Source organism: Pseudomonas sp. Z4-7 (assembly GCF_051131965.1).
Lineage (GTDB): Bacteria > Pseudomonadota > Gammaproteobacteria > Pseudomonadales > Pseudomonadaceae > Aquipseudomonas.
Map to the genome: position 1 here is coordinate 2,370,416 of NZ_CP071642.1, position 111,672 is coordinate 2,482,087.

Annotated in this window: 112 protein-coding genes, 1 tRNA gene and 2 pseudogenes (2 of these 115 only partly in view); 38 read left to right on the plus strand and 77 right to left on the minus strand. The window is 57.7% G+C overall.

The window, feature by feature from the left end; translation table 11 throughout:
* The 4 genes from J3P91_RS10815 to J3P91_RS10830 all read right to left on the minus strand — a co-directional run.
* A protein-coding gene (locus J3P91_RS10815; protein WP_434603979.1) for an acetoacetate--CoA ligase crosses the window boundary here: on the minus strand, positions 1–517 show its start. 1,439 nt of this gene lie to the left of the window's left edge; 517 of the gene's 1,956 nt are visible here — the first part of the coding sequence; it begins with the start codon at positions 515–517; its stop codon lies off the left edge, out of view.
* Between the two features lie 178 nt (positions 518–695).
* Positions 696–1,472, minus strand: a complete 777-nt coding sequence (locus J3P91_RS10820) for a 3-hydroxybutyrate dehydrogenase (RefSeq protein WP_434603981.1) — start codon at positions 1,470–1,472, stop codon at positions 696–698.
* Positions 1,473–1,479: 7 nt separating this feature from the next.
* Positions 1,480–2,871 carry a GntP family permease gene (locus tag J3P91_RS10825; protein ID WP_305495295.1) on the minus strand — a complete coding sequence of 464 codons (1,392 nt, stop codon included), beginning with the start codon at positions 2,869–2,871 and terminating at the stop codon, positions 1,480–1,482.
* A 304-nt stretch (positions 2,872–3,175) separates the two neighbouring features.
* Positions 3,176–4,594, minus strand: coding sequence for a sigma-54 interaction domain-containing protein (locus tag J3P91_RS10830; RefSeq protein WP_434603983.1), 1,419 nt, complete (start codon positions 4,592–4,594; stop codon positions 3,176–3,178).
* 201 nt (positions 4,595–4,795) lie between these two features.
* Between J3P91_RS10830 and J3P91_RS10835 the strand changes: the two genes are divergently transcribed.
* The 3 genes and pseudogenes from J3P91_RS10835 to J3P91_RS10845 all read left to right on the plus strand — a co-directional run.
* Complete coding sequence (locus tag J3P91_RS10835; protein WP_434568876.1) at positions 4,796–5,011, plus strand: TIGR02450 family Trp-rich protein; 216 nt, start codon at positions 4,796–4,798, stop codon at positions 5,009–5,011.
* 255 nt (positions 5,012–5,266) lie between these two features.
* Positions 5,267–5,902: pseudogene (locus J3P91_RS10840) on the plus strand (PAS domain-containing protein); the annotation flags it as partial.
* A gap of 156 nt (positions 5,903–6,058) precedes the next feature.
* Positions 6,059–6,505: pseudogene (locus J3P91_RS10845) on the plus strand (methyl-accepting chemotaxis protein); the annotation flags it as partial.
* Positions 6,506–6,516: 11 nt separating this feature from the next.
* On the opposite strand, the gene J3P91_RS10850 reads toward J3P91_RS10845, so the two are convergent.
* From J3P91_RS10850 to J3P91_RS10875, 6 genes are all read right to left on the minus strand, one after another.
* Complete coding sequence (locus J3P91_RS10850; RefSeq protein ID WP_434603985.1) at positions 6,517–8,091, minus strand: ABC transporter ATP-binding protein; 1,575 nt, start codon at positions 8,089–8,091, stop codon at positions 6,517–6,519.
* Positions 8,092–8,105: 14 nt separating this feature from the next.
* Positions 8,106–9,128 carry an ABC transporter permease gene (locus J3P91_RS10855; RefSeq protein WP_434603987.1) on the minus strand — a complete coding sequence of 341 codons (1,023 nt, stop codon included), beginning with the start codon at positions 9,126–9,128 and terminating at the stop codon, positions 8,106–8,108.
* Positions 9,128–10,186, minus strand: a complete 1,059-nt coding sequence (locus tag J3P91_RS10860) for a microcin C ABC transporter permease YejB (protein WP_434603989.1) — start codon at positions 10,184–10,186, stop codon at positions 9,128–9,130. Before J3P91_RS10860 ends, J3P91_RS10855 begins: the two co-directional genes overlap by 1 nt.
* Positions 10,186–12,054, minus strand: coding sequence for an extracellular solute-binding protein (locus J3P91_RS10865; RefSeq protein WP_434603992.1), 1,869 nt, complete (start codon positions 12,052–12,054; stop codon positions 10,186–10,188). Before J3P91_RS10865 ends, J3P91_RS10860 begins: the two co-directional genes overlap by 1 nt.
* 129 nt (positions 12,055–12,183) lie before the next feature.
* Positions 12,184–12,465: a peptidylprolyl isomerase gene (locus tag J3P91_RS10870; protein ID WP_434568872.1), complete on the minus strand. Its 282-nt coding sequence runs from the start codon at positions 12,463–12,465 to the stop codon at positions 12,184–12,186.
* A gap of 80 nt (positions 12,466–12,545) precedes the next feature.
* Positions 12,546–13,427, minus strand: coding sequence for an esterase/lipase family protein (locus tag J3P91_RS10875; protein ID WP_434603995.1), 882 nt, complete (start codon positions 13,425–13,427; stop codon positions 12,546–12,548).
* A 414-nt stretch (positions 13,428–13,841) separates the two neighbouring features.
* Between J3P91_RS10875 and J3P91_RS10880 the strand changes: the two genes are divergently transcribed.
* The gene (locus J3P91_RS10880; RefSeq protein ID WP_434603997.1) at positions 13,842–14,813 is read left to right on the plus strand and encodes a hypothetical protein; all 972 of its coding nucleotides are present in this window, start codon (positions 13,842–13,844) and stop codon (positions 14,811–14,813) included.
* 38 nt (positions 14,814–14,851) lie between these two features.
* Here the strand turns inward: J3P91_RS10880 and J3P91_RS10885 are convergent, their stop codons facing one another.
* The 3 genes from J3P91_RS10885 to J3P91_RS10895 all read right to left on the minus strand — a co-directional run bounded on the left by J3P91_RS10885 (position 14,852) and on the right by J3P91_RS10895 (position 16,381).
* A complete protein-coding gene (locus J3P91_RS10885) occupies positions 14,852–15,922 on the minus strand; it encodes a 3-deoxy-7-phosphoheptulonate synthase (RefSeq protein WP_434604000.1) in 1,071 nt (356 codons plus the stop codon).
* Positions 15,923–15,969: 47 nt separating this feature from the next.
* Entirely contained in the window at positions 15,970–16,122 is a 153-nt protein-coding gene (locus J3P91_RS10890) for a hypothetical protein (RefSeq protein ID WP_434604002.1), read from the minus strand.
* Positions 16,123–16,252: 130 nt separating this feature from the next.
* Positions 16,253–16,381: a hypothetical protein gene (locus tag J3P91_RS10895; RefSeq protein WP_434604005.1), complete on the minus strand. Its 129-nt coding sequence runs from the start codon at positions 16,379–16,381 to the stop codon at positions 16,253–16,255.
* A 154-nt stretch (positions 16,382–16,535) separates the two neighbouring features.
* Here J3P91_RS10895 and J3P91_RS10900 point away from each other — a divergent pair, with 154 nt between their 5' ends.
* From J3P91_RS10900 to J3P91_RS10940, 9 genes are all read left to right on the plus strand, one after another.
* Entirely contained in the window at positions 16,536–17,282 is a 747-nt protein-coding gene (locus tag J3P91_RS10900; protein WP_434604008.1) for a carbon-nitrogen hydrolase family protein, read from the plus strand.
* An 11-nt stretch (positions 17,283–17,293) separates the two neighbouring features.
* The gene (locus tag J3P91_RS10905) at positions 17,294–17,728 is read left to right on the plus strand and encodes a GNAT family N-acetyltransferase (RefSeq protein WP_434604011.1); all 435 of its coding nucleotides are present in this window, start codon (positions 17,294–17,296) and stop codon (positions 17,726–17,728) included.
* Positions 17,729–17,855: 127 nt separating this feature from the next.
* Positions 17,856–18,497, plus strand: coding sequence for a response regulator transcription factor GacA (gene gacA, locus J3P91_RS10910; RefSeq protein ID WP_003200277.1), 642 nt, complete (start codon positions 17,856–17,858; stop codon positions 18,495–18,497).
* A 2-nt stretch (positions 18,498–18,499) separates the two neighbouring features.
* Positions 18,500–20,323 carry an excinuclease ABC subunit UvrC gene (gene uvrC / locus J3P91_RS10915; protein WP_305495279.1) on the plus strand — a complete coding sequence of 608 codons (1,824 nt, stop codon included), beginning with the start codon at positions 18,500–18,502 and terminating at the stop codon, positions 20,321–20,323.
* Positions 20,324–20,355: 32 nt separating this feature from the next.
* Positions 20,356–20,916, plus strand: coding sequence for a CDP-diacylglycerol--glycerol-3-phosphate 3-phosphatidyltransferase (pgsA, locus tag J3P91_RS10920; RefSeq protein ID WP_030141409.1), 561 nt, complete (start codon positions 20,356–20,358; stop codon positions 20,914–20,916).
* Positions 20,917–20,979: 63 nt separating this feature from the next.
* Positions 20,980–21,055 (plus strand) — tRNA-Gly (locus J3P91_RS10925).
* Between the two features lie 222 nt (positions 21,056–21,277).
* On the plus strand, positions 21,278–23,119 hold the full coding sequence (locus J3P91_RS10930) for a tyrosine-type recombinase/integrase (RefSeq protein WP_434604014.1): 1,842 nt from the start codon (positions 21,278–21,280) through the stop codon (positions 23,117–23,119).
* 90 nt (positions 23,120–23,209) lie between these two features.
* Positions 23,210–23,752: a lysis system i-spanin subunit Rz gene (locus tag J3P91_RS10935; protein WP_434604017.1), complete on the plus strand. Its 543-nt coding sequence runs from the start codon at positions 23,210–23,212 to the stop codon at positions 23,750–23,752.
* 148 nt (positions 23,753–23,900) lie between these two features.
* On the plus strand, positions 23,901–24,695 hold the full coding sequence (locus tag J3P91_RS10940; protein ID WP_434604020.1) for a DNA adenine methylase: 795 nt from the start codon (positions 23,901–23,903) through the stop codon (positions 24,693–24,695).
* Between the two features lie 22 nt (positions 24,696–24,717).
* Here the strand turns inward: J3P91_RS10940 and J3P91_RS10945 are convergent, their stop codons facing one another.
* Positions 24,718–24,972, minus strand: coding sequence for a hypothetical protein (locus J3P91_RS10945; protein ID WP_434604022.1), 255 nt, complete (start codon positions 24,970–24,972; stop codon positions 24,718–24,720).
* A 224-nt stretch (positions 24,973–25,196) separates the two neighbouring features.
* Here J3P91_RS10945 and J3P91_RS10950 point away from each other — a divergent pair, with 224 nt between their 5' ends.
* The 3 genes from J3P91_RS10950 to J3P91_RS10960 all read left to right on the plus strand — a co-directional run bounded on the left by J3P91_RS10950 (position 25,197) and on the right by J3P91_RS10960 (position 27,496).
* A complete protein-coding gene (locus J3P91_RS10950) occupies positions 25,197–25,622 on the plus strand; it encodes a LexA family protein (protein ID WP_434604025.1) in 426 nt (141 codons plus the stop codon).
* The gene (gene umuC, locus J3P91_RS10955) at positions 25,615–26,892 is read left to right on the plus strand and encodes a translesion error-prone DNA polymerase V subunit UmuC (RefSeq protein WP_434604028.1); all 1,278 of its coding nucleotides are present in this window, start codon (positions 25,615–25,617) and stop codon (positions 26,890–26,892) included. The genes J3P91_RS10950 and umuC overlap by 8 nt, the downstream gene beginning before the upstream one ends.
* A gap of 202 nt (positions 26,893–27,094) precedes the next feature.
* A complete protein-coding gene (locus J3P91_RS10960) occupies positions 27,095–27,496 on the plus strand; it encodes a response regulator (RefSeq protein ID WP_434604031.1) in 402 nt (133 codons plus the stop codon).
* 187 nt (positions 27,497–27,683) lie between these two features.
* Here J3P91_RS10960 and J3P91_RS10965 read toward each other — a convergent pair whose 3' ends face one another.
* Positions 27,684–27,998: a hypothetical protein gene (locus J3P91_RS10965; protein WP_434604034.1), complete on the minus strand. Its 315-nt coding sequence runs from the start codon at positions 27,996–27,998 to the stop codon at positions 27,684–27,686.
* 548 nt (positions 27,999–28,546) lie between these two features.
* On the opposite strand from J3P91_RS10965, the gene J3P91_RS10970 reads away from it, so the two are divergent.
* The gene (locus J3P91_RS10970; protein ID WP_434604037.1) at positions 28,547–28,768 is read left to right on the plus strand and encodes a hypothetical protein; all 222 of its coding nucleotides are present in this window, start codon (positions 28,547–28,549) and stop codon (positions 28,766–28,768) included.
* 88 nt (positions 28,769–28,856) lie between these two features.
* Here the strand turns inward: J3P91_RS10970 and J3P91_RS10975 are convergent, their stop codons facing one another.
* Positions 28,857–29,072: a hypothetical protein gene (locus tag J3P91_RS10975; RefSeq protein ID WP_434573133.1), complete on the minus strand. Its 216-nt coding sequence runs from the start codon at positions 29,070–29,072 to the stop codon at positions 28,857–28,859.
* Between the two features lie 378 nt (positions 29,073–29,450).
* Here J3P91_RS10975 and J3P91_RS10980 point away from each other — a divergent pair, with 378 nt between their 5' ends.
* Entirely contained in the window at positions 29,451–30,467 is a 1,017-nt protein-coding gene (locus J3P91_RS10980; RefSeq protein ID WP_434604039.1) for a chemotaxis protein CheB, read from the plus strand.
* An 832-nt stretch (positions 30,468–31,299) separates the two neighbouring features.
* On the opposite strand, the gene mobH is transcribed toward J3P91_RS10980, so the two are convergent.
* Complete coding sequence (mobH, locus tag J3P91_RS10985) at positions 31,300–33,024, minus strand: MobH family relaxase (RefSeq protein WP_434605073.1); 1,725 nt, start codon at positions 33,022–33,024, stop codon at positions 31,300–31,302.
* 231 nt (positions 33,025–33,255) lie between these two features.
* Here mobH and J3P91_RS10990 point away from each other — a divergent pair, with 231 nt between their 5' ends.
* Entirely contained in the window at positions 33,256–33,450 is a 195-nt protein-coding gene (locus J3P91_RS10990; protein ID WP_434604042.1) for a DUF7740 domain-containing protein, read from the plus strand.
* A gap of 134 nt (positions 33,451–33,584) precedes the next feature.
* On the opposite strand, the gene J3P91_RS10995 is transcribed toward J3P91_RS10990, so the two are convergent.
* A complete protein-coding gene (locus J3P91_RS10995; RefSeq protein WP_434604045.1) occupies positions 33,585–34,547 on the minus strand; it encodes an ArdC family protein in 963 nt (320 codons plus the stop codon).
* 130 nt (positions 34,548–34,677) lie between these two features.
* The gene (locus tag J3P91_RS11000) at positions 34,678–35,007 is read right to left on the minus strand and encodes a hypothetical protein (protein ID WP_434604048.1); all 330 of its coding nucleotides are present in this window, start codon (positions 35,005–35,007) and stop codon (positions 34,678–34,680) included.
* 510 nt (positions 35,008–35,517) lie between these two features.
* Here J3P91_RS11000 and J3P91_RS11005 point away from each other — a divergent pair.
* Positions 35,518–35,841 carry a DUF3742 family protein gene (locus J3P91_RS11005; RefSeq protein WP_434605075.1) on the plus strand — a complete coding sequence of 108 codons (324 nt, stop codon included), beginning with the start codon at positions 35,518–35,520 and terminating at the stop codon, positions 35,839–35,841.
* A gap of 16 nt (positions 35,842–35,857) precedes the next feature.
* On the opposite strand, the gene J3P91_RS11010 is transcribed toward J3P91_RS11005, so the two are convergent.
* The 5 genes from J3P91_RS11010 to J3P91_RS11030 all read right to left on the minus strand — a co-directional run bounded on the left by J3P91_RS11010 (position 35,858) and on the right by J3P91_RS11030 (position 40,424).
* Positions 35,858–37,396, minus strand: coding sequence for a conjugal transfer protein TraG N-terminal domain-containing protein (locus J3P91_RS11010; RefSeq protein ID WP_434604051.1), 1,539 nt, complete (start codon positions 37,394–37,396; stop codon positions 35,858–35,860).
* A gap of 10 nt (positions 37,397–37,406) precedes the next feature.
* Positions 37,407–37,715 carry a hypothetical protein gene (locus J3P91_RS11015; protein ID WP_434604054.1) on the minus strand — a complete coding sequence of 103 codons (309 nt, stop codon included), beginning with the start codon at positions 37,713–37,715 and terminating at the stop codon, positions 37,407–37,409.
* 3 nt (positions 37,716–37,718) lie between these two features.
* A complete protein-coding gene (locus tag J3P91_RS11020) occupies positions 37,719–39,101 on the minus strand; it encodes an integrating conjugative element protein (protein WP_434604057.1) in 1,383 nt (460 codons plus the stop codon).
* Complete coding sequence (locus tag J3P91_RS11025; protein WP_434604060.1) at positions 39,098–40,054, minus strand: TIGR03756 family integrating conjugative element protein; 957 nt, start codon at positions 40,052–40,054, stop codon at positions 39,098–39,100. The genes J3P91_RS11020 and J3P91_RS11025 overlap by 4 nt, the downstream gene beginning before the upstream one ends.
* Positions 40,055–40,169: 115 nt before the next feature.
* Positions 40,170–40,424: a helix-turn-helix domain-containing protein gene (locus tag J3P91_RS11030; RefSeq protein ID WP_046062023.1), complete on the minus strand. Its 255-nt coding sequence runs from the start codon at positions 40,422–40,424 to the stop codon at positions 40,170–40,172.
* Between the two features lie 238 nt (positions 40,425–40,662).
* Here J3P91_RS11030 and J3P91_RS11035 point away from each other — a divergent pair, with 238 nt between their 5' ends.
* The gene (locus J3P91_RS11035) at positions 40,663–40,839 is read left to right on the plus strand and encodes a LasR-specific antiactivator QslA (RefSeq protein ID WP_249410748.1); all 177 of its coding nucleotides are present in this window, start codon (positions 40,663–40,665) and stop codon (positions 40,837–40,839) included.
* A 41-nt stretch (positions 40,840–40,880) separates the two neighbouring features.
* Here the strand turns inward: J3P91_RS11035 and J3P91_RS11040 are convergent, their stop codons facing one another.
* Genes J3P91_RS11040 through J3P91_RS11080 form a run of 9 tightly spaced genes read right to left on the minus strand, consistent with a single transcriptional unit; the run spans position 40,881 to position 48,348 of the window.
* On the minus strand, positions 40,881–43,634 hold the full coding sequence (locus J3P91_RS11040; RefSeq protein ID WP_126587184.1) for a conjugative transfer ATPase: 2,754 nt from the start codon (positions 43,632–43,634) through the stop codon (positions 40,881–40,883).
* Complete coding sequence (locus J3P91_RS11045) at positions 43,634–44,050, minus strand: TIGR03751 family conjugal transfer lipoprotein (RefSeq protein WP_310360511.1); 417 nt, start codon at positions 44,048–44,050, stop codon at positions 43,634–43,636. Before J3P91_RS11045 ends, J3P91_RS11040 begins: the two co-directional genes overlap by 1 nt.
* The gene (locus J3P91_RS11050; RefSeq protein WP_434604064.1) at positions 44,013–45,530 is read right to left on the minus strand and encodes a TIGR03752 family integrating conjugative element protein; all 1,518 of its coding nucleotides are present in this window, start codon (positions 45,528–45,530) and stop codon (positions 44,013–44,015) included. The genes J3P91_RS11045 and J3P91_RS11050 overlap by 38 nt, the downstream gene beginning before the upstream one ends.
* Positions 45,520–46,332, minus strand: coding sequence for a TIGR03749 family integrating conjugative element protein (locus J3P91_RS11055; RefSeq protein ID WP_434604067.1), 813 nt, complete (start codon positions 46,330–46,332; stop codon positions 45,520–45,522). Before J3P91_RS11055 ends, J3P91_RS11050 begins: the two co-directional genes overlap by 11 nt.
* Positions 46,329–46,970, minus strand: a complete 642-nt coding sequence (locus J3P91_RS11060; protein WP_014338741.1) for a PFL_4703 family integrating conjugative element protein — start codon at positions 46,968–46,970, stop codon at positions 46,329–46,331. The genes J3P91_RS11055 and J3P91_RS11060 overlap by 4 nt, the downstream gene beginning before the upstream one ends.
* Positions 46,967–47,380, minus strand: a complete 414-nt coding sequence (locus J3P91_RS11065; protein ID WP_137204802.1) for a TIGR03750 family conjugal transfer protein — start codon at positions 47,378–47,380, stop codon at positions 46,967–46,969. The genes J3P91_RS11060 and J3P91_RS11065 overlap by 4 nt, the downstream gene beginning before the upstream one ends.
* Before the next feature lie 7 nt (positions 47,381–47,387).
* The gene (locus tag J3P91_RS11070) at positions 47,388–47,759 is read right to left on the minus strand and encodes a TIGR03745 family integrating conjugative element membrane protein (protein ID WP_434604072.1); all 372 of its coding nucleotides are present in this window, start codon (positions 47,757–47,759) and stop codon (positions 47,388–47,390) included.
* A 17-nt stretch (positions 47,760–47,776) separates the two neighbouring features.
* Positions 47,777–48,016, minus strand: coding sequence for a TIGR03758 family integrating conjugative element protein (locus tag J3P91_RS11075; protein WP_434604075.1), 240 nt, complete (start codon positions 48,014–48,016; stop codon positions 47,777–47,779).
* Positions 48,013–48,348: an RAQPRD family integrative conjugative element protein gene (locus J3P91_RS11080; RefSeq protein WP_137204805.1), complete on the minus strand. Its 336-nt coding sequence runs from the start codon at positions 48,346–48,348 to the stop codon at positions 48,013–48,015. Before J3P91_RS11080 ends, J3P91_RS11075 begins: the two co-directional genes overlap by 4 nt.
* Positions 48,349–48,558: 210 nt before the next feature.
* Here J3P91_RS11080 and J3P91_RS11085 point away from each other — a divergent pair, with 210 nt between their 5' ends.
* Complete coding sequence (locus tag J3P91_RS11085) at positions 48,559–49,725, plus strand: hypothetical protein (RefSeq protein WP_434604079.1); 1,167 nt, start codon at positions 48,559–48,561, stop codon at positions 49,723–49,725.
* Between the two features lie 78 nt (positions 49,726–49,803).
* On the opposite strand, the gene J3P91_RS11090 is transcribed toward J3P91_RS11085, so the two are convergent.
* From J3P91_RS11090 to J3P91_RS11145, 12 genes are all read right to left on the minus strand, one after another.
* Positions 49,804–50,535, minus strand: a complete 732-nt coding sequence (locus J3P91_RS11090; protein WP_434604082.1) for a TIGR03747 family integrating conjugative element membrane protein — start codon at positions 50,533–50,535, stop codon at positions 49,804–49,806.
* 90 nt (positions 50,536–50,625) lie between these two features.
* A complete protein-coding gene (gene traD / locus J3P91_RS11095) occupies positions 50,626–52,731 on the minus strand; it encodes a type IV conjugative transfer system coupling protein TraD (RefSeq protein WP_434604084.1) in 2,106 nt (701 codons plus the stop codon).
* Between the two features lie 9 nt (positions 52,732–52,740).
* Positions 52,741–53,256, minus strand: a complete 516-nt coding sequence (locus J3P91_RS11100; protein WP_434604087.1) for an integrating conjugative element protein — start codon at positions 53,254–53,256, stop codon at positions 52,741–52,743.
* The gene (locus J3P91_RS11105; protein WP_434604090.1) at positions 53,253–53,801 is read right to left on the minus strand and encodes a lytic transglycosylase; all 549 of its coding nucleotides are present in this window, start codon (positions 53,799–53,801) and stop codon (positions 53,253–53,255) included. The genes J3P91_RS11100 and J3P91_RS11105 overlap by 4 nt, the downstream gene beginning before the upstream one ends.
* A complete protein-coding gene (locus tag J3P91_RS11110) occupies positions 53,783–54,502 on the minus strand; it encodes a TIGR03759 family integrating conjugative element protein (RefSeq protein WP_434604093.1) in 720 nt (239 codons plus the stop codon). Before J3P91_RS11110 ends, J3P91_RS11105 begins: the two co-directional genes overlap by 19 nt.
* A gap of 9 nt (positions 54,503–54,511) precedes the next feature.
* Entirely contained in the window at positions 54,512–55,183 is a 672-nt protein-coding gene (locus J3P91_RS11115; protein ID WP_434604096.1) for a chemotaxis protein, read from the minus strand.
* Entirely contained in the window at positions 55,180–55,719 is a 540-nt protein-coding gene (locus J3P91_RS11120) for a PilL N-terminal domain-containing protein (protein WP_154906267.1), read from the minus strand. The genes J3P91_RS11115 and J3P91_RS11120 overlap by 4 nt, the downstream gene beginning before the upstream one ends.
* 106 nt (positions 55,720–55,825) lie before the next feature.
* Positions 55,826–56,572, minus strand: coding sequence for an ABC transporter substrate-binding protein (locus J3P91_RS11125; RefSeq protein WP_434604098.1), 747 nt, complete (start codon positions 56,570–56,572; stop codon positions 55,826–55,828).
* Positions 56,573–56,625: 53 nt separating this feature from the next.
* Complete coding sequence (radC, locus tag J3P91_RS11130; protein ID WP_434604100.1) at positions 56,626–57,120, minus strand: RadC family protein; 495 nt, start codon at positions 57,118–57,120, stop codon at positions 56,626–56,628.
* 100 nt (positions 57,121–57,220) lie between these two features.
* Positions 57,221–57,478: a hypothetical protein gene (locus J3P91_RS11135; protein WP_434604102.1), complete on the minus strand. Its 258-nt coding sequence runs from the start codon at positions 57,476–57,478 to the stop codon at positions 57,221–57,223.
* A 70-nt stretch (positions 57,479–57,548) separates the two neighbouring features.
* Complete coding sequence (locus tag J3P91_RS11140) at positions 57,549–58,130, minus strand: STY4534 family ICE replication protein (protein WP_434604104.1); 582 nt, start codon at positions 58,128–58,130, stop codon at positions 57,549–57,551.
* Positions 58,131–58,995: 865 nt separating this feature from the next.
* On the minus strand, positions 58,996–59,337 hold the full coding sequence (locus J3P91_RS11145) for a helix-turn-helix domain-containing protein (protein ID WP_163854356.1): 342 nt from the start codon (positions 59,335–59,337) through the stop codon (positions 58,996–58,998).
* A 209-nt stretch (positions 59,338–59,546) separates the two neighbouring features.
* Between J3P91_RS11145 and J3P91_RS11150 the strand changes: the two genes are divergently transcribed.
* Positions 59,547–59,804 (plus strand): hypothetical protein, encoded by a 258-nt coding sequence (locus J3P91_RS11150; RefSeq protein WP_434604106.1) that lies wholly within the window; start codon positions 59,547–59,549, stop codon positions 59,802–59,804.
* Positions 59,805–59,841: 37 nt separating this feature from the next.
* On the opposite strand, the gene J3P91_RS11155 is transcribed toward J3P91_RS11150, so the two are convergent.
* The 16 genes from J3P91_RS11155 to J3P91_RS11230 form a co-directional block, all read right to left on the minus strand.
* On the minus strand, positions 59,842–61,809 hold the full coding sequence (locus tag J3P91_RS11155) for a DNA topoisomerase III (RefSeq protein WP_434604108.1): 1,968 nt from the start codon (positions 61,807–61,809) through the stop codon (positions 59,842–59,844).
* Between the two features lie 223 nt (positions 61,810–62,032).
* Positions 62,033–62,503, minus strand: coding sequence for a single-stranded DNA-binding protein (locus J3P91_RS11160; RefSeq protein WP_025214465.1), 471 nt, complete (start codon positions 62,501–62,503; stop codon positions 62,033–62,035).
* Positions 62,500–63,018: a DUF3158 family protein gene (locus J3P91_RS11165; protein WP_434604110.1), complete on the minus strand. Its 519-nt coding sequence runs from the start codon at positions 63,016–63,018 to the stop codon at positions 62,500–62,502. The genes J3P91_RS11160 and J3P91_RS11165 overlap by 4 nt, the downstream gene beginning before the upstream one ends.
* Positions 63,015–63,770, minus strand: coding sequence for a PFL_4669 family integrating conjugative element protein (locus J3P91_RS11170; protein ID WP_434604112.1), 756 nt, complete (start codon positions 63,768–63,770; stop codon positions 63,015–63,017). The genes J3P91_RS11165 and J3P91_RS11170 overlap by 4 nt, the downstream gene beginning before the upstream one ends.
* Positions 63,771–63,914: 144 nt before the next feature.
* Entirely contained in the window at positions 63,915–65,102 is a 1,188-nt protein-coding gene (locus J3P91_RS11175) for an STY4528 family pathogenicity island replication protein (protein ID WP_434604114.1), read from the minus strand.
* On the minus strand, positions 65,099–65,647 hold the full coding sequence (locus tag J3P91_RS11180) for a DUF2857 domain-containing protein (protein ID WP_323153941.1): 549 nt from the start codon (positions 65,645–65,647) through the stop codon (positions 65,099–65,101). The genes J3P91_RS11175 and J3P91_RS11180 overlap by 4 nt, the downstream gene beginning before the upstream one ends.
* Positions 65,644–67,227: a ParB family protein gene (locus J3P91_RS11185; RefSeq protein WP_434604117.1), complete on the minus strand. Its 1,584-nt coding sequence runs from the start codon at positions 67,225–67,227 to the stop codon at positions 65,644–65,646. Before J3P91_RS11185 ends, J3P91_RS11180 begins: the two co-directional genes overlap by 4 nt.
* A gap of 14 nt (positions 67,228–67,241) precedes the next feature.
* A complete protein-coding gene (locus tag J3P91_RS11190) occupies positions 67,242–67,451 on the minus strand; it encodes a hypothetical protein (RefSeq protein ID WP_434604119.1) in 210 nt (69 codons plus the stop codon).
* Positions 67,452–67,539: 88 nt separating this feature from the next.
* Positions 67,540–68,379: a ParA family protein gene (locus tag J3P91_RS11195; RefSeq protein WP_434604121.1), complete on the minus strand. Its 840-nt coding sequence runs from the start codon at positions 68,377–68,379 to the stop codon at positions 67,540–67,542.
* A gap of 4 nt (positions 68,380–68,383) precedes the next feature.
* Positions 68,384–68,614, minus strand: coding sequence for an AlpA family transcriptional regulator (locus J3P91_RS11200; protein ID WP_213569617.1), 231 nt, complete (start codon positions 68,612–68,614; stop codon positions 68,384–68,386).
* A 110-nt stretch (positions 68,615–68,724) separates the two neighbouring features.
* Entirely contained in the window at positions 68,725–69,474 is a 750-nt protein-coding gene (locus J3P91_RS11205; RefSeq protein ID WP_434604124.1) for a hypothetical protein, read from the minus strand.
* A 584-nt stretch (positions 69,475–70,058) separates the two neighbouring features.
* Positions 70,059–70,316 (minus strand): dihydrofolate reductase family protein, encoded by a 258-nt coding sequence (locus J3P91_RS11210; RefSeq protein ID WP_434604126.1) that lies wholly within the window; start codon positions 70,314–70,316, stop codon positions 70,059–70,061.
* A 23-nt stretch (positions 70,317–70,339) separates the two neighbouring features.
* Entirely contained in the window at positions 70,340–70,621 is a 282-nt protein-coding gene (locus tag J3P91_RS11215) for a hypothetical protein (RefSeq protein ID WP_434604128.1), read from the minus strand.
* A 216-nt stretch (positions 70,622–70,837) separates the two neighbouring features.
* Entirely contained in the window at positions 70,838–71,518 is a 681-nt protein-coding gene (locus J3P91_RS11220) for a class I SAM-dependent methyltransferase (RefSeq protein ID WP_095973850.1), read from the minus strand.
* Positions 71,519–72,120: 602 nt separating this feature from the next.
* Positions 72,121–73,029, minus strand: a complete 909-nt coding sequence (locus J3P91_RS11225; RefSeq protein WP_431147499.1) for a carbohydrate kinase family protein — start codon at positions 73,027–73,029, stop codon at positions 72,121–72,123.
* Between the two features lie 61 nt (positions 73,030–73,090).
* The gene (locus J3P91_RS11230) at positions 73,091–74,041 is read right to left on the minus strand and encodes an AraC family transcriptional regulator (RefSeq protein WP_095973927.1); all 951 of its coding nucleotides are present in this window, start codon (positions 74,039–74,041) and stop codon (positions 73,091–73,093) included.
* A gap of 292 nt (positions 74,042–74,333) precedes the next feature.
* Here J3P91_RS11230 and J3P91_RS11235 point away from each other — a divergent pair, with 292 nt between their 5' ends.
* Genes J3P91_RS11235 through J3P91_RS11255 form a run of 5 tightly spaced genes read left to right on the plus strand, consistent with a single transcriptional unit; the run spans position 74,334 to position 79,460 of the window.
* Positions 74,334–75,644: an ABC transporter substrate-binding protein gene (locus tag J3P91_RS11235; protein ID WP_434604131.1), complete on the plus strand. Its 1,311-nt coding sequence runs from the start codon at positions 74,334–74,336 to the stop codon at positions 75,642–75,644.
* 59 nt (positions 75,645–75,703) lie between these two features.
* A complete protein-coding gene (locus J3P91_RS11240; RefSeq protein WP_013692785.1) occupies positions 75,704–76,630 on the plus strand; it encodes a carbohydrate ABC transporter permease in 927 nt (308 codons plus the stop codon).
* A 10-nt stretch (positions 76,631–76,640) separates the two neighbouring features.
* Positions 76,641–77,474, plus strand: a complete 834-nt coding sequence (locus tag J3P91_RS11245) for a carbohydrate ABC transporter permease (RefSeq protein WP_434604134.1) — start codon at positions 76,641–76,643, stop codon at positions 77,472–77,474.
* Between the two features lie 57 nt (positions 77,475–77,531).
* On the plus strand, positions 77,532–78,629 hold the full coding sequence (locus J3P91_RS11250) for an ABC transporter ATP-binding protein (protein WP_434604136.1): 1,098 nt from the start codon (positions 77,532–77,534) through the stop codon (positions 78,627–78,629).
* Between the two features lie 57 nt (positions 78,630–78,686).
* The gene (locus J3P91_RS11255; RefSeq protein ID WP_063321902.1) at positions 78,687–79,460 is read left to right on the plus strand and encodes an L-iditol 2-dehydrogenase; all 774 of its coding nucleotides are present in this window, start codon (positions 78,687–78,689) and stop codon (positions 79,458–79,460) included.
* A 189-nt stretch (positions 79,461–79,649) separates the two neighbouring features.
* Here the strand turns inward: J3P91_RS11255 and J3P91_RS11260 are convergent, their stop codons facing one another.
* The 4 genes from J3P91_RS11260 to J3P91_RS11275 are packed head-to-tail and all read right to left on the minus strand — an operon-like array spanning position 79,650 to position 83,758.
* The gene (locus J3P91_RS11260; RefSeq protein ID WP_434604138.1) at positions 79,650–80,366 is read right to left on the minus strand and encodes an NADPH-dependent F420 reductase; all 717 of its coding nucleotides are present in this window, start codon (positions 80,364–80,366) and stop codon (positions 79,650–79,652) included.
* A complete protein-coding gene (locus J3P91_RS11265; protein WP_434604140.1) occupies positions 80,363–81,679 on the minus strand; it encodes an NTP/NDP exchange transporter in 1,317 nt (438 codons plus the stop codon). The genes J3P91_RS11260 and J3P91_RS11265 overlap by 4 nt, the downstream gene beginning before the upstream one ends.
* Positions 81,680–81,681: 2 nt before the next feature.
* Positions 81,682–82,845, minus strand: a complete 1,164-nt coding sequence (locus J3P91_RS11270) for an MBL fold metallo-hydrolase (RefSeq protein ID WP_434604142.1) — start codon at positions 82,843–82,845, stop codon at positions 81,682–81,684.
* Positions 82,846–82,867: 22 nt separating this feature from the next.
* Complete coding sequence (locus J3P91_RS11275) at positions 82,868–83,758, minus strand: SDR family NAD(P)-dependent oxidoreductase (protein WP_434604144.1); 891 nt, start codon at positions 83,756–83,758, stop codon at positions 82,868–82,870.
* Positions 83,759–83,946: 188 nt separating this feature from the next.
* Between J3P91_RS11275 and J3P91_RS11280 the strand changes: the two genes are divergently transcribed.
* The 7 genes from J3P91_RS11280 to adeC all read left to right on the plus strand — a co-directional run bounded on the left by J3P91_RS11280 (position 83,947) and on the right by adeC (position 93,749).
* Positions 83,947–84,834 carry a LysR family transcriptional regulator gene (locus tag J3P91_RS11280; protein ID WP_048392883.1) on the plus strand — a complete coding sequence of 296 codons (888 nt, stop codon included), beginning with the start codon at positions 83,947–83,949 and terminating at the stop codon, positions 84,832–84,834.
* A gap of 160 nt (positions 84,835–84,994) precedes the next feature.
* A complete protein-coding gene (locus J3P91_RS11285; RefSeq protein ID WP_434604146.1) occupies positions 84,995–85,348 on the plus strand; it encodes a cyclophilin-like fold protein in 354 nt (117 codons plus the stop codon).
* 102 nt (positions 85,349–85,450) lie between these two features.
* Positions 85,451–86,356: a LysR family transcriptional regulator gene (locus J3P91_RS11290; RefSeq protein WP_434604148.1), complete on the plus strand. Its 906-nt coding sequence runs from the start codon at positions 85,451–85,453 to the stop codon at positions 86,354–86,356.
* A 51-nt stretch (positions 86,357–86,407) separates the two neighbouring features.
* A complete protein-coding gene (locus J3P91_RS11295) occupies positions 86,408–87,586 on the plus strand; it encodes an XdhC family protein (RefSeq protein ID WP_434604151.1) in 1,179 nt (392 codons plus the stop codon).
* Positions 87,587–88,020: 434 nt separating this feature from the next.
* A complete protein-coding gene (locus J3P91_RS11300) occupies positions 88,021–89,169 on the plus strand; it encodes an efflux RND transporter periplasmic adaptor subunit (RefSeq protein WP_434605077.1) in 1,149 nt (382 codons plus the stop codon).
* 3 nt (positions 89,170–89,172) lie between these two features.
* Positions 89,173–92,328, plus strand: a complete 3,156-nt coding sequence (locus tag J3P91_RS11305) for an efflux RND transporter permease subunit (protein ID WP_434604153.1) — start codon at positions 89,173–89,175, stop codon at positions 92,326–92,328.
* Entirely contained in the window at positions 92,325–93,749 is a 1,425-nt protein-coding gene (gene adeC / locus J3P91_RS11310; RefSeq protein ID WP_434604155.1) for an AdeC/AdeK/OprM family multidrug efflux complex outer membrane factor, read from the plus strand. Before J3P91_RS11305 ends, adeC begins: the two co-directional genes overlap by 4 nt.
* Before the next feature lie 124 nt (positions 93,750–93,873).
* Here the strand turns inward: adeC and J3P91_RS11315 are convergent, their stop codons facing one another.
* The 12 genes from J3P91_RS11315 to J3P91_RS11370 form a co-directional block, all read right to left on the minus strand.
* The gene (locus J3P91_RS11315; protein ID WP_434604157.1) at positions 93,874–94,269 is read right to left on the minus strand and encodes a hypothetical protein; all 396 of its coding nucleotides are present in this window, start codon (positions 94,267–94,269) and stop codon (positions 93,874–93,876) included.
* Between the two features lie 409 nt (positions 94,270–94,678).
* A complete protein-coding gene (pqqE, locus tag J3P91_RS11320) occupies positions 94,679–95,809 on the minus strand; it encodes a pyrroloquinoline quinone biosynthesis protein PqqE (protein ID WP_434604159.1) in 1,131 nt (376 codons plus the stop codon).
* On the minus strand, positions 95,802–96,077 hold the full coding sequence (gene pqqD, locus J3P91_RS11325; RefSeq protein ID WP_434604161.1) for a pyrroloquinoline quinone biosynthesis peptide chaperone PqqD: 276 nt from the start codon (positions 96,075–96,077) through the stop codon (positions 95,802–95,804). Before pqqD ends, pqqE begins: the two co-directional genes overlap by 8 nt.
* Positions 96,074–96,826 (minus strand): pyrroloquinoline-quinone synthase PqqC, encoded by a 753-nt coding sequence (gene pqqC, locus J3P91_RS11330; protein WP_434604163.1) that lies wholly within the window; start codon positions 96,824–96,826, stop codon positions 96,074–96,076. The genes pqqD and pqqC overlap by 4 nt, the downstream gene beginning before the upstream one ends.
* Positions 96,827–97,038: 212 nt before the next feature.
* The gene (gene pqqB / locus J3P91_RS11335) at positions 97,039–97,950 is read right to left on the minus strand and encodes a pyrroloquinoline quinone biosynthesis protein PqqB (protein ID WP_434604165.1); all 912 of its coding nucleotides are present in this window, start codon (positions 97,948–97,950) and stop codon (positions 97,039–97,041) included.
* A gap of 72 nt (positions 97,951–98,022) precedes the next feature.
* Positions 98,023–98,097, minus strand: coding sequence for a pyrroloquinoline quinone precursor peptide PqqA (gene pqqA, locus J3P91_RS11340; RefSeq protein ID WP_434605079.1), 75 nt, complete (start codon positions 98,095–98,097; stop codon positions 98,023–98,025).
* Between the two features lie 323 nt (positions 98,098–98,420).
* Complete coding sequence (locus J3P91_RS11345; RefSeq protein WP_434604167.1) at positions 98,421–99,749, minus strand: carbohydrate porin; 1,329 nt, start codon at positions 99,747–99,749, stop codon at positions 98,421–98,423.
* A 326-nt stretch (positions 99,750–100,075) separates the two neighbouring features.
* On the minus strand, positions 100,076–101,233 hold the full coding sequence (tcuB, locus tag J3P91_RS11350; protein ID WP_434604169.1) for a tricarballylate utilization 4Fe-4S protein TcuB: 1,158 nt from the start codon (positions 101,231–101,233) through the stop codon (positions 100,076–100,078).
* Positions 101,220–102,674, minus strand: coding sequence for an FAD-dependent tricarballylate dehydrogenase TcuA (gene tcuA, locus J3P91_RS11355; RefSeq protein ID WP_013692806.1), 1,455 nt, complete (start codon positions 102,672–102,674; stop codon positions 101,220–101,222). The genes tcuB and tcuA overlap by 14 nt, the downstream gene beginning before the upstream one ends.
* Before the next feature lie 325 nt (positions 102,675–102,999).
* Positions 103,000–105,435 carry a membrane-bound PQQ-dependent dehydrogenase, glucose/quinate/shikimate family gene (locus J3P91_RS11360; protein WP_434604171.1) on the minus strand — a complete coding sequence of 812 codons (2,436 nt, stop codon included), beginning with the start codon at positions 105,433–105,435 and terminating at the stop codon, positions 103,000–103,002.
* A 58-nt stretch (positions 105,436–105,493) separates the two neighbouring features.
* A complete protein-coding gene (locus tag J3P91_RS11365) occupies positions 105,494–106,738 on the minus strand; it encodes an SMP-30/gluconolactonase/LRE family protein (protein ID WP_434604173.1) in 1,245 nt (414 codons plus the stop codon).
* Positions 106,739–106,882: 144 nt separating this feature from the next.
* Complete coding sequence (locus tag J3P91_RS11370; RefSeq protein WP_095058147.1) at positions 106,883–107,440, minus strand: hypothetical protein; 558 nt, start codon at positions 107,438–107,440, stop codon at positions 106,883–106,885.
* 555 nt (positions 107,441–107,995) lie between these two features.
* On the opposite strand from J3P91_RS11370, the gene J3P91_RS11375 reads away from it, so the two are divergent.
* From J3P91_RS11375 to J3P91_RS11385, 3 genes are all read left to right on the plus strand, one after another.
* Positions 107,996–110,110 (plus strand): acetate--CoA ligase family protein, encoded by a 2,115-nt coding sequence (locus J3P91_RS11375; RefSeq protein ID WP_434604175.1) that lies wholly within the window; start codon positions 107,996–107,998, stop codon positions 110,108–110,110.
* A gap of 68 nt (positions 110,111–110,178) precedes the next feature.
* Positions 110,179–111,219 (plus strand): CDP-6-deoxy-delta-3,4-glucoseen reductase, encoded by a 1,041-nt coding sequence (locus J3P91_RS11380; protein ID WP_434604177.1) that lies wholly within the window; start codon positions 110,179–110,181, stop codon positions 111,217–111,219.
* Positions 111,220–111,269: 50 nt separating this feature from the next.
* Positions 111,270–111,672 carry the 5' portion of an enoyl-CoA hydratase/isomerase family protein gene (locus J3P91_RS11385; protein ID WP_434604179.1) on the plus strand. 335 nt of this gene lie beyond the right edge of the window, so only the first 403 of its 738 coding nucleotides appear in the window; its start codon is at positions 111,270–111,272; its stop codon lies off the right edge, out of view.

The following is a 111,672-nucleotide window of genomic DNA, read 5'->3' on the forward strand; positions in this document are numbered from 1 at the left end:
AATCCGGCGATGAGCACGACCAGATCGCCCCCAGGCTCGTCGTGGCGAGCATGCCCACCAGCGTCTGCCAGGTGTTGGGCATGCAGGCAGCGACCCGGTCGCCCTGGGTCACGCCGGCGGCTTGCAGGCTTTTCTGCAGGCCGGCGACATGGGCGGCGAGTTCGGCCCATGTCAGCGTTTGCTCGGTGCCGTCTTCATCGACGGCAACCACCGCCACGGTGTTATCGCGACGGCGCAGCAGATGTTCGGCGAAACTCAGCGTGGCCCCCGGGAACCAGCGTGCGCTGGGCATATGCGGGCCTTCCACCAGCACTGCGGTGGGGCGCTGGTGAAAACGGATGTCGAAGAAGTCCACGATGGCCTGCCAGAAAGCCTCGCGCTGGTCGATGCTCCAGGGGTGCAGGGCCGGGTAATCGTTCAGCTGCAACGAGTGCCGTTCGTTGACGAACCGGCGCAAGGCGTCCATGCGCGACCGGGCGATGCGTTCGGGGCTGGGTTGCCAGAGGATGTCGGACATGGGGTGCCTCTTGTTTTTCCGGGGCTTGCGGACATTGCAGCACACGGCGTTATTTATGGCGAGAAGCGCTTCTGTGGTGAGGGAGCTTGCTCCCGCTGGACTGCGAAGCAGGCCCCAATAGGCGGCCGCTACGCAGCCGAGCGGGAGCAAGCTCCCTCGCCACGGGGATCGCGGAGGGTTATTGCGCCAACCACCCTCCATCAACATTCCACGCCGCGCCGCGCACCTGGCTGCCGGCTTCGCTGCAGAGGAACAGCACCAGTTCACCCAGCTGCGGCGGGGTGACGAATTCCAGGGACGGTTGCTTCTCGGCCAACAGATCGTGCTGGGCCTGTTGCGGGTCGACGCCGCTGGCGATGCGGTCGTCGATCTGTTTCTGCACCAGTGGCGTCAGCACCCAGCCTGGGCAGATTGCATTGCACGTCACGTTGCTGGTAGCGGTTTCCAGGCCAACCACCTTGGTCAGCCCGATCACCCCGTGCTTCGCGGCGACGTAGGCGGCCTTGCCCACCGAGCCGACCTGGCCATGCACCGAGGCGATATTGACGATCCGTCCCCAGCCCTTGGCGCGCATGCCCGGCAGGCTCAGGCGAGTGGCGTGGAACACCGAAGACAGGTTGATGGCAATGATCGAATCCCAGCGCTCCACCGGGAAGTCCTCGACCGCGGCCACGTGCTGGATCCCGGCGTTGTTCACCAGGATGTCCACGCCGCCGAAATCGCGCTCGGCGTAGGAGAGCATGTCGGCAATCTGTGCCGGGTCGCTGACATCGGCCGGATGATGGCCGACCTTGCCACCGAACTGCTTGACTTCGGTGACCGCCGCCGAGGCATCGCCGAAGCCATTGAGGATCAGGTTGGCGCCGGCCTTGGCCAGGCTCAGGGCGATGCCCAGGCCGATGCCGCTGGTGGAGCCGGTGACCAGGGCAGTCTTGCCCGAAAGAAATGTCGTCATGGAAACCTCACACAATGCCAGTGGCGTAGAACACACCGATCACGAAGAACACCGCGAGGGTCTTGATCAGCGTAATGCAGAAAATGTCTTTGTAGGCTTCACGGTGGGTCAGGCCGGTGACGGCCAGCAAGGTGATCACCGCGCCGTTGTGGGGCAGGGTGTCCATGCCGCCGCTGGCCATGGCGGCCACCCGGTGCAGTACTTCCAGCGGAATGTTGGCGGCGTGGGCGGCACTGATGAAGGTTTCGGACATCGCCGCCAGGGCGATGCTCATGCCCCCCGACGCGGAACCGGTGATGCCGGCCAGCAGCGTTACGGTGACCGCTTCGTTGACCAGCGGATCGGGAATGTTCTTGAGCCAGTCGGCCAGCACCAGAAAGCCCGGCAACGAGGCGATCACCGCACCGAAACCGTATTCCGAAGCGGTGTTCATCGCCGCGAGCAGGGCACCGCCCACCGCGCTCTTGCTACCTTCGGCCAGTTTGCTGCGAATCGCGCGGAAGCCGAACAGCAGCACCATGACAATACCCACCAGCAAGGCGGCCTGTACCGCCCAGATTGCGGTGAGCTTGGCGATGTCGCTGGTCACCGGTGTCGCCATGCCCGGCAGCGCCAGGCTATGCGTCTTGCCGTACCACTGCGGGATCCACTGGGTAAACAGCAGGTTCATGATCCCCACCGCCAGCAGCGGCGAAACGGCGATCCACGGGTTGGGCAGCTTGATGTCCTCAGCGGTTTCCGGCTCGTTGCGCAGTTCGGTGCCATAACCTTCACCGGCGCGTTGGGCCTTGTTGCGCTGGCGCTGCAAAAACAGCATGCCGAAGCAGAAGACGAAGATCGTTCCGATCACGCCCAGCCACGGCGCGGCCCAGGCGGTGGTGTTGAAAAAGGTGCTGGGGATGATGTTCTGGATCTGCGGCGTGCCGGGCAGGGCGTCCATGGTGAACGAGAATGCGCCGAGGGCGATGGTGGCCGGAATTAGCCGCTTGGGGATATTGCTCTGGCGGAACATCTCCGCGGCGAACGGGTACACCGCGAACACCACGACGAACAGCGACACGCCGCCATAGGTCAGCAACGCGCAGACCAGCACGATCACCAGCATGGCCTGGCGTGTGCCCAGCAGGCGAATCGCCGCGGCGACGATGGAGCGGGAGAAACCCGACAACTCGATCAGCTTGCCAAACACCGCGCCAAGCAGGAACACCGGGAAATAGAGTTTGATGAAACCGACCATCTTGTCCATGAACACCCCGGTGAATGCAGGAGCGACGGCGGATGGATCGGTAAGCAGGACCGCGCCGAGGGCGGCGATCGGGGCAAAGAGGATGACGCTGTAGCCACGGTAGGCGGCAACCATCAGCAGCGTGAGGGCTGCCAAGGCAATGATCACACTCATGGTGTGTCTCCTGGGATTGTTATTGTTGTGGGTGATGCTTTGAGGAGGGCTATAGCGATATTTGTGCCAGATGGCTAAGTAGCTGATAGATAAGGATAAATTTTGTTATTGCAGAGCGGGGTAGAAGGATGAGTCTCTATTTTGAGATTTATGTCGGATAGGCTGGCCTCATCGCGAGCAAGCTCGCTCCCACATTTGATCGCGTACTTGAAGGAAAACATGGACTCCTGTGGGAGCGAGCTTGCTCGCGATGAGCGCAAAGCGCTCTGATATTGCTAGTCTAAGAATGGAGAAGAGGGTCTCTTTATTGAGACTCCGCAATCCCCAGCGCCACCATCTTCTTGTACAACGTCGACCTTCCCAGCCCCAACCGCTCGGCCGCCTCGATTACTCTGCCATCGCATTGCGCGAGGGTGGTTTCGATCAAGTGTCGGTCAAATCGAGCCCGGGCCTGGCTGAAGGTTTCCTGCGCCAATAACGGCTCCAGGGTCGGGCCTGTCGTGCGCTCAACCGGGATGAAAGTGCCGATGGCCGCGCGGATGTCAGCTGCGCTGAGCATCAGGTCGTCGCTGAGCAACGCGGCTCGTTCCAGCACGTTGCGCAATTCCCGAATGTTGCCCGGCCAGGCATGCTGGCCCAGCAGATCGAGGGCATCGCGGTGCAGTTCGTGCTGGCTGCGCAACTCTTCGAGGATCGCCTCACTCAGTGCCGGCAGATCATCCAGGCGCTCGCGCAGCGGCGGGACCTGGATCGGCAGCACGTTGAGACGGTAATAGAGGTCGGCGCGGAACTCGCCGCGCTTGATTGCCGCTTCAAGATCGGTGGAGGTCGCGGCAATGATCCGCACATCGCTCTGCAACACCTCGTTGGAGCCGACCGGTTCGTATTCTTTCTCCTGGAGCACCCGCAGCAGTTTGCTTTGCAGCGGTAGCGGCATGTCGCCGATCTCGTCGAGGAACAGCGTGCCGCCTTGGGCGATCTGCAGTTTGCCGGCGCGGCCCTTGCGGTCGGCGCCGGTGAAAGCGCCTGGCGCGGTGCCGAAGAACTCGGCCTCGAGCAGCGATTCGGGGATGGCAGCGCTGTTGATGCTGACAAAGGCCTTGTGCGCCCGCGGTGAAGCACTATGGATCGCTTGGGCCAGCAACTCCTTGCCGGTACCGGTTTCGCCGAGCAGCAGCACCGGTGAATCGGTGCTGGCGCTGCGTCGGGCGCGGCGCTTGACCTCCAGGCCGGCGCTGCTGGTGCCGATGAAGTGGGCAAAGTTGTACTTGGTCTGCCGCGCCCGCAGCAACGAGCGGGTGGAGGCCAGTTCTTCCTGCATGCTCAGATAGCGCTTGAGCATCGGCGACAGGCTGCGCAACTCATCGAACAGGGCAAAACCGATGGCGCCGATCACCGCGCCGGCGTTGTCGTGGATCGGCAGGCGCATCACCACCAGCGGTTCCTTGGGCGTGTCCTGCATGTCCAGCAGGATCGGCCGTCCGGTGCGCACCACCTCACGCAGCAAGCTGCCGGGGATCACGCTTTCGCAGGCGCGGCCGATGGCTTCCTGCGCCGAATTCAGGCCGAAACGACGGGCGTAGCGCTCGTTCATCCAGACGATATTCGCATCGCGATCGACAATGACCGTGCCTTCGCTGGACTGCTCGATGATCTCGAACAGCGAGCGGATCGCCAGCGTGCGTACGCGCTTGTAGTCCTTGAGGCTTTCGGTGGGATTCATCAGGCATTCCAAAAAGAGGTGGGCTTGCCGGCACCCTCGGATGAGTCGCGGCATTATGCCTGATCAAACTCGGCGTTCTGTAGTGGGGCCAAGCCGGTGGAGAGGGCTATTTTTACCGCCAGAATTGCCACAGGAAAAGCTGTACGTATGAAATACTCTGTACATGTTTTTAGGCCCGTTCGCGACTGTACTGGAGGATCCATGAATAAATTCAACCCTCGCAAACTCAAGCTTTCCAAGTGGACCGCCTGCCAGCCCGTCCATCGGGAAAAGCATTTTCTCGTCACCCAATTGCTCTGCGACGAACAGGATTGCCCCGTTCAGGTCGAGTTGCAGGCGGTGTATAGCGGACGGGTTGCCGTGCTGGACTGGCGTGATCTGACCGACAGCGAACGGTGGAAAATCGGTTGGCATTGAGTCTTGGACAGGTGAGCGAATTTTCCTTCAGAAATTGTACATACAAAAAATTATGTACAACTTTTGCGACGATGATGGCTTAATAGTGCCTCTTCAGAAAAGGCATTCCGCCTTTCAGACGGCTACGGCCAAGCACTCATGTCACCGGGAGCGGCACCCATGTTCATTCGCACTCGCAAACATCAGGACGTCTTGCACGAGACCCAGGGCGCACTGGCCTCTCTCGAAGCCGAGCGGGCGGCTTTTCACCAATCGATGGCGATCGTCGAGTTCGCGCCTTCAGGCGAAATACTTGGCGCCAACGCGCTGTTTCTGAACATGACCGGCTACGTGCTGGATGAGATCCTCGGCAAGCATCACCGGATGTTCTGCGCGCCTGAGTACGCCGGCAGCCGCGAATATGCGGTGTTATGGCAGCAACTGGCCCAGGGTGAGGGTAGCGAACAGCAGCACCTTCATCTGGCACGCGATGGCCTGGGGTCGTGGGTGCAGGCCAGCTACATTCCTGTGCGTGATCAGCGCGCCAGGGTCGAACGCATCATCCAGGTCAGCCGCGACATCAACGATCGCGTGCTACGGGCTCAGGCGGAGTCGAGTTTCATGCAGGCGATCGATCGCTCCATGGCGGTGATCGAGTTCGATCTGGGCGGTCATGTCATCAATGCCAACGTCAACTTCCAGAAGGTCATGGGTTATGGCCTGGAGGAGGTTCGCGGCCAGCACCATCGGATTTTCTGCGAACCCGGCGAAGTTCAGGGCGAAGCCTATCGCGATTTCTGGGCTGGACTGAACCGTGGCGAATACAAGAGCGGGCTTTTCCAGCGCGTCGACAGGCACGGCAACACAGTCTGGCTGCAGGCCACCTATAACCCGCTCTATGATGCCCAGGGCCATTTGTACGGGGTGGTCAAGTTTGCCACCGACAGCACGCGTGAAGTCGAGCAACGCCAATCCGAATCAAAGGCGGCGCAGTTGGCCTTCGAGACGTCCCGGCAGACGGATGAGCACACCCAGTTGGGCACCGCCGTCGTGCAGCAGACCGTGACCGTAGTGCAAAGCATCGCCGATGAACTGCAGCAGGTCGCCACCGGGATCAGCGCTCTCAGCGCGCAGTCCGAAGAGATCGGCAACATTGTCGATGCCATTCGGGGAATCGCGGAGCAGACCAACCTGCTTGCGCTCAACGCGGCCATCGAGGCCGCTCGTGCCGGTGAGCAGGGTCGCGGCTTCGCGGTGGTTGCCGATGAAGTGCGCAATCTGGCCCGGCGCACCAGCCAGGCGACCGTTGCCATTACCGAAGTGGTCGGCAAGAACCGCGACCTGGCCAGGCAGGCGGTGGGCAGCATGCAATCGAGTACCGCCAAGGCCGAGCAAGGCGTGAAGCTGGCGAACCAGGCCGGCACCGTCATCCTCGACATCCATCGGGGCGCGAAGCAGGTGGTGGAGGTCATGGGCGAATTCGCCCAGACCCTGGACCAGCGCCGCGAAGCCTGATCGGGTCAGGCTTATCCCGGATGGGCCGCCGCCAGCAGCTCCCGGGTATAAGGGTGTCGGGGCGAGTCGAATACGTCGTGGCTGGCGCCTTGCTCGACGACCTTGCCGTCCTTGATCACGATCATGTCATGGGCCAGGGCTCGCACGACCGCCAGGTCGTGGCTGATGAACAGGTAGGTCAGGCCGTGTTTTTCCTGGAGCTGGCGGAGCAGGGCGACCACTTGTTTCTGCACCGTGCGATCCAGCGCCGAAGTCGGTTCGTCCAGCAGGATCAGCGCGGGCTTGAGCACCAGCGCCCGGGCGATGGCGATGCGCTGGCGCTGGCCGCCGGAAAACTCGTGCGGGTAACGATGCCGGCTCTGCGGGTCGAGGCCAACTTCCTTGAGCGCCTGGATCACCTGGGCTTCGCATTGCTCGGCGCTGGACCTGCTGTGCACCTCCAGACCTTCGCTGATGATCTGCTGCACCGACATTCGCGGGCTGAGGCTGCCAAACGGGTCCTGGAAGACGATCTGCATCTGCTTGCGCCAGGGCCGCAGTTCTTTCTGCGACAGCTGATCAAGGGCTGCGCCGCTAAAATGGATGCTGCCTTCGGATTCGATCAGCCGCAGGATCGCCTGGCCGAGCGTGGACTTGCCGGAACCGGATTCGCCAACAATGCCCAGGGTCTTGCCGCGCTGGATGCTCAGGCTGATGCCATCCACGGCGCGCAGGTATTGCTTGCGCCGCAACAGCCCGCCACCGATGGGGAAGCTGACCCGCAAATCCTCAACCTGCAACACGTCTTCGCGCTCGTCCCGGGGCAGGGCTTCGCCTTCCGGCTCGGCGTGCAGCAGTTCGCAGCTGTAGGGGTGTTGCGGTGCGCTGAACAACGTTTCGCAAGGCGCCTGCTCGACGATTTCTCCCGCCTTCATCACGCACACCCGCTGGGCGATGCTGCGCACCAGGTTGAGGTCATGGCTGATCAGCAGCAGGGACATGCCGAGCCGCTGCTGCAATGACTTGAGCAGCAGGAGAATCTTGCGCTGGACCGTCACGTCCAGGGCGGTGGTCGGCTCGTCGGCAATCAGCAACTCCGGTTCACAGGCCAGGGCCATGGCAATCATGACCCGCTGGCGCTGACCGCCCGATAGTTGGTGGGGATAGGCCTTGAGCCGTTCGGCCGGGTTCTGGATACCCACCAGGTCGAGCAGTTCCAGGATCCGCTGGCGCGCCGCTTTGCCGCCCAGTCCCTTGTGCAGCATCAATGTCTCGCCAATCTGCTTTTCGACGCTGTGCAATGGATTCAGCGACGTCATCGGCTCCTGGAAAATCATTGCGATCCGATTGCCGCGCAACTCGCGCAAGGTCTTGGCCTCGGCGCCCACCAGTTCCTGGTCTCGATAGCGAATGCTGCCGGTGGTGCGTGCGCCGCTGTCAGTCAGCAATTGCAGAATCGAGTGAGCCGTCACCGACTTGCCTGAGCCGGATTCGCCCACCAGGGCCAGGCATTCGCCAGGGCGGATATCCAGGCACAGGTCGCGCACTACCGGCTGGTCGTTGAAGGCCACGTTCAGGTTGCGGATTTCGATCAGGTTGTCGCTCATCTAAAAGTTCCGCTTCAAGACCGGGGATCAAAGGCGTCGCGCAACGCCTCGCCAATGAACACCAGCAGCGACAGAATCAGTGCCAGGGTGAAGAACGCCGTCAATCCCAGCCACGGCGCTTGCAGGTTCTGTTTGCCCTGGGCGATCAACTCACCCAGGGACGCGCTGCCGGCCGGCATGCCGAAGCCGAGAAAGTCCAGGGCCGTCAGGGTGGATATCGCGCCGGTGAGGATGAACGGCAGGTAGCTCAAGGTCGCGTTCATGGCGTTGGGCAGGATGTGTCGCACGATCACCTTGCGGTCGGTGAGGCCCAAGGCCCGTGCCGCTTTCACGTACTCCAGGTTGCGCCCGCGCAAGAACTCGGCGCGCACCACATCCACCAGCGCCAGCCAGGAGAACAGCGCCATGATCCCCAGCAGCCACCAGAAATTCGGTTCCACGAAACCGGACAGGATGATTAGCAGATAGAGCACCGGCAACCCGGACCAGACTTCCAGCAACCGTTGCCCGAGCAGATCCACCCAGCCGCCGTAATAACCCTGCAAGGCGCCGGCGGTAATTCCGATCAGCGCACTGATGGCGGTCAAGGCCAGGGCGAACAGGATCGACACCCGCGCGCCGAAGATCACCCGCGCCAGCACATCACGGGCCTGATCATCGGTGCCCAGCCAGTTGACCGTCGACGGCGGGCTTGGCGCCGGCTGGTTGAGGTCGTAGTTGGGCGTGTCGTCGCTGAAAGGAATGGGCGGGAAGAGCAGCCAGCCGCCATCCTTGTGGATCAGGTCCTGTACATAGTTGCTGCGATAGTCGGCCTGGAACGGCAACTGACCGCCAAATTCCTGCTCGGTGTAGCGCTTGAAAACCGGGAAGTACAGCGAGCCCTGATAGCTCACCACCCATGGCTTGTCGTTGGCGATCAGTTCACCGCCCAGGGTCAGGGCGAACAGGCCGATGAACAGCCACAGAGACCACCAGCCACGACGGTTTTTCTTGAAGCGCTCGAAACGCCGCCGGCCCAAGGGCGAGAACTTGAACATCAGGCGTTCCTCGCGGCGAAGTCGATACGCGGGTCCACCAGCGTGTAGCAGAGGTCACCGATGAGCTTTATCAGCAGGCCGAACAGGGTGAAGATGAACAGCGAGCCGAACACCACCGGATAGTCTCGGGACACGGCGGCTTCATAACTCATGCGCCCCAGGCCATCGAGGGAGAAAATCACCTCGATCAGCAACGAGCCGGCGAAGAACACGCTGATGAATGCCTGGGGAATGCCCGAGACCACCAGCAGCATCGCGTTGCGAAACACGTGGCCGTACAACACGCGCCGTTCGCTCATGCCTTTGGCCCGTGCCGTCACCACGTACTGGCGAGTGATTTCGTTGAGAAACGAATTTTTGGTCAGGATCGTCAGGGTGGCAAAGCCGCCGATGACCAGCGACGTGACGGGCAGCACCAGATGCCAGAAGTAATCGGCGATCTTGCCCAGCGTCGATAGCGATTCGAAGTTGTCCGACACCAGTCCGCGTACCGGGAACCAGTTGAGCGAGGTGCCGCCGGCGAACATGACAATCAGGAACATGGCGAACAGGAACGCCGGCATCGCATAGCCGATGATGATCGCGGTGCTGCTCCACACGTCGAATGCCGAACCGTGGTGCACGGCCTTGCGAATGCCCAGCGGAATCGACACCAGGTAAGTGATCAGCGTCGCCCACAGCCCGAGGGAAATGGTCACCGGCATCTTTTCCAGGATCAGGTCGGTGACCGTGGCGCCGCGGAAAAAGCTCTTGCCGAAATCCAGGCGGGCATAGCTGGTGAGCATCAGCCACAGGCGTTCGTGGGCGGGCTTGTCGAAACCGTACTGTTTCTCGATGTCCTTGATCAGTTGCGGGTCCAGGCCACGGCTGGCGCGCGAGCTGCCGGCCATGGCATTACCCGAGCTGCCGACGGTGGCGCCGCCGATACCTTGCAGGTGGGCGATGGCCTGTTCGACCGGCCCGCCCGGTGCGGCCTGCACGATCACAAAGTTCACCAGCAGAATGATCACCAGCGTCGGGATGATCAGCAGCAGGCGCCGTGCAATATAAGCCCACATCAGTGATGCCCTCCGGGTGCGCTGCGCTTGATGCGTTCGGCGGTCATCTGTTCGTTGGTCAACGGCGTGGTGCTGACTTCCCACCAGCTTTCGATGGCTTCGTCATTGCTGGCCTGGACCTTCGGCATGCCGAAGCGATTCCACCACACGGTCGAGCTGCCGGGTGGGTAATAGTTGGGGATCCAGTAGTAATTCCATTGCAGTACCCGGTCCAGGGCGTGAGCATGGCGGAGCATGTCGCTCTGGGTCGTGGCCTTGACCAGGCCGTCGATGAGGGCATCCACGGCTGGGTTCTGCAGGGCCATGTAGTTGTTTGCGCCCGGATCATTGGCGGCCGCCGAGCCGAAATAATTGTAGAGTTCCATGCCGGGCGAGGTGCTCACGGGGTAACCGGTGATGATCATGTCGTAATCGCGACTCATCAGCCGGTTGACGTACTGGGACGAGTCGATGCGCCGAATGCTCATGTCGATACCGATCTGCGCCAGGGTCCGCTTGTAGGGCAGCAACAGGCGGTCGATACCGTTCTGGGTATTCAGGAACGTGAAGCTCAGGGGCTCGCCTTCGGCATTCACCAACCGGTCGCCGTGAGGCTTCCAGCCGGCCTGTTCGAGCAGCGCCAGGGCTTGCAGCTGTTTGTCACGGATCACGCCGCTGCCGTCGGTTTTCGGCGCCTCGAATACCTGCGTGAACACCTCTTCCGGGATTTTGCCGCGCAACGGTTCGAGGATCGCCAGTTCCGCCGAATCGGGGAGTTGCCGGGCGGCGAGGTCGGTGTTGGAAAAGAAACTCTGCTGACGCACATAGGCGTTGCGCATCATCTGGCGATTGCTCCATTCGAAATCCCAGAGCATGGCCAGCGCCTGGCGTACGCGGCGGTCCTGGAACTGCGGGCGTTGCAGGTTGAACACGAAGCCCTGTGCCGGCTGCGGCGCGTCTGTGGCGAGGTGGGCCTTTTGCAGGCGACCGTCGCGCAGGGCCGGGCTGTCGTAGCCGATGGCAAAACCGGTGGCGGAAAACTCGCGGTTGTAGTCGTAGGCGCCGCCACGCAGGACCTGTCGGGCCACGTCGGTATCGCCGAAATATTCAATGCTGAAATGGTCGAAATTATACAAGCCGCGGCTGACCGGCAGATCCTTGCCCCACCAGTCCGCATTGCGTTCGAAAGTGATGCTGCGACCCGAGTCGACTTTGCTCACCCGGTACGGACCACTGCCCAGTGGGGCTTCGTAGCCGCCGCCATTGGTGAAGTCGCGGGTTTTCCACCAATGCTCGGGAAACACCGGCAGGGTGGCAACATCCAATGGTAGCGTGCGGTTTTCGTTGTTCTTGAAATCAAAACGAACGCTGCGAGGCGATTCCACCACGACGCCTTTGACTGCGGCGAACTGTGTGCGGTAGCGCAGGCTGCCCTGGGTCATCAGCAGCTCGAAGCTGTAGCGCACGTCCTCGGCGGTAATGGGTTTGCCGTCGGCGAAGCGGGCCTTGGGGTTCAGGTAGAAGCGCAGCGACAGGCCATCCTCGGCCCGTTCCATCTTCTCGGCCACCAGGCCGTAGACGGTGTAGGGCTCGTCCAGCGAACGCTGGGCCAGCGGCGAATAGAGCATGCCGTCGACCTGGCTGACACCGATGCCTTTGTCTATATAGGGCAGGATATGGTCGAAATGACCGATCTCGATGGCCGAGCGGCGCATCGTGCCGCCCTTGGGGGCCTGGGGATTGGCGTAGGCAAAGTGGCCGAAGCCTTCGGCGTATCTGGCCGGCTCGCCATAAACAGTCAGGGCATGTTGGGGGGCGGCGCTCACACCTGCGGCGCCTGTCAGCAGGACCACGGCAGTGAGTAGCCAGGAGGGAAACGCCAGTCGCATTGTCAGCCTTAGAGCCGGGTGATCGATGATCATGATTTGTACGCGAGCGGCGCGCTCATCGCCAGCCCCTCGCATCACGCAAACATGACGGCCCACCAAAGGGCGGGCCGTCATGTCGATAAACCGGGATCAGTCCTGGCGGCTGGTGACTTCCAGCAGGTGATAGCCAAACTGGGTCTTGACCGGGCCCTGGACCACATTGATCGGGGCGCTGAACACCACGGTGTCGAACTCCTTGACCATCTGGCCTGGACCGAACGAGCCCAGGTCACCGCCTTGACGGCTGGACGGGCAGCTGGAGTTCGCCTTGGCGATCTCGGCGAAGTCAGCGCCGGCTTCGATCTGGGCCTTGAGTTCGTTGCACTTGTCTTCGCTGGATACCAGGATGTGGCGGGCAGTGGCTTTGGCCATGGGAATCTCCTTCAGTGTTTTCAAAACGTCCAGCCTACCGGAATCAGTAGGGCTTTGTTGTCAAAAATGCGACGTGTCGATCAGAGTCCGACGATTCGCAAACGCTCGGCGTGCCTTATATAGAGCGCTAGCGGGTCCGTTCCCTTGCGGTGCCCATTGGCGTTCGCGTGATTAATGGCGTGCAAGTGGTCCAGTGGGTAATCGGAGCGAATGACCTTGCCCAGGTGGGAACTGAAGCGCCCGACGATGCCATCGTTCTGTCCGGCTTCGGTAATGAAGTATTCGGAAAAGGCCCGGCAGAAATCATGCAGTGGACCTGCTGCACCGCAGGCTTCGCCAGGGGTGTCTTGCAGCGTGCCGCTCCAGGAGTAGTAGCGAACGCCGTTGACCAGCTGCGGCCCGTTGCCGCCCCAGTTTCGGGGCAGGCCCTGGGGGTATCGGTCGTTGAACGCGCCCACGCGTTCAGTCGTCAGTGCCGCCAGCGCCGCGATGGCGTTCTGTGGAAGCCGAGCCTGGCCGCTGAGTGCCGAGATGAAGTCGGCGAAGAGTGTTGCGACCCGGTTCGCTACATGCTCCGGCAATCGCCCGGGGGTAAGGGCCTTGCGCAGGAAGTCGGCCAGTTCCGAGCCCTGGTTGGGGCCGCTGACCGACGTGACCGAGGCGACTCGTTCGGGGGCGGTTGCCCCTGCATAACGTGCCGCCAGCGCACCTTGGCCATGCCCGATCAGGTTGACCCGGGTGGAGCCGGTTCCTTCCAGGACCCGGTCGATCTGCGTCAGCAATTGTTCGCCGCGGGTTTCATTGCAATGGGTAGCCGACAGATACGGGATGAAGACCCGCGCGCCGGCGGTGCGCAAAGCCTGTTTGACGTTCTGAAAGAGCCCGAAGGCGCCGATCCTGTCGAACCCGAACAACCCATGGACCAGCAGGATAGGAAAGTGAGTGTTTGCATTCCGTTGCATGTTCGTACCTTTTTCGAAGAGGTTCACCTGGATTTGCCGCCACCACTCTAATGCAGGCTACAAGCGAGCGGTGTAGGACCAAACCGCGGTAAGCCAGGGAAACTGGAATAGAAAAAGCAGGAAGATTCACCTGAAAGGCGGACGATGCCCAAGGTTCCGGGACACTTCCGATAGTCGTCGCGGCAGGCAGCTACAACACTTGGCGCAGCAGCCCACCGAGCGTGGTCGACTTGTCTGACTGCGCATTTGCGGCGGCCGGGTTCCAATGTCTTCACCGGCGTCATGATGTGAATGGCGCCTTCTCCAAAGGACTGGAATATGAAAATGAAGACTTACCCATCGACGCAGGAGAGCAGCGACCCATGCTGCGCGAGGCTGCCAGCGCCCTCACTGGCGAAGGCCAGGGGAGGCGTAGTGGATCCGGCCTGGAACAAGGCCGTGATCACGATCAAGCCGTATCCGACGATGACGAGTGGTGATGAAGTGCGGCTGCGTTGGCATGGGCTCAATAATGAAGGCGACCCCTACCGGCATGAAACCAGCAGGTTTATTACCGAACGGCAGGTTGGACGGGACGTGGTTTTTGTCGTTCGTGAACCGCATATCGCCGAGCTCGACGGAGGTTCGCTGGAGATCTCCTACCAGGTAGCCGGAAAGTGGGTCCCCGGCGTGCTGGGGTCGCAAGCCCTGCAACTTGAAGTCGGCGACAGGCCCGAGCTGCTGTTGCCGCCGATTGCCGATGATGCGGTGGGTGGCAGCCTCGATCCCGCCCGGGTGCCAGAAGGCGCGCGGGTGACCATTCGGCCTTATTCGAGGATGGCGGTCGGTGATCGGCTGGCCTTGAGTGTCAGCCAGGATTCGAAGACGCTTTGGCATGACGTGCTGCACATAGAGGAGCATGTATTGGGGCGTGAAGTATCATTCTGGATCGATTATTCGCACCTGGCCCCGTATGTCGGCCACCGGTTGAGCCTGGGCTATGTTGTCAGACATGGCCGCTCGGCACGCCAGTCCGAGTCTTTGTCGGTGCATATCGGCCCGTTGGTGCGCCCTGCGCTGAAGGCGCCCCAGGTCGCGGCGCTGAACGAAGGAGGGCTCGATATCGAAACGCTGCAAGGCCCGGTGACGGTGGTCATCGATGGCACCGGACTGGCGGCGGGCGAATGGGTCGGCCTGCAATGCAACGGGACCTATACCCATGTGCAGGAGCGGGAAATCACCGAGGCGATGGTCGGCCAACCGCTGGTCTTCGAGGTGCCGGCTGCGTATTGGCATGAACAGCGAAACAGGTCGGTGCGCCTGTTTTATCAGGTGGAACGACTGGACGATGTCAGCCAGCGGTCTGTCGAGATCATTATCGAGGTGCGTACCCGGACGCCTGGTTGAGCGAGGCCCTCCGCTCACGGAGGGCCTGTCGGGCGGGGTCAGGCCTGCAATCGCAACGAGTGATCGGCCTGGCGCAGCAGTTGCTCGGTGGCCTCCCAGCCAAGGCATCCATCGGTCACCGACACGCCGTAGCGCATCGTCGGCCCCAATGGTTGGCAACCCTCAAACAGATGGCTTTCCAGCATCATGCCAATGAGGGCGCGGTTTCCTTGCAGACGCTGTTCCAATACGTCATTGAACACCTGCGGCTGGCGCAACGGGTCCTTGCCGCTGTTGGCATGGCTGCAATCGACCATGATCCGGGCCGGAATCTTGAGGCGGGTGAGGTCGTCGTGTATCTGCGCCACGCTCTGGCGATCATAGTTCGGCCCGCGATGGCCGCCGCGCAGCACCAGGTGAGTGTCGGGGTTGCCCTGGGTCTGGACGATCGCCGGGTGACCCTGGCTGTCGACGCCGAAATGCCGGTGAGGGTGGGCGGCGGAGCGCATGGCGTCGCAGGCGATGCCGACCCCGCCGTCTGTGCCGTTCTTGAAACCGACCGGCATGCCGAGGCCACTGGCCATTTCCCGGTGAATCTGCGATTCCGTGGTCCGGGCACCGATGGCGACCCAGCTGAGCAGGTCGTCGAAGTAGCCAGCGGCCATGGGCTGCAGCAATTCAGTGGCGATCGGCAGGCCGAGTCGCAGCATCTCACGCATCAGCTCCCGGGACAGGTTCAAGCCGGCAGCCATGTCGTCACTGCCGTCCAGATCGGGGTCGTAGGCCAGGCCTTTCCAACCGATGGTGGTGCGGGGCTTCTCGACATAGGCGCGCATGACCAGCAGCATGCTGTCGCTCACTTCGCGGGCGAGGCGCGCCAGGTTGGCGGCGTATTCAAGCGCAGACTCAGGATCGTGGATCGAGCAGGGGCCAACGACGACCAGCAGGCGGGAGTCCTCGCCGTCGAGGATCGCACGCACCGCTTGGCGATGGGTTTCGACCTGTTGGCTCAGCGCAGTGGCGAGCGGCAATTGCTGTTTGAGCTGCAGAGCGCTTGGCAGACGCAGGGTCAGCGCTTCATTGGCAGGCGTGAGGGTGGACAGTGGCAAAGCAGAAACGGACGAATTCATGATCTGGCTTCCTGGGCGAGCAGCGGGTTCGTTCCCGCGCGCCGGCCCTATTGGGGTGTTCGACAATTGGCCGTGGTGGCCGGCAATGAAGGCATGCCACCGGTAGGTGACCGATCGGAGGCGGCAGGCTGTCCCGAGCGGTGGCTGGTAAATCGCCAGGCGGCAAAACTGTCGTAACGGTAATAAGTGGCGTAGTTCATGGTTCGATCCTCAAGTTGTCTGGTGCTGCAATTGTCTGGGCCTGAAAAACAAAACCCCCGGTCGGGAGGCCGACCGGGGGTTTGGAAAACTCTGGTAGGCGACCCGTTTGAAATGGGCGCCGGTTGGGTATCAGGCGCGCCAGTGGCTAAACCAATACCCAAAATAAAAGCTGACCGGAGTCTGGACACTGCTCACCCGGGCAGCCGCAACCGAGCGCAGGGCGCTGGCGGTGTGAAGCTGTGCAAGGACGTTGAACATGGTCTGTCTCCGATGAATGATCCGCAGCTTACTAGAGCGAGGCGCGCCGGTTCAATAAGAAAATCCTATCGGATTGATGACACCGTCCACGCCGCTTGAGTCCGGCGGGCTTTGTGACAAACTCAGCGCTTTGTCCCTCCGTCAAGGACGCACCATGAGCCGAGCCTTTGCTGCCGCCCAATCGATTTCCATTCCGGGGGACATTGCCGGCAACCTTATCCATCATCAGCGCTTCATGGAGGCCGCCGCCGATCGGAATGTGGGGTTGCTGGTGTTTCCAGAACTGTCGCTCACCGGGTACGAGCGAGGGCTGGCCGCGGAACTGGCTATCTTGCCGGAGGATGTTGTGTTGCAGCCGCTGCGCGACCTGGCGCGGGAGCTCGGCCTGACGGCGGTGGTCGGCATGCCGATTCGCCTCGCGGCCGACGCCCCGGTGCTGATCGGCGCATTGGTGCTCGGTGCGGATGGCTCCCTTGGGGTCTACAGCAAACAGCATCTGCACGCGGGGGAAGAAATCGCTTTCGCGCCCGGTCACGGCGGTTCGATCCTGGCGATGGGCGCGGATCGCGTGGCGTTGGCGGTGTGCGCCGATTTTTCCCAGGCCAGCCATGCGGCGGCAGCCGCGGAGCAGGGCGCTACGCTGTATGCAGCCGGCGTGTTGATAACCGAGGGAGGCTATATAGCGGACACGACGTTGCTGCAAGGTTACGCCCGACAACACGCCATGATGGTCCTGATGGCCAATCACGGTGGCGCTACGGGAGGGTGGGAGTCGGCCGGTCGCAGCGCGATCTGGGCGGACGATGGTTCGCTGATTGCCGCGGCGCCAGGCGTCGGCGAGCTTCTGGTCATGGCTCGTCCCCAGGGCAGCGGCTGGGTAGGGCAGGTGGTGCCGCTTTGACGAGGTCTAAAATGATGTTCGAATGGCGCCCGGCTGAAGTCGCTGATATCGAATTCGCCCGACAACTGACGTGCAGCAATATGCTTCCCTATTATCTGCGTCATGATTTGCTGTGGCAGGACGAAGCGTTTGACCTGGCCTGGGTGATTCGCCAGAACTTGATCATCCATCGGGGTGACCAGGCGCTGGGTTTCGTCAGCCTCAGCCGCGACGCCCGTGCGCTGTATATCCGGGAGTTGCAGATTGACAAGGCGTTTCATGGGCAGGGGGCCGGAACCTGGGCGATCGGACAGGCCTTGGGGATGGTGGCGCTGGAGCGTCGCCCCGCGTTGCGCCTGACCGTGTTCAAGGATAATCCGGCCAGGCAGCTCTACGAACGCATGGGGCTGCGGGTCGTCGGCGAGGATGAATGTTTCCTGAGAATGCAGCGGGACGTTGCCGCTTGAGGCTGCGGATGTCGGATTTCATGAAGATGTGTTGTAACTTTTATCTGCCCCTTTGCGCTAGGTCTGCCGAATGCTTTTTGCTAAGGTGTGAGGCAACCCATACAAGACCAAATCGTGAGGTGTCTGCTTGATTAGGGTGTTAGTGGTCGACGACCATGATCTCGTCCGTACGGGCATTACACGGATGCTGGCTGACATCGATGGCCTGCAAGTGGTTGGCCAGGCCGAGTCCGGGGAAGAATCCCTGATCAAGGCGCGGGAGTTGAAACCCGATGTGGTGTTGATGGACGTCAAGATGCCGGGCATCGGCGGCCTCGAAGCTACGCGTAAACTGCTGCGCAGCCATCCGGACATCAAGGTTGTCGCGGTGACCGTCTGTGAAGAAGACCCGTTTCCGACCCGGCTGCTGCAAGCGGGCGCGGCGGGTTACCTGACCAAGGGCGCTGGCTTGAACGAGATGGTCCAGGCCATCCGCCTGGTGTTTGCCGGCCAGCGCTACATCAGCCCGCAGATCGCCCAGCAACTGGCGATCAAGTCTTTCCAGCCGACCAACGATTCGCCCTTCGATGCGTTGTCCGAGCGGGAAATCCAGATCGCGCTGATGATCGTCGGCTGCCAGAAGGTCCAGATCATCTCCGACAAGCTTTGCCTGTCACCCAAGACCGTCAATACCTACCGTTACCGTATCTTCGAAAAGCTTTCGATCAGCAGTGATGTCGAGTTGACGCTGCTGGCGGTGCGCCACGGCATGGTCGATGCCAGCGCCTGAAAATGACCGAACAGTTTGATCCCAGCGCTTTTCTGTCCACCTGCAGCGGTCGCCCTGGCGTGTACCGCATGTTCGACAGCGACGCGCGCCTGCTTTATGTCGGCAAGGCCAAGAATCTCAAGAAGCGCCTGGCCAGTTATTTCCGCAAGACCGGCCTCGCGCCGAAGACTGCGGCCCTGGTGGGGCGCATCGCGCAGATCGAAACCACCATCACGGCCAACGAAACGGAAGCATTGCTGCTTGAGCAGACGCTGATCAAGGAATGGCGCCCGCCTTATAACATCCTGCTGCGCGACGACAAGTCCTACCCGTACGTGTTCCTGTCGGACGGAGCGTTTCCGCGCCTGAGCATTCATCGCGGGGCCAAGAAGGCCAAGGGGCGGTATTTCGGTCCTTACCCCAGCGCTGGGGCCATTCGTGAAAGCCTGAGCCTGCTGCAGAAAACCTTCTTCGTTCGCCAGTGCGAGGACAGCTACTACAAGAACCGCACCCGGCCGTGCCTGCAATACCAGATCAAGCGCTGCAAGGCCCCGTGCGTCGGGCTTGTCGAGCCCGAGATCTACGCTGAAGACGTACGTCACTCGGTGATGTTCCTGGAGGGGCGCAGCAATGCGCTGACCGACGAGTTGTCAGCAGCGATGGAAGAGGCATCGATCAACCTCGAATTCGAGCGCGCCGCAGAGCTGCGCGACCAGATCGGGCTGCTGCGCCGGGTGCAGGACCAGCAGAGCATGGAAGGCGGCAGCGGTGATGTCGACGTCGTTGCGGCGTTCATCAACCCCGGCGGCGCCTGCGTTCACCTGATCAGCGTGCGCGGCGGCCGCGTTTTGGGCAGCAAGAATTTCTTCCCCCAGGTGGGTATCGAGGAAGACGTGGCCGAAGTCATGGCGGCTTTTCTCGGCCAGTACTACGTCAGTAGCCCCGAGCGCGATTTGCCCAGCGAGTTGATTGTCAACGTGGTGCATGAAGACTTCCCGACCCTGATCGAGGCCATCGACAAGCTCCGCGGTCGTGAACTGACCATCAGCCACCGCGTGCGCGGCACCCGGGCGCGCTGGCAGCAACTGGCGGTGACCAACGCCGAACAGGCGCTAGGCGCGCGCTTGGCGAACCGCCAGCATGTGGCGGCGCGATTCGAAGCCCTTGCCGATGTCCTCAACCTGGATGAGCCACCGCAGCGACTGGAGTGCTACGACATCAGTCACTCCAGCGGCGAGGCGACGGTAGCCTCTTGCGTGGTGTTCGGTCCGGAGGGGCCAATCAAGTCCGATTACCGACGTTACAACATCGAGGGCGTTACGCCGGGCGATGATTATGCGGCGATGCACCAGGCGCTGATGCGGCGCTTCGGCAAGCTGAAGGACGGCGAGGGCAAGTTGCCGGACATCCTGCTGGTGGACGGTGGCAAGGGCCAGTTGTCCATGGCCCGCGACGTGCTCAATGAATTGTCGGTCCCGGATCTGATTCTGCTGGGGGTTGCCAAGGGCGCCACGCGCAAGGCCGGTTTCGAGACCCTTTACCTGAACGACGCGGCCCACGAATTCACCCTGAAGGGAGACTCGCCGGCGCTGCACCTGATCCAGCAGATCCGCGACGAAGCCCACCGTTTCGCGATCACCGGCCACCGCGCCCGGAGAGGCAAGACCCGCCGTACGTCTACGCTGGAAGGCGTGGCGGGGGTTGGACCGACGCGCCGGCGCGACCTGTTGAAACATTTTGGTGGCTTGCAGGAGCTGTCTCGTGCCAGCATCGAAGAGATAGCCAAAGCACCCGGTATCAGTAAAAAGCTCGCAGAGTCGATTTATGCGAACCTGCATAGCGAGTAGAATGCCCGTCAACCTCGTAGCCAGTTGTGCCGATGAATATCCCAAACCTGATTACCGTTCTACGCGTCCTGCTCATCCCGATCTTCATATTGCTGTTCTATTTGCCGTACCACTGGAGCTACGTGGCTTCCGCCTCGGTCTTCGCCTTCGCCGCCGCAACAGACTGGCTCGACGGCTACCTGGCCCGCCGCCTGGAGCAGAGCACGCCGTTCGGCGCGTTCCTCGACCCGGTGGCCGACAAGCTGATGGTCGCGGTGGCGCTGGTGCTGCTGGTGCAGGAACACGGCAACCTCTGGCTGACCTTGCCGGCAGCGGTGATCATCGGACGCGAAATAGTCGTATCGGCCCTCCGCGAATGGATGGCCGAACTGGGCGCCCGTGCCCAGGTTGCGGTATCGAACCTGGGCAAATGGAAAACCGCCGCCCAGATGCTGGCGTTGGTTATCCTGCTGGCGAACCCCTCGGACTTCAGCTTCTGGGTGCTGTTGGGTTACGCATTGCTGCTGGTGTCCGCAGGCCTGACATTGTGGTCGATGGTCCAATACCTGCGCGCCGCCTGGCCGCACCTGCGGACTGACGTTGATCCGAAATAAAACTTTTTTGAATCAAAGGGTTGACGGCGTGTTATGAATCTATAGAATGCGCCACACCAAGACGCGGGAATAGCTCAGTTGGTAGAGCACGACCTTGCCAAGGTCGGGGTCGCGAGTTCGAGTCTCGTTTCCCGCTCCAAATATTGCGCTACAGAGTTCCACTGAATTCTGTAAGTGATTGAAATCAGGGCCTTTAAGCCCTTTTTTCGTTCCAGCGGGAACCACTGAAATCCAGCACTATCCGGTGTGTTTAAGTCCAGGATTAAGTCCAGAATCCTGACGCGCACCGAATCGGTTTGTTGCTGGAGCAGTTTGCGCAGCGAGATGAGCATCTGGCCCTGACTCTGTTCAGGAGCTCGCGATGGCACTCTCAGAAATGACAGTTCGGCACGCCCGAATCACCGGTAATGACTACACCCTCGGCGACAGTGATGGTCTCACACTCAATGTGACGGCCAGGGGCGGAAAAGTCTGGCTCTTCCGCTACTACTGGGCAGGCAAGCAGAAGCGCATGTCCCTCGGTAGTTATCCCCAAATTGGGCTTAAAGAAGCCCGTACCCGTCGTGATGAAGCCCGTACCTTGGTTGCCCAGGGCATCAATCCCTATGAGCATCGCAAACAACAGCGGCTTGCTGTTCGTTTTGCGACAGAGCACACCTTCGAGGCCGTGTTCAATCAGTGGGTAGAGTTCCGCAGGCTGAGCCTGAAGGAAGGGCGTCAAAGCACGCTCTCGCAGATCTTGAGAATCTTCAATAAAGACGTCCTGCCCAGCCTGGGCGGGCGGTCTATCTACAATATCAATCGTCACGATCTGCTGGATTTACTGAGCAGGATCGAACAGCGCAAGGCCTTAACGACCGCCGAAAAATGCCGGACCTGGTTCAACCAGTTGTTCCGCTATGCGTTGGTGAAGATCGAGGGGCTGGAACACAACCCAGCTTCAGACCTCGACGTTGTCGCACTCCCCAAACCGCCTGTTACGCACAACCCATTTCTTCGTATGGACGAGCTTCCGGGATTGATGGCTGCTCTTCGAAATTACGGTGGCGCCAACCAAACTCGGCTTGGCCTTCGGTTGTTGCTGCTGACCGGTGTCCGCACGGGCGAATTGCGGTTGGCGACGCCCGACCAGTTCGATCTGGAGAAGCGTTTGTGGGTCATACCGGCGGAGGTGGTGAAGCAGCTCCAGTTAGCGATGCGAAAGCCGAGTAAGCAGATCCAAAACGTACCGCCCTACATCGTGCCGCTGTCGGTGCAGGCGCTCGAGATCGTGCGTCACTTGCTGGACCAGGTTGTTCCGGCACAGCGCTACTTGTTTGCGCATCGAAGCGACCTGAGCAAGCGTATCAGTGAGAACACGCTGAATGGCGCGTTACGTCGGATGGGGTACGCAGATCAACTCACTGGTCATGGGATGAGGGCGACGATCTCGACGGCGCTGAACGAGATCGGATACCCGAAGGTTTGGGTGGATGCTCAGCTTTCTCATGCTGATCCAGATAAGGTGAGTGCGGCCTACAATCACGCGGAATACGTGGAGCAGCGCCGGACGATGATGCAGGATTGGGCGAACCGCCTGGATCTGTGGGGGCAGGGCCAGCTGAAAGCGGCAAGCTCTCCGCTTACCATCCGTTTGGAAGGGGCCGCTTCGCTGCCATCGCTTGAAAACGCGAGCGCAGATTCCATTCAGTTCAACGGCGCCTTTCCAGCGACAACCGTCTCGGTGCCCAAGGCTTCGGTTAGCAACGAACCAGCTCTTATCGTGTCGCACCAGTCGCCTGTCGTACCCCATTCGGTCCCGACTGAAAAGCCGCATCAATCTCGCGTGTCTGACATCCAGCGCGTACGCGCCGAGATGCTAGCCATTTTTGAAGCTCCGAATAATTTACCGCTGCTTGTCTTCGCCAAATTGGCAGGCAAATCTAGAGATCAGATCAATCGCGATATCAAGGCTCGGCGCCTGCTGTCGCTGAGCCTGGGGAATCGCGGTCAGCGCATTCCCGATTGGCAGCTTGATCCACTGCGGCACAAGTTGGTACTTGCTGCGTTAGCGCGGTTTCCGGATGTCGATGCCTGGAGGCTTTATCGGGCGGTCTGTGAGCCCCACGAGCGACTGAAGGGGCGTTCGCCAATCGATGTGCTCACTCCGGAGAACTTCGACATGACTGCGCGGATCGTTTGCAGCGCCCTGAGCCCAAGCTGAGTTGCTGTCCTAGCGCGGTGACAATGGGTGTCACCGCTTGCTTGAGTACTGCTTGGCAAGGAACTGTAGTCGAGGTCTGCCGGCGGTGCTATGCGTCTCGTCGACCTGATCCCGCTGCAATACCGCGTGCTGGTAGCCGGGCTTCTACTGTGCACTTTGGTGGCCGCTTCGGCGGCCATCGCCTGGACGGTTCAAGGCTGGCGATACGGTCAGCAGCTGGAAAAGCAAGCCCGGCTCTACACCGAAACCCTCAATCAAATCACCCTGGCTTCGACCGCGCTGCAGCGCGCCGAGCAGGACAAGCGCCTGGCCCTGGAACAGCGGCTGGTCGCCAATGACCAAACCCACTATCGAGCCCTAACCGATGCCCAACGTGATCAGGATCGCCTGCGTGATCGCCTCGCTACTGCTGATGTCCGGTTGTCAGTCCTACTCGACACCACCGATACCGCCAACGGCTGTGCCGTGCCAGCCACCACCAGCGCCGGCGGCGTGGTTGATGGAGCCACACGCGCCCGACTTGACCCAGCGCATGCTCAACGAATTATCGGCATCACCGATGCCGGCGACCGGGGGCTGATAGCCCTGGCGGCCTGCCAGGCTTACGCCAAAGAAGTTTCAACAACGAAGTAAAAAGGAGCGACCGGGCCGGATGCGCCAACATCCGACTCGGTCGCCGTCCCTGCAGATGTCCCTGCAAGTCCAGCCAAGGCTCCTGCTCCGTGCACAAAGCGCGGCGAGTCTAGCATCTGTTTATCCATACAGTAAGGTCTTGCTAAAAATGTCTCTACCCATCATTCCTTGGATGGGCGGCAAACGTCGCCTAGCCGACCGTCTTATTCCGCTTTTTCCGCCTCACAAATGCTATGTTGAAGTCTTCGCCGGCGGTGCCGCGCTTTACTTCATGCGTCCCCAGGCCGCTCCGGTTGAAGTCCTGAACGACATCAACGGCGACTTGGTGACGCTCTATCGCGTCGTGCAGAACCACCTAGAAGAATTCGTGCGCCAGTTCAAATGGGCTCTCAGCTCCCGCCAGGTGTTCGAGTGGCAGAAAATGACCCGTCCCGAAACCCTCACCGACATCCAGCGCGCTGCCCGTTTCTTTTACCTGCAGCACCATGCCTTCGCCGGTAAGGTCACCGGGCAGACGTTTGGCACCGCGACCACTGGCCCGGCCATCAACCTGCTGCGGATCGAGGAGAACCTCTCGACCGCATGGCAGCGATTGTCCGGCACCTACGTCGAAAACCTCCCCTGGCTTGATTGTGCTGAGCGCTATGACCGCGCCCATACGTTCCACTACATGGACCCGCCGTACTGGCAGACCACTGGTTATGGCGTGGACTTCCCGTTCGAGAATTACGAGCGGATGGCTGACTTCATGCGCCGCTGCAAAGGCAAGGTCATGGTCAACATCAACGATCACCCGGATATCCGGCGTGTGTTTGAAGGCTTTCACTTCGAAACGTTGGACATACGCTACAGCAACACGAACCAGCGTCAGGGCAAGGCCGAGGTCAGCGGCGAACTCGTGATCATGAACTGGGAATCTGCATCGTTGGGAGGACTTTTTTAATCACCAAGGTGAGTCCACGAAGCTAGTTTTCCCCGTCGACATTCATGATGTCTTTCCCGGTTCTGTATTTTTGGACCTCTCGGACAAGCGCAACTCTCTCAGCAGATAGCTGTGCGTTCGTCTCGATTAGGCCTGTGATATTCCTCTGTGCGTTACGGAGCAGAACGCGCAGGTCGGCCATTTCGCCCTCCAGCATGTTCACATAATGCGCCCGCGTTTCTTCGAGTGTCGGCGAGCCGAGCCAGTGGTCTGTGTCTTCAATTTCGTACTGGTCCATGACCGATACCTTGTACAGCTGTTTGGATATACAGTAATCGAGGCAGTAAGCGCTGGACGATAGCAACCCGACGAAATGCAGATGCGGACCAAGGCAGTGTACGACTACCACCTGTGGAGGCGGTACGACTCATCCGCTTGTCCGAATTCCCCTACAAAGAAATTGACCGCAAAACTTGTACAACGTTAACTGTATATCTGTACAGGTTTCGGAAGTCGTGCGTGATGAGCTTTTCAATTTTAGGTCCTATCGCCGAAGGCGGCTTAAAGCTGCCTCTCTGTTCGTTTCGAGTACCCGCCGGGTTTCCGTCTCCGGCAGCGGACCACATCGAAGCGCACATCTCGTTGGATGAGGTTCTCAACATACGCGCCCCGCATGTCTACCTGGTGTCCATCGCCGGGGAAAGCATGCAAGGGGCTGGGATCTTTGAAGGGGACCTAGCCGTCGTGGACCGTGCGATTGAACCTGCGCATGGCCACATCGTCGTGGCGCTGCTGAACAACGAACCCGTATGCAAACGCCTTTGCATACGTGGGAAGGAGGTGATTCTCCTGTCGGAGAACCCAAAGTACCCACCGAGGTACGTGCTCGAGGGCGACGAGCTGGCCATCTGGGGCGTCATCACCTACAGCGTGCGCAGCCATGTCTAAAGCCCAGCCCGTTTTCGCCCTGATCGACTGCAACAGCTTCTACGCCAGTTGCGAAAGAGTGTTCCGTCCGGACCTGGCCCGCGTGCCCATTGTGGTGCTGAGCAACAACGACGGCTGTGTGATCGCTCGCAGCTACGACGCCAAGCCCTACGTGAAGATGGGCGAGCCGTATTTCCAGATCAAGCACAAGCTGCAGAAACACGGCATTGTCCCGTTCTCGTCGAATTACGCGCTCTATGGGGACATGAGTGAGCGGGTCATGACGCTCATTGAATCGATGGTGCCCGCAGTTGAGGTCTATAGCATCGACGAAGCCTTCGCGGATCTGACCGGCATTGACGGCCGGGATGCCCTTGGCCGGAAGATCCGTAGTCAGGTGCTGCGCTGCACTGGTATTCCCGTCGGGGTAGGGATCGCTCACACCAAGACCCTGGCGAAGCTGGCCAATCACACCGCCAAGCGGCTCCAGGTGCAAACGGGCGGCGTGGTCGATATATGCGACCCGTTCAAGCGCGACTGGGTGCTGCGCAACACCGACGTGTCCGAAGTCTGGGGAGTCGGTCGCAAGATGAAACTTCACCTGGACGCCATGGACATCAAAACCGCGATGGATCTGGCGAAGGCCGACCCTTGGACACTACGTAAGAAATTCAGCGTGGTGATAGAGAAGACGGCCCGCGAACTCGCCGGCACGCCATGCCTGGAGCTAGATGAGCCGGACCCGCCGAAACAGGAGATCTGCTGTAGTCGGATGTTCGGGAAGCGGCTCACGGAGCTGACGCCGATCAAGGAGGCGGTGGCCACCTACATGATGCGAGCCTCGGAAAAACTCAGGACGCAGAAATCGCTGTGCAAGAAGATCCGCGTCAGCATCCGTACCGGTATGTTCAACCCGGAGGAGGCGAAGTACGCCAACGGTGTTCTGATTGACATGCCATACCCCACGGACGATGGGCGGCTGCTGACCAAGGCTGCGGTAGATGCACTTGACCGGGTTTTCCGACCAGGCTTCAAGTACAGCAAGGCCGAGGTGCTGTTGATGAACCTCTGTCAGCGAGGAGAGTACACCGACGACCTGTTTGCCACCTCGCAGCCTGTCGACGCCACGAAGTTGATGGCGGTGTTGGACCAGATCAACGGACGCTGGGGCAGGGGGACGCTGCGTTCAGCCTGCGTGCCTGCAAATCCTGAATGGGCCATGCGCCGGGAGATGATGAGCCAGAGCTACACGACTAAGCTGGATCAGCTGTGGCAGGTGTCCTGTCGATGATTAATAGCCGTACCCACCGCTCTGCTTTCTTCGTTCTGGCTGTACGACCGTCTTTCTGCACGAGAGGCGTAGGAAGCGACGCAGCAAAAGTTGAGTGCGCTACGCTTAGCTAAGCGTTACGTGATCATAGTAGAATCGCGATATAAGGGAATATTCGTTTGTGGTGGCTGCTTCTGAAAGCCGGTTCAGGCAGGGACAGACTATGATCACAAATTGGATAGAGATCGGCTTTGAAGGCGAAGTGTTGATCGTCGAGGATGATGAAACGCTGCGTTTGATCATGGTCGAAATCTTGGAAGACGTCGGAGCAAGAACTGTCGCTTTCGGATCAGCCGATGACGCACTGATTTACCTTCTTCAATCTCAAGTCCAATGTTGCCTTGTGATTGTTGACTACGGTGTTCCTGGGCAAATCAATGGTATGGATTTCATCCGGATGGTAAGGGGGAAATGGCCTGCCATAGGTTCGATACTCACATCGGGGTATTCATTTCTACCGGAAACAGTGCCTCGCCCAACCCGATATTTGCAGAAACCTTGGGCCGTCAGCGATTTGGTAGCTTTGATGTGGGATGTACTTCTGCCCACATCTCTTGCTCGGTAGATACCCATTGTTCATGCAATGAAGTAGCCGCTCCGCAGCTGGATCGCAGGATGTGTTGAAAGTGAGCCGGCCCCATGAGAATCACCCCATTTGCCAGGTCCTGCTGAGGTGTTCAGTAAGCTACCACCGTGCTATGGCTGGCAGTGGTATGGGACTTGGCAACAGGTTGCTCAGGCATGAAGCATGCTCAACGGAAAGCTTCGTTAAGCGTTGGCGCTGCCTTGGTTCGGAAGGACGAAGGCGAGACCATCTGCATTTTTTGAGTCTTTAAGCCTTGGCGAGCCAGTTCAATGTCTTCAAAGATGAATCGAGCCAGTTTTTTTAAGCCGGCATCGCCTCGAAATTGGTGTCTGGTCAGACCCACAACGGCAAAAGATTCTTCGTCGTGACCTTCGACTAAAAGCGAGGCTGTTCCGTTGAAGCCTAAGGTGCATTCGACAGAGCACCCAGGCAGAAGATCCCTCAGTGCTGCCTCGATTTCATGTTTCGACAACCTGTCCATTACAGCACCTCGGAATTATTAGCGCGCTAGCATATTCCAGCGGTGCCTTAAGTAAATACTGGCCTAATGCCTTTGGAAATTTACTCCCCTTTTTGTGAGGCAGATGTTGGAAGCAGACGCTAAGAGCGGTCCGTTAGCGTCGCAAATTAGCGCGTATTCACACTCCGCTGTGAGCAGCCCGAGCCGCAGCATCTCTCGAATTCCGAACAAAACGATTTCCCGCTCTCCTTGCAATTGGTCCGCGTCGAATCGCATGTCGGCGGACATCTGATCCAGTAAGAAACTTATCAGCGAGGCTGTATCTTCGATGTTCATAGCAGAGCTTTGAATGTGATTTTAACTTCGATTTTTCTGCCAAAGCTCAGGTTCGCTGGACCTACCCGAACGGTCATAGGTGTGATCCTCAGACTGGAGAGCTGCGAGAGAGCTGGAGCAAATCGTCCGTCTGGGGCTGGGACCGGTTTATTCAAGGCTCGTATCACGAGCAAATTTGGAACAGACCATCAAGCGTCAAAGTCAACACGTTACGTCACAAGGAGGCTGCAACGATGAGCGAGGACCTGAGGCGACAAGCTTTAGCCGCTTGGCACAAGGCGCTTAAGGAACCTGACATTCGAATGGATGCGGAGGAGCAGTATGAGAAGCTGATTGCCATGGCTGATGATTTCAAGCAGCAGGGGATTATTGGCAAGGACGACTGGAGATGGTTGATGGGGGAGGCGGTCGGCTACTACGCGCACGCTATCGAAAAGATAGAGCCGAGGTCGTGACAGACATCGCCAAGCAGTGACTACGTCGAAGACTAGAGCGACAGGCCTTTCGCCATGGGCTGGTCTTCGGGAGGAGGTGTTAGAAGGATTACTCGATCTCTTGAGCCCTAAGTCGAGCCAAACCTTGTTTGATAAACCCTGCGTTTTCTCCGAGCGTCTCCAGAGCTCCTCTGATATTACTTCCGGTCTCAGCTGCCCCGCTCGTTTCTAGATGAATAGCCAGTTCCATCAGCCCAGCCTCCAGCGCCAGCTGATTGAGGTACATCCTTTCTAGTAAGTTCGAGAGAGAATAGTCGTCAGCCATATGATCGTCTTCCGCCTGAGTCGAGCATATGAGGATAGCTCCCCTCAGATAAAAGAGCTTGGGTTCGTTGCAACCGTCGAAGAGGGACCTTGCACCATTCCGTGCGGCAGTATCACCGGCAGCGTGTTAGCGTACCCCGGAGCCTAGCAGGTAATCCCGCAGTTCGACGTGGACGCGACCGAGTCCGGCATTGAGGAGCCGCACTGGACATTCCAAGGCGGTCAACTCCACCGGCTGCTACCCGACATAGCGGGCCAGTACGGTGACGGTAGCCAGGCCTTCATAAACGTACATAGTTGCCCTTTGAAGATCTATCGTTTTCCACCAGGGCGGGCCGGTCATCTGACGTTTTGCTTTGATAAAGGGAGGTGAGTTCGTATGGAGCTCGATAGTCTGGGTCGGAATATTATTGTTATCGGCGCTTCCGCCGGCGGAGTCGAAGCGTTGAGAAGCCTATTTCGCTCCTTGCCCGCTGACTTGCCAGCGGCGTTTTTGGTCGTGCTACATATTCCACCACACTCGCCGAGTGAGTTAAGCAGGATACTCGCTCGTGAAACCAGAATGGACGTCATTTCGGTCCAAGCCAGTCAATCTCTCAGAACCTCAACCGTATACGTAGCCAGCGCTGATCACCATCTGCTTTTGACGAAGGAAGGTGTTCGTCTTACTCGCGGCCCCAAGGAGTGCAGAGTTCGTCCGGCTATAGATGTGCTTTTTCGCTCAGCGTCGGTGGCTTATGATTCTAGGGTGATCGGCGTGATATTGACCGGCGCTCTGGACGACGGAACTGCTGGCCTTTGGGCAATAAAGGACAGAAACGGTACGGCACTCGTGCAGGACCCTTCTGAAGCTACTTATGATTCCATGCCACGCAGTGCAATAGAACACGTCGAAACAGACTTTATAGGCACGCTCGCTGAGCTGGCGAATCAGATTGCGACGCGAGTTAGATTGCCTATCGAGCAACTGGTTATAAGCCCATTGAACGAGCGCCATCTGATCGAGACGAGCATCAGTGAACACGGTAACGGCCTAGAAGCTGGCGTCATGAATATAGGGAATATCTCAAATTACACATGTCCCGATTGTCACGGAGTTTTGATACAAGTAAAGGAAGGATCGATTGTCAGGTTTCGCTGCCACACGGGCCATGCTTTTTCGATCAAGACGCTAATTGCTGAAGTTAACGCCGCGATTGATACCGGGCTGTGGGACGCGCTTAGGGCGATTGAAGAAAGAATCATGCTGCTTCGTCAAATGGGCGATCTGGCAGAAGCGCAAGGCTCTAAGGAAGATGCGGAGCTTTCCCGATCTCAAGCCAAAGACGCAGAAGAGCGTTTGAAGCCGCTTCGCGAACTTGTACTGGACCCAAATTTTTTCGCACCAGTTGAGTAATGCAATCGATCCCACGCTGCATGGTGGCGATGCGCCCTCACTTGTCACGTTGAAAAAGTGTTTGCTACTACGCTTAGCAACGCGCCACTCGGCAAAAAAAAAGCCGATCGCTCCAACGCTTTATTTAGGTTTAGTATTAAAAAAGGAATTGTTTGGATAGAAGGATGTGTCTTATGGTTGAGTCATATGAGGTCGTAAAGTGTACAGAATGTGGGGTTTCGTACATTGCCGTTCTGAAAGAAGGATCGGACGTACCGCCGACCACCGAGCCTTTTTGCGAAGCGTGTATCGCTCAAGCGCAGCAGCGATTACTGGATGAGGCGCTGAGAGCGTCTGCGTCGAAGCTGATGGCAATTTGTAAGCGATCGCGCGACCTAGCTAAAGGGAGAGGAGAAGTAGCAGTTGAACTGCTTGATCGTGGAACTTCGCGGTCAGTGCCAGGCTGCCACGAAATTTCAGTGTGACGGAGGATTGACTCGTACCAATTCTCGTACCAACGAGTGTGTTTTAGAAGGGGAAATCGGGTAAGCAGGGGCGCTAACCCGTTGATTTTAATACCTCAGGATACTAAGCAGACCCCACACCGCATCGCGGTGTAATTCTCGGCCAGCGCTGCTCGGATGTAACGCGCCAAGCTGCGGTTGCTAGATATTTGCTACGGAAGCGGCGGAAAAAGCTGCGCTAAGCAAGCGGAACGGCAGGATTGGCTGTTAATCCGTCCAATCCATCATTGGACGCAAAGCCCGCTAGGACGGATAACGGGGCGATGAAGCAGCGACGGTTCTCCAGGGTCCAACTCTGCGTTTCGGACCCATCAATGGGCACAGGATGTTTAGCTTTTTTCGATTTTAAGAAAGGGATTGTCGGGTGGAATTAATTCAAAAAGTAGCCTTGGTTCCTCAATCAGATATCCCTTGAGGTTGGTTTTCTTCCTTGGACCTTGTACGTGGCATGTCCAGATGTTCAGACCGTTGTCTCGTTTCTTGTGAACTCTCAGTTTTTCGAACTGCTTTTGCACCCTACGCCATTCTTCAATCTCCCCATCTGAATCCTGCGAAGCGCCCGGAAACTCCTGCGCGTAGCGTTGGAAGAGACCAGGCGTGACCAGAAATACGCTGCCACCCACCGTGTGTATTTTGGCCTCGCTGTCGTTGATCATCAGCTTGTGGCTCAAGACGCCTTCCTTGACCCAATTCAGGAATGCTTGGCCTGGGTTATCCGATTGAAGCGTTGAAGTATCGTCAGCACTTTCTGACGGTGCATCGTTCGCCCCATGCTCACCCAACTCGAACATGTCCAGCAGCGTGCCGAGGTAATCGGCATTCTCTAGCGCCATGAGATCAGGCTGCGGTTGGCTTTGACCTGACCTTGTACTAGCTGTTTCGGGCGTTGGTGTTGGTACCGGGGTGTCAGTTGAACGGTCATGAACTGCAATGCTCACCGTTCCACTGAAAGACTCGGGCCGGTCTTCGTTCCCCCAAATCAGTGCGGGTTGAAGGCGCAGAAAGGTGAAACTTTGCTGCCAGGTTCCCTGTGTCACAAGCGCCGTCCAGATGGCTTTGCCTTCCGGCGTGGACTCAACCAATCCATGTGACTGCAGTTCGTCAAATACCGCGAGATTGGACGAGGGAATGCCCTCAATCGATTGCGACAGCAGATAGGCTCGTAGCCTGTCCGTGACCGTCTTACTGACGAGCCACAGGGCGTCCTTGGTCAGCCATCCCGCAGCACCTGGCTGGTTGAGTTTCAGCTCGTGCTGAACCAGATGACGTAGTCCACTGATCAAATGATGTTGCAGCGAATGAATCGGCGCTTGCAGCGCCTTGCTCGGGTTTCCGCCGATGTTCTGTGCGGTGGAAACACGGTCTGCCTGCATCACCAGCTCCCCCAGCACGCCGGCACGTTCGTACTGGCCCGCCAGGACATAAAGCAGATTGGCCCACAGTGACGGAAATCCACTGAGCCAATCGAGGATTGGGCGATCGAGAATCTGGGTGTAGAGCAAGCCTGCGGCCGCGCCGTGCAGGTGGTAGTCGCGCCCCTTGAGGTAGCGGAAACGATACGGCTGATCCAGGGACCCCTGCCAAGGATGCCAAACACGGCCATCCTGGCGTTCGACCAGCAGGTCCACGGCGATCTTGCCGATGTCATGGAGCAACGCGCCATAGGCGATGCCAGCGGACCAAGCATCGGTCTGGGCGGCCTGGTCTTCGGGCGCGGCGCCGGTCGGCAGCAGATACGATTGACGCAGTTTCAAACTGCAAGCGACCAGCTCCAACCCATGGTCGAGCATGCCGCCAAGATAAGCATGGTGGTGCGTCTCGCTGGCTGGAAGCTGCTGGACCAGCTCGGCGTAGCGATGGATCGGATTTAAATAGAGCTGGCTGAACTGTGGATGGGAGAGGGCGGTGTACTGCCAAATGCGATCAAGCAACTGGCGGCGATGCTCGGCTGCTAACAAGCTCTGGGACGATTCGATGGGCAGGTACCCATCGGCGACGGTTACGGTTGGTGACGGAGGAGGCTTTTGCCTTTTGTGCCGAAACAGACTGAGCATCATGGTCCTCCCGGGAACTGGTAGAGTCATTGGCCTTTTAGCCTTTTCGGATAGGGCTCTTACCCTTGACTCCCCATTCCCTTCCAACCCTTACCGGTCCTTTTGACGCGTTTCCCTTTGTGCGGCAATCGGAATATCGATTTGTCCTGGTGCCGTTTTGTTGGATGCGCATGCTCGTACGAAAAAGGAAAGTGTCGGTACACTGCGGTGCGAATTTTATTGGGTCTTGTCATGAATCTCACTGACGCCACGCTCGTGCTGCTGCTCGCGGCACGTATCCATGGAACAGACGAAGCCGTCAGGGCCTCGGCGAAGAGCGTGGTCAAGAAGCTACCGCGCAGCAAACGTGATCTGATCTACAAGGTGATCGATAGCCGAAGTCCACTTGAGCTGGTGGATTACCTGACTGAGAATCTGGATACGTAACGGCGTACTGGGGTTACGGGATTACCTCATGTTCTTTGCGTCAGAACTCCGCAGTGTGGGGGTTTTTCTGGGCATAGAAAAAGGGTCCAACTCGTGTTGGACCCTATGAAGCGTTTGCAGCGGTGAGGTGACGATCAAGCTCCATCATTCATGCATCGTGATTCATCCATTACCGTCTGCTTCCGTTGCTGCTCCAGGTTGAGCACATACTCCGAAGCGCATCGGGCCTGGCCACTGGCGCGGAAAATCGCGCGGTTGTCAGCTTTGAGCAGGCCGAGCCAGGAGTCGATATAGCCCTCGTGCCGAAGCTCTCCCCGTATACCGGCGTAGGCACATAAAAAAGCGGCGCCCATTTCGGCGATCAACTCTTCAAATGAATAACCTGGCGAGCCAAATGGACCAGGAGAGGTCACGCCTTCGCGCTGCAATCGAGAGTGGTGTCCGGTCCAGTGCGTCAGCTCGTGAAGTGCAGTGGCGTAGTATCCACCTTGATCGTGGAACTGCGATTTTGTCGGCAGTTGGATGAGATCCCTGATCGGGTGGTAAAAGGCTTCGTCGGCAAATCGATGGATGATGTTTGCGCCCGAACTTAACAGCAGATTTTCCGCAGCGCCGTTGGGGGAGAAGGGATCGCTCGGTTCCGTCTCGAGCACGGTTTCGTTGAGCGTTTCGAGTCCTTCCGTTTGCTCGATGTTGAACAGAAAATGCGTCCTGAGAATGCCAAAGTGAGCGACCTTCGGCTGACCGTTTTCATCTAGTACGGGTTGGCCTGATTCGGTCTGTTCCTCGCGTTCCATCGGTTTATAGAGCACTGCCAGGGTGCTGTGCTCACCCTTACGGATGTGCCCGCCGGCTTTTTTGGTTTGGTTGAAAGTCAGCCAGCGATCTTGAGTGAACCCCTGCAACCTAGCCTCGGTCCAGAGCAACGGTAAATTGATGCCCGAATAGGGACGCTGCGTGATGGCGTTGATGGGATAGGGCTGGTGATGAGCTACGTCAGTTGAGCCATTTGAGGACCAGGGTTTGATCCAGGGGGCTACGCCTTGGTCTAACGCGGTAACGATCTTGTCTGTCACGTCTTGGTAGATATTGCGCATGGCATTTCCCTCGAAAAACCGGAGGAACGCCTTTCCCGTCGGGGAGGGTTCCCCGGTGGGTGTTGGTTGGATTGGTGCAGGACTGCGTATAGCCTGAGTTGGATCAGTGGCCAGGGATGGCCGTTTGCGTTTAGCGTTGCTGCTCTTCCGCAAGCGCTATCAGTAAGGCGTTAGGTTGGCCTGATGCCTGAAGTAGGCTGAGGCTCAGTCGCAGCAATGGTTCATGTTCTGCATCACTCACTGAGCCGAACTTGGCTATCTCGAACACCACGTAGGGTGCGTTTGGATCGGCCAGGTGAGCTTTGAAGGCTGCGCGTACGACGTTGCTCAGCCTATCGAGCTGCAGTTTTTCAGGATGATTTGAACCGTCGAGCAATACCGCGTGTTGCCACGCGTCTGGAGTGAACACAACGGGCAAACGCAGAGTGTTCAGTGCTTCGCTTGTGAGTGAGTCGGACATGGTGTGCCTCCGTTGAAAGCGCGAAGAAACCTGTCCCATAGGGGAAAGAATTTCCCCGCGGCGGGTTGAAGAAAAGCAAGAGGGTTGGGACGAGCCGAGCTCGAAAGACGCTCGGGAGAGCAGTAGGCGTTCATCACCGTGAAACGTGATCGTGCGAGCCACCGAACGCTAATCGCACTTGGGAGGAACCATCACCGGAGTGACGTAGCTTTGAAGGCTCTGGCTACCTGGGAAGGTGCTGTCGATAACAGCGATCCGTACCCTCTATGTAGCTGGATGATATGGATGGGTCAACGGCCATAGAGGCGCTGGTGCACGAGCTGCGTCTGCTGTCTTCCAGTGAAGGTTTTTCGGCTAGGTAAACTGATAAACGGTCAGGCATGGGCGGTTTTCGGTAGTAGGCTATTACTCCTCTCTCAACCATGAAAACGCTCAGAAGAGGGCGAGACCGTGCCGACTCAAAACCGTGTTGAGGTTTCCCGCGTCCACCACTGGGCATATACCTGTGGCATGTCGATAAAACGCGGGTATCGCAAGTTGAAAGGGTTTGAGTCCCGCGTAGCTAAACGTGCGGTGACGGCAGGTATGCCCGCAGGCAAGCTGCTTGTTCGCGGGAGTTTTTTAATCTTCAAGTTGGCAGTTGCTGCAGGGCTGCTTCTAGTTAGCTTATGGCTCACAGTGTCGGTGATAATCCTTATCGTCTTGTGTTGGGCCATCGCGAATGGAACACCTATCAAACCTAAGGATGCTCTCCGTTACAAAGCATATGGCGATCCATATGGTGAGTATGAGTATGGTCGCGCACCCGGTCAGCCTGATTTAAAAGACCTTTAGTCGAGCTCGTCGCTCACTACTTTAAGGCCTTTCCAGCAGACATCAGAGCTCCAGTGCCCCTTGCACCAGCGTCCTGCGCTTGAGCTGCTCCTTTGCTAAGCATGCCGTCGGCGATTGAGCCAACGCTATATCCTGCCCAGCTCATTGCAGCCAAAAACAACATCGGAAGCACGACGAACATTGCCCCCATCACATACTCAATCACCTGTGCCGTGACGGTCCCATCCATGAAGCCAGATGTGGGCAGCGACAAGAGCACCTGATTGGACGCCGACACTTGGTTATACAAGGTATCGAGCATGCTGGAGTCGACCCACCGGGCCAACTCCCACCAGAAGGTCAGCATGTGCAGCGTCAACAGCGCGAACGTCACCGTCATGACGGTCTTTAGCTGGTAGGTACTGACCAGCAGGATCAGCGGCAAGCTGATGATGACGCCCATGATCAGGAAAGCCTGCACCATCGGCAAAGCGGCGCGTAGCGCGTTCATCGCCGGGAAATTGCTGAAGGAGCCGAGAGCCAGCCCAGTGTTGGTGGCCAGGTTATTAAGCCCCTGATTGATCGACCCGCCGCGAGCACTGGAGCCGTAGTCCTGGTACACCTGTCCTGGCGACATGGACATCGATTGCTGGCGCGGGCTGACCAGGTCGCGCAGTGTGGCGTCCTCAATCTCGTTACTCGAACGGCCAGTCAACCAACCTTTTAGCTGAGTCAGCAGCGAAGGATCGACTTGCTCGATCAAGCGCTCGCGCAACCCGACACCACTGTCGCTCCACCACTGTTTGCAGGTGGGATAGCCTGCACCACTCTCCAGCCGTGGCAAGGAAATATCGCGGATTTCATCGTAAGGCCAACTGACTCGCGGTGTCCGTGAGCGATCGGTGTCGTAGTAGCCCGGTGTGTCGAGAAAATAGCGTGAGCCGATCCAGGACGCATCATGACTTTGTGCCTTGTCCAACTGAGGACGGTTGGTGAACAGCCGAGAACGGGAATAGCCGTAGCAGTCGCGAGTGAAGTCGGCGACTTCCTGTAGCAACACTTGGTTATCAATGCGCGAACTGTCGATCTCCATGCGCATCTGTCGGATGTCCGGTGCGCAGGGAATGGAGGCGGTGGCGGCTGCGGTCACTCCTTTACTCAAAGCGTGCACCAGAAACCACCAGATTGGCACGGTGGCAGAGCGTTCTCCGATGGTGTTGAAAGTGGTACCCCAGGCGGTTTCCGCTGGCTTGGCCACGCTGACACCGCAGCGTTGGCTCGCTGCATCGTCGAACGCCATTGAAGCGAGGTTTAGCGGAAAGACCGGCGCGCAGCCGAACAATACGACAATGTAGGCCAGCCAAAGCCGGTTCTCGATTCGAGGTACCGAGAGCAATCCTTTGTTGCCTTCATCCGCTCCTTGCTGACGGGCCGACAACCATTCTTGCAAGATGATTGCACCAAAGGGGGCGGCGAACAGGCCAGTATCGGACAGGACGTTCCAGATACCGTTGTTGATGATCCATGCCAGCAGCGAGAGGTAAAACTCCAGGTAGCTGTTGGTGCTCATGAGCATGGTTGTGACCTCACAATCGAGTGAGCTCGACGCAGGTAAAGAGCAAGAGCCCTAATGTCCCGACGCGTTTCACGCGCAGTCGGTCCTGTGGTCGATGTCGGTAGCGCCTCAACAGGTCCCGCCAGAGTGCAAAGAGGACGCCGTAGAGCAGGATACGCCACCACCGCAGATAAGGCCGTATCGATTCCAAGGCTTGCTGCCAGACCTCGAAACTACCCAGCGCAGTGCGGCCGATCCATGCGATCAGTGCGGCGGTCAGGATCATCCCTGCGGCGATCCCTAGACTTGAAAGCAAAGTGAATAGCAGTGAGCGTTTCATGGCTCACTTGCGCCTGGCGTCAGCGTCGTTGAGTCGGCCTGGTTCGGGGTCGCCTTGCTCGACGGTGCGCGACGCATCGGCACCTCCGGCATGTCGATCGAGCACGAGGCTGGCAGTATTGGTTGTGAGCATCTGTCGGACCTGCAACTCGGTTTGTAGCAGGCGTATCTCGCGCTCCAGTGTGTCGATGTTTTTCGTCAAGGCCGTTTGGGCCGGTTCGGCGGAAGCGATGTTAGGTTCGTGGCTGCCTGCCAGCAGCGTGCGCAATAGCAGGAGCGCTTTGTCGAGTACGCTGGACAGGGCCGTCTCGCTGGCCAAGCGCCGCGCCAGGAGTTCCTGATCAGGATCGTCGCGCAGGGCTTCGATCACACCGCGAGTCACCGGCAGCATCGGGCTGGAGGCTTTGCTCAGATTGTCAGGGTTCGGCGGCAGAGATCCGGACAGTAAGCCTTGCAGGGTTTTGAGGTGTTCACTGTAGGCCTCCTGGATCAGCGGCGTCAGTCCGCTGCCTGCGGTAGCCCGCAGAGTCTCGCAGGTGTTGCAGGTCGCGACTTCGGTCTCGCCCAACACGCGAACAGCCCATTCGGACTCCTCTTGCGGTGAGGTCCATGCCTGGCAAATAGCGCCGCCCAGGCAATCACTGTTACTGATCGAGGTGTTGTCATCCACTGCGCGGTTATGCAGCAGGTTATAACCCGCGCGCACCACATCGGAAGTTGCCCGGATGGGTGTTTGTCCGCTGCCTCCAGCCTTCTGCCCGCCGACCCAAGACACCCCATTGTTGCCGTTACGGGCCTCGGTGTTTTTCACCGCAGCCACCGCATCACCGTCGGTTTGTTCGAGGTTGCCCTGCATTTCCTGGTTCTTGGCCAATGCACCCCAGCCGGCTTGACCGACCTTGTCCGCCATCTTCTCAGCCATGGCCTGGCAGGTCAGCTTGGAACGGTCGAAGTCGATACGCCCCTGCATCACTCCGTTGCTCAACAACTCATAGAGACCCGGGTTGGCACGCTGGATGATCAACGCCGGCAGCGACATCACTGCTTGGGTCGCGTTCTGCACAATGCCGCCCATGATCTGCTGGAACCCTTCGGTGACGCCGTTCAACTGGTTTTGCAGGGTGTTGGTGAGGCTCATGTTTCCGCACATCATGTTCGCCTGCCAGGATCCGCCGACACCGAGCCCGTTGGGGCGATAGAGCGAGCTCGGCGAGCCCGCTGCCGAGCCGCCACCGATGGTGTACATCACCCGATCGTCGAGCACTTCGCCTTGGGTGCCTAAGCGGTAATCGTCCTCGGCGGCGTGGGCATGCGTGGCTATTGCGAGCAGTCCGCAGAGCAACAAAGTCATCGGGCTTAACCATGGTTCTGCAAGAAGCCAACTCATGAAGCACCACCTTCGAAGTCGATGCTGAACAGGAAGGTCTGTCCCTCACGCTTGCAGCAGCTATAGGGACGCCACAGCGACCAGGCATAGCCGCCATCCGCGCTCTGCACCGGATCGTTGGGGAAGATGGCGCATGTGGGTTGAACCACGGGGGAGAGCAATTGCCATTTGTGGGTCGAAGCGTCGTTTTCAACGATTGGGCCAGGCGGCCAATAACCATCGCGTGGTACGGGTGTGAGCGGGACATACACGTGCGGTTGCCAGTTGCGGGTAATGACGTCACCCGCTCGCTGCGCCATCACCGCAGCGGCTTTGAAGTCGTCGGGTTGCACCAAAAATCCTTGCCGGGGATAGATGCTGCCCCACATGTTTCCTGCGAGCTGACGACCGATTTCACGGATCCCGGGCGCGAGCGACTCGGGGTAAAGGCTTTCTGGGATGCCATGACGCCAGGCCAGTGAGTCCAAAGTGCTCAGATAGTAGGGCACGAACGCAGTGGCGCCGCTGGCGCAGGCGTAGCCGGATTGCGAGGCAAGTTGCGTGGCGGCCCAGCCGCCGGGGTGGCCAATGCCATCAACATTTTTGAAACGAGGCAGGTTATCGCGCTGAGTGTTCGGCGTGATCAGGTTACCGCCACCTTCCGCACCGCTGATGGGGTACGAGAGAGCGGCCATCTCGGTCCACGGATTGCTGCCGGTGGTGGTATAGCTCGAGACCACCAGTTCAGGAATGAAGTGACGAACCTTGGTTGAGGTTTTAACCGTGCAGCCAAAAGGGGTGCAGAGCAACCAGAAGCAGATGCCGACGACCCTGTACTCGAGGCAGTCTGGAGAAAGCACGGAGGCGGTAATGCTGCCCGTATCCAGCGCCACGCTTGACCCGGATGCCAGCAGAATGCTCAGCACCAAAGGATGTAACTTCTGGGGCGAAATATACGGGCAGGCAGCAGACATGATCCAGGCTCTGGGTGTATGGCCTGGACAGGTTCAATGATCGAGAGAAGGGTGTCAGTGAGAAAGCCGAAAGCAGGATAGTCGGTTTACAGCGATCTTCTAGATGAGCAGAGGGTCATTCAGCGCTCAGCGTACGAGCAAGCGCGTCAGACTCGATGAGCAGCTGATCCGTTTTGATCTCGAAAATGTTGGCGAGTTTGCAGAGGACCAATAACGACGGGTTGCCTACCCCTCGCTCGATTTGGCTCACGTAGGTACGATCCACCTCGGCCATGAGCGCCAATTGCTCCTGGGTAAGGTTCTTCACGCGTCGCATCGAGCGGATGTTTTCCGCGAGTTGCAGACGGAGCTGTTCGTAGTCTTGAGTCATGCGCGCAAACTGCGCCTTGAGGGACTCTCAATCCACGGGATATAGTCTACATTTGCTCTGATTCAGGCTTTTTGATGCTTAAGCCGAGTGTCAGTTTTGTTTCTATGCTGCTTGGAACAGACCGAGCATTAATAAATAATCGAAAGCTAAGGTGTCTATGGACGAAAATTACGTTTCAGTTCCGGCGGCGGATGGTTGCCCGAGCCTTCTGACGCCGTGGGGCAGCGAATTTGCGCCTATGATCGAACGCGGCGTGCAATGCGCCCAGGCTTGGCTCGGTACTCCCGGCGAGACTCCACTGTGGTGGGAGCTGGCCCAAACACGCAAGACCTTTCCTATCGGTGACTGCCAAGATGCTTTTGAAGCCGGATTCTTGTTGAGGATTCAGCAGCGGCTTCGAGGCGCATCGCAGTAACCGGCCGCTTGCTTTAGAGTGCGATACTTGATTAGATTTCCCTATGCGGATTCTATGCCTCGCGCTCTATCGATCCGTTCAGCTACCCGGTAAGCGGCTTCCAACTCCGAGCAGCCAATGTTCTGCATCAATGTCCAGCGCTCTGCTTTTTCCTCGGGTTCCGTCATGGCCAGGGCGAGGTAAAGGCTGGGCGGCACTGCTCGAAACAGCGTTTCGAGCTTTTTCGACAGCACCACTCCCTCGGTATATTTCCCCGGTTCTTTGCTAGCTGAGAGCAACAAAGATTTCTGTGCAGGCGTGAGCTTCTTGAAGCGTGCTATTTCTTCGCTTTCCGCGGGCGGCATGTTCAAACAAATCCACCATTCGATCATGTTCAGCATGGTCTGCGCGGCGGAAGGAAAGTCGGCAAGGTTTTGCGTCGCCAGCCAGAACCAGGCTCCGAGCTTGCGCCACATCTTGGTTCCCTTGACCACGAATGGCGCCAGCAGCGGGTTTTTGGTGATGATATGGCCCTCGTCAGTGACCATGATGATCGGTCGGCCCAGGTACTGGTCGCGCTCGGCCAGGTTGTTCACGGTGTTCATCAGGCTGATGTAGCTGATGGACATCTGGGCCTCGTAGCCTTCGCGAGCGTAAGTGGCGAGATCGACAATGGTCACATCGCTTTCGGGCCAAGGTGTGCCTTCGCGATCGAACAGTTCACCCTCGAAACCCTGGCAAAACAGGTCGATGGATTCACCCATTTCCTGGGCACGCTCACGACGCTTCTCCGGCAAGTGCGTGTCGGCGGCGACGCGCAGCAACGCGTCGCGCACATCGTGGGTCAATACCTGTCGACACGACGCGACACAGGTCTGTGCCGCATCGAGAATGCACTCGCGGATTAAGCTGCGATCGGCTCGACTCAGGCGCGCCTCTTCCTTAGCCTCGCCGCCGGTGATCATCAGCCGGGCGGTGATTTCCAGTTCGCCAAGAACATCGCGTTGGTCTTCTCGACTTGCTGCCGCCTCATCGTCCAGCTCATCAATCGACAGACTCGCCACCTGATCCGGTTGCTCGACCAGGCGCCAGGCATCGGCGAACGGGGCGAGACTGACCGAGGCGCCAGGTTTTAATTGGACCTTATTGACCGACAAGCCCTGAGTTGCGAAGTAATCACCCTGCAAGCCGAATGAGTTGCCGGCCTCGACGATAAACAGGCGAGGGCGGTACACGGCCATGACCTGCATCAGTAGGGTGACCAGGGTGGCCGACTTGCCGGCGCCGGTGGGGCCGAACAACAGCAGATGGCCGTTCATGGCCCGATCTAGGCGTGACAATGGATCAAAGCTCAACGGCGAGCCACCACGATTGAACAGGGTGATGCCCGGGTGGCCGGTACCTGTACTGCGGCCCCATACCGGGAGCAGATTCGCCAGGTGCTGGGCAAACATCAGGCGCGTGTACCAGTTGCGCGTGTCGCGGGCCGGGTTGTAAGCCATTGGTAGCCAACGCAGGTAACTGTTGCAGGCGGCGACCTCATCGCCTTCGCCTACCGGTTGCAGCCCCGCACCCAGCAGTGCGCTGGCCAGGCTGACCGAGCGCTGGTGCAATTGCTGCTCATCGTGACCGCGCACGTAAAACGCCAGTGTGCCCCGGTACAGCTTGTGCTGGCGGCCAATGATCGCGCGAGCCTCTTCAACATCCTGGCGGGTCTGGGTTGAGGCCAGGTTTTCTCCTATGGATTTGCGCGCTAGGCGGTTTAACTGCTCCTCGAGCATGTCCTGCGGCTTGATCACTAGAGTCAGGCTCATCACTGTGCCTTCAGGCAACTGGTCAAACAGCGCATTCACCGCGTCACCCTTGCGGGCTTCCCCGGTGAGTTGACCAATCGACGGTGCCCGCCGCAGTTTGTCCACCACCATCACCCGGTGGGGCTGATCGTCGAAAAACCAGAGTCCGTGCTGCACATCCGAACGCGGTTCGTTGAAGAACAGCCGCTCGGCAAAGTCGTGATCGAAGGGCAGTTCTAGTGACTCATCTTCGCTCGACTCTGGATAGGCCACGCGGCGGTAGAATTCTTCGGGCGCTTCATCGGTGAGCTTGGGTGCCGGATTGAACCAGGGCAACAACCAGGCATACAAACCTCGGCCATCGACTCGTGTCGATTGCACGCCGCACGCCTGCAAGGAAGCACTGATACGTTCGCAAGCCTGTTGCAGGGATTGCACTGGGGTGAGTCCCGTCTCATCAGCGTCAGACTCAAACCAGCGATAGACCACCAGGCGCACCCGTCGGTTATTGCCACGCCAGGGCAGGCGCGTCACCACCTTATCCTCAAACAAACCACCGGGCTTGACGATGGCCTTCAGATGATGGCGGCTGAGCGCCAAATACGCCTGGGTGAAGACGGTGCCTCGTGCGCTGTCCTGAATATAATCGGTGAGCCGGGTCAGGTAGGGGGTGAAGTCGTTATCGTCCTGGCAGAAAAACTGCGCCACCCAAGGCGCTTGATCCAGCTCGTCAAAGCTATCCTGTAGGGCGTCTTCAAGGGCATCGCGGGCCGCCATCAGCCAATCAGGTTCGCGCCCTTCGGTGCCGATGGGCAGCAACTCGAACACCGCACCCACCGAGCGATTGTCATCCAGCAGAAAACACTGTTCGGTGTCGAGGTATTCGACCCATGGCAGGTGATCGGTGAAGCTGGGGTGGTGCGCATACAATGCGGCCTCATCGGCCAAGGTGGCACGAGGGCGCAATGGGTGGCGCCAGGCTTTCCACGCAGAAGAGCCCTCACCCGAGTCGCCGGTAGGCACTATAAGTCTTCCTGACGTTCACCCGGTAATGCGTACTGCACCCGTTGGTAGAACGGAAAGACGGTTGAGTACCCCGGGACCGGTGCCTGCTCGGTACCACTCAAATGCGGATACACGTACAGCACCAGATCGGGATTGGGCAGGCGAGGGAACAGATTGTGGATCTCGTTCGCCGCGGTGCGCGTATACGGTTCCTGAAGAGACGCGGAGGAATCTGCCTGAGCCAGCGGACGGCGTAGCTGCTGCCGAGCATCCAGCAGTTGCTGCTGAGTGCCTTGCGAACCGGCGCCATTCCAGATATCCATCATGGTTTGCTCGCCATGGGGCAGCAGCGTCTCCTTGTCGGTGGAGCACCCTGTGAGGACCAAGGAAAACACGCTAATCCAGGTCAGGCAGGGAAACGTGGATTTTTTCATGGCGTACGCTCCGGCCCTTGGGCTCGTAGTCGATGGTGATTTCATGGTCGAGGTGCAGCGCGACTTGGGCGGCCGGTGGCACGTACACGGCAGCAAAGGTCTCGCCATACAATTTGTTGATCCACCCGCGGATGTCGCTGACCCCACCACTGAGAATTGAATTCAGCGCGCTATTGCCACTGCTGCTGGTGACCCCAAGCGTACTGCCGCCCGAACTGATCACGCTGCTGTTGTTCTGCTCATCCCCGAGCAAGGCGGCGACACTGGCGCCGGCGGCAGTGATCAAACTCTGGCTGCCGAGGTACTGTTGAGCGTTTGAGCGGCGTTCGCCGGCAATGCACGGGATGCCATATGGATCGGATAGGTAACCGAGTCCGCCACGAATCTTGTCGGTGTTCGAGCTCTGGGTGGTGGAGGCATTGCGGCTGGCCACTGCCTTCGGCTGAGGCATCGTGCGGATGGTGCCGTCAGTAAACACAAAGGTGATTGACTCGACCTGTCCGCGTACGCACGACAGGGTCCAGTCACCGGATGCCGTGCCGCTCATAACGGCCCCCGCGACGTCCGGCAGATCGATGCCGTTGGCGGTCAGGTTCTCGGGGCCCACCAGTACTTTGAAGGGATAGGGATCATTCACGGTGCCGTCGACTGGGACTCGGCCGATCAGCGCGGTCATGGCGACCGAACCCATCAATGTTGCGTTTTCGGGAATGGTGTAGACCGGCTTCGCGCCTTCGGTACGATCAGCGGAGCGTGTCAGGTCATGTTCACCCTTGGTGACCTCGTGTAACTGCTTCTGGCTGCGGTCGATGGCATTGTCCTTCAAACCCTCCAGTGTGTTGAAGGCAGTAGGCAGACTCAGGGTGGACGCGGTCTTGGTTCTGCCCTGGGGGGCGGTGGACAGAGCATCCGAGGGCTCAATCCACAGCAGTGCATCATTGGCAGAATGCTGCCGTTCGAACTGGGAGCCGTCGCCCGGCTCAAGCCCCAGTCCGATAGGCATACCCTTGTCTTTGCCGGTCAGCCCTGACAGCTGCTCCTGCAATTGCGCCAGCAGACCACGGGCCTGGCGACTGTCTTGTTCCGCTTTGAGTCGAGCCTCGTTGGCTTGTCGTCGACCTTCGTCGACCTGTTGAGTCACGCTGCCAAGCGCCGTCTGGATACGCGAATCAACATTGTTTTCCCGCTCGCGCAGGCGGTTGTTTTCCGTCTGCAGCGAATCGTTGTGTTTCTTCAAACCGAGCATGTCGCTGCGCATGGCCTTCACCTGGCCGACCAGGGTTGCGACCGTATCGCGGGGGGTATCGCCCGCAATACCGAGCGACTTGGCTTGCTCGGCGGATAGCTGAAGATTGCCTTGATCAACCGACTTCTCTGGAGAGGAACTGCTGCCACCCGCGACCCAAGTTTTCAGGATAATCAACACCACGCCCAGCAGCGCAGCCGGTACCAGCCATTTGAGCAAGGCGTTAGCTTTCATCGCCAGCACCTCGCGAAACGGCCGGGAACAGCACGGCTTGCTCAAGGCCGACACTGCGGGTGACAAGGTAGGCGATCGTGGTGTCTTCAGCGCTGCCGACAGGTCCGAGGAAAGCATGCTGGAAAGCCGCGGCGAATAGCTTGGCCTGAAGTCGACGTGGATCGAGTTGCACCGTCTCTGAACCACGATTGCGCAGCTTCACGGCCGTCACCCAGTAATCACCGAGTCGCCAGGCGGCGATGGGCGTGCTGGACACGTGTTCGATCGGCAGCAGGGTTGGCAGTTCGGTGCGCAGCTTGAGCGGGACGCGGCGTACGCCGGGCAGGGACTCCACGGTGCGTAGCGGCGCATACAGGCTTTGCGCGGCGTAGCGTGTCAAAGCGACTGGGATTGGCGTACGTTCTGGAACAGGGACGGTGCTGGATTCAGCCTCGGTAGGCTGCTCCTGAGTATTCTTAAGAATACGCACGGGTTCCAGCGGTTGATCGCCAGGCGTGGCCGCAATGTCCAAGAGGATGATCTCTCCCGTCGCGACAGATTGCAGCTGTAGGCGGGTCGGGGCGATGGCCTCCGACGCGCGCAGGTACAGCGTGCCGCCAGTTGATTGCACGCGCAGCTTGCCCGTCAGGGTTGAGGGCACTCCGACGCGAACAGCCTCATCGACAAAGACCACCCGCTCCTGATTGATCACCAGTGGGACCGCGAGAGGGAGGCGTTCCCAGCGCATCAACTCGACGGCCTGCGCTGCAACTCCCCATAGCATCAGTGCGATGGTGAGCGCCGGGGTAGAAATCCGCTTCATGAATCACCTCCAGGCAGAGCGATTTTTTGTGGCGTGCCTTGATAACAATCCAGTGCCAGTCCCCACTTGTTGTGTTCGGGATCGAGGTCGAACCGCACCACGCGTAGTGGATAGCGCACCACCACCCGTTTCACCGGTTCCGCGGCGTAATATTCATCAGCGTTGAGGTCGAGGGTGACCAGCCAGCTGTCGCGGTCGAGTTGCTTGACCCTGAGTTCCGGATCTTCGCTGTAACCGCGGCCCAGAATTTCGTAGACCCCGCGCACTCGCTGGCGCAGTTCACCGGCGGCCTTGCGGTATTCGTAGTCGCCGTCGAGGAAGGCTTTGCAGGCAGGTGTCAGGTAGGACTGCAAGCCATAGATGGCGCGGCGATAATCCTGCTCGCCATCCGAGGGCCAGCGGTTTAGCTGACCAAAGATATACAGGGCAAAGGCATAGATATTTTCTGAGGGGATATCCCACCACTTGCGAGTGCTGCCCGAGCGCAGATCTGGTGGTACATGCACGGTCAGATCGGTCGGTGCCGAACGCCAGCCGTACCAGAGCCCGGCACAGACCAGGGCAAGGATCATTACCGCCAAACGCAGGCTGAAGATATGCGCCTGTTGGGCATCGACCTTGTTTCGAAAGCGGCTCATCGCTGCCACCGGGACAGAGCAGGGCGCAGCCGACGCGAGCGGCGAACCGTCCAGGCGCCGGAGTGAAGGATCAAACTTCCGCGACCCAGGCGCCAACGGCTGGCGAGGACCCATTCGATTTTGCGGTATAACCAGGTCTCGGGGCGGGCTCGTTTGGCCCGACGCAGTAGCGCCCCACCGGCCAATAACACTACCGCCATGCCTGCGATCATGCTGGTTGGCGCCACGGCAATGGAGGCGGTGGCAATCGCCAGAGGAACTCCCAGCACCAGCCCAATGATTGCGCCGGTACCGAGCGCTACCCACATCTCATCATTAGTCAAACCGCGCAACACGGCAGGATCACGATTGAGTCGCTCAGGCAGAAACACTAAGGTGCCGTCGGCAAGGCGTTCGATAGTGTCGTTCATGTCGGCCTCACAGAATTGCGGCAGCCTTGGTTAAGAACCAGATAATGATCACCACCAGCAAGGCGCCGATGCCTACCACGGCGCCGAGGTCCTTCCAGGTCTTGCGCTGGTTCTGCACGTCGGCATAGACGGTCAGGGAGTGCCAGGCCACGCCGAGAAACGCGAGCAGAGCGATCAGCAGACCGAGCAGGATGCCGCCGTCGTAGGCGTAGTTTTTGATCGTCTCGATCAACCCGGAACCTTCACCACGAGAAGGCGCTTCCATAGTGGGGAGATCGGCAAAAGCCAGGCTTGGACCGAGCACCAACAACAGACCGATTAGGCGCTGGCTGGCACGATCGCGCAGGTTGTTTTTCAGGGGGGAAAAATACTTGAGCATGGCGGCGATCTCCTAGATTAGGACAAGGTGAAGAACATCAGGACGAGTAGGGCGAGCAAAACGCGCGCGGCAATGCCGCCGAAGTCTCCAAAGCGCACACTGCCAGTCGCCCACCCTCGGTAAGCCGTCCACATCACCCAGGCGCACCAGAGCAATACCAGGACGAGAACCAGGGACAGCCAGAGCGTCGAACTGCTTTGCGGTGCGAAGCCGGAGGCGTTTTGGAACGCAGCGGTCTGAGCGTCAGTCATGCTCATGGCGACGGCTCCGTTAGCGGGGTGTCGAGGCGGTAATCGCCGACGAGTTCGGCGGGATCGCGGGGTTGAGCGCGAGAAGGGGAAAGATAATCCTGCACACCGTGGCGGATGCGCTGGATGTCTTGAATTAGGCGGGGATAGTCGAAGCGATATCGTGTGGACGTGCCTAGAGTATTGTTTGTATTTGCGCGATTCGCGAGGTGCTCGGTAACCTCAAGCTGTTTTTGGATGAGCTCCATCTCAACCGGTTCTTGACTGGGTGTCGCGTTGGCGCAGCTGCACGCCACCAACAATATGGAAATCAGAGGGCGGGGGATGAAGGGAGTAAGCATGGCGATTGGCTCTGGATTCTCACGTGCAGGATTGTGAAAGTGACTAGCTAAATCCCTAGGAAAACTGAAGCAGAGACAATCGTTTTTGAGGGCGATTGACCTCTTGGGTGTTCGTGATTTGCGCGGTTCACATACGCCGACGATAGGGTTGTGCCGAGGTGTTACCTCCTCGCTTTTGGACATGAAGTCGGTTTTTAGGGAGAAGTTTTTATGCAATGGGTTTATCTGTTTATAAAACCATATTATTGGGTATCTTTCATTGCCTCTTATGGGGTAGCGCAGAACCTAGAAGGGATTGGGTGGTTTGGTTATTTTAATGGCATATACGAGCCAGGTATACCGTACCCGTTATTGAATCTTAGTCCCGTTGCGGGCGTTAAAATAATCTCTACGTTTTTTTTCATGCTCTTGGTTTTGATGGGCTTTATATTTGTCAGAGGTGCTTATGTTCTAGGGCATAAGCCGGGCCTGTTGGGTTTGTTGGTCGTGTTTTTTCCTGGGGTTTTATCATTGGCTGGGTTCTCGCCGAGTTGGTGGTTACTTATTCCTGAAAGCTTTAATCTGGGGGCGGGCTATATAGGGGGTTTTTGGAGTAGCGGGATAAATTTCTTACTTGCGTTCGTCTTGGGGTGGTCGATTGTTTTAATTGTCGCAAATTTATTCAAAAGCCCGAAGTTTAAGCGTGGCTATGACCATCTGTGGTGTATGTTAAGCCTGGTGGGATGTATGTATTTGGTGGTTGACTCTCAAGCAAGATTTGATCGCGATCAAATGGTTGATACTAATAAATTACTAGGGGATTATTTGCTATTTTATAAAGGTCGGTATCAAAGCTTGAAGGGGAGTTGTCTAACCGACACCTCTTTTTCAGCGGCCGAAAATGCAGTCTGCAAGTCCGCTATCAATGTGTATTCGACATTATCGCTAAATAGCGTCGGGGATGAGCCAGAATTGAGGCGATACGGAGATTCGTGGCTGCAATCATTACCAGATCCCAATGATATCGCTAGGATAAATGCTTATTTTTGTACTCATAACGGCAGTGACGCGTGCCGTGAAACGCCTTCCCATCTAATGATAAGTAGTCAGGAGTTTGGTAGCAAAGATTACATTCCATTGAATGCCCATGGGGAGCGTGTAGCTAAACTTTATGACAAGCTTGGAAAGTTAGTCGATAAAGTTAAACTGAGTCGCGAGCACGAAAATCTAAAGTATTTCCTCTTTTGTATTGTTTCTTTTCTTGCCGGCGGCAAGGCTGCAACAGCGACATTGTCAATAATAGGAGAGGGTAACATGAAGTCGCGCTCGTGGTTGTTGCGAGCATTGAGAGTAATATTTTTTAAGTGGTGGTTCCTTATAAAGCTGAGGGCTCGCTAAGTGACAAGTCATTCTGGTTTTCCGGCTCACTTGGGTAGGAGTGCTGTGAGTTCCTTGGTTGTACTTCAGGTGGATTGTTTAAATGTATTTTTTGAATGTGGTTGTCGTCAAGGCAGTGGCTACACCGAGCATCACGGCGCAGGGAATAAAAACGGCCGTTGGATTGAATGTAATGGGCAATAATAGGTAGATGATCCAGGGCATAATCAATAGCGGTATCAAAGTCCGTTTTGCACGGTGGTATACAAAGCTACTTTCCCGACCTGCGCCAAATTTACGCAGGTCTCGGCGTATCAAGCCATCGATAAAACCAGTGAACATGGCTAGCAAAAATAAGGGGGTGGCCAGGATCAGAATGGCTAGGCGCACCATGAAGGTAAATGTCACATACACTGCGGCCAGCACGAAATCTTCAATGCTCACGTACAGCTGATTGGTCCAACTCCAGAAGCCGATACCCTGGCTCGACACCCGCGCCTGCCGGGCAAAATCCGCAAAGCCAGTCTTGACCAACAGCCACTGATTGAGAAAATCCAGCCACTGGACAATCGTCTGTCCAGGCTGTTGGATGATGAGTGAAGCTTGGAAGTGCTCGCTGAGCCATCCCACTTCGCTATTCAACATGGCCTGGCTGTGTCGCCAGCCCTGATCGCCCCAGAAGAGCAGCAGGCCGGCGAACTCTATGAAGATCGAGAACAGCAACGAGGCGATCAGCAATCCGATGATGCGCAGGATTAAGGCGGTCGCCGAGATGATTAACCCCGAGCGCTGGACCGGTTGTGGCGGCGTGTGCCGGACGGAACTCGCCATCGTTCACTCCATTGCGCGCTGCAGTATTGATGTCGTCACGACGCCTTCTGGACAGTTTTCTGCTGAATCGAAACCTGAGGCAGGGGCGGGCTATCCCACCTGATCCAGATCGAAGTTGGTTGTTGGGCCGCCACCGCTTGCGCTCCACCATTGCCCTGCCTGCTCGTTGTAGGTGGCCCGCATTCGCTGGGTGAGCTCCTGTAGGTCCTTGGGCATGGCATCGTCGTTAGAGGGTTTTGGCAATGGCATGCGCACTTTCCAGAGCTGCCCACCGGCCTGGAAAGAGAACATTTGCCCTTTGGGCAAACCGACGATGTGTGCGGGTTCGATCAGCGGCACACTGGTGCTGCTGACACGGTCCTGTGAGGACGAGGTGAAGTCCGTGTTGGCTTCAGGATCGGAGGTATCGGTGGCACCCGACACCAGGGTCTTGGTCAGCACGTTAACCTTGGGCAACTGCTGTGTGAGCAGCTCCGCGGTGGCGGTCTCGCGTACGCGGAGCATCTGCAACGTATTGAAGTTACCAATAACCTGGCCGGCCTTGGCGCGATTACCAATGCGCGCTTCGATATCACTGAGGGTCTGGGTGTAAGCCGTCACCTGGATGCCAGCGCCACCGCCCTTGTTGATCAGCGGGATGAATTCATCACCCATCAACTCGTTGAACTCATCGGCGTGGAGGTTGATCGGCAGCTTGTCACTGCTACTGCCCGATGCGGGCAGGCCATGGTCGATGCCGTGTTTGTAGATGTGTCCGGCGACCGAGACCAAGTCTGCGAACATGGAATTGCCCACCGCGGCGGCCACCTCGGCGTCGGTCAGTGCATCCAGACCAACGTAGACGATGCCGCGTTTTCGGATGATCTGCATCCAGTCGAAGATCGGCCGCGGGTCATCCAGGTCGGTGTAGTTGGGGGCCAGTAACTGGGCGGTCTTGCCGGTGGTGAGTTTCTCCAGCAGCGGCAGTAGCGAGGCAACGATTTTGTCAAAGTAAGTACGGTCGTAGCGCACCGCCGAACGCAGCCCGTCCATTACGGGATCAAATACCCGCTTCACCGCCAGGTACTGCTCGATGGCCACCACGCGTTTTTCGCGTCCCACCATATGCCGGGGAATGTTTTTTTCGGTGAGCTTGCCTTCAAGCTGGACGATCACTTCCCATGCTTTCGGATCGGTTCTGGCGAAAAATTGCTGGGCATACTCAATGAACAATGCGTCGATGTTGACCACATGCCGTTGGATTTGTAGGTAGTCTGGGCGTCGGCCCAACTCGATCAGGGCGCGGGCGATGATGTTGACGAAACGCCAGGCGAACTCGCGAAATGCCGCCGAGTTGCCTTCACCACTGAGCTGCCCGGCGATGCGCGACGCCACTTCCGAGATGCGCCCGAAGCGTCCCACGGCGTTGTAGCGGGCGGAGATCTCCGGCCAACCCAGATGGAACACATAAAACTCTTTCTCCCGACCGGCGCGTTTGGCTTCGACGTACATGCGCTTGAGCAGGTCGGCATCGCCCTTCGGATCGAAGACAATGACCACCTCGTGTTCGACGCGATGGATGTCTTGGGTGATGTACACCTCGGCGAGCCGCGTCTTGCCGACACGGGTCGTGCCCAGCACGAGGGTATGTCCGACTCGTTCACCCAGCGGCAGACTGACTTCCGTTTCGTCCGGCTCAACCCCATGCAACAACGGTGAGCCACCGACTGGGGGTAAAGGGCGCAACGGATTAAAGGCGCTGTCCCAGGCCGTGACCCGGGCCAGTGTCGAGAGCGGAAACGGTGCATGTTCCAGGCGACGTTCGAATCCACGTGCCAGGCGGTAACGGGTCGGTTGGTCGACGTAGTGAGCGACGGCCGGATCCTGGGCCTCGACTAAGCGCTGGGTGTGCAGGCGGGTCCAGCGAAAGCCTCGGCCCATGAACAGACGTTTGCGGCTCACCGGAATCTGCTGGCTGGTCAGCTCGTAGCGAGGCAGCCGGCGGATATTGCGCCGATAGCGCAACACCTCCCAGGCTTGTCGGAGGCGGATCAAACCGAACAGGGCATAGGCCAGAGCCGCAATCAGACCGATCTCGGGTGATAGGGCGACGGCCCAGGGCGAATACACGCACAGCACCGCCGCGGCGACGCAGATCGCCACGGTATACAGCTCGACTGCGGGCCGGAGTTTGGACTCCATCGCATGCTCGGCCATGATCCAGACTCACTGTTCCAGTGAGGTGGCTGTGATTAAGATAGGGTAGTGCTCAATTTTCAGGCGAGAGGCGATGTCGTTGCCGTTGACCGGCAGGATGGTGATGCCCGGCGCGGCTGCTCGAATTCGGGCCAGGGCTTGAGTATCGGTCACTTCGACGGCGAGGCCGGCCGCCCCCATTTCTTGCAGTTCAGTCGCACGCTGATGCAGCCAAGCCAGTGACTGGGGATCCTCACCTACTAGGAAAAATGGGCGTAAGCCCGGCATCTTTAGGGCGCGAGACGTGATGTGGCCGGGGCTCAAGTGAGAGCTGTGGACGGGTAGTATCCAGGCTTCATCGGCAAACGTGGACAGGTCCGCATGCATGGCCCGACTAGGCTGGATCTTGTTGTTTATTGGCGGCCAGGCGACCTGAAAATGGAGGCGGGTGAAGTCGCTAGGCTGATCCCCGGCTACGGTCGGTTCCGGCTGGGCGAAAGGAGCCAAGAGCAGGATGAAATAGCAGATAAGGGGTATTCGCTTCATTGTGGTGTGCCCTGTTTGAAGGAAACCTGCAATTGTTCGAGTTGTCGGGAGAAGCCGGCGCGGTAACGCGCGGCCGGCGTTCCTCCTGCCGGGCGGTGATACCGGCCAGCAGCTGACACCCAATCACCGGTGACGGCGTGATGCTCTTGCAGCAGCGCGGCAGTCACGGCCAGATTGCGGTAGGGTTCGAGGGCTTCGCAGGGACTGGAAAAATGCTGTCCGTGATAACCCAGGTTGATTTGCCCAAGCCCGGCATCGACCCGCTTGGCGTCATACCGAGCAAGCGCCTGAAGCAAGGCGTGACAGGCGGTCTGACGATTGGCGAAACGGTAAGGGCTACCGGCAATATTCAGCGTCCAGGGCCACGGCAGCAGTCGACCACGGAGGCGGGCGCCACTCTCCTGCAGGGCAATCGCGAACAACACCGTAGAAGGGACGTTGGCGTCATGCGCTGCCAGTTGATAAGCCGGAGGCGGAAGTTCGTCTGCCCGGACGGCGTGCACCGTCAGCAGGAGCGCAATAGCAATCAATCGAGACGTTGCCATTGTCCGTTCACCTGCTGAAATGTGACGGGTAACTGTCTCGGGGCTCCCAGGCTGAACCAGCGCCCGCGATCATGGTTCAGGGTGATTTGCCGGTGTTGGACCTTGGCCTGATCGATGTCCGCTTGCCTAGCCCAGCGACGGACGCGTTCATCCTCGCCTTGGCTGCCCACCAGGTAAATATCAAACGCCGTATCACTGCTTTGCAGACGCTGTGCTTCAGCGGTGCACGCTGGGCAATGGTCCTCGACAAACAAAGCTCGGCGCGGCTCTACCGGTGAGCTAGCGGTGGGCGGGGATGCCATACCCTGAATCGGCAACAGCCCCGGAAACAGCTTGGCCCAAGCCGCGGTGTAAGCATTTTGGTAAGCCAACTCGCGCTCGGCACGTTTGGCTTCCAGCGCTACCTGCAATTCGGCATAGCGCTGACGCTCTTGGTCGTTCTCTGCTTCGACGCCGAGTGCAGTCAGCGGATCGAGATTCGGGCTCCAGTAACCACGCGCCCCGGCTTGGATCTGTTCGAAGCGTGTCCACTCCTGCTCCGTCAGACCCCAGCTTGCCGCCTGTTTAGAGTGCGAACGCTCCAGCGGAGCAGACTGCGTGTCCTGGGTCCGTGACGGTGTCGTGGCAGGGTTAGCCATCGCAGCGTCGGTGCTAAGCAGTGAAACGAGACAGACAACGGAGGACAGTAGCGCTCGGTTCATGATCGTTTCTCAAGGGAATGGTACGGTCTGGTCTGGGTGATTGGTCACCGCGAAGATGGCGGCCTTCAACTCCATCACCTTCAACTGCCATGTGCCGAACTGCTCGCCGTTGTGCAGCAACTGGATATCCTTGAGTGAGCGACTATCAGGAGGAGCTACGGCCAGAAAGAGCTCGCCACCGCGAGACTCAATACCCAGCACTGAGAATGGCGGCGAGAGCGGGGCAGGCTTTGGGGGAGGGGCTTTTTTCGGCTTGGCCGAGGAGGGCGTCGGTGGTGGGAATGGTGGCTGGCTTTTGAGGTCCAGGAGTTGCTGCTCGACGTGCTCAAGTCGTGCGCGTAGCGCGATCATGTCGGCTTCGGTGGCACGGTCTGCCAGACCGTCGCGTAGCTCCTGTATCTCTTGCGCCCCTTGATCCAACATCGGATCGAGGGTATTGGCCTGTTGCTCACCGGTATCGACCATCTGCTTCAGGTCTTTCAGTGCGTACTGCAGCTTTTCCTGGGCATCCAAGAGGGTGCTTGAATCACGTTGCAGGGTACCCAGGGTCTGTGCGCGTTGGGCGTTCGCATTTTCCAGCTCGGTCATGCGTTGATACTGGTTATACAAGCCACCACTTAGCCCGGAGACCGCCAGACAAAGTGAGCCGACAATGAGAGTTTGAAATGTTGAGGCTTTCATGGACGAGCCTCCGACTGATGGGACGAGGTTGGCGTGACCCGCACCGTGCCGCTATTTTTCTGCGGTTCGAAGCAGACCGAACGGCTAACTTCATCGGTCGTGAGTTGCCAGGCGGGGCCAGCCAGCACTTGGAGCGCGCTGCGTAATGAGATAGGGCCGAGCCGGTAATGGGCGGCGGGCAGAGGCCGGGTAAACAGTATTTTCACTGGCTCTTCGGCAGGACAGAGCGAATAACCCGAGCGCAGCAGCACGTAGTGCATCGCTTCCTGTACCGAAGAATTCAGGTGGGACGGAATGCTCACGTCAACGATTTGAGCGAGAAGATCACGTTGTTCCGTGGTGGGGTCGGTGCTGACCAGCGTATAGCGGCCATAGCGGAGCTCTGACGGATGGTTTTCGTCGGCTGGGCTCCTCGATAACTGAGGCCGATTGGAGCCACCGTCAATCTCTGGATGAGTCGGCAATGGGGTTGGGATTTGCGCGGTGCAAGCACTCAACAAGCCCAGCAGGCAGACAGGCGTGAAAAAACGCTCCATGGAAAAAACCTCATGTCAGATTCAGTGGAGAACCTGACATGAGGTGAAGGAGCCAAGCAGTGAGAAAGTCGATTCAAGGCGAGTCGCGTTAACGCTGAAGGCATTACTACTGATCAAAAATGGCTAGCCCATCCAAGACGGCAGCGTCGGGGTCGAAAATCAACAACCTAACATCCGCCAATGCCGCCAGATACAGCACGTTGATCAAGGCCTCCGGCGTACCTGCGTCGAGCTGCTCTTGCCTCAGCGAAGAGTAAGGATTGCCCTCGATCTTCACCAAGTTATCGTCGGTCCAGGGCGTCCCGATCAGCTTACATCCGATGCCATTGCAGTCTGGCAGGGCAAAGGGTTCAAACAGCAGTCCGGTTGGCTTGGAGTCGAAATTGCCAACCCGGATTTCCAAGTGGCGTAGTGCTTCGTCAGTGAGGTGTGCGGTACTGATTTCCCAGGCTCGACTGTAGTGTCCTGTGTCGAAGTTCAAGCGATGGATCATGGCTTGGGCTTCTTCCAGGGAGTACAGGTCACCGACGTGATGTCGCTCGTTGAGCATTTCGCCAGTCACGGCATAGGTCACTTGCCGCACCAGTCCGGTGGATTGGAAGCGTTCATCCAATTCATCCGGGATGGACTGACCCTCGCTAATCAGAGCGAAATCGTCATTGAACAGGCACGGGTGCAGTTCTAACGCGTCATCGGGCAGATGGGCTTGTGCGTCGTGTACGGGGCGAAAGCAGGGAGGGCAGTCATTTGCGTAGGTGATCTGTAGCAGTCGTTCGATATGCAAGTTGTCGTAGCCGCGAGCAAATGGGTTTGAGGTTTCCGGCAGAGCTAAGGGTTGGGGTGTTGGGTTCATGAGGATTCTCCAGGAGGGAAATGAATAAGGCGTCCGAAGACGCCTTTGGGGGGTTAAAGCCAGCCATGCTCGGCAAGGGAGAGAGGACGACCTTCACCGACGATGAAGTGATCCAATAAGTGCACTTCAATCAAGTCCAAGGCCTCTTTCAACCGTGCGGTCAAGGCGCGATCCGCCAGGCTGGGTTCCGTGCAACCGGAGGGGTGGTTGTGAACGACAATGGCAGCTGCCGCGTTATGCGTTAGCGAGCGCTTGACGACTTGGCGGGGGTAAACACTGGCGCCATCGATGCTTCCGTGAAAGAGGATCTCGAATGCCAGAACGCGATGGCGAGCATCGAGAAAAATCACACCGAAAACCTCATGCTCTTGGGGTGCAATATGCAGTTTTAGATATGAGGCCACGGTGTCAGGTGACGTCAGGTTCGGGCCGCGGGTGAACAGCCGGCGATCCAAAATGTGCAGCGCCTCGTTGATCAGCTGGTTTTCCTGGGCGATACGATCAGCCTCGACATCCGAGGCTTCAATCAGGGTGAGTTGGGTGCTCATGGGGTACCTCCGAAGGGAACAATCCGGGGGTACACACCCGAGGGGAGTGGTGTCCCCGAGGTGGATATAGAATGACGGGCATTGCGCGATGACGCGCTGTTTACAGCCGAGTGAATCGGTGGCGTTGTCCATGCAGGTGTGAATCGCAACCGTCGCAGGGCAATGGGGAGAAGGTTTTTATGCCACGGCCAGTTTCGGGGTCGAAGTCGGCACTGATGGGCATTAGCCGAACCAGCCCGCGATGGAGGCCGGCGATGCGTTTCTCGATTTCATCCGTCGTGTAGTAGAGCGATAACGTGCTGTAGTCCTCGTAAGCCGCAGCGAACATGCAATCGTCGCAAAGCCAGAAGGATTCCATATGGGCTCTCCTGTGCGGATTGAAGAAAGGCGCTCGATTGAGCGCCTTGATGTAAAACACCATGGGCTGTTCAGGCGGACTGAGCAGCACGCGTGGCGACACGGCGGGCCGTGCGGGGAGCGGATGCAGATTCAGGTTCTGTCCTGGATTCTGTTGGGTTCTGGGTATCCTCAGCTTCGGCATCAGCCGACGTTGGGGATGGCACACTGTTTGGCGCTGGCTCAGCAGGTGCTGTTGCCTCCTGCCTGGCGGGCGCTTTGTACTCGAATACGCCGTTGACCTTGATCCAGTCGATGAACAGCAGACGACCTTTCAGGCTGGCGCCCGGTTGACCTTGTTTATCTCCTTTCTCATAGAGAAATGGGTCAATCCACAGGTCGCCGATACGGAACGACAGCAAAACCTTTTTCTCGGCATTGACTGCATCCATATAGAGGCGGATCAAGCGTTCAGCTTCGCCTCCAGCGACTTTGCAGTCGAAGCGAGTGTATTCGACTGCATCCGTGGCACCGTGCAGGGCTGCGATATCGCAGGCCATGAACGGCTGGCCGCGGCGGACTTGTACTTCGCGAACACGGTTGAGGTAGCCGATGCCGACGGTATGCAGATTGAAGTAAGTAGTTGCTTCTTGGGATTGGTTGGCGTGGGCCATGGTGGTTCTCCTTTCAAGGAAAAACGGCGACGCACAGCCCCTGACGGGAAAGTGAGCCCCGTCAGGGTGGGTAAGGTGAAGGCAAGCGATGAACGACACGGCACCGGCGAGCCGATGACCATCAGTTCGATGCGCCTGGAGAATAGAGGTGCAGCAGAGGAGAAATCCGCAGCAGGTCTGCGGACCTAGGGCAGTGGGCATTCATCACCGCTGACGCGGTAATCGTGCGAGCCTCCGAATGCTGATCGCACTTGGGTAAACCACCACGAGCGTGGCGTAGCCTTGAAGGTTCAAGCTACCTGGGCTGGGCTGTCAACGACAGCGAACCACACCTTTTGTATAAGCCTGTCATAGGGGCGCGTCAAGATACCCCAAGCCGTTTTTTTATGGCCGGAATACAGTGGAAATTACTGGACTGAAGAAAGTGAAGAATGGGCCTGGCTAGGGGCCAGGCGAGGAATAGAAAAGCCACCTTAGGCGGTCTGACGCAGTCGACAAGCTCCTCGCAAAACTTGATTTAACTGGGCCATGATTCGCCAACCGACCCTTATCGTGGCCTGGGTCGGAATACGCTGGCACGCATCCGCGCACAAAGGGTGCCCAGTATTTCCCCGGCGGGCTCCGGGACTGAATGCGATCGCGGTAGCGGATGACCGCTGCTGCCTGGCAGAAGCAACAGTGGTCATCCGCCACATTAATCCGGTCGAGCACAAAGCGGGAATGAAATTCCGCAGAAGAGAAGGCTCCGAACTCAGGGAGTCCGACCGAGCTACCCGGAGCGAATCGGTCTTGGGTCGCCGTAGCGATGATCCTGAGGCACTACAGCAGAGCGGGTGTGACGACGTCAAGCCAGTGTGCTGAGAGGTTATTTGCTACTGAGATGAGCGGCCAGCTGTTCGACGGTCGTCAGGATAAAGGCACGGTCGCGTTCTTGAAGGCCGCTCAGCAGGCCCGCGATCATCTGGCCCTGGTCGTTGGGGCGATTGCTTGACTCCGTCAACAGTTCATCCATCCGGCAGTCGAAGATGTCCGCCAATTGCATCAGCTTGATCACGGAAAGCTCCACCACACCCCGCTCAAGGCGCGAAATGGCTTCGCTGCCGATCCCTAGGCGTTCAGCGACCTCTTCCTGGGTCAGATTACGCTGAGTGCGGTGCTTCGCGATCATGCGTCCGATTTGGGCTTGGGTTGGATGTTTATGTGCCAAGTGATGAGTTCTCCAATTCAACCCGAATGGTTGAGCAAAGACCCGTTGACATGAACATCCTTAGCGGTTGAGTATCGACTTATAGGGTTGTTATATTGACTGAAATAGCTGTTTGTCGCGACGTGACATCTATTCCTCCAGGAATCAGAGGCCGAAGTGACCAGCGGGACTGAGTGGCCTGATAGGGCCTGAGGGAGGTGAGGTTGAGCATGGATGAGCCGCGCGAGAACGACATGGACCTGATCTGGGATCGAACACTGGAGCTGTTCATCAAGATCCATGACTGCCCTAATAGCCCCGAACATCTCGACAGCCTTGTTCATTGGCTAAACGAAGATCCTGCTCACCTGAAAGCGTTCAACGAACTGGGGCAGATATGGATCGCGACAGGCATCGCCTTGGCCCGTGAAATCGGACGACCACTAGACGAGTTGGAGAAGGAGCAGGCGCCGTTGATGATGCACTGACAACACCCCCGGGGTTCATGTGAACGCCAATGGCGCCTCATGGACGACGCGTACCTTTGCTGATCGGCACAGTGCCTTTACAGACCGGGTACTGGGAGCATGACCAGAACGGCCCTGATTTTCCCTTACGCCTGAGCGTTGAGGCATTGCAATTGGGGCTAGCCGGCCCGGCTTCGACCGGTACCGACAAAGTGAGCGCTCCGCAGTTTGCGATCAGCTGCGTAATCCAGTGCGCCTGCTTGGCAACGAATGCATCCAAGGTCAGACGTCCCGCTTCGATTTCATCCAGAGCCTGCTCCCAGATCGCTGTCATACCCGGATCCGCGACTGCAGCGGGCACCGCCTCGATCAGGGTATGGGCCGCTGCGGAGGCCGTTAAGGCTCGTTTTTTCTTCAGCAAATAACCGCGATCAATCAAGCCCTTGATGATGCCGGCCCGTGTGGCTTCGGTACCGATTCCAGTGGTGTCCCGAAGTTTCTGTTTCAGGCGTGGGTCGTTGACCAGCTTGGCCACATTTTTCATCGCCTTAATAAGATCGCCCTCGGTGAGCGGTTTGGGCGCAGCGGTGCGCATGGATTTGAGTTCGACGTTGTCCACTGCGCACCGCGTACCCTGCTGTAGGACGGGCAACACCTGGGATTTTTGACTGGGTTCATCGTCTTCGGCGCTGTCGGAGAGCAAGCCTTTCCAGCCTTGAACCAGGATCTGTTTGCCAACAGCGGTTAACCGTTCTACGCCGCACTCCAGTTCGACCTCGGTTCGATCAAACTCGTAATGCGGCAGGAATTGTACGAGGTAGTGGCTACGAATCAGTTCGTAGACTTGGCGCTCTTGTTCGGACATCCGCCCAAGGTTCGCCGGCTCGGTGGTGGGGATTATGGCGTGGTGCGCGGTGATCTTGGCATCGTTCCATGCTCGTGAGCGCAATGATCGATCAATGCTTCCGAGCGCTGGGCGTAACGCGGGATCCATTCTGAGCAGGGCATCGAATACCGCAGCTACCTCGTTGAACATGCTCTCTGGCAAATAGCGGCAATCGCTGCGCGGATAGCTGGTGGCTTTGTGGGTTTCATATAAGGCTTGGGCGATGTTCAGCGTTTCCTGAGCGCCGAGTCCCAACTTGCGTGAAGAGACTTCTTGCAGTGTGCTCAGGTCGAGGGGCAGGGGTGGCGCTTCGCGCAAATGCTCAGTCTGCAGCGAGACTACGGTGGCGGTCTTGCTGCTAAAAATCGCTTCGACGACCTGACGGGCAAGCGCCTGCTGCAGGCAGCGACCGGCTTCGTCACGTCCTGAGCTTGGCGGTATCCACGATGCGATGAAGGGGTGCCCCATTGAGGACAGATGGACATCCACCACCCAGTACGGCACAGAGACGAAGCTGGCAATCGCGCGATCTCGATCAACCACCAAGCGCAAAGTGGGCGTTTGGACGCGTCCAACCGACAGCACGCCGTCATAGCCCGCCCGCCGTCCTAGGAGGGTAAACAAACGACTGAGGTTCATACCTATCAGCCAATCGGCGCGGCTGCGGGCGAGGGCTGAGTGATAGAGCGGGAAGGTCTCCTGACTAGACTTCAGCGAGGACAGTGCTTTGCGAATCGACGCCTCGTTGAGTGCGGATAACCAGAGGCGCTCAACAGAACCACGATAGTTGCAGAGTTCTAGTAACTCGCGGGCAATCATTTCACCTTCGCGATCGGCGTCGGTGGCGATGACGACGGTGGTAGCTTCGCTGAGCAGCTGTTTGATGATTTTGAACTGCGCGACAGTCTTGGGTTTGACCTCAACCTTCCACTGCGCGGGAATGATCGGTAGGTGGTCCAACGACCAGGTTTTGTACTGATCGCCATAGGCTTCAGGTGGGGCTGTTTCCAGCAGGTGACCGATACACCAGGTGACGGTTGTCTCGCGTCCGATCAAGCAACCATCGCCACGTCGGCTGGCTCCGAGAACCTTGGCGATGTCACGACCTTGGGAGGGTTTCTCGCAGAGAAAGAGACGCATAGAACTGCTCCGGGTTGAGTTCGAAGCAGCGTTATTGGAAACAGCAGTGGCGAGCTATGAGAAACCTGAATGGCAGGTTCCTCATATTAGTCGGTGAGGGCAATCTTGATTGGGGGCGAGGCTAGTACCTTGTAGTCACGTGGACCACAGTGCTTCACGAGCAGCGAGTAATGACAGGCCGGGGGACTTCGCGCAAAGGCGCAATTTTTATGCCTCAAGTCCGTCATGCCGATGGTGGCTGCCCTCTGCGCTTTTTGGACTTCGACGCAGGCGAGCTGGTCTGGTCTGTAGCCTGCCCGACGTGAGCCGCAGATTGGGCTGGATCATTGGAGCGCTCCCGCATTGCCACGTTCTGCACGCGATGAGGCAGGATGCCGACACGACGCGCCTCGATCTTGAAGGTGACCCGCGCATTGTCTTCACTGTCCTCCCACTCATCGCGCACGGTGCGGCCTTCGACCAACACGCGCATGCCTTTCTGGTACAGCGTGCTCCAGTGTTCAGCCTCGCGGTGCCAAAGCTCAACCGGCGCCCAATAGCCGCCTCGATCCTCATAGCTGCCATCGCGTGGCACGGGGTTGTCGAAGTATACATTCAGGCGCAGCAAACGCCGTGGCTCGTCATTGCCTGACGGGAACTCCTGAAACTCTGGCGCACTACCGATGTTGCCTTCGCCGACGAAAAAAGTACTCATCGTGATATCTCCGCTGCTGGTGTGAACTGGCGCAGCAGCCGTTCGGCGCTGGCCATTTTGAATGCGCAGGTTGTAGCCTGACGGTAGAGCGAATGCACCACGCTCATCTGCAAGTTCAGTGCAATGCGCTCGCATTCGAAACGGTGCATTCCGTCGCGTACGGCTTGCGGCAAGGCCTTGTTGGAGGCCTGGCGTTCCCAGACCGCAACGCCCATACGGGCGAAGTCACGGGTGCGCCATCGCAAAAAGGTGCTGCCCGCACTGGTGTTCTGCAGCACCAATCGAATATCCAGCAGCGAGTAAGGCGGTTGTCCGGCCTGCTGCGCCACAGCCTCCATCAGGTGACATAATTGCGCCTCGATTTCCCTCGCCATCTGCGCCAGGTGTGCTAGCTCCCCCTTACCCTTAAATGGTTTTAAAAGGCCTTTTAGGGAGGCAGCGTGTTCGAGCTGTCGATAGGCATCCGGTGTGAGTGTTTCAAGGGGCATTGGTTGAGTCGGGATCACGGGGTTCATACTTCGTCCTCCGGCTCATCGACTGTTGCAGATGGCTCTATCGCGTTCTCCTCCAACGCTTCAGCGTCATCCACCGCCACAGCACCATGACGAACGATGGGTGGCGCGAACTGGGAGCGGCGATGCCCCTCAAGGATGTCCATAGGGGGTAATCCAAACTTCTCCATAGCCGCAAGAGCACGAGCGTTATTCGCCGCCATATCATCACGGGTGACGCCGGCATGCCGATAACGCTGCGCCTGGCCAAACAAGCTGCGCAGCAGATGAGCACCGTCGTCGATCCAAGCTTCCATGTCCCGACGACCGATCAAGGCGGTGTGATGGGCCAATAGGGTATGGCGCACCAAGGTGTCGTAGTCGGTCAGCAGGTAGACGGCGAGGAACCCCAGTTGGCTGCCGATGTACAAGGGTAAGGTGACGGGGTGGATGTTGAGGTTATCGCTCATGTCGATCTGCGTCGGCAGCTCCTTTCTGATCCGGTCCAACTGCTGGGTCAGTTCCAGCATCCCATCCTTGGCCTGCATCAATTTTTCTTCGAGCTGCACGATCGCCCAATCGGCATAGGGGTCGTCCTGCGCTGCGGCCTGTTTGATCAGGTTGGTGACGCTGATGTAGCCGGCCATACCCATAATCGAGTGGACGCCTTCGCGTGCGGTTCGACCTTGCCAGATTCGGGCGGCGTGGTGGGTATGTAGTGTCAGGGTGATGCTGCTGCGCAATGAGCCCAGGTTGAGCTGATAGTGATCGGCCACGGTGTCGTCCTCGCATAGGCTTGGACGGGAACGTTGCGACAGACGAAGGTCAAGGACAGCTGAAAAGCTGAATGCTGTCTGTTCGATTTGGTTCGAGACGGTTGATTTTCGAGACGCTCGACAGTGATGCCAGTGGCATCAAATCTACTGACGTCCAGGGCGTTTGCTACGCAGCTGGCGCAGTTCATACAGGCACGCTTGGGCGAGGGCAGAGGCGGGTTCGCCCTTTTTCCTAAGTTGGCGCGGGGGAGCGGGTGGCGGTTCTGCAATGGGTAACGATTCAGCCTGACCTGCCCAAGGGTGGAAATCGCCTTTCAGCGCCCGCTGGATCAGGCCCATCAGATACGCCGCGGGTTTGCGGATACCGCCGGCCGCACATCGCGCCCCCGCTTCGTTGAGCACCGCCTGTCGATCCGCTGGTTTAAGCTTGCCCAGCGCCACGGTGACCGCCTGACGTTCGCTTGGACTCAATTGCAGCGGATCGGGCCAGCGCAGGTTATCCACCGCTGGGGTCGCGCGCGGTACCGTACTAATACTTTCTTTTAATACAGTACAGGCAGCGTTCGGATTCCGAACGCTGCCGGAAACATTGGCGCTCGGACCCGGTTCGGAATCCGAACCGGGTCCCGCACGATTCCGAACGAGGTGGTCGCCACCCAGTTCGGAATCGTGCAGCGCTTCATCGGGCGCCTTATCCAATCCTTGTTTTGTCCAATGGTCGCCCCAACTGTCAAGCCGGGTGGGGAGCCGACCCAAATCGATATCGGTGTCCTGACGAATTTCTTCCAAAACATGCCGAGCGACAATTCGCACAGCCTTGGTGGCATGATCGAGGGCGTGTCCGACCAGCTCCAGGTAATCCTGATCCAGCTCCATGGCTTCGGCGGGGGTTAACGGTTCATCGTGCAGGATGTACAGAGAACCTTGTAGGCGCCCGCTGAGCTGATCGCGGCCACGACTTACCAAGCTGAGCCAGCGGGTCAGCCGGAGCATCGTCAAAACGCGAGCGATGGTTTCACGAGAGGCTGACGCACCGTAGGGCACGCTCGACAAGTAAGGTTGCAGATCTTCATAGCGCGGCGTGACCACGCCCTGGCCTTGCAGCATGAGTCGAAATACTTGCCAGGCATTCCGTTCCAATGGCGTTAGCCGACTATCCAGCAGCAGTCGACGCGGCACGACTTCGTGAGATTGGCCACTGAACAAAAAGCCCGCCTGCAGGGCCTGGTCGGAAGGATGCTCAGTGGTTGGGCGTGAGGGCCAACGTTCACTTAATTGCTGGGTGCATTGCTGCAGAACACGCTGCCAGCGACTGGAAGGGGCAGTGTTCATGTTCCGTTGCTGTAATGGTCGATCTGCTGCCAAACGATGGTCAAGCTGATCTGTTGCTCCTCTGCCAACATCATCATGGCGTCGAGCTGATCCTCAGCACCGTCCTCAGCCCGTAGTTGGCACCAACGCTGCCAGAGCGCATGTTCCTGCGCTTCGCTCAAGTTCTGAGGACGGCCCTTACGGGTTTCTATCTTGAGCAGACGTCGGCGCAGGGCGGTTTCCGAATGCGCCAAGCCGAAGTACTGATACATGATGGTACTGCTGGCACCGAGCTTGAGCGCTCGGTTGATCAGGCGCTCGTTCTGTTCGTCGCGTTCGGCCTGGTCGATCAATCGATGCAGCACCGGCGAATCAATCTTGACCTCAACCCAGGGGACGGTGGCATGGGCCAGACGTGACAGTGTGCTGGGCGGTAAGGATTGCAACAGGTAGATGTCGTCTTCACCCAGTCCGAGTGCTTTGCAGCGTTGCAGATTACCCAGACGCAACTCGTGAAGGACTTGAGTCAGCATGGCCTGGTTGAGCACATTGAAGGACAGGTTCATGGCAGCTCCCTTGGTGAATCGTCTTCAGGAGTAAGCGTCAAGTCGATCAGGCGCCGGGCTAAGCGAATGAGGCGATACAGTTTGATTAACAGATAGTCGGGCAGTCGCTCCAGTCCTACGTCCACGGCGGGACGATCGGCCAGCGGGAGTTGATAGACCCCCAATAGCAGTTGCCCGAAAAGGGCTGAGGGCAATTGCTTGCGATCCTCCCAGTTCACTTCGTCTTGTGCACGCAGCAGGGCCAAGAGCAATAGGTGAACGCCGGCCGCACGAGGCTCTGAAAGATCAAGTTGCTCGATGCTGAGGGCGAAGCCCAGGCCATGCTTCTGGTCGATGATGCTCTCGGGATGTCCAGCATAGGCCGCCATTTCCCGAGCCAGGCCGCCAATGGCTAAGCGCAGTTGTTCGGGGGTATCCAGTGTTGGTGCGATGATCCAGATGTCGTCGATCGGACAGGTTGCGACGGTCTTTGCTGGTTCGGATGCAGTGGCGCGATCAATCTGTTCGCGGATCTGCTGAACACGTGACGGAGGGCTGACTGCTGATACGACATTCGTTACGGGCAGCGCGAGCGGTTCCTCTCGCTCTGTTTCGGTCTGCGTCCCGGTTTCAGCTGATTTGGGATGAGGCTCGGGTGGAGGAGGCCCGGCCGCGGGCTCATCAACGCTCGGCAGTAGGTTGTTCTGCGGGGGCGTGAGGACTACGCCGGGCGCCTGGATAACCCGTTGGGTGTCGCCCAGCTCCAGGGCCAACATGCGGTAGGACTGTCCGAGTAAGCGACTCATGCGTTCTAGCAGTTCATCCTGGATTTGCTCAAGGTCGAAGGACTCTGGGTCGGCATCGAATTGCCCTAGGGTGTCGAGCCAAAACTCGGGAAAAGCGACGGCGTCGGTTGGATAACGATTCCAGGTTCGTTCAGCCTGGCTACGCAGGCCAATCAGGCGTTCAATTTTTGGTTTTCCCAACCCGGCATACAGGGTTTGTGGAATGGCGGGCAGTAAATGTTCAAGGGTGTCCAGCATCCGGCTGATGTGCGACTGCGAAATCGGATAGCCTCCAGCGGCAAGACGTCGTGCCAGCTCACGTTGCGAGAGTGGTGCTCCATCTGATTCGAGCATGGCCTTAAGTTTGGTCACTGCCAGAGCACGCTCGATGAAGGTGAGTTGGCCGTGCAGATCGCTTTCAGCCAGATGGCCGAGTAGGGCGCTGATTTCATCGGTCCAGGGTCGGAACAGGCAATGAATGCGAAAGAAGCGCTCATCGTGGGTTTCCTGCCATAGCTCACCGAGAATCGCCAATCGCGTATTACCGCCGTTGCGGATAATGAAGTGGGTTTCACCCGTGCGGCGGGTAATCGGCGGCGGTTGATCCAGTCCGCGTTCACGGATCGAGGCTTTTATATCGTCATAAAGCGGATTGCGGATGAAGCGTGGGTTGTGTTCGTAGGGTCGTAACTGCTCCAGCGTGACCAGCATGGGAGTGTCGATGACTGGATCGGACAGTCGCTCCAGTTCTGGACCCCGAGGAAAATGGTCTTGGCGCAGTTTGTCGGTGATCTCCTCCTGACTGAGCTTCTTCATTCGAACAGCCCCAGTTAACGCCGGTTACGTAAATGGTCACCGACCTCGAACTTAACGATCTCGGCTGTTCCGGAGCTTTCGAAATACCGAGACAGTTCCGCGAGAAACCATCCCATGGCCGTGCGCCCACGCTGCAGGCGAAAGACCACGGTGCAGTATTCCTCGCTAGGTGGATGATCTTGTCGAATGGATGGCTGAACGACGATGGGAAAACGATCCAACATCAAAGAACTCCTCGCCAAACGCTGTTGGCCTCAAGGTTGAACAAACAAAATGATTTGGCGCGAAATACCGTCTTCGGAGTTCGCCTTATCAAACCTCTGCGTATCTACTGATCCTAGAAATCGCTTCGCGCCATTCCGGAAACAACTCGATGGCCAGCGCTTGCATGGTTTTCAGCACTGGGTGCGAGCGTCGTTCATGTGACTGGCGAGTCTCGATACGGTGGGCTGGTAGACCAAGGGAGGCGGCATTGAGGTAAGCCACTCGGTCTGGGACTACGGTATTTAGAACTGAGATTGTGGGAGCTTCAGTGAAGCCCTCGTGCAGGCCACGGATGATCATTCGCGTGTCTACTCGGATGCTATTTACCTGGTTCAGCAGTAGTCGCAACTGTGGCAGCGTAATACCCAGGTGACGAAATGGTTCCAGGTCAGTGAACAGTCTCAAAGTGCCGCGACGCAGTTCGCGGGCGGCTAGCATTTCCGGTGTGATGGGGGAGAGGGCGATATCGCACGCGAGAATGGCCATCTCCAGCAGCACACTGCGGGCGCCTTGGGTGTCGATCAAAAGCAGGTCATAGCGGGGGCGAAAATCGTCGAGCAAATTGCGCAGCCGTAATCGCCCGTCAGGAGCATGCAGCAGTAATGTACTTAACTGGCCCTGAGCGTCATTGGAGATAATCAGGTCGAGTCCTGCAATCACGGTCTTGGAAACAATCTGTGCAGGCGTTGTTAAGTTGAGTGCAATGAGCTCGTACGCGCCAGCGACAGCTTTCTGGCTCAAGGCGTAATAGCTGGAGAGGGTGGGTTGGCTATCTAGATCGAGCAATAGGACGCGTAGACCAGCATCCGCCAGCAGACCGCCGAGATTGGCGGCTACTGTCGTTTTGCCCACTCCACCTTTGGTAGACACCACTGATACCACACGCATGGCATCAGGCCTGCTGCGCCAAACGCTGATTGATCCATTGTTCGATCTCCAGCGAGTCCCAGCCGACTGCGCGAAGTCCAATGCGTCTGGCTTGGGGGAATTTCCCTTCCTTCATCAAGCTGTAGATGTGTGCACGCTTGAAGCCGGTTTTACGCTCCACCTCCTCACGCCGCATGATGTGACGCTCGATCTGCGGTTGAGGCATTTCAGCGATGGGGAAGGCTTGGCTGGACATGCTGGTCACTCCTGGCACTAGTTGGCGCGTGATGGGAAGTGACCTGAATTGAATAGCACTGATGGGAGAGTGTCATTGCATTGCAATAGATAAAATTGCAATGCAATGCTTCAATTCCGAGAAAGGTTACGTCTTGCCGCAGCAAATTTTTTATCCAAGGAGCGCTTGCTCAATCCCGGAACACCTTCAAAGTGCGCAGTGATTGAGTCAACTATAGCGGCTTGCGACTTGAAGACAGAGTTAGGTACTCCTCCTGGTGATGACCCAAGAAGGGTTTCGAGTAAAGCTCCGATGGTGCACAGATATCCAGCCTCGCTACGGTCATTCAGCTCGCCTTGCGTCTCGACTAGATCGTGTAAGCGTTCCCTTTCTAAGCCTATCGCCTTGAGCTCCTCCAGGAGGGCCGCATGAGCGAGCTCTATCGCCCTAAGCTTGACTTCGAGAGCATCTCGATCAGCTCGTAGCGTCAGGTATGTATCAATACTTATTTTTGACTCATCAGGCGTTTTACTCCCAAATAGAAATGCAGGGCATTGGTCTGGATAATGGTGAATCATCCAATATTTGAGATCCGTATGCCTGACAGTTACGAGTCTGTAGTCGATGGGGCTACCTGGTCGAGTCGTCACACCGAAATAACCATAAGGGATCTCGTTGTTTCGTATGGCATCGAGAATTTTCCCCATGTTGATATGCAGACATGGCCATTGGGGAAATTGCTTTGACAGCAAACCTGGACAATCCCAGGCGCTGTCCAGAATTTGCGCCTCGTGATCCATTAGCCCACACCAGCGTATGGCAGCATCAATCGGCCGGTAAAATGATTTTTCCCAGGGATTGAAACTGTGGGCTGTGTACATGCTAGCGGCCTCATCCGGGACGCAGAACCGCTAGGTACCTTTCTAGACGCCTGTACGGGCCTTTGCTTCCTTGCGGTGCCTGTCTGTTGTTTAGATTGTCCCCTGATAAACTCCGTCCTGATGATGGTTTAGGGAGATCTAATGATTAACTTTCAGCTATTACATGCTTCAATTTATTTATGGCTCTATGGCCGAGAGTCGTGTGGCGTTCGGTATGGTAGAAAGTTGCTGAGAAGCCTATTTTCGTAGCAACCATGTAACGATCTCACATTTCGAAACGTTCAGGCGACTGTTCTGGATCATTCACTGGTAGTAAACAGTGTTGCGCAACCGGACTTCATGGGGTTGCGGCTTCGCGCGGAGATATTATATGTGCAGGATCTACCTTAAAAGCTGCTTAGGTAAAATACTGCTATGCACGAAAATGATAAATGAGACACGTTACTTTGTGCGTGCGGGGGAAAGCTGAACTGCTAATTCAAATCCCCTCGGACCGATATGCAGGAGCGAGTGCCTTAAAGGCTGAGGGGGTAGGCCCTTTTAACGAGGGCTCTCGCCGGAGAGGCTCGCCGTTGTGATGAATGTTATATGGGCGATGACGCCTTCTCGACGAGGTACCTAGCCCAGATGAAACCATCCTCAATCGTTTGCGTACTGATATGACGCAGGTTCTGGCGGGACGCAGGACGTTCGTCCGACTGGCCGTGGTACTCAAATATGCTCGGCACCCCGCTCAGACCATCAATACCAGGGTAGATCAAAAGGCTGATCTCATCGATCAGACCGGCCTTCAAAAAGGTCCCATTTATCACGCCGCCACCTTCGAGTAGCAGGGTCTTCAATCCAAACTGGGCGCCTAGCATCGCTAACGCTTGCTTAAGGTTTCACAATGAGGGCCTGCGAAGAGATAGGAAATGCCCTGGTTTCGCAACGCCTGCAAATAGGCATCCGATACCGAGTCGCCGAGGATGGAGATAATCCGATGTCTGTCATCAATGGTATTCGTTTGGTAGTGCAGCTTCCCGGAAGGGTCTATCACGATCGCAACCGGGTCACCTGGTTCATGCGCTATGTTGTGGTCCCGTAGATCACCGCTGTTTTCCCCTACAAGCGGTGGTCTTGAAGAAATACCATCAAATGCTTCCATGGTCTTTCGGCCTATGATGAAACCGTCGCCGCCTAGGCGGGCGGCAATTCGCTCGTAATGACTACTAATCGTTTGCTCACTGTCTCCATTGGGTAGAGATGTCCAACGAGAAGACACGAGGCGCCCGTCTATCGAGCTGATCATGTGGCATAAGATTCGAGGGAGCATGAACTATAAATTCCATAAAACTTGGATAAGTGGCTGATGGCAATTCTGTTATTTTTTGCGTAATACATAAACTCGCCACATGGCGTAGAGCGGTATGAAGTCCAGGGATTTCTGAACACGGAACCCGGCCTGTTCAAACTCTGCCTCGACAGTAGTAGCTGATAACACGAACCGATTTTGGTAACTGTCCTTTTCTTCTTTGTTGCGACGACGCGCTTCGACACGCTTGCGTTTCCAAGCCTTGAAGTTGCCGTCCACCCATAGTGAGATTATGACGCTGTCGCGAGTAACGCGTTGAAACTCACGCAGAATCGCGAGTCTGTGCTCAGGGGCGCCGATGTGGTGCATCAAGCGCATGCAGAATATGTTGTCGACCGCGTTGTCCGGTAAATCGATAGCAAAGGCAGAGGTCTGCAAGGGGCGAACCCGTTTCACCACCTCCGCCGGTTGGGCGATAGTTGCGACCTTCAACATCGACTCAGAATTGTCTGCCCCAATGATCACGCGACCAGGCTTTTGCGCCAGTAACGGCCAGAAACGCCCGGCCCCACACGGCAAGTCCAGCACCAAGCCAGGCTCGTCAGCGGCGACCAATGCACTACGCGCCAATTGCTCGTCGCGTTTGTGGGATAAACGGCGGGCCAGATTGTCCTGATGCTTGAGTAAATAACGCTGCGCGTGCTTATCGTCGTACTTTTCGGAAAATTCAAGCTTGATCGGATCGGGCATCAATGGGGCTCCATTTGTTGCGGCAGAAAATTCCAGAGGATATGAGTCGGGATCCTCATTCTGAGTCTGGTGCGGTCATGGACGTGGCCGGGGGTATGCGCGCCTATGGGAGCTTCAGGTCATTCAAAAGAAGCCTTATGACTTCTATCAGGACGGGCGTGGAACCTATTGACGAAGGCAAGGGACTGCGCAATCGTGCGCATGATTTTACGACAGGGATGACGAAGAGCTAGCTGCGTGGCCGCATATAGCCATGAGCTGAATTGATGGCCGGGCTTCAATATCATCATTGGCAGACGAAGTAGGTAAAGAAATTTGATGGACGAAAGGAACAGTTTGGTGGTTGGGGGCGGCACGCTGCTTTTCACCTTCGAGGTTTCCCCGAATGGAGCAGGCCCGGCTTGCCGGGCGCCAGATCAAAAACTTGTCATAACACGTGGGGGAGCGTTTGTTGTATCTGGGCAACGAACACTGATGCGGGTGCGGGTTCAATTGGCCAATGGTGGACTGGTCCACCTGGCTCAACTGGCATGTGGACTCTATCCACTGCGCCTTGAGCCCCGTCACCTGACAAGATGGCTGTGTTCAATGCGACTTCCGCGCTAGTGTTGCATGCGGTTTGACAGCAAGGTGTTCACTTCTTCACGACTGGGCGCGTAAGCCCCTGCATGTGAGCAAGACACCGACGCACAAGCCGCGGAGAACTCCAATCGTGCACGCGGCTCTTGGATGCCTAGAAGCATCGAGGCGAGCCAGCCGGCCATACTCGAATCGCCGGCACCCACTGTATCAGCGACCTCAACGGCGATCGCGGGCTGTTCAAACTTTAGGTCGGCGTCATACAACACCATGCCTTTCGCTCCACGGGTGAAAAGAATCTGGGCACGAGTATTCATTGTCCGCAATTCTCGAAGGGCCTGTTCTTCGTTCAATCCAGGGTATATCTGGCGAAGATCCTCATCCGAGAGCTTGATGATGTCCGCAAGCTCCACCATGGCCGGGAAAGTCAGCTCGCGGTAGCGGGTGTCCATCAGGTTGCGCCAGTTCGGGTCATAGCTGATCAGCTTGTCTTCTTCCTTCACCCTCCTGGCCACCTCAACAAGCCTGTCCCCCAATGGCTGACGGGCAAGGCTGATACAGCTGAAGTGACAGAGCCGAGCGGCATCCAACCAACCTGCCGGGAGTTGGTCCACATCAAAAAGTAGATCGGCCTCGCCCGCAAAGAAATACCGGGGAGGGTGGCTGGAGGGCACGATCGCTACCAGAGGGTCAGCGTCAACTCTCTGGAGGAATCTCATGTCCAGGCCGGCAGCCTTCGATTGCTGTGCGAGCTCATCGCCCAATGAGTCGGTACTGATCGAGCCGGCGAATGCAGTGGGCACGCCGAGGCGGCTCATTGCGCGGGCCACGTTCCAGGGCGCGCCACCTGGATAGCCCTGCCACCGTCCGGGCGAGTGTTGAACCACGTCGGTCAGTGCTTCACCAAACACAACAACGCTCGGCAATTGCATATTCATTCTCTCTTGTATCGGGCTGGGGGCACTATCGTGCGTCACATCGACAGGCGCGGTCTCACCGCACCTGCGTGATCGGTAGCGATGGGTGAAGACTGTCTCGGTTGAAGAGCTTCACTGCAGTAGTACGCCGGTAGTCGCTCGGGGTCTGATGCATTTCATGACGGAAGTGGCGATTGAAATTGGAGACGTTTTCGTAGCCTACCTCGAAGCAGATTTCGGCGACCGAGAGCTGTGTCTGGACGAGTAGCCGACATGCACGCTGGATGCGCAGCTTGCGCATCAGGTCCATGAATCCGTGGCCAGTGATTCGTTTGAAAAAGCGTGAAAAACCTGCCTCGCTCATCCCAACTCGCTCGGCGATGACAGATAGCCGGACGTCGGATGTGAGCTCATTGATCAAGTAGTCGAATGCCTGATTAATTCGCTCCGAGCTGCGTTCGTTCAATGAAGGCGAGTAGCAGGCGCTGGCCAATACCCTAATTTCGCGCTTTGGCGCCCTTGCGAGGGTACCTATCAGTTGCAGGAACATGATCAGGCGCTGAAGCCCCGTCGCCTCGCCGATTCCCTCAAGCAGCAAAGCCGCTTCGATGGCCGTCCCGCCAGTAAATTCGATCCCACGTTGTGCCAGCTCAAACAGCGTTTTCAGCTCCGATAGCTCAGGCAATGAACCTCGGAGGTCGAGCAGGGCGGCGCCATCAAACTGCAGCACCACGTCGCGGCCTACTAGCTGTTCCCCTGGTGCGATATCTCCCATCCAGTCATGGGGAAGACCAGGGCCAATCAGTGCGACATGTCCTGCGGTGAAGGGGCCGATGTAATCCCCAGCCAAAAGCTTGCCACTTCCTTGTCGAATCAGGTGGATTTCATATTCCGGATGGTGGTTCCAGCGGGCGAGGGCGTATGGATAGTCGTGCTCGTACCATCGAAAGCTCTGATCGGGTTCAGGAAGGATGACTTCAAGGTCGGCTGGTCGGTGCTCGAACAAAGCCGCGCGGTTATCAGGCATCTCGTGCCCCTTTTTATAGTTATGCGGTGGATCGAATGTGCCAACCATACGCCGAATTCGTTCGGGACTGCTAGCCCAACTATTGCAGCTTGTTGATACTTTTTTAACCCTTGTGGCTGCCGGTTGTCGCAATCAAAAAAGTATCGATTCGGCGTCCGCGATTCGTTTGAGGGCGGGGCGCGTAGGTGATCTAATCAATTCGCCCACCACTGCAATGCGGTCTTGTTTTGCTCACAAGTGGTGAACAACAACAATAATAGCTCCGGTCATCTGGCTTGGAGTGGAGAGCCCCATGAAGATTACGAATGCGCTAATTCTTTCTACTGGTCTGTCATTCGCCCTTGCCAGCCATGCCGCTGAGACGCTGACCATCGCGACGGTCAACAACGGTGACATGATCCGAATGCAACGGCTATCCAAGGTCTTCGAACAGCAGCATCCCGACATCAAACTGAACTGGGTCGTGCTCGAAGAGAACGTTCTGCGCCAGCGCCTGACCACTGACATTGCCACTCAAGGTGGCCAGTTCGACGTGTTGACCATTGGTACCTACGAGACCCCGATGTGGGGTGCAAAGAACTGGCTAGAGCCGATGAAGGACCTCCCGGCCGGCTACGACGTTGACGATATCTTTCCTGCCGTGCGTCAGGGCCTTTCCGTTAACGATACGCTCTACGCACTGCCGTTCTACGGCGAAAGCACCATCACGTACTACCGCACCGATCTGTTCAAGGCTGCAGGGCTGACGATGCCGGGGCAGCCGACCTGGTCGCAACTGGGCGAGTTCGCTGCCAAGCTCAATGATCCTTCGAAGGATCAATATGGCATGTGCTTGCGTGGCAAAGCTGGCTGGGGCGAAAACATGGCCTTGCTTACCACGATGGCCAACGCCTTCGGGGCGCGCTGGTTCGATGAGAAATGGCAGCCTGAACTCAATGGTCCTGAGTGGAAGGCAGCCGCGACGTTTTATGTTGATACCCTGAAGAAATACGGCCCTCCGGGAGTATCCAGCAACGGGTTCAACGAAACACTGGCCCTTTTCAACAGTGGCAAATGCGCGATTTGGGTTGATGCAAGCGTGGCTGGATCTTTCACCACCGATAAGGAGCAGAGCCGGGTGGTGGACAGCGTAGGTTTCGCTCCTGCGCCTATTGAGGTTACCGACAAGGGGTCCTCGTGGTTGTATGCCTGGTCATTGGCAATTCCTGCCACCTCCAAGCACAAAGAGGCCGCCAAATCGTTCGTCACCTGGGCCACCTCCAAAGAGTACATCCAGCTAGTTACCGATAAGGATGGCATCACGAACGTGCCACCCGGCACACGCATCTCGACCTACAGCGACGCTTACCTCAAAGCCGCGCCGTTTGCTCAGGTAACGTTGCAAATGATGAAGCACGCTGACCCGTCGCAGCCTTCAGCCAGACCTGTTCCGTACGTGGGCATTCAATACGTGGTGATCCCCGAGTTTCAATCGATCGGTACATCTGTAGGCAAGCTTTTCTCCGCAGCATTGACAGGACAAATGTCGGTTGAGCAAGCGCTGGCTTCTGCCCAGTCCACAACCGAGCGCGAGATGAAGCGTGCGGGCTATCCCAAAAAATAAATAGCCCCTTACCTCCGCCGGCTTAGCGCCGGCGGTCACAGCCGCACAGGTAAATAATCATGAACACGTCCATTATTCGAGCCCAGCTTGCGGCCTCGGCGCCATCGCGCGCACGCCGTTTGATCAATCCAGGATGGTTTCTGGTGTCGCCATCGGTTGCACTTTTGTTGCTCTGGATGATCGTGCCGCTGGCCATGACCGTTTATTTTTCGGTGATCCGATACAACCTGCTCAATCCAGGAGAAAACGAGTTCGTTGGCCTGGAGAACTTTGCCTATTTCGTGACAGATTCGGGTTTTCTTCCCGGAGCGCTTAACACGTTGATATTGGTGGGCAGCGTGCTGCTGATCAGCGTGATTTTTGGTGTCTTGATTGCAGCCCTGCTTGAGGCAAGCGAGTTCTTTGGACGCGGCATAGTCAGGGTGCTGCTCATTTCGCCGTTTTTTATCATGCCGACCGTGGGTTCGCTGATCTTCAAGAACCTGATCTTCCACCCTGTCTCCGGGATCCTCGCGGCGGTATGGAAGTTCTTCGGGGCACAGCCCGTCGATTGGCTAGCTCATTACCCACTCTTCTCGATCATCGTCATCGTTTCCTGGCAGTGGCTTCCTTTTGCGATCTTGTTGCTGATGACAGCCATGCAGTCGCTCGATCAAGAGCAGAAAGAGGCCGCTCGATTGGATGGGGCGGGTGCCCTGGCCATCTTCTGGCATTTGACCCTGCCACATTTGGCCAGGCCCATCGCGGTGGTGGTGATGATCGAGACGATTTTCTTGCTGTCGGTCTTTGCAGAAATCTTCACCACGACAAATGGCGGACCTGGGTTCGCTTCGACCAACCTCGCCTATCTGATCTACAACCAGGCACTGGTGCAGTTCGATGTTGGCATGGCCTCGGCCGGTGGTCTGATTGCGGTGGTGATCGCCAACATCGCGGCGATTGTGCTGGTGCGCATGATTGGCAAGAACCTGACCGACAAAGCCTGAGGACAACGCCATGATGACGCTCAAACAATCCCGGTCCCTGCAAAGCGTACTGCTCGGCACCTTGGCCTGGGTCACCGCTTTGCTGTTGTTCTTTCCGATCTTCTGGATGGTGCTTACCAGTTTCAAGACCGAGATCGACGCCTTCGCTACGCCGCCACAGTTCATCTTCATGCCTACGCTGGAGAATTACTTGCACATCCAGGAGCGCAGTGACTACTTCCACTTTGCGTGGAACTCGGTGCTGATTTCCTTCTCCACCACAGCGTTGTGCATGCTGATCGCGGTGCCGGCGGCCTACTCGATGGCGTTCTATGAGACCAAGCGCACCAAGCAGACGCTGCTTTGGATGCTATCGACCAAGATGCTTCCTCCAGTTGGGGTGCTCATGCCTATCTACCTTCTGGCGAAGGGGGCGGGGTTGCTGGATACCCGGATCGCGCTGATCGTGATCTACACCCTGATCAACCTGCCCATCGTGGTGTGGATGATTTACACGTACTTCAAAGACATCCCCCGCGAGATTCTGGAGGCGGCCAGGCTAGACGGCGCGACCCTGGGGCAGGAGATGCTGCGCGTGCTGCTGCCCATCAGCAAGGGTGGGTTGGCCTCGACCATGCTGCTGTCGATGATCCTGTGCTGGAACGAGGCCTTCTGGTCGCTCAACCTGACGAGCTCCAGCGCCGCGCCTCTGACCGCGCTGATCGCTTCCTACTCGAGCCCCGAGGGGCTGTTTTGGGCGAAGCTTTCCGCGGTTTCCACGTTGGCTTGCGCACCTATCTTGATCTTCGGCTGGATCAGTCAGAAGCAACTGGTTCGTGGGCTGTCCTTTGGCGCCGTCAAATGACGACGTCGAGCATTCAATGATTTCGCGAAGGCTCCAATTTCATACAGGACTTTACGCATGGCCACTTTGAAAATAGAAAATCTCAAGAAAGGTTTCGAGGGACTGTCCATCATCAAGGGCATCGATCTCGAGGTTAAGGACAAGGAGTTTGTGGTGTTCGTAGGGCCTTCGGGGTGTGGCAAGTCGACCCTGTTGCGCCTGATTGCAGGTTTGGAAGACGTCACGAGCGGCACGATCGAGCTCGACGGCCGAGACATCACTGAGGTGACTCCTGCCAAGCGAGACCTGGCCATGGTATTCCAAACCTATGCTCTGTATCCGCACATGACGGTACGCAAGAATTTGTCATTTGCCTTGGATCTGGCCGGTGAGAAGAAGCCGGATGTGAAAAGGAAGGTCGCTGAGGCCGCAAGGATTCTCGAACTGGGTTCTCTACTCGACCGCAAGCCTAAGCAGTTGTCAGGTGGTCAGCGCCAACGAGTCGCTATTGGGCGTGCGATTGTCCGAAACCCGAAGATTTTCCTTTTCGATGAGCCACTGTCGAACCTTGATGCTGCGCTGCGTGTACAGACGCGCTTGGAGCTGTCCCGACTGCATAAGGAACTGCAGGCAACCATGATCTACGTGACCCATGACCAGGTCGAGGCCATGACGCTCGCCACCAAGGTGGTTGTGCTTAACGCAGGACGGATCGAGCAGATTGGCTCGCCGCTCGAGCTCTACCATCATCCTGCCAACCTATTCGTTGCCGGCTTCCTTGGGACACCCAAAATGGGATTCTTGCAGGCGACTGTGCATGCCGTGCATGCATCGGGGGTTGAGGTTAGATTCGCCTCTGGAACCACTTTGCTCATTCCACGCGACAGCAGTGCATTGTCGGTCGGGCAATCCGTGACGATCGGGATACGGCCGGAGCATTTGACCCTGGGCGCTGAAGGCCAAGTGCCGGTCACGACGGATGTCACCGAGCGCCTGGGCAGCGATACCTTCTGCCACGTGAATGTCGATTCAGGGGAAAGCCTGACGGTACGTGTCCAGGGGGATTGCGAAGTGCCGTACGCCGCCCGGCGCTATCTCACCCTCGATGTCGCTCATTGCCATCTATTTGATGAGAGCGGTCTTTCGGTAAGCGCTGCGGCATCACGCTCGGCCTGACTTCCATCAGGCGCGCTCTTTCGATGAGGCGCGCCACGAACCACAAAGGTAGATTCAATGAAACGTCTCGAAGGTAAAAGCGCTTTGATCACTGGTTCCGCGCGCGGTATTGGCCGCTCGTTTGCCCAGGCCTATATCGGTGAAGGCGCTACGGTCGCTATCGCCGACATCAATTTGGAAAGAGCTCAAGCGACGGCCTCCGAGCTTGGGCCGCAAGCTTACGCGGTGGAGATGGACGTTACCCGCCAGGCGTCCATTGATGCAGCCATCGCCGAGGTCGTTGCCCGCGCAGGAAAGCTGGACATCCTTGTGAACAATGCTGCGTTGTTCGATCTTGCACCGATCACCGAGATCACTCGGGAAAGCTACGACAAGCTTTTTGCAATCAACGTCAGCGGGACGCTGTTCACGCTTCAGGCAGCGGCGAAGCAGATGATCAGTCAGGGGCATGGCGGGAAGATCATCAACATGGCCAGCCAGGCGGGTCGCCGCGGTGAGGCGCTGGTAGGCGTCTACTGCGCCACCAAGGCGGCCGTCATCAGCCTTACGCAGTCTGCTGGCCTCAACCTCATCAAGCACAAAATCAATGTCAACGCGATTGCCCCGGGGGTTGTCGATGGCGAACACTGGGACGGTGTCGACGCGCTCTTTGCCAAACACGAAAACCGACCTCTAGGTGAGAAGAAGCGGCTCGTGGGCCTTGAAGTTCCGTATGGGAGAATGGGGACGGCAGAGGATCTGGTAGGAATGGCTATTTTCTTGGCGGGCTCGGAGAGCGATTACATCGTCGCACAAACGTACAACGTTGATGGCGGGAACTGGATGAGCTGAGTGCAGAAGGGTGTTTGGGTGACAGGAGAGCGGCATATTTTCCGATCACCCGGCGGTTCGATTCAGCTTCCTCGCGATCATACTGCCCGACTCATGAGAGCCCGACAGTGTGATCCACCGGCCGATCGTTGAGGTGGCTGCTAGCAGCAAGGTTTTTTTGCTTAGCGACGTGGCCACCCGTGCTCTGCGCTACAGGCCGAGGAGGCGGCGCAGTTCCGGTGCGGTCAGATGGGCGCGAAAGCCCGGCCTGCCGGGCTGGAACGAGGCGGAGGCTGCCAGGTTGCCCGCGACGACTGGGTCGCAACCAGCATCGCGTACCAGGTCGGCGGCGACCCGCAAGGCCTCGGCGTCATCTCCGGCGATGGGCATGCCAATGCGCCCGCCCGGTCGTGAGGCAGACTTTGCCACCACGGTGGCATCGACGGCACTGAATGCGCGCACCAGTCGCGCGCCGGCCATGTACTTCGCGACGGTTTGAGCAACGCCCAGGTTGTGCGCTTCTCGGTATACATCGCTGCTGCTTGTGCCCCAAGGATTGGTGGAGTCCAGAACGATCTTGCCGCGGTAGGCACTGTGCAGGTCTCGCCCGACCTGGGGCAGTGCTTCAAACGGAATAGCCAACAGAAGCACGGTGCCGAATTCCGCTGCCGCCATCGGCAGGCCGGCCGAAGCGCGTGGCCCTAACGTCTCAACCATGTCTTGCAATTGCTCTGGATGGCGGGAAGAGAACATGACCTCATGTCCAGCCTCGACCCACAGCCGACCTACCGTGCCGCCCAGCGATCCGCTGCCGATCACGCCGATGCGTGTTGGCGCGACCGCAAAAGCGCGACTCGCGGGGATGAGCCACGGTAGAGCGGCCAATACGCCAAGGGATTTCACTATGGAGCGGCGGGTAGACTTCATGTCCTGTCCTCAATTAATGATGGTGAGACCGTAGCGTCGCGCTGTTCCTGCTTCAGGTGGGTTCGTCCCAACCAGACACTCAAGCCCAGCCAGATAGCTGAGAGGGGGACCGAGATCATGGGAATCTGCGCCAGGGTCAGGCCAAGGCCCATCAGGCTTGCGTATCCCCAACTGGCGATTTGGTCACCGCCACGATAAACGACCGTGTCGATGAAGTTTTTGGCTTTGTAGCGATCTTCACGTGTGCTGGAGGTAAACAGGATTTCCCTGGCGGGTCTGGCCAGTGCGAAGTTCGCTACCCGGCGGGCGACCTGCGCGGCCACGATGACCGCGACACTAGGGCTGGCGGCCAAGGCAGCGAAGCCGAACAGGCTGACCAGCGGCAGGACACACAGCGTTGCCACGATGCCCACGGTGGCGATCATCCTGCCGGTGATGAACAGCTGGAATACCAGTGTGATCGCATTGACGATCAGATCGATATTGGCAAAGAACGCCGTGCGGGCCGCACGATCAGGGAGCGAGGACTCGGCGATGCTGGCCTGCTGAAAATACAAGAAAGTCGACGTGACCGAGTACAGCAGAATGAATAGTGCCAACCCGACCAAGTAGGGCGAACGCAACGTATGTACCATGCCAGTAAAGATACCGCCACCCAAGGGCTGGTCGGGGTTTTCCTTGAGCGTGGTGTGGCTGAACATCGGAGCAAGGCGAGATAAACGGCATGATGCAAGTACCGCCACTTCCAGAAACAGGATGGCAATCACCATCAGCCAGGAGCGGTCCAACTGTTGGATCAGGCTGGAAGTGATAGCCGAGCCCAAGAGGCCGCCAATCGTTGCTCCTGCCGCGAGTAGCCCGAACAGCCGTTTGCCCTGCTCGCTGTCGAAGATATCCACCATGAACGACCAGAACACCGAGACGACGAACAGGTTAAACACCGAGACCCAGATGAAAAAGGCACGTCCCAGCCACACCTGCCATTGTGGATCGGCGAGATGCAGCAGCAGTGCAAACACCATCAGGTTGGCAGCGAAGAAGCGATAGGCCACGACGATGAACTGCTTGCGTGGCAGTTTGCGCACGGCCAGCGCGAACAGCGGGCTGGCTACCAGCATTGCCAACAACGTACCAGTGAACAGCCAGGGCAAGTTCTGGACTCCGCCGGCCACACCGAGCTCGTCGCGAATCGGTCGCAACAGGTAATACGCCAGAAACAGCGCGATGACGTAGAGCATCGACCACAGGACCGCGGGAGATTCTTCGGGACGCACCTTGGCCTGGCGCCGCAACAGCGATAAGGGAGACTGCACGATTACTCCTCCCTGGCTCCAGCCGCGAGCTGAGGCGGAGTCTTCGCTGCGTCGTCTTCCCACCATGCCGTGAACGACTGCGCACGGCCGTCAAGGTAGACCGTGCGGCCGATTTCGGGCGTCCACAGCGCGAAGGTTTGCCCCTGGCTGGCGACTTGCATGCGCTTGAACGGATCATCCCAATCGTGGGGGGCGATGGAGAAGCGGCCCACATGCGCCTGCATCAGCACTAGGGCGTGCAGGTCCTTGGCTGCCTGCGCGGCCTGTTCCGGATTCATGTGGACGTTCGCCCAGCGCGGATCGTACTGACCGGCATCAATGGCGACATAGTCGAACGGACCCAGTCGCTGGCCGATCTCGGCAAAGTGCGGGCCATAACCCGAGTCGCCACTGAAAAACAGCCGCTGCTCAGGAGACACAAGTGCATAGCCGACCCACAGCGACTGATCGCGGGTAAATGTGCGCCCCGAGTAGTGTCGAGCTGCGGTGACGTGGACCTTGACGTTCGGCGTCAGCGCGACGACTTCGTTCCAGTCGGCTTCGCGTACGACTCCCATGTCGTAGCCCCAGCGCTCGAAATGCGCGCCTACACCCAACCCCACGATAACCTTTCTGACTTTGGGCTGAAGCGCCTGAACGGTTGGATAGTCCAAGTGATCGTAATGATCGTGGCTGATCAACAAGGCGTCGATCTCGGGCATGTCATCGGCCGTGTAGAGGCTGGTGCCCTCGAATGCCTTGTTCAGCCCCGGAATCGGCGCGGCGTAGGTGCTGAACACCGGATCGAGCAGGATGCGTTGCCCGCCCAGTTGCACGAAGTAGGAGGAATGGCCCAGCCAAACGACTATATCCTGTGCAGGGTCGAGTGCTTTGAGGTCGGTCTTGACGGCGGGAATCGGGCTTGGCGGTCGAGGCTGCCCCTCTTGCCCGAAAAGGGTCTGCATCCACATCGAGATCTCGGATTGGTCCGTGGTCTTCATGGGCGTGTCGATCTGGTTGCGGAACACTCCGTCGGCATGATTGGGCGAATGTTCGATGCGCGTCAGTCGCTCGCCGCTGGGCAGGTCGCCGAAGACTGGCTGCTGTAAATAGGCGAAGGCGCCAACGATGCCTAACAGAGCGATACCGAAAACGGCCATGAGGAGACGACCCCAGAATAGTTTCATGCAGTAGTTACCATTGAGGTGATCACGACAGGTGCGTGCCGCTGGCGCGCGTGAGTTCGGCGAGCAGCGAGTCTTGGAATAGGGAGTCCTGGACGGCGGGATGCGGCTGTTCGCGTCGCTGATGGTGCCAATAGCCGCCGCTGGTGAGTGCCTCAGGGTCATTGCTGGTGGCAAGCCATTCCTGGGTCAGGTGTCCCAGGCGCAGGTCGTCAGGTGCGTTGGGACCTCCCATCTTCGTTGGGACCCAGCCCGGATCGACCGCATTACTGAGGACGTCGGGGTACAGCCGCGCAACGGCTGCTGCGAGTGCGGTTACAAAGAGTTTGCTGTCCGAATAGCTGCCTGTGGCGGTGCTGCCCGACCAGTCCAATCCCGTCAGGCTGGCTCGTCCCCCCCTATGCATGCTGCTGCTCAGGTAGATCAGACGCTTGGGGCGCTGAATCAGGGCCGTGAGCATATAGGGGGCGACGACGTTGACGACCAGCAGTTGCGGCCCGCTGAGGATGCCTGCGTTGTGAACAATGGCATCCATCGCGCCGATGGCATTGACCTGACGGGCAAGGTCGCGAACCTGTTCAAGATCGCCCAAGTCGCCGACTGTCGCGATGGCGCCCTGGTCCACCAGTTCTTGCACGGCAGACAACCTGGCAGGGGAGCGCACATGCACCACAACGTCGTGGCCTTGGGCAAGCAGGGTCTTGGCAGTGGCATGGCCCAATCCATCGGCCGAGCCGGTAATGAATACGCGGGCTTTGCCGCTTGCATTGTTGTCCCGTCGTGCGTTGGACGCGGGAGCCTCCCTTCGGGAATTGGTTGGGGTCTCCGCCCAGGATGCCGTTGCTTGCAGAAGTGAGCCTGCGATCAACGCCGAACCCAGTCCGGCGCCTCTGATGAGAAAGTCTCTACGATCCATGGACGTCCCCTCGGGTCACTTCGCGCCTCTTGTTCCGAGCACCACGGTGATCGCTCGCGCTGAATACAACGAAGCATTGGTTAAAAAGAGGTTGTTAATGTAACCGGCCCCCTTCGGCGCCACTAGCTAATCAGTCCTTAAAGGGGCTATAAGGCCTGCTAATTAATGATTTATGAGAGACTTGGGCGATGGTCAGACGTAACCTCAATGATCTCTTATCGTTCGTAACGATTGCCCGTGAAGGCAGCTTCACGCGGGCAGCTTCCGTACTGGGCGTGACTCAATCTGCCCTCAGCCAGGCAATGAGCGGGTTAGAGGCCAGGCTGGAGATTCGCTTGCTTACACGAACCACCCGTAGCGTATCGCCTACGGCAGCGGGCGAGCGTTTACTAAAAGCCATTGGTCATCGCTTTGACGAAATCGAGGCAGAACTCGACGAACTGACCGAGATGCGCGATAAACCCGCCGGCACCGTGCGCATCACCTGTGGTGAGCACATTCTTCGAGCACATTTGCTTCCCAAGCTCACGCCGCTTTTGCTCGATTATCCGGATATCAAGATAGAGTTCGATATCAATTATGGTTTTCGAGACATCGTCGCCGACCGTTTCGATGCAGGCGTGCGTATGGGCGATACCATCGACAAGGATATGGTTGCGGTACCCATCGGTCCTCAACTGCGCATGGCCGCTGCGGCCTCCCCGATGTATTTCGAAAGGCATCCAACGCCCAAAAATCCACGGGACCTGCTAAAGCACAGTTGTATCAATCAGCGTATGCAAACAGCAGGGGGGCTATACGTTTGGGAGTTTGAGCGTCGTGGCCAACCGTTAAACGTACGAGTGGATGGCCAGCTCGTTTTCAACACCTCTCCCAGCATGGTGGATGCAGCCTTGGCCGGCCTGGGCATCGCCTATCTTCCTGAAGAAGAATTCGCACCGCATCTGGAAAATGGCCGCCTGGTTCGTGTGCTGGAAGATTGGTGTGCTCCCTTCCCGGGGTACCATTTGTATTACCCAAGTCGCAGGCAGCCATCGCGGGCCTTCACGCTGGTTATGAATGCGCTGCGTGTGTAAAGACGATTGATAAATCTCATTCATGACTTCAATCGCTGCGAGGTATTTCAGTTTTTCTGTCAGCTGATACCTTCTGGCGGGAAAGCATTTTTGCTGCCAGATCAATTCGTGGCGGGGGTAGGGCGTGCCCTGTAGCCCATAGGAGCAAAGTGGAGCAACTATGAAAATACGCATCGATGTTTCAGGCGGTCCGGTTATGGCAACGCTCGACAACAACGATTCCTCCATAGATTTCGTTAAACAGCTGCCGATGAAACTGACGCTGGAAGACTACGCCTCGACCGAGAAGATCAGCGTACTGCCCGAGCCTTTATCGACACAGGGCGCGCCTGCTGGATTCACGCCTTCGGCGGGTGACATTGCCTTTTATGCGCCATGGGGAAATCTCGCCATTTTTCATAAAGGCTTCAAGTATTCGAGCGGCCTTATCAAACTCGGCAGGATTGATTCCGGCCTGGAAGTACTCGCGCGTCCTGGGGCCCTTGAAGCAACGATCACCTTGGTCGATGAGTGATACCCCAAAACAGTCAAAACCACGCCGGCAAAAACTGTCTGCGGCGCAGAGGGCGGGTGGAGTCCTTTCGTTCACACGTTTCACACCCATGGCAGAGAACTCATGCAGCTTACTCGTGCCAACTTTGGCGATTTTATCTACTTTTTAGCTGTCGCCCGCCATTCCAGCTTCAGTCGTGCGGGTGTTGAAGTAGGGATAAGTGCATCTGCGCTGAGCCATGCGATCAAGGGGCTGGAGGCGAGATTGGGGGTTCGTTTGCTCAATCGCACGACCCGCAGCGTCACCCTGACGGCAGCCGGTGAGGAGCTGCTGGCATTGATAAGCGAACCTGTCGACAAAATCGACCAGGCCATTGAGCTGTTGAATAAGTTCCGTGATGAGCCCACTGGCCGTATACGGCTGAATGTTTTCAGTGACGCGGCGCTCCTTTTGTTGGCACCCGTTTTATCGACATTTGCTCATCGTTATCCCGATATCGAAGTGGAAGTCTCAACCACGAACAGTATGGTGGACATTGTTGAAGGAGGTTTCGACGCTGGGATCAGGTATGGCGCTACCGTACCTGAAGGCATGATTGCCCAAAGCCTTTCCCCACCTGTTCGATGGGTCGTGGTAGGAACCCCCGATTACCTCGACCGATGTGGTATGCCGCTGCACCCAGAGGATTTGAAACAGCACAGTTGTTTAAGGTTTCGGCTAGGCAACGGCCGGATGTACAACTGGGAGTTTGAGAAGGAGGGTGAAAAATTAGAGATCCCAGTGTCCGGTAATGTCGTGCTGGATGAGACACGGATGATGCTCGCCATGGTCGCCCAGGGCGCCGGGCTGACTTATTGTGCCGAACCCATTGTCGCGCCGCTTATAGCAGAAGGAACGTTACAAGTGGTTTTGGAGGATTGGGTCAGTGTCGGTCCAGGCTTCCATATCTATTACTCAAGCTACCGGCAGGTGCCGATCACGCTACGTTTGCTGATCGACTTGATCAGAGAGTTGCGCCCGCTTGGATAGTTGGCGATCGACAGCGACTTCGCCGGATTCGCTTTGGGAGAGAGATCTGATATGTCCAGTTTGAACGCATTGCTCGATGCCATCCACGCCGAACAGAACGAGGGTCGAGAGTCTGTACTCGCCACCGTTGTGAAGGTCGAGGGTTCGGCGTATCGCCGTCCGGGGGCGCGCATGCTCGTTTCACAATATGGACGTCCGGAGGGCACTATCAGTGGTGGCTGTCTGGAGGCTGATGTGGTGCGAAAGGCCTGGTGGCTAAGTGAGTCGGGCCCGGTGATTCGTAGCTACAGCACGGCCGAGGCCACAGACGAAGAGGGCGGTGAAGAGTCCCTTGGTTTCGGGCTGGGCTGCAACGGCAAGGTGTATGTGTTGTTTGAGCGAATGCCCGCTACAAAGCAATGCGCTGTGCTTGATGCGTTACGCAAAGTAAGAAACAACCAGAGACCCGTGGCGATCGCAACGGTAATAGCGGGCTCACGCAATAGCCGTGCAGATGTTGGAGACCGTGTGTTCCTGGAATCTGGCGCGGCGCCCTTCGGAGGGCTCTACCATCCTGCACTGAACGAGCGAATTACCGCTGATCTGCGTCTCACATTGGACCAGCAAAAATCTACGCGGCAACGCTATACCGAAGGCTATGCAGAGGTAGAGGTTTTCCTGGAATACGTCGCGCCACCACCGCGTCTGATGATCTTTGGGGCGGGCCATGATGCGCAGCCGTTGGTACGGATCGCAAAAATCCTGGGGTGGCATGTCACCGTTGTTGATAGTCGCCCACATTTTGCCCGTCCGGAACGTTTTCCCGAAGCGGATCGGGTGTTGAGCGCCGATATAGGCGGGCCTTTCGAATTTCGAAAGTTCGTGGAGGGGGCGTGTGTGGCGGTAATGTCCCATAGCCTGAGCCAGGATGCGCATTGGTTGAAAGGCGCGTTACAAGGTAATCCCCGTTACATCGGTCAGCTCGGGCCGCGTGATCGGACCGAGCGTCTGCTTGATGAAATAACGCGACAGACAAACAGCCTGCCTGCGCTGGACCGATTGCACTATCCAATGGGTTTGGATTTGGGTGGGGACACCCCGGAAAGTGTGGCGATGGCGGTGCTTGGGGAGATGCAGGCCGTCCTGAATGGGCGAGCGGGTGGAAGTCTGAAGTTGCGGACGTCAACGATCCACGAAACTTGTCAGCTTGAACCCAGATGTTCCCGTGAATTATCCATGGCAGAGTCGTAGAAGACTTGAGCTGGAAGCTCCTGCAGGATATGAGCCTCGCCGATGCGCTGCACGCATTAGAGGCCAAAGCTGATCAAAACTCACTAATCGAAATGCTGTCCTGCGTTAATCGCTGGATATAGAGCGTTGCGAGTAATCTGCAAAATTCTGAAACCATTTTATTGCTGAATATCACTCATTGGTGATTTCAGTAAAGTCGGGCTAATCCTCAGGCCCCTCGATTGTTAGCATGCCTACATAACAATCCAATGCGCAGCGCGTTGGCTCGTCGGGTTTTATTTGACCCGGTCAATAAGCTTGATCTTCGCACCGCGCCTCTTGCGCGTACTTGCCGAACTCTTTCTCCCCATTGCCGTCAGCCGCTGTTTCAGCCTGTGCTGCGGCAGTTTGCAAACTCATGCGCGCATTTTTTCAGCGCGATGTTCGAGGACTTTATGCCATTCAAGCCTATCTTTCCTGCTTTGGTGACCGCCATTGCTTTTGCCACGATGCTCAGTGGATGCAACAAGGAGCAGGCTGCTGCTACCCCGGCGCAACCCCCTCAAGTCAGTGTGGTGACCCTGAAGCCTCAGGCGGTGACCTTGTTCAACGACCTGCCCGGGCGTACCAGTGCCTACCGCCTTGCTGAGGTTCGGCCGCAGGTGGATGGTATCGTCCTGAAACGCTTGTTCAAGGAAGGCGCAGATATCAAGGCTGGTCAGCAGCTTTATCAGATCGATCCATCAACTTACGAGGTGACGCTCGCCAGTGCGCAGGCCAGTTTGGAGCAATCTCGCTCCCTGACCACCCGGTATCGGCAACTGATCGATGAGCAGGCGGTGAGCAAGCAGGAGTATGACACTGCTCGATCTCAGCAGATGCTGGCAGAGGCACAAGTCAAGGGCGCCCAGATCAATCTGAGATATACCAAAATGTTCGCGCCCATCAGCGGGCGGATTGGACGTTCGGCTGTGACCGAGGGTGCGCTAGTTTCTAATGGCCAAGCATCCCCCCTTGCGATCATCCAGCAACTCGACCCCATTTATGTCGATGTCACTCAGCCTTATGGCGAGGTGCTCAAACTGCGTCGGGCACTTGAAAGTGGGCAGTTGCAGAAAACTGCCGACAGGGCTGCGAAAGTCAGCCTGACACTTCAGGACGGTAGCCAGTATCCGCTACAGGGTTCGCTGGAGTTTTCAGAAGTCTCGGTCGACGAAGCAACCGGCTCGGTCACCCTGCGCGCCGTGTTCCCCAACCCCGATCACTTGCTGCTGCCGGGGATTTTTGTGCATGCGCGGTTACAGGAGGGTGTTGCCGAGCAGGCCATTCTTGCTCCACAGATTGGTGTGACCCGGGATCTCAAGGGCACCCCGACCGCCATGGTCGTTACCGCCGATAACAAAGTCGAGCAACGCCAGCTCAAGGTTGGCCGCACCGTCGGTGCGAATGTGCTGGTGGAAAGCGGCTTGAGCGCCGGAGACAAAATCATCGTCGAAGGGCTTCAGTTCATTAGGCCAGGGAGCTCCGTGGTCGCTCAGGAAGCGATGACAGATGAGGCGAACAGAGCTCCTGTGGCGCTAAACACCAGCGCTAAGGCGGAGTAGACCATGTCGAAGTATTTTATTGATAGACCGATCTTCGCGTGGGTGCTTGCACTGATCATCATGCTCGTTGGGGCATTGTCGATCCTCAATTTGCCGATCAATCAATACCCTGACATCGCACCACCCGCTGTCGCGATTCAGGTTTCTTATCCCGGTGCTTCCGCGCAGACAGTGCAGGATACCGTCGTGCAAGTGATCGAGCAGCAGATGAACGGCATCGACAATCTGCGCTACATCTCTTCGGAGAGTAATGCCGATGGCAGCATGCGAATCATCGTGACCTTCAACCAGGGTACCAACCCGGATATTGCCCAGGTTCAGGTGCAGAACAAGCTGAACCTGGCCACGCCGCTGTTGCCGCGTGAAGTGCAGCAGCAAGGGCTTCGCGTCACAAAATTCCAACAGAATTTCATGATGTTCATTGGCCTGGTTTCCACCGATGGAAAACACACCAAGGAGGATCTATCCAACTACATCGTCTCAAATATCCAGGACCCGATTTCGAGGACTTCAGGTGTTGGTGATTTTCAGATCTGGGGCACGCAATACGCCATGCGAGTCTGGCTGGACCCGGCCAAACTGAACCAGTTCCAGTTGACGCCCGTCGACGTGACCGAGGCGATTGAGGCGCAGAACGTGCAGGTGGCTTCGGGCACGATTGGTGGTCTTCCGGCGCGCAAAGGTACGGTGTTTACCGCAACTATCATCGGCAAGACGCGACTGCAGACCTCCGAGCAATTTGGTGACATTTTGCTTAAGGTCAATAGCGACGGCTCCCAGGTGCGCCTGAGTGATGTAGCTGATATCAGTTTGGGCGGCGAAAACTACAGCATCAACGCCCAGGCCAATGGCAAGCCCGCCTCGGGTATCGCCATCCGCTTGGCCACTGGCGCCAACGCCCTAGATACCGCCAAGGCGATTCGCGCCACGGTCGACCGACTGAAACCATTCTTCCCGGCCGGGATTGAAGCGGTGTACCCGTATGACACGACGCCGGTGGTCACCGAATCCATCAGCGGAGTGATGCATACACTGGGCGAGGCGGTGGTTCTGGTCTTTCTGGTCATGCTGCTGTTTTTGCAAAATCTGCGGGCCACCATCATTACGACTTTGACAGTGCCCGTTGTGTTGTTGGGTACGTTCGGCGTCCTCGCGGCGGCCGGCTTCTCTATTAATACCTTGACCATGTTCGGCATGATCCTGGCGATCGGATTACTCGTCGACGATGCGATTGTGGTGGTTGAAAACGTCGAACGGGTGATGGCGGAGGAACACCTGTCACCCAGGGAGGCCACGCGTAAATCGATGGGGCAGATCCAGGGAGCGCTGGTGGGGATTGCCTTGGTACTCTCGGCGGTGCTGTTGCCCATGGCTTTCTTTGGTGGCTCCACTGGCGTGATCTACCGGCAGTTCTCGATCACTATCGTATCGGCCATGGCGCTTTCGGTATTTGTTGCTTTGGTATTCACCCCGGCGCTTTGCGCCACGCTGCTCAAGTCCATCGATCCGACAAAACACGGTCAGCCCAAGCGCGGTTTCTTTGGATGGTTCAACAGACGGTTCGATGCCTGCGTCAACGGATATGAGCAGGGCGTAGGCCAGATCATTCGGCATAGGGTGCCGGGCTTTATGGTTTACCTGGTAATCGTCGCCGGCACGATCTGGATGTTCGCCCGGATACCGACCTCGTTCCTGCCCGATGAGGACCAGGGTTTGATTTTTACGCAGGTGCAGACGCCGGCCAACAGCTCGGCTGAGACCACGCAAAAAGTGCTAGATCGCATGAGTCAGTACTTGCTGGACAAAGAGCACGGAGAAGGTAAAGCGGTTGCTACGGTGTTCACTGTTAACGGTTTCAACTTTGCCGGCCGGGGGCAGAATTCAGGGATTGCGTTCGTCAACCTGAAGCCATGGGATGAACGAGACAGTGACAATACTGTGTTCAAAATTGCCCAGCGTGCCCAGCAAGAGTTCCTGAAGTACCGAGACGCCCTGGTATATGCGGTGGTTCCGCCATCGGTACTGGAGTTGGGTAACGCCACCGGCTTCGATTTCTACCTGCAGGACCAGGATAGCGTGGGCCATCAAAAACTCATGGAGGCGCGCGGCAAGTTTCTTGAGCTGGCTGCCCAGAGCCCGGTCCTCGCCGGTGTTCGCCCAAACGGCTTGGCCGACGAGCCACAGTACCACCTGACCATCGACGACGAGCGCGCGCGGGCGATGGGTATTTCTCTGGCCGATATCAACACCACGCTGTCAGTGGCATACGGCAGTAGTTATGTGAACGATTTCGTTGATCGCGGCCGAGTTAAGCGGGTGTACGTACAGGGCCAGCCTGACTCGCGCAGCACCGCAGAGGATCTGAGTAAATGGTTCGTGCGTAACAACCAGGGTCAGATGGTCCCGTTCTCGGCATTTGCGAGTGCCGAGTGGATCTTCGGCTCACCAAAACTGTCGCGCTACAACGGCGTTCCTGCCGAGCAAATTCTCGGGACTCCCGCCCCGGGCTACAGCTCTGGCCAGGCGATGGCGGAGGTCGAGCGAATTGCAGCGCAACTGCCGCCCGGCGTAGGCATCTCTTTTACCGGGTTGTCCTATGAAGAGCGTCTTTCAGGGTCACAAGCGCCTGCTCTGTATGCGCTGTCGATTCTCGTCGTGTTTCTATGTCTGGCGGCACTCTATGAAAGCTGGTCGATCCCGATTGCGGTCATCTTGGTCGTGCCTCTTGGGGTAATCGGCGCGCTGATGGCCACGGCATTGCGGGGACTGTCCAACGACGTTTTCTTCCAAGTGGGTCTGTTGGTGACGGTGGGGTTGGCGGCGAAGAATGCGATCCTGATCGTCGAGTTTGCCAAGGAGTTGAATGAGAAAGGTCAACCGTTGCTTGAAGCAACGGTCGAGGCTTGTCGTATGCGTCTGCGTCCGATCGTGATGACGTCCTTGGCATTCATTCTCGGCGTGCTACCCCTGACCATTTCCAGCGGAGCCGGCTCTGGCAGTCAACACGCCATCGGCACGGGGGTGATCGGCGGCATGATAACGGCCACCGTTCTGGCGATTTTTTGGGTTCCCGTGTTCTTCGTTTCCGTTTCAACCTTGTTTAAAGGCAGCCGCAAGAAGCAGGACGAAACTGCTATGCGTGAGGAGGCAGGCCAATGACTCGCTCTTTAATCGGTCTCGCGATCAGCGCCGCTATTCTGAGTGGTTGCTCACTGATCCCTGAGTATCAGCGACCGCACGCTCCAGTTGCTGCGCAGTATCCGCAGGGTCCTGCCTATCAGGCAACCAACGCTGCCGACCAGGCCGCTGTGGAGCAGGGGTGGAGCGAGTTTTTCCACGATCCGGCATTGCAGCGATTGATCCAGACCGCCTTGGTCAATAATCGTGACCTGAAGGTCGCGGCACTGAACGTTGAGGCTTTCCGGGCGCAGTACCGAATCCAGAGAGCTGACCTGTTTCCGGCGATTGGCGCCAACGCCAGCGGAACACGGCAGCGACTGCCGAGCGCTCAGGCGCAGTCCGGTCAGGCCAGTATTTCCAGCCAATATGACGTCAACCTGGGAATCAGTTCGTACGAGTTGGATCTGTTTGGTCGCATCGCCAGTCTAAGCCAGCAGGCACTGGAAACTTATCTGTCTACAGCCCAGGCCCGACGCTCGATCCAGATCAGCATCGTTTCGAGCGTGGCCAATGCCTATCTCACCTGGCAAGCCGACCGTGAATTGCTCAAGCTCACCGAGAACACGCTGGACGCCTACGAGGAGAGCTTACGTCTGACCACCCGCAGTAGTCAGGTGGGTGTGGCTTCGGCGCTTGATCTCGCACAGGCGCGTACCTCGGTGCAAGGTGCGCGGGCGAGCCTGGCAAACTACCAGCGCCGAGTAGCCGAAGACGAGAATGCTTTGGTGCTTCTTCTTGGCACAGGACTGCCCGCCGATTTACCGGAGCCGCAGTCCTTGGATGGCGATCTGCTCGCCAACGTACCGGCCGGTCTGCCCAGTGATTTACTCGCCCGTCGCCCCGATATCCTTGCCGCCGAGCATTTGCTTTTGGCCGCTAACGCCAACATCGGAGCGGCGCGGGCGGCGTTTTTCCCCAGCATCAGCCTTACGGCAAATGCCGGCACCTCGAGCGCGAATCTGGATGGGTTGTTCAAGAGCGGCTCAGGCAGCTGGACGTTTACCCCTGACATCAGCCTGCCGATTTTCAACGCAGGCGCTTTACGCGCCAGCCTGAATTACTCGGAGATTCAGAAAGATATTGGCGTGGCCAACTACGAGAAAGCTATCCAGACCGCCTTCCAGGAAGTCTCCGACGGATTGACCGCACGTAAAACCTACGTCGATCAGTTGCAGGCACAGAGTGACCTCGTCAACGCCAGCCAGGATTACTATCGGCTTGCCGAGCGTCGTTATCGAATCGGCGTGGACAGCAACCTGACCTTTTTGGACGCGCAGCGCTCGCTGTTTAGCAACCAACAAAGGCTGATCAACGATCGCCTTGCGCAGTTGCAGGCTGAAGTGAACCTGTATCGTGCACTGGGTGGCGGATGGAATGAGCGGGGCGTGCAAACACTCTGAGAACGAAGACTAAACAAGAACGCCCGGCGATAGGCCGGGCGTTCTTGTTTTAGCGGTGACTGACACTGTCGTGATATTTACGTGCTGAGTGGTGGCGCCGCGCTGTCATTTATACGGCAGTTAATTACAAGCAGGGCATCTTTTCAGTTTGAGCCAACGTATTACCTTTACTGTCCATAAGTTCAATCTTTACTTCCTGGCCTGCACTGCTTTCCATCAAGGTGTAACGCTCATTCGGTAAGAAATTGTCATAGGACAGGGTGGCAACACAGCGGTTCTGGCTTTCCTGGTAGCCCTTGGTAACTACCCCAAGTTCCATCGTATGCGCCCCTGGCGATACTTTGAAATAAGTCAGGTTCTCTGCGCGTTTCGTATCCAGGCGTCTGGCCAGCATTTCATCACCGACCTGCTCGTGAAGGTTGACAATGGATTCGCCATCCTTAAGCGTCGGAAGTTCAGTCGCACAGCCAGCCAGGCCGGTGATTAAAATGATAGAAGCTGTAAGTTTTGCAAGGTTCATAAGTGTCCTGAATTTTTTGGGGGTCCGAGAATAGCTATAAACTTGTTCTAAGCCGTTAAATAGGGAAGGTTTAAATAAGCTGTTTAGCCTAATAACGCATTGGCTTGGGAGCGTGCGCCCGTTATTGTTTTTGCAGATGACGCAAGATGATCGAGGACGGCAAAGACTAAGATGCCTACTCGATATCTGGAATGATTTTGTTGTCGGTATGGGGATAGTCTACAGGCTTTTTTTTAATTGATTAGCCTGTGAGGTATTGATGCAGTGCTGAGCTTTATTCACCAATGATGCGTCATCTGCGACGCCGAGAACTTGAATCCCTCAGGTGTCGCACGTGGTATTTGCTGCGCGTCGGACGTACCGTTCGAATCGATCGTCGATCAGTCAGTCATTTCTGTCGCTGAAACGATCAGCCTTTAACGATGAGGCGTGAGTTTCGTTCATTGCGAAAGGCCAGTTGCTCGATGGTTTGCGTGGCGTGCTCGGCGTCTTCGCGAGCCTGGAGAATTATCCCATGGTGTTCGGATTTGCTGCACACAGGATCGGCATTGCTGGCGTCACCGGTGAGCATGAACGCCTGGCAACGACAGCCGCCGAAATCCTTTTCTTTTTCATCGCACGAGCGGCAGGGCTCGGGCATCCAGTCATAACCCCGGAAACGGTTGAAGCCGAACGAGTCGTACCAGATGTGTTGCATGCTGTGGTCACGCACATTCGGGAATTGCACCGGCATCTGCCGGGCGCCATGGCAAGGCAATGCCGTGCCATCCGGGGTAACGGTCAGGAAGATGCTGCCCCAGCCGTTCATGCAGGCCTTGGGACGCTCTTCGTAGTAATCCGGGGTCACGAAGATCAACTTGCACGGGTTACCTTCGGCCTCGAGCCTGGCCCGGTATTCATTGGTGATGCGCTCGGCACGCACCAGTTGTTCCCGCGTGGGCAGCAGGCCGACGCGGTTGAGGTGTGCCCAGCCATAGAACTGACAGGTGGCGAGTTCGACAAAGTCGGCTTCCAGGGCGATGCACAGCTCGATGATGCGGTCGATCTTGTCGATGTTGTGCCGATGGGTCACGAAGTTCAGCACCATCGGATAACCATGGGCTTTCACCGCCCGGGCCATTTCCAGTTTTTGCGCGAAGGCTTTCTTCGAGCCGGCCAGCAGGTTGTTCACCTGCTCGTCGCTGGCCTGGAAACTGATCTGGATGTGGTCCAGGCCAGCCTTCTTGAAGTCGCTGATCTTCTGCTCGGTCAGGCCGATGCCGGAGGTGATCAGGTTGGTGTAGAAACCCAACTTGCGCGCCTCGCCGATCAGCTCGGCCAGGTCCTGGCGCACCAGCGGCTCGCCGCCGGAAAAGCCCAGCTGCGCGGCGCCCATTTCTCGCGCTTCGCGGAACACCTTGAACCACTGCTCAGTACTCAACTCTTTGCCTTGTTCGGCAAAGTCCAGCGGGTTGGAGCAGTACGGGCATTGCAGCGGGCAGCGATAGGTCAGCTCGGCCAGCAGCCACAGCGGCAGGCCAACGGCGGGCTTCTCAGGCAAGGGTGATCCAGTGCTGTGCACGGGCGACCTCCATGAAATGCTCGATGTCGTCACCGAGCTCAGGCACACCGGGAAATTGTTTGTCCAGTTCAGCGATGATTGCCGCGACATCGCGCTCGCCATCGATCAGGCCACCGATCAGCGCCGCGCTGTCATTCAGCTTGATCATGCCTTCAGGATAGAGCAGCACATGGCCCTTCTGGGCCGGTTCGTACTGGAAGCGATAGCCGGGCCGCCAGTTGGGTTTTTTGCTGCGATCGAAACTCATAAGGCAATTCCTTTGTGCCAAACCCGTTGCCCGGTCACGCTGTGGTAGGGCGGGCGGTTCAATTCATAGGCCATGCTCATGGCGTCGAGCATGCTCCAGAGAATGTCCAGTTTGAACTGCAGGATTTCCAGCATGCGCTCCTGGCCTTCGCGAGTGGTGTAGTGCTGCAAGGTGATCGCCAAGCCATGCTCCACATCACGCCGGGCCTGGCCCAGGCGGGTGCGGAAATATTCATAGCCGGTCGGGTCGATCCACGGGTAATGCTGCGGCCAGCTATCCAGGCGCGATTGATGGATCTGCGGGGCGAACAATTCGGTCAACGAGCTGCTGGCGGCTTCCTGCCAACTGGCCCGGCGGGCGAAATTGACGTAGGCGTCTACGGCGAAGCGCACGCCCGGCAGCACCAGTTCCTGGGAACGCAACTGGTCGGGGTCCAGGCCCACCGCCTGGCCCAGCCGCAGCCAGGCTTCGATGCCGCCGTCTTCGCCCGGGGCGCCATCATGGTCGAGCAGGCGCTGGATCCACTCGCGGCGGATCTCGCGGTCCGGGCAGTTGGCCAGGATTGCGGCATCCTTGAGCGGGATGTTCACTTGGTAATAGAAGCGGTTCGCGACCCAGCCCTGGATCTGCTCGCGCGTGGCACGGCCTTCATACATCGCCACGTGATAGGGGTGATAGATGTGGTAATACGCGCCTTTGGCACGCAGGGCGGCTTCGAACTCGGCGGGGGGCAGGGGGGTGTCAGTCATTTCGGTTCTCCGGGAAATGCCCGTGGGTTCTGTGGTGTCAGGGCTGGCCTCATCGCGAGCAAGCTCGCTCCCACATTGGTTTTGCGGTGAATCAGATATCCAATGCAGCTCGAACTATTGTGGGAGCGAGCTTGCTCGCGATGGGGCCTGTCCAGCTGGATCATGCCTGGCTGACACACCACAACTTCACCCCCACAATCGTTCCGCCCTTCCTACAACTCAATACTCATTCCGTCGTAAGCCACTTCAATCTTTCGCCGTACAAGCTCAGCCCGCTCGGGCGAATCTTCGTCGAGGATCGGGTTGGTGTTGTTGATATGGATAAGGACCTTGCGCTGCTCGGGCAGTTGCTCCAGCACTTCAAGCATGCCGCCAGGGCCGTGCTGCGCCAGGTGGCCCATTTCCCGACCGGTGCGGGTGCCGACGCCACGGCGCTGCATTTCATCGTCGTCCCACATCGTGCCGTCCACCAACAGGCAATCGCTGCCGGCCATGATCTGTAGCAACGACTCGTCGACCTTGCCCAGCCCCGGCGCATAGAACAGCTTGCCGCCCGTGCGCAGGTCTTCGACGATCAGCCCGATGTTATCGCCTGGGTGCGGGTCGAAGCGGTGCGGTGAATAGGGCGGTGCGGCGCTGCGCAGGGGCAGTGGGGTGAAGCGCAGGTTCGGGCAGGCGGCGATGGTGAAGCTCTGGTCGAGTTCAATGCGATTCCAACTCAACCCGCCGTTCCAGTGGGTCAGCATGTTGAACAGCGGAAAGCCCGTGCTCAGGTCTTCATGGACCATGTCGGTGCACCAGACTTGATGCGGGCAACCTTCACGCAGGCTGAGCAGACCGGTGGTGTGGTCGATCTGGCTGTCCATCAGGATGATCGTGCCAATGCCGGTGTCGCGCAGGGCCCGGCCTGGCTGCATGGGGGCAAAGCCCTGGAGCTGGGAGCGAATGTCCGGAGAGGCGTTGCACAGCACCCAGTTCACCCCGTCATCGGACAGGGCGATGGACGACTGGGTGCGCGCCTGGGCCCGCAGGCTACCGTTGCGAAAACCCGCGCAATTGGCGCAGTTGCAGTTCCACTGGGGGAAACCGCCACCGGCGGCAGAACCTAGGATCTGGACGAACATGGTTGCTCCATCATTCTGGAACCGAAAATAAAACGCCTCGGCAGGCCGAGGCGCTGTCCATCAGGTACAAACTTAACGGTTTGCGAAGTACATGGTGACTTCAAAACCGATACGCAGGTCGGTGTAAACAGGTTTGGACCAAGACATGAAAGTACTCCTATCAAGTGATGAGACGTTTGTCAGGTACATATTTCTGAGTTTGGTTGGGATCATTTTGCAGCGTTCCAAGGCGCGCCCAACCCACGACGCCGTGTTTCGGTTGTCATACCTCGTCTTTTGCTGCCGGACGATCGGATAATAGGACGGCTTCAGGAAACTGCTCCCAGTACGAGAACGAGTGACTCGACAATTTAGCAACCAGGGCAGCGAAGCACTTCGCGAACGATTGAACTCGGTTCTGCAGGGCACAAAATGTCATTGTCGTGCTCCCCCATGTTTGTACGAAAATAAAGTGCGTTGGAAGAACCCCCTTACAGGCTGGTCTCGAATTTCAAACCGGCCACCCACGCATCCCTGACCTCGCTGACTCCGCCAGGATTGCCTACAAATTGCAGGTTGGGGCGCACGGTCAGCCACTTGGTCACGCCAAAGCCATAGTAAATTTCCATGTTGGTTTCTGAGCTTTGCGTCGGCGTGTAGCGAGGATCGTCATAGTCGCTGACGCCCGCCCGGTCATTCAGTTGCTGCTGATGATCTGTGAAGCGGTTATTCACATGGAGACTGGCGATGGCGACGCCGATTTCGTCATTCGGGCGAGATTTGAAGGGGGCCGTGTAGTAAGCGCCTACTTGCGCATAACGATCGATCATATTGGTGGCTTTGTCATGCACGGTGGCATACGCAAACACCGTCAGCCCGCGAGCGGCGAAGTCCGGATCTTTCCAGACTTGTTGTTGCCCGGCAATCCATGCGCCGTATTTACTGTCGCGGGATTTGGCTATGCCGTTTTCTTCTGTGTTGACGTCATTTGCGTCACGGCTGCTGTAATACGCGCCCACCCGGTATTCCCCTGGCAGCCGTCCGGCTCCCAGCGACGTGGTATGGACCAGCTCGACAGGTACCAAGGTACCCTCATTGCCGCTGCCGCTGAGTTTGAAGCCGTTACCTATTTCCAGGTAGGACGGGTTCTGCTCGTACGCACCAATCTGCGCATAAGTGTCATCGCTCAACGCGACCTTTACGCGGCCCGCCCATTGGGTGATTGGCCAGTTGTAAATGATATCGCCGGCCCAGTTACCCGGCTGTGCGCCGCAGAATGCCAGGTTTTGGAATTTGCAGGGGAAGCTGCCGAAGTCCTCGCCAAAGTTCATGCGGCCCAGTTTGATATCCAGCCCGCCGTCAAAGAACTTCTGACGATACCAGAGTTGCGTAAGCCGCCAGGTCTGGCCGCGCCCGTATACCTCTTGAACCTGACTGATGCCGCCTACCCGAGGATCGGTGATGACATCATTGGTGAGATTGCGCCCGTTACGATCCGATATCGTGAATTGAAAATCAGCGTCTTCCCAACCGAGTATTTTCTCAAGGTCAAAATTGCTCATCAGCGCAAGTTGGTCGGTATACCGCGCCGTGGTGTGCGAGTCGTAGCCACCGGCCAGATTCGTCGCGGCGTCGCCCGTGTAGAGCACGTTAAAGGTATAACCTTTTTCCAGCAATTCTGTGCGTAGGCCGCCCCAGTCTCCCAACATCCAAGGGGATTCAGAACTGAAGGCTTCTTGTGCATGACTGTTGGCCGCTCCGCAAAGCAGCAGCAATGCGACGGAAGTATTAAGCGTGTTGCAGTTCAAATGAGTGGTCATGATAATCTCTGCTTTTGTTTTTATTAGTCAGATAATCGAACACATCTTCAGGTTGATCTTCCGCCCGGAAGAGCATTAAAGAATGTCTGCAACGGGTTGATCCCAGCGAAGAACGACTGGAGTCTGGGTTTGTAAAGGCGTCGAGCTTGACGTGACACACGGTAAGTTGATGAGAAGACGGGACCTAACTCAGGCCTCGTCTGTTCTTGCGAAACAGCTCGGTAATTTATTTGAGCATCGGTAACGCTCTCCTTGTGACTCTCATGAAGATTACTTTCAACTTAGCGGCGCCGATGATGCCGTCGGCACGCTCTTGAAAACACCGGTCATTCGCCGGCCGCACTGATCGGGTTGGGTTGGCGTTTTTCAATGGTGTATTTCAGCAACGCAGCGCTGCGGAATATGCCGTGGGCGAATTTGCTATAGGGCATGGTCAGAAAGAACGCCATGACCAGACCCAGGTGGATCGCAAGCAACAAGCCCAACGCGCTGGTTTCGCGCCCGGCAAGCAATGCCAGGCCACTGGCGCTGACCAGGAACAGAAGCGCGATGAAGCCACGATCCATTGGTTTCTGATTCTCGTCCCCTTGCTGCGGGTTACGCCGCAGATTCATCCAGAGCAAACCTGCTGGGCCGATCAGCAGACCTACGCCGCCGAAAATGCCGAGTAGTACTGGCAGGCTTAAAACCGGGTAGGGGGCCGAGCAATTCAGCAAAAAATGATAGAGAGTGGCAACGCCTGTGGCTGCGAAGCACAGCATGAACCCATAGAAGGTGAGGTGGTGAAAGCGGCGGCGCCATAGGGTGAATGCGTCGTCGGTGTTGTTGCAGCCTTCTCCATGTCCGCCGTCCAGGTACTTGAGTTGTGCGACATTGGCGCTGGCCTCCAGTGCTGCACTGGCTTTCAGCGGCAGAGGTGCCTCGGCGGGTGAGATTTCGCGCCAGAATCGACGCACGCCGATACCCAGGGCCAACACGGCAAAACCGAACACCGCGCTGAACATCAGTGCCAACGTGTTGTGCGGAAAAATCCCGTAGAAGTTACCGCCTGGCATGGCAACGAACAGGTTGCCCATGATCATCAAGGTAAGCGACAGGAACAGCGCCAACCCAGCGCCTGAAGCCAGCCCCAAGGCAAGGCCGTTGCGTTGGTATAATTTACCCAGTGGCTGCGGCCAGGCGTAATTGGTGTAGGTTTCCAGCCGTACCTTGGCCATGGATTTGGGTACGTTGACTGCAAATTCGTGCGGGGCCGCGTATTGGCAAGCCGACAGGCACGCGCCGCAGTTGTGGCAAAGGTTCGCCAAGTAATGAATGTCGGCCTGACCGAATTCCAGATGCCGGGTCATTGCGGGGAATACGGCACAGAAACCTTCGCAATAGCGGCAGGCATTGCAAATGGTCATCTGCCGTTCGACTTCGGTTTCCTGCAGGTTGAGGACCGGGATCAGTTGGCTGGATACCTTGGGATCAAACAGCTGCATGTTGAAGCTCCGAGTTCACAGGAGAAAGACCAAACCCCGCACAAAGCGCGGCCTGTACGCCGGCGATTCGTCCGAAGGCGGTACCGATGGCCATGCCGATACCCGCGGTATAACCCTTGCCCAGTACGTTGCCAGCCATCATTTCTCCGGCGACAAACAGGTTCGGGCTGGCCTTGCCATCAAAGTGCACGGCGGCCGTTTCGTCGGTCGCCAAGCCGAGATAGGTAAAGGTGACACCTGGCTTGAGGGGGTAGGCGTAGTAGGGTGGTTTGGTGAGCGGCCTTGCCCAGTGAGTCTTGGCGGGAGTAAGCCCTTCGGTATGGCAGTCATCGAGCGTGGTGTGGTCGAACGTGCCGACATGGCAAGCGTTGTTGTAGTCTTCGATGGTTTTAACGAACTGCGTTTGCGGCAAGTTCAACAGGCGAGCAAGTTCTGGCAACGTCCGTGCTGTGGTTCCAGGGAACACCGGCGGCATGAAGCGGCCAAGTGCCTGTTGGTCGATAATCGAGTAGGCCTGCTGGTTGGGTTGTCCTGCAACGAGACGGCCCCAGATCGCATAACGTTTGGGCCAGAAATCCTCACCCTCATCGTAAAACCGTTCGCCATCGCGGTTGACAACCACGCCCAGGGATACGCAGTCGATGCGGGTACAGATACCGCCGTCGTAAAGCGGAGCCCGTGCGTCGATGGCCACCATATGCGCCTGAGTCGGGTCGCCGACTGCATCGGCGCCAAGATCGAGCATCCGTCGCAACAACACACCAGTATTGAAGCGGGTGCCGCGAATCAGGAAGTTGTCCGATGGCCATTCACCGCGCTCGTTTTGCCCCCAAGCCTCCCGTAGCCATTCGCGGTTGGATTCAAACCCGCCAGCAGCCAAGACGCAGGCGCGTGCTTCGATACGCTCCGCTGGCAATCGTTGTCCATCTACCTCGCGTTCGGCCAGGTGAGCTGCGACGAAAGCACCGTTTTCCAGTTCTATGTCAGTGACCTGAGCGTCATAACGGATCTTCACGCCCAGGCGTTCGGCGCTGCGAAAGTAGGCATTGACCAGTGCCTTTCCGCCGCCCATGAAAAACGCGTTGGTGCGAGCCACATGAAGAGCACCCGACAAGGGCGGCTGAAAGTGCACGCCATGTGAACGCATCCAATCACGGCAAGATGACGAGGCACGAATGGCGATGCGCGCCAGTTTCTCGTTGGTAAGGCCACCGGTGACTTTAAGCAGATCCTGCCAATATTCTTCTTCGGGATAGGCATCGACCAGCACATCCTGAGGCGCATCGTGCATGCAGCGCAGGTTGCGCGTGTGCTGCGAATTTCCGCCACGCCATACTTTCGGCGAGCCTTCCAGCAGCATTACGCTGGCGCCTGCCTCTCGTGCCATTAATGCGGCACATAACGCAGCGTTACCGCCACCTATCACCAGAACGTCGACCATCGTATCTCCTCGATTCACTGGCAGGGCGAAGTGACTGCCGGCCAGTGGATTAACCATAGGGATGGGCTTCGCGCGGCGAAAGGCGGATTTAGAGGTGAGGGCTTCAGTTTTAGTGAAGGGTGATGTTTCCGTGCGGAGGGGTATGTGGCAGGAATTACCACGCTCCCAGAAATACAAAGCGCCCGATGCAAGTGCATCGGGCGCTTTGATATTGAAATGGATATAGCCCATTTCAGAGACAGGCAGTTTTGCCCAATCCAAGACTTTGGAGACAGGTCACGATGGACTGGCTCCTTAGTCGATCAGCTATTGTCAGCAGCAGCGATCACTTGCTGTCTGGAATTGCAAAGGCAACCAGCTTCGAACCAGGCTTCGTACGATAATGCGGACGCCCACCCTCGGCGACCACCACAAATTGCCTTCCGCTGACCGGACTGCGGTAGGTCATGGGCGTGGCATTGGCGCTGGTGGCCAGACGACTGCTCCACAGCTCCCGGCCGGTGGCTGCATCCAGGGCACGGAACGTATGCTCTGCTGCACCGCCGATAAATACCAGGCCGCCACGGGTCGTCACGGCGCCACCGGCGGTCGGTGTACCGATCGGGATGGAAACCAGGGTCGGCAGACCGAACGGACCAATGTCACGCGGTGAGCCGAATGGCTTGGACCAGATGAGCTTGCCACTGACAAGATCAACAGCGCCAATCAGGCCCCAAGGTGGCGCATTGCAAGGAATGCCAAGCTGCGAAAGGAAGTTGACCCGATAAGCGCCGTATGGCGTGTCAAGCATAGGCTGCTCTGCTTGTCCCCCTGCGTCCAGACCAGGTGCAATCTTGAAATTGCGTTGTGTTGCTTCTTCGCGTGTTACCAATTCGATTCGGTCAGGGACCTGAGTCCAGTTGACGATCATCAGCCCGCGATCAACGTCCAGCGAGATGCCATTCCAGTTCACACCACCCATTGAACCGGGATCGATCAAGACATTCTTGTCGAGCGTGATGGGCGTGAATTGGCCCTCGTAGCGCGATTGTTTGAACATGATCCGGCAAACCATTTGGTCGATCGGCGTCGCACCCCACATGTCTTTTTCGCGCAGTTGAGGCCCCCTGAAAGCAGGGAGCTCGACAGAGGCAGGTTGGGTAGGGGACAGCCATTCGCCTTTGGCAATGTCACGCTGAGGCACAGGCTGTTCTTCCACCGCCTTGATCGGTTCGCCAGTCTCGCGGTCGAGCACGAAAATTTCGCCGCGCTTGGTCGGTTGGATCAGTGCTGGCCGCATGCCCTTTGCGGTAGGCCAATTCAACAGAGTGGGCTGAGAAGCGACGTCATAATCCCAGATGTCGTGGTGCGTGGCCTGGAATTTCCAGCGCAGTCGACCCGTCTCCGCGTCGAGAGCGATCACCGCACTGGAGATATCCTCGTCATAGGGACGGCGCTGCCCACCGTAAGCATCAGGTGTCGCGTTGCCCACTGGCAAATAGACGAGACCGAGCTTCTCATCCGCGCTGATGGGGGCCCAGCTGTTGGGTGTGGAAGGCGTGTAATACTGCCCTTCAGGTGGCAGGCCGAGACGATTCGGCGCGCCGGCATCAAAGGCCCAGGCGAGTTCGCCTGTCACCGCATCAAACGCCCTGATGACGCCGGACGGCCCCCCCCAATATTGCCCGTCGGGAATGCCACCACCGACGACAATCTTGCCGCGGATAACTTGCGGTGCCGAGCTGACGTAGAACAAGCCATGTGGGTAAGGTGCGACGCCCTTTGTCAGATCGACCGCGCCGTTGTTACCAAACCCTGGGCAATATTCACCGGTTTTCGCATCCAGTGCCACCAGCGTGGGGTTGTGGCTGGGGGCGTAGATGCGCTCTGAGCAAAAACCATTGGCGTCAGGCACTTTGTAGTACGCCACACCCCGACAAGGTTTGCCCGACTGCGGTACGCCGTTGGAAATGTCGCGGCGCCACAATTCTTTGCCGGTTTCCGCATCGAATGCATGGATACCGTTATTGCCATCACACGCGTACAGGGAACTACCCATCATGATAGGGGTGCCTTCGATGGCGTTGAGATCGCCGTTCACCGGTGCCATGTCGGCTTCCCAGACTTTGACCAGCTTCGAGACGTTGGATGTGTCAATGTCTGCTAGCGGACTGAAGCGGGTTCCACCCTGGTCGTTGCCGTAGGCTTGCCAGTCGGTACGTTCGTTGTTGGCCATTGGTTCAGGCAGTTTCGCCGGCGCCTGCGATTGCAAGCCGCGTCTCAACATAGGAAAGTCCGGTGCGTCAGGTCCGAAAGCGTGACTGACGCTCCCTAAGGCGATTGCAGCGACCAGACCGCCGGCAAACGATGGCCAGCCGCGCGGAAGCTTCCGGGTGTTCGGCGCAGGCGTGAGTTGGGTGAAATGCGGTAGCAGAAGTACTGCGCCAAGAACGAACGGACCAATGAGCCGGGGCGCCAGTTGCCAACCGTTAAAACCCACCTCCCACAAACTCCAGGCCGTGGTCCAGACCAGCATTGCGGCATAGACCCAAACCCCTCGCGCATCACCGCGCCAGAGAAATACACCGCTTGTGATGAAGGCCAGTCCGGTGATCAGGTAGTACGCAGAACCTGCGTCCGCAACCAAGATGACACCGCCAATGGAAAGGGCCAGGCCGAGTATCAATAATACAATGGCAAAGATACGACACACCCATCGTGAAGCTTTCGTCGTATCGCGCTTGGCATTCAAAGAGTCAGGCTCTGCGCCAATAGGGGTCATAAGGGTTTCTCCATGTGATCAATAGGACACACGTGTTGGGAACAAGCATTGAGGCGGCTCATTTGAATGACGCCGGAGGCAAGCCATGGGTGAACACCTTGGCGCTGAATATTGTCGCTCCTTGCCCCTTATCTCCATCACTGGTGACGGAGTACAAGGTGTTCGTATTGGGATCAATGGCGAGGCTAGTCGATAGCAGGTTGTGTCCTTGTTCGCGCCCCGGCAGCAGCACCTGGCCAATTGGGATACCGATCTGGTTAAAGACCATTACACGCCCTTGCCCATAGATCGCCACGTAGACATTGCCATCGGCGTCGACCCGCATCGAATCGGGGGAGGGCCCCGTGAAACGGTAGGGGATGGACGAACTGATGGTGGCGATGGTAGTAGCGTTGGCCAGGTCGATGCGATGTAGAAGGTTGCGGCCAAATTCGGTTGCCCACAGCGTTTTTCCGTCTGGACTTAGCGTAACGCCGTTGGCCATCGAGAGATGCGGCAAGACGACAACAGGAGGCGAAAGATCGGGAGAAACGTAATAGATCCCGCCCTTTGGCTCGGTCGAGATACCTTTGAAATCACTGAAGTAGAAACCACCCTGTTTGTTGAACGCCAAGTCATTTGGCATGAATCCGGCGTCTTGCGCGATGATGGTTTGCATTCCCGTGCCATCGGGTTTGACCGCGAAAATCGCGCCGAGGTTGCGGTTCAGATCGAGAGCCGCGATGAACAGACGTCCGTCGGGATGAAATGCCAGTCCGCCAGGGGAGAGGTTCTCTATCGTGGCTACGATTGAAAGCTGTTTGGTCGGCGAAAGGCGAAGTACGCGTTTACCCGAAACATCACAGAAAAGCAGGTTGCCCTCGCGGTCAAATATCGCGCCTTCCAGTATCCGACCTTCGTTGGATGCTTTGAACCAGGTTTGAGCAGTAACCGTTGGAAGGCCTCGTTCCGATACTGGAATGGGTACAGGGCTTTGTGTCTGCTTGTCGTAGGCCAATGCTGAAGAGGCGGGGAGTTGTCCAGCGTATGCGCCTGTAGCGATGCCGGCGGCGCCGATAGCCAGACAGGCCAGCAGGCCGCTTAGCTGGAGCTTTCTGAGCGCTCCAGGGACACGAGCGCTGCTTCTTCTATCCGAACGTTTCCTACCGGCATGAATGCTTGTCGTGTTGATCGCTGTGTGCACCGCAGGCATGTCGAGTTGTGTCAGCGTGGGTAAAGCGGTCGTAGCGAATAGCCGGCTGGGGGGCGCGCCGGATATCGGCGCGACCAGCCCTTTGAAATTGAACGTTACGCCAATGCTCATAACGAACTCCATTGTGCAAAGCCTTTTACTCCCCCTCAGGGGCGTAGACTTGTTTATTGTTTGATAGGGTGAAGCGGTGTTTCTTGCGCGCTAACGTTGGGCACACGACCAGCGAATGTCAGTCCGCCGGAGGGAACCCCTACTTCAAATCTCTTCCCGTGGGTACTGGAGCACGAGGACCTCGGCACCTTCGCCACCTGCTTGGATCTCGAACTTTTCCTCAGTTGATTCCACGACGATCATGGACCAGAGAGGAAGCTCCTCTTCGCCATGCAGCACGCTGCCGTTTCCGACGAAAACGTAATAACCGGATGCAATACCAGGGGGCGGACCGTCCACTTTCATACCAGCGCCCAATCGCAACACCTGAGCGCGCAGCCCATCTGCCTCATCTTCAAAAAGCAGTTCCCAACTCGCTTCTTCGCGGGCCTGCATCACAGGGGCAATGGAGAACTTGATGGGCTCGGACGTCAGGTGCCGGCGTTTGCTTGGACGCAGTTGCTCCCGGTAGCCAGGTTCACTCAAATAGACCGGTTGGGAGTTTCCGGTGTACATCCGCATGGCGACGAAGGACAGCCCTTGCGGGCCCGCCACGATCGGACCGTAAGCCGTGTGATGGTCTTTGAACTGGACGGTGAGCGGTTCCAGCACCTGACCGCGATTACCCAGTGTGCCACTGCCAGCGATGAACAACTGAAACATCGACACCCCGTGGAAATGGGGCACCACTGCTTCGTGTGCTCTGAGTTCAGACATTGTCGCCTGAGGGCCTGGGGCCCGTTCTTGAGAGCTCCGCGGGCCAAAGAAGGTCGTTCCCCAATGCTGGTTTCCGGTGCCGGGCGAAACGATAACGCTCCGATTTGCAAGGGCGTCTGCCCCACTGCGCGTGTAAATCATCACCAATGCTCCTATTAAATCTGCATGTATGCAGGACAAATCAACCGTCCATACGAGGCCGTAGCGTGCCCTCGGTCGACGCAAAATCATACTAGCATGTGTTTTGATAATTAGCACAAGTTTCAATGGGTGGAACTTGCGCGTAGTGGGTGCGTGCTGGGTTAGCGCCGGTGCAAGCTATTGTAAGATGGTCTGTGTAGTTTCATTCACTGAAACCTATTCCAAAAATAATTGACTTTCGAGTGACTGCGGACGACAGTGCACCGTGGCAGCTCTGCTTTTGGGGAGAGCAGAGAAACGACTGCATCTCTTTACCTCGTCTCCCGATTTTCGATAGCGATCAAGGGCTTCAGTACCGATATGAATAATTACAAAAACTTGCTTGAACCACGTTCGATTGCGGTTGTAGGCGTGTCGGAGGATGCGGGACGTCCCGGCTCTCAGGCTGTGAGAGCTCTGATGAGCAATGGATATACCGGCACGATCTATCCAGTGAATCCAAAATACGAAACCTTTGAAGGTTTGAAGTGCTATGGGGCCGTTGCTGATATCGAAGGCGACGTCGACCTCGTAGTGATTGGTGTCCCAGCGCAGGGCGTTTTAGCCGTGCTGGAATCGAGTGCGCAGAAGAAGGTTCCTTTTGCGGTGGTTCTGAGCGGTGGCTTTCGAGAGAGCGGTCCGGAAGGGGTTCTCCGAGAGGAGAAAATGCTCGCGATTGCCCGGGCGGCGGGCATGCGCATTATCGGGCCCAACTGCCTCGGTTTCGCCAACATCCATTCTCGTGTCTACGCCGCATTCGGCAGCATTACGCGTGAACCGAAACTCGAGAAAGGGTCGGTATCGCTGGTGACGCAGAGTGGGGGATTCGGCTACAGCATCGCCCTTGCATGTGCCGAAGCCGGTATTGGTTTCCGGCATGTCATCGCGACGGGCAACGAAAGCGATGTCAACACGGTACAGCTCATTGAGGCGCTGCTTGATGATGACGAGACACACACCATCGTCGCCTATATCGAGGGAACCAATGACGGTCGTGCGCTGTTGGAAATCGGCCGCAAGGCTACGGCGCGCGGCAAGCCGATCCTGCTGTGGAAGGGGGGCGTCACCGAGCAGGGCGCACTAGCGGCCGCATCGCATACCGCCAGCATGACGGGTGTCTATGATTTCTATCGTGCCCTGTTCAAGCAAACGGGGATCGTCGAGATCAGAGAGATCCAAGAAGCAGTGGATTTCCTCAAGGCATTGGAAAGCAAAAAATACCCGGACAATCGGGGTGTCGCGGTGATGGGGGTATCGGGCGGGTCTGCCATCGTGTTCGCAGACGCGGGTGAGCCTGAAGGTCTGACCTTGTGTGAACTGGGTAACGATACCCAGCAAAAGCTGCTGGCGGTCGTACCTAACATCGGGGCCGTCCATAATCCAATCGACCTTACCGCAGGGTATTTTTCAGCGGCCAATGCGCAGAAGTTGGAAGCCGCTGTAAGCGCGACGCTTGAAGACCCTGCCGTAGGATCGCTTTGCATTAACCTGGCAACCACAGGCGCCTCTGGCAGCCTGGCGGCAGCCCAGGTATTGGCCCGAATTGCCGCGTCGGCGTCGAAGCCGATTTTGGTTTTTTCCTCAGCCCCCAGCGTTCAGGTTGCAGAGGCGCTGCGTGTATTCGCTGATGCGGGAATTCCGGTGTTGCCTTCGCCGTCGCGAGCCGCCAAAGCTATCGCAATGCTGATGCGATTCAAGCGGACTCAATCGCGCATTTTGCAGATGCAAGAGGATGAGGGGCTCAAAGTAGAGCGAGCTTCTGTACCGCTTAGCACCGCCGTTGGCAGTCGGGCATCGTTGTCCGAGGTCGAGTCCAAGGAAATGTTGCGTTCCATCGGTATCCCCGTCACAACCGACCTGATCGTGAAGGGTTTTGACGCTGCGCTGTTCGACAAAGTCAAAGCGCCCCTAGTCGTCAAGATTGTCTCTGCGGACATTGCGCACAAAACCGAAATAGGCGGCGTAAAGGTCGGCATTCGGACCGCCCAGGAGCTGGAGTCAGCGATCGAGCAGGTGTTGGCCAACGCGCAACGGCATGTGCCTGCCGCCCACATTGAAGGTGTCCTCGTTTCCGAGATGGTGACAGGTGGCTTCGAACTGATTGCCGGGGTGGTCAAGGATCCTTCATTTGGCCCAGTGGTGGTAGTCGGCGCAGGTGGGATTTACGCGGAAGTACTGAAGGATTCCGCGTGTCGAATCGCCCCTTTCGGCCTGCCAACCGCTATGGAAATGCTCGATGAATTGCAATGCAGCGTGATCATGCACGGTGTTCGGGGCGCGTCTCCCCTTGACGTCGATGCTGTTGCCCGCGCGTTGGTGGCGTTATCGCAGTTTGCCTGGGAGCAGCGCGGCGATATAGCCGAAATCGACATCAATCCAATGTTTGTATTGCCCCACGGTGTGATTGCCGCGGACGCCTTGATTGTGCGCGGTTAATGAACCGCCCCCAAGCTTGTCGCGAGAAAGAGCAATGTACAAAACATTCTGTAAAGGGGTGAATCGCTATGAATGACAGCCTGTCCGCCACATTGACGCATCGGGTCAATGTGAAGCCTATCGACCGCACGTTCGAGGTGCAGCAAGACGACACGATACTTGCTGCCGCCCTCAAAAGCGGGTGTCAACTGCCCTACAGTTGTCAAAATGGCATCTGCGGAACCTGTCGGGCCAAAGTGCTCGACGGGGTGGTCGATCATGCGGGGTCCAGCATGGCGATACTTTCCAACGAGGACCGGCAGCAGGGCTACGCGCTCCTGTGCCAGGCAAAGGCTTTAACCGCATTGACGATCGCCTGCGAGGTGGTGGAAGCAACACAAGACATCCCTATTCGACGGCTTGTTTCCCGTGTCGATCGTCTCGAGCGCCTGGCCGAGGATGTGATGAGAATTCGCCTGCGCCTCCCTGCCAAGGAGTCTTTCAGGTTTTTGCCTGGGCAATATATCAACGTCGTGATGCCAGGCGGTATTCGTCGCAGTTTGTCGCTGGCAAATGTGCCCGACGACAACGTGTTGGAATTGCATCTCAGGAATTACGGTGGCCCGTTTAGCCAACACGTTTTCAATGTCATGAAAGAAAACGACCTGGTGCGCCTTGAAGGCCCACTAGGTACTTTTTTTGTGCGTGAAGACAGTAGCAAACCAATGGTCTTCGTTGCCAGCGGCACAGGGTTCGCACCGATCAAAGCCATGATTGAGCGTGAACTTGAAAAAGCATCGAGTCGTGAAATAACTCTCTATTGGGGCGGGCGAAGGGCTTCGGATCTGTATTTGAGTTCCGTTGCCGAGGCTTGGGCGAAAAGTCACAACGTCACATTCATACCTGTCCTGTCAGAAGCACACCCCGACGATCTATGGGAAGGCCGGGTCGGCTTTGTTCACCGTGCAGTCCTGGAAGATTACGAGGATCTTTCCCAGCATCAGGTCTATGCCTGTGGAGCGCCCATCGTCGTGCAATCGGCAAGGCAGGATTTTGTGGCGTTACGCAACCTCCCCGAGGAAGAGTTCTTCGCGGACATGTTTGTGTCGGGACAAAAGGCTGCCCAGTAGAACTCGTGTCGTGTGTCTCGATTGAAGATAAAAAAAGCACGTGGAGGAAGATGTCCGTGGATGAACTAGCCAGCGAGTTGACGGTTGAGCGACATGAGTCGCTCCTGTGGATCACTCTGAATCGTGCCGCCAAGGCGAATGCCATGACGGTGGATATGATGGAGCGTGTGACTGCTGCACTGCAGGCAGCCACTGATGACCCGCAGATAAACGCGGTGATGTTGACCGGGTCTGGTGAGCGCGTGTTCTGCGCAGGGGTCGATATTCGTGAACAACCGGCGGACGGTGATACGGCACGCCAGCGTGAACGAAGGTCGTTGGCGTTGGCGGCGCTGCAGGACGCCGTGATGGACTGCCCCAAGCCAGTTGTCACAGTGCTCAATGGTACCGCGACGGGAGGTGGCGCGATGCTTGCGCTCTTGGCAGATGCCTGTGTCGCCGTCGATACCGCGA

Bases quoted from the DNA above. Each gene is read 5' to 3' on its own strand.
- J3P91_RS11025 (WP_434604060.1), bottom strand. From the start codon at position 40,054: ATGTCTGCTGCCTGCCCGTATATTTCGCCCCAGAAGTTACATCCTTTG.
- J3P91_RS10885 (WP_434604000.1), bottom strand. From the start codon at position 15,922: ATGAATTCGTCCGTTTCTGCTTTGCCACTGTCCACCCTCACGCCTGCC.
- J3P91_RS11110 (WP_434604093.1), bottom strand. From the start codon at position 54,502: ATGAACCGAGCGCTACTGTCCTCCGTTGTCTGTCTCGTTTCACTGCTT.
- J3P91_RS11060 (WP_014338741.1), bottom strand. From the start codon at position 46,970: ATGAGCCGCTTTCGAAACAAGGTCGATGCCCAACAGGCGCATATCTTC.
- J3P91_RS10860 (WP_434603989.1), bottom strand. From the start codon at position 10,186: ATGTGGGCTTATATTGCACGGCGCCTGCTGCTGATCATCCCGACGCTG.
- pqqC (WP_434604163.1), bottom strand. From the start codon at position 96,826: ATGACTGACACCCCCCTGCCCCCCGCCGAGTTCGAAGCCGCCCTGCGT.
- J3P91_RS11115 (WP_434604096.1), bottom strand. From the start codon at position 55,183: ATGAAAGCCTCAACATTTCAAACTCTCATTGTCGGCTCACTTTGTCTG.
- traD (WP_434604084.1), bottom strand. From the start codon at position 52,731: ATGGCCGAGCATGCGATGGAGTCCAAACTCCGGCCCGCAGTCGAGCTG.
- J3P91_RS11020 (WP_434604057.1), bottom strand. From the start codon at position 39,101: ATGAGTTGGCTTCTTGCAGAACCATGGTTAAGCCCGATGACTTTGTTG.
- J3P91_RS11360 (WP_434604171.1), bottom strand. From the start codon at position 105,435: ATGACCCCTATTGGCGCAGAGCCTGACTCTTTGAATGCCAAGCGCGAT.
- J3P91_RS11045 (WP_310360511.1), bottom strand. From the start codon at position 44,050: ATGAAAAAATCCACGTTTCCCTGCCTGACCTGGATTAGCGTGTTTTCC.
- J3P91_RS11380 (WP_434604177.1), top strand. From the start codon at position 110,179: ATGAATGACAGCCTGTCCGCCACATTGACGCATCGGGTCAATGTGAAG.
- J3P91_RS11175 (WP_434604114.1), bottom strand. From the start codon at position 65,102: ATGAACACTGCCCCTTCCAGTCGCTGGCAGCGTGTTCTGCAGCAATGC.
- J3P91_RS10990 (WP_434604042.1), top strand. From the start codon at position 33,256: ATGAATCTCACTGACGCCACGCTCGTGCTGCTGCTCGCGGCACGTATC.
- J3P91_RS11015 (WP_434604054.1), bottom strand. From the start codon at position 37,715: ATGAAACGCTCACTGCTATTCACTTTGCTTTCAAGTCTAGGGATCGCC.
- J3P91_RS11305 (WP_434604153.1), top strand. From the start codon at position 89,173: ATGTCGAAGTATTTTATTGATAGACCGATCTTCGCGTGGGTGCTTGCA.
- J3P91_RS11085 (WP_434604079.1), top strand. From the start codon at position 48,559: ATGCAATGGGTTTATCTGTTTATAAAACCATATTATTGGGTATCTTTC.
- J3P91_RS11205 (WP_434604124.1), bottom strand. From the start codon at position 69,474: ATGTACACAGCCCACAGTTTCAATCCCTGGGAAAAATCATTTTACCGG.
- J3P91_RS11030 (WP_046062023.1), bottom strand. From the start codon at position 40,424: ATGACTCAAGACTACGAACAGCTCCGTCTGCAACTCGCGGAAAACATC.
- J3P91_RS10850 (WP_434603985.1), bottom strand. From the start codon at position 8,091: ATGAGCGACAACCTGATCGAAATCCGCAACCTGAACGTGGCCTTCAAC.
- J3P91_RS10975 (WP_434573133.1), bottom strand. From the start codon at position 29,072: ATGGCTGACGACTATTCTCTCTCGAACTTACTAGAAAGGATGTACCTC.
- J3P91_RS11365 (WP_434604173.1), bottom strand. From the start codon at position 106,738: ATGAGCATTGGCGTAACGTTCAATTTCAAAGGGCTGGTCGCGCCGATA.
- J3P91_RS10865 (WP_434603992.1), bottom strand. From the start codon at position 12,054: ATGCGACTGGCGTTTCCCTCCTGGCTACTCACTGCCGTGGTCCTGCTG.
- J3P91_RS11155 (WP_434604108.1), bottom strand. From the start codon at position 61,809: ATGCGTCTCTTTCTCTGCGAGAAACCCTCCCAAGGTCGTGACATCGCC.
- J3P91_RS10950 (WP_434604025.1), top strand. From the start codon at position 25,197: ATGAGCTTTTCAATTTTAGGTCCTATCGCCGAAGGCGGCTTAAAGCTG.
- J3P91_RS11290 (WP_434604148.1), top strand. From the start codon at position 85,451: ATGCAGCTTACTCGTGCCAACTTTGGCGATTTTATCTACTTTTTAGCT.
- J3P91_RS11055 (WP_434604067.1), bottom strand. From the start codon at position 46,332: ATGAAGCGGATTTCTACCCCGGCGCTCACCATCGCACTGATGCTATGG.
- J3P91_RS11275 (WP_434604144.1), bottom strand. From the start codon at position 83,758: ATGGATCGTAGAGACTTTCTCATCAGAGGCGCCGGACTGGGTTCGGCG.
- J3P91_RS11035 (WP_249410748.1), top strand. From the start codon at position 40,663: ATGATCGAACGCGGCGTGCAATGCGCCCAGGCTTGGCTCGGTACTCCC.
- J3P91_RS10980 (WP_434604039.1), top strand. From the start codon at position 29,451: ATGGAGCTCGATAGTCTGGGTCGGAATATTATTGTTATCGGCGCTTCC.
- J3P91_RS10960 (WP_434604031.1), top strand. From the start codon at position 27,095: ATGATCACAAATTGGATAGAGATCGGCTTTGAAGGCGAAGTGTTGATC.
- J3P91_RS11255 (WP_063321902.1), top strand. From the start codon at position 78,687: ATGAAACGTCTCGAAGGTAAAAGCGCTTTGATCACTGGTTCCGCGCGC.
- pqqB (WP_434604165.1), bottom strand. From the start codon at position 97,950: ATGTTCGTCCAGATCCTAGGTTCTGCCGCCGGTGGCGGTTTCCCCCAG.
- tcuA (WP_013692806.1), bottom strand. From the start codon at position 102,674: ATGGTCGACGTTCTGGTGATAGGTGGCGGTAACGCTGCGTTATGTGCC.
- J3P91_RS11075 (WP_434604075.1), bottom strand. From the start codon at position 48,016: ATGAGCATGACTGACGCTCAGACCGCTGCGTTCCAAAACGCCTCCGGC.
- mobH (WP_434605073.1), bottom strand. From the start codon at position 33,024: ATGCTCAGTCTGTTTCGGCACAAAAGGCAAAAGCCTCCTCCGTCACCA.
- J3P91_RS10855 (WP_434603987.1), bottom strand. From the start codon at position 9,128: ATGTTCAAGTTCTCGCCCTTGGGCCGGCGGCGTTTCGAGCGCTTCAAG.
- J3P91_RS10935 (WP_434604017.1), top strand. From the start codon at position 23,210: ATGCGTCTCGTCGACCTGATCCCGCTGCAATACCGCGTGCTGGTAGCC.
- J3P91_RS11165 (WP_434604110.1), bottom strand. From the start codon at position 63,018: ATGAACCCCGTGATCCCGACTCAACCAATGCCCCTTGAAACACTCACA.
- pgsA (WP_030141409.1), top strand. From the start codon at position 20,356: ATGAATATCCCAAACCTGATTACCGTTCTACGCGTCCTGCTCATCCCG.
- J3P91_RS10835 (WP_434568876.1), top strand. From the start codon at position 4,796: ATGAATAAATTCAACCCTCGCAAACTCAAGCTTTCCAAGTGGACCGCC.
- J3P91_RS10890 (WP_434604002.1), bottom strand. From the start codon at position 16,122: ATGAACTACGCCACTTATTACCGTTACGACAGTTTTGCCGCCTGGCGA.
- uvrC (WP_305495279.1), top strand. From the start codon at position 18,500: ATGACCGAACAGTTTGATCCCAGCGCTTTTCTGTCCACCTGCAGCGGT.
- J3P91_RS11375 (WP_434604175.1), top strand. From the start codon at position 107,996: ATGAATAATTACAAAAACTTGCTTGAACCACGTTCGATTGCGGTTGTA.
- J3P91_RS11135 (WP_434604102.1), bottom strand. From the start codon at position 57,478: ATGGAATCCTTCTGGCTTTGCGACGATTGCATGTTCGCTGCGGCTTAC.
- adeC (WP_434604155.1), top strand. From the start codon at position 92,325: ATGACTCGCTCTTTAATCGGTCTCGCGATCAGCGCCGCTATTCTGAGT.
- J3P91_RS11050 (WP_434604064.1), bottom strand. From the start codon at position 45,530: ATGAAAGCTAACGCCTTGCTCAAATGGCTGGTACCGGCTGCGCTGCTG.
- J3P91_RS11225 (WP_431147499.1), bottom strand. From the start codon at position 73,029: ATGCAATTGCCGAGCGTTGTTGTGTTTGGTGAAGCACTGACCGACGTG.
- J3P91_RS11215 (WP_434604128.1), bottom strand. From the start codon at position 70,621: ATGGAAGCATTTGATGGTATTTCTTCAAGACCACCGCTTGTAGGGGAA.
- J3P91_RS10970 (WP_434604037.1), top strand. From the start codon at position 28,547: ATGAGCGAGGACCTGAGGCGACAAGCTTTAGCCGCTTGGCACAAGGCG.
- J3P91_RS10820 (WP_434603981.1), bottom strand. From the start codon at position 1,472: ATGACGACATTTCTTTCGGGCAAGACTGCCCTGGTCACCGGCTCCACC.
- J3P91_RS11260 (WP_434604138.1), bottom strand. From the start codon at position 80,366: ATGAAGTCTACCCGCCGCTCCATAGTGAAATCCCTTGGCGTATTGGCC.
- J3P91_RS10930 (WP_434604014.1), top strand. From the start codon at position 21,278: ATGGCACTCTCAGAAATGACAGTTCGGCACGCCCGAATCACCGGTAAT.
- J3P91_RS10870 (WP_434568872.1), bottom strand. From the start codon at position 12,465: ATGGCCAAAGCCACTGCCCGCCACATCCTGGTATCCAGCGAAGACAAG.
- J3P91_RS11300 (WP_434605077.1), top strand. From the start codon at position 88,021: ATGCCATTCAAGCCTATCTTTCCTGCTTTGGTGACCGCCATTGCTTTT.
- J3P91_RS11000 (WP_434604048.1), bottom strand. From the start codon at position 35,007: ATGTCCGACTCACTCACAAGCGAAGCACTGAACACTCTGCGTTTGCCC.
- J3P91_RS10875 (WP_434603995.1), bottom strand. From the start codon at position 13,427: ATGCAACGGAATGCAAACACTCACTTTCCTATCCTGCTGGTCCATGGG.
- J3P91_RS11150 (WP_434604106.1), top strand. From the start codon at position 59,547: ATGGATGAGCCGCGCGAGAACGACATGGACCTGATCTGGGATCGAACA.
- pqqD (WP_434604161.1), bottom strand. From the start codon at position 96,077: ATGAGTTTCGATCGCAGCAAAAAACCCAACTGGCGGCCCGGCTATCGC.
- J3P91_RS11235 (WP_434604131.1), top strand. From the start codon at position 74,334: ATGAAGATTACGAATGCGCTAATTCTTTCTACTGGTCTGTCATTCGCC.
- J3P91_RS10825 (WP_305495295.1), bottom strand. From the start codon at position 2,871: ATGAGTGTGATCATTGCCTTGGCAGCCCTCACGCTGCTGATGGTTGCC.
- J3P91_RS11250 (WP_434604136.1), top strand. From the start codon at position 77,532: ATGGCCACTTTGAAAATAGAAAATCTCAAGAAAGGTTTCGAGGGACTG.
- J3P91_RS11230 (WP_095973927.1), bottom strand. From the start codon at position 74,041: ATGCCTGATAACCGCGCGGCTTTGTTCGAGCACCGACCAGCCGACCTT.
- J3P91_RS11280 (WP_048392883.1), top strand. From the start codon at position 83,947: ATGGTCAGACGTAACCTCAATGATCTCTTATCGTTCGTAACGATTGCC.
- J3P91_RS11090 (WP_434604082.1), bottom strand. From the start codon at position 50,535: ATGGCGAGTTCCGTCCGGCACACGCCGCCACAACCGGTCCAGCGCTCG.
- J3P91_RS11185 (WP_434604117.1), bottom strand. From the start codon at position 67,227: ATGAAGAAGCTCAGTCAGGAGGAGATCACCGACAAACTGCGCCAAGAC.
- J3P91_RS10965 (WP_434604034.1), bottom strand. From the start codon at position 27,998: ATGGACAGGTTGTCGAAACATGAAATCGAGGCAGCACTGAGGGATCTT.
- J3P91_RS11345 (WP_434604167.1), bottom strand. From the start codon at position 99,749: ATGACCACTCATTTGAACTGCAACACGCTTAATACTTCCGTCGCATTG.
- umuC (WP_434604028.1), top strand. From the start codon at position 25,615: ATGTCTAAAGCCCAGCCCGTTTTCGCCCTGATCGACTGCAACAGCTTC.
- J3P91_RS11295 (WP_434604151.1), top strand. From the start codon at position 86,408: ATGTCCAGTTTGAACGCATTGCTCGATGCCATCCACGCCGAACAGAAC.
- J3P91_RS11270 (WP_434604142.1), bottom strand. From the start codon at position 82,845: ATGAAACTATTCTGGGGTCGTCTCCTCATGGCCGTTTTCGGTATCGCT.
- J3P91_RS11005 (WP_434605075.1), top strand. From the start codon at position 35,518: ATGTCGATAAAACGCGGGTATCGCAAGTTGAAAGGGTTTGAGTCCCGC.
- J3P91_RS11195 (WP_434604121.1), bottom strand. From the start codon at position 68,379: ATGCGTGTGGTATCAGTGGTGTCTACCAAAGGTGGAGTGGGCAAAACG.
- J3P91_RS11160 (WP_025214465.1), bottom strand. From the start codon at position 62,503: ATGAGTACTTTTTTCGTCGGCGAAGGCAACATCGGTAGTGCGCCAGAG.
- J3P91_RS11140 (WP_434604104.1), bottom strand. From the start codon at position 58,130: ATGGCCCACGCCAACCAATCCCAAGAAGCAACTACTTACTTCAATCTG.
- J3P91_RS11070 (WP_434604072.1), bottom strand. From the start codon at position 47,759: ATGCTCAAGTATTTTTCCCCCCTGAAAAACAACCTGCGCGATCGTGCC.
- J3P91_RS11100 (WP_434604087.1), bottom strand. From the start codon at position 53,256: ATGAAGCGAATACCCCTTATCTGCTATTTCATCCTGCTCTTGGCTCCT.
- J3P91_RS11200 (WP_213569617.1), bottom strand. From the start codon at position 68,614: ATGTCCAGCCAAGCCTTCCCCATCGCTGAAATGCCTCAACCGCAGATC.
- radC (WP_434604100.1), bottom strand. From the start codon at position 57,120: ATGAGCACCCAACTCACCCTGATTGAAGCCTCGGATGTCGAGGCTGAT.
- J3P91_RS10945 (WP_434604022.1), bottom strand. From the start codon at position 24,972: ATGGACCAGTACGAAATTGAAGACACAGACCACTGGCTCGGCTCGCCG.
- J3P91_RS11065 (WP_137204802.1), bottom strand. From the start codon at position 47,380: ATGAACGACACTATCGAACGCCTTGCCGACGGCACCTTAGTGTTTCTG.
- J3P91_RS11125 (WP_434604098.1), bottom strand. From the start codon at position 56,572: ATGAACCCAACACCCCAACCCTTAGCTCTGCCGGAAACCTCAAACCCA.
- J3P91_RS11120 (WP_154906267.1), bottom strand. From the start codon at position 55,719: ATGGAGCGTTTTTTCACGCCTGTCTGCCTGCTGGGCTTGTTGAGTGCT.
- J3P91_RS11315 (WP_434604157.1), bottom strand. From the start codon at position 94,269: ATGAACCTTGCAAAACTTACAGCTTCTATCATTTTAATCACCGGCCTG.
- J3P91_RS10995 (WP_434604045.1), bottom strand. From the start codon at position 34,547: ATGCGCAATATCTACCAAGACGTGACAGACAAGATCGTTACCGCGTTA.
- J3P91_RS10940 (WP_434604020.1), top strand. From the start codon at position 23,901: ATGTCTCTACCCATCATTCCTTGGATGGGCGGCAAACGTCGCCTAGCC.
- J3P91_RS11245 (WP_434604134.1), top strand. From the start codon at position 76,641: ATGATGACGCTCAAACAATCCCGGTCCCTGCAAAGCGTACTGCTCGGC.
- J3P91_RS11370 (WP_095058147.1), bottom strand. From the start codon at position 107,440: ATGTTTCAGTTGTTCATCGCTGGCAGTGGCACACTGGGTAATCGCGGT.
- J3P91_RS10895 (WP_434604005.1), bottom strand. From the start codon at position 16,381: ATGTTCAACGTCCTTGCACAGCTTCACACCGCCAGCGCCCTGCGCTCG.
- tcuB (WP_434604169.1), bottom strand. From the start codon at position 101,233: ATGCAGCTGTTTGATCCCAAGGTATCCAGCCAACTGATCCCGGTCCTC.
- J3P91_RS11105 (WP_434604090.1), bottom strand. From the start codon at position 53,801: ATGGCAACGTCTCGATTGATTGCTATTGCGCTCCTGCTGACGGTGCAC.
- J3P91_RS11010 (WP_434604051.1), bottom strand. From the start codon at position 37,396: ATGCTCATGAGCACCAACAGCTACCTGGAGTTTTACCTCTCGCTGCTG.
- J3P91_RS11285 (WP_434604146.1), top strand. From the start codon at position 84,995: ATGAAAATACGCATCGATGTTTCAGGCGGTCCGGTTATGGCAACGCTC.
- J3P91_RS10830 (WP_434603983.1), bottom strand. From the start codon at position 4,594: ATGAATCCCACCGAAAGCCTCAAGGACTACAAGCGCGTACGCACGCTG.
- J3P91_RS11220 (WP_095973850.1), bottom strand. From the start codon at position 71,518: ATGCCCGATCCGATCAAGCTTGAATTTTCCGAAAAGTACGACGATAAG.
- J3P91_RS10905 (WP_434604011.1), top strand. From the start codon at position 17,294: ATGATGTTCGAATGGCGCCCGGCTGAAGTCGCTGATATCGAATTCGCC.
- J3P91_RS11080 (WP_137204805.1), bottom strand. From the start codon at position 48,348: ATGCTTACTCCCTTCATCCCCCGCCCTCTGATTTCCATATTGTTGGTG.
- J3P91_RS11240 (WP_013692785.1), top strand. From the start codon at position 75,704: ATGAACACGTCCATTATTCGAGCCCAGCTTGCGGCCTCGGCGCCATCG.
- J3P91_RS10900 (WP_434604008.1), top strand. From the start codon at position 16,536: ATGAGCCGAGCCTTTGCTGCCGCCCAATCGATTTCCATTCCGGGGGAC.
- J3P91_RS11180 (WP_323153941.1), bottom strand. From the start codon at position 65,647: ATGAACCTGTCCTTCAATGTGCTCAACCAGGCCATGCTGACTCAAGTC.
- J3P91_RS11190 (WP_434604119.1), bottom strand. From the start codon at position 67,451: ATGTTGGATCGTTTTCCCATCGTCGTTCAGCCATCCATTCGACAAGAT.